Origin of the sequence: Sediminibacterium sp. (genome assembly GCF_019264485.1) — a bacterium.
Taxonomy (GTDB): Bacteria; Bacteroidota; Bacteroidia; order Chitinophagales; family Chitinophagaceae; genus Sediminibacterium.
Window position 1 is genome coordinate 115,343 of sequence record NZ_JAHVAA010000011.1, and the last position, 115,343, is coordinate 230,685.

96 protein-coding genes and 1 tRNA gene (2 of these 97 running past the window's edge) are annotated in these 115,343 nt (G+C 38.8%); 83 read left to right on the top strand and 14 right to left on the bottom strand.

Annotated features, from left to right (window positions below; genetic code table 11):
• Positions 1 to 107 carry the 5' portion of an enoyl-CoA hydratase-related protein gene (locus KXJ59_RS06725; protein ID WP_295202376.1) on the bottom strand. It extends 670 nt beyond the left edge of the window, so 107 of the gene's 777 nt are visible here — the first part of the coding sequence; the start codon lies at positions 105 to 107; its stop codon lies off the left edge, out of view.
• Between the two features lie 56 nt (positions 108 to 163).
• Between KXJ59_RS06725 and KXJ59_RS06730 the strand changes: the two genes are divergently transcribed.
• Entirely contained in the window at positions 164 to 766 is a 603-nt protein-coding gene (locus KXJ59_RS06730) for a trimeric intracellular cation channel family protein (RefSeq protein WP_295202377.1), read from the top strand.
• A 16-nt stretch (positions 767 to 782) separates the two neighbouring features.
• Here the strand turns inward: KXJ59_RS06730 and KXJ59_RS06735 are convergent, their stop codons facing one another.
• From KXJ59_RS06735 to gltX, 3 genes are all read right to left on the bottom strand, one after another.
• Positions 783 to 1,199 carry a cobalamin B12-binding domain-containing protein gene (locus KXJ59_RS06735; RefSeq protein ID WP_295202378.1) on the bottom strand — a complete coding sequence of 139 codons (417 nt, stop codon included), beginning with the start codon at positions 1,197 to 1,199 and terminating at the stop codon, positions 783 to 785.
• A gap of 30 nt (positions 1,200 to 1,229) precedes the next feature.
• Positions 1,230 to 2,771, bottom strand: a complete 1,542-nt coding sequence (locus KXJ59_RS06740) for a glycosyltransferase family 39 protein (RefSeq protein ID WP_295202379.1) — start codon at positions 2,769 to 2,771, stop codon at positions 1,230 to 1,232.
• A gap of 117 nt (positions 2,772 to 2,888) precedes the next feature.
• The gene (gene gltX / locus KXJ59_RS06745) at positions 2,889 to 4,421 is read right to left on the bottom strand and encodes a glutamate--tRNA ligase (RefSeq protein WP_295202380.1); all 1,533 of its coding nucleotides are present in this window, start codon (positions 4,419 to 4,421) and stop codon (positions 2,889 to 2,891) included.
• Between the two features lie 200 nt (positions 4,422 to 4,621).
• Between gltX and KXJ59_RS06750 the strand changes: the two genes are divergently transcribed.
• The 5 genes from KXJ59_RS06750 to KXJ59_RS06770 all read left to right on the top strand — a co-directional run bounded on the left by KXJ59_RS06750 (position 4,622) and on the right by KXJ59_RS06770 (position 8,345).
• Complete coding sequence (locus KXJ59_RS06750; protein WP_295202381.1) at positions 4,622 to 5,233, top strand: polysaccharide deacetylase family protein; 612 nt, start codon at positions 4,622 to 4,624, stop codon at positions 5,231 to 5,233.
• Between the two features lie 227 nt (positions 5,234 to 5,460).
• On the top strand, positions 5,461 to 6,228 hold the full coding sequence (locus KXJ59_RS06755; RefSeq protein WP_295202382.1) for a TatD family hydrolase: 768 nt from the start codon (positions 5,461 to 5,463) through the stop codon (positions 6,226 to 6,228).
• Between the two features lie 37 nt (positions 6,229 to 6,265).
• A tRNA-Ser gene (locus KXJ59_RS06760) sits at positions 6,266 to 6,352 on the top strand.
• Between the two features lie 218 nt (positions 6,353 to 6,570).
• Positions 6,571 to 7,812 (top strand): site-specific integrase, encoded by a 1,242-nt coding sequence (locus tag KXJ59_RS06765; RefSeq protein ID WP_295202384.1) that lies wholly within the window; start codon positions 6,571 to 6,573, stop codon positions 7,810 to 7,812.
• A 44-nt stretch (positions 7,813 to 7,856) separates the two neighbouring features.
• A complete protein-coding gene (locus tag KXJ59_RS06770) occupies positions 7,857 to 8,345 on the top strand; it encodes a hypothetical protein (RefSeq protein WP_295202386.1) in 489 nt (162 codons plus the stop codon).
• 5 nt (positions 8,346 to 8,350) lie between these two features.
• On the opposite strand, the gene KXJ59_RS06775 is transcribed toward KXJ59_RS06770, so the two are convergent.
• Positions 8,351 to 9,490, bottom strand: a complete 1,140-nt coding sequence (locus tag KXJ59_RS06775) for a PD-(D/E)XK nuclease family protein (RefSeq protein ID WP_295202387.1) — start codon at positions 9,488 to 9,490, stop codon at positions 8,351 to 8,353.
• A 261-nt stretch (positions 9,491 to 9,751) separates the two neighbouring features.
• Here KXJ59_RS06775 and KXJ59_RS06780 point away from each other — a divergent pair, with 261 nt between their 5' ends.
• From KXJ59_RS06780 to KXJ59_RS06805, 7 genes are all read left to right on the top strand, one after another.
• The gene (locus KXJ59_RS06780; protein ID WP_295202389.1) at positions 9,752 to 10,000 is read left to right on the top strand and encodes a helix-turn-helix domain-containing protein; all 249 of its coding nucleotides are present in this window, start codon (positions 9,752 to 9,754) and stop codon (positions 9,998 to 10,000) included.
• Complete coding sequence (locus tag KXJ59_RS06785) at positions 9,997 to 10,833, top strand: helix-turn-helix domain-containing protein (protein ID WP_295202391.1); 837 nt, start codon at positions 9,997 to 9,999, stop codon at positions 10,831 to 10,833. The genes KXJ59_RS06780 and KXJ59_RS06785 overlap by 4 nt, the downstream gene beginning before the upstream one ends.
• Before the next feature lie 642 nt (positions 10,834 to 11,475).
• Entirely contained in the window at positions 11,476 to 11,769 is a 294-nt protein-coding gene (locus tag KXJ59_RS06790; protein ID WP_295202393.1) for a nucleotidyltransferase family protein, read from the top strand.
• A 57-nt stretch (positions 11,770 to 11,826) separates the two neighbouring features.
• The gene (locus KXJ59_RS15990) at positions 11,827 to 12,114 is read left to right on the top strand and encodes a HepT-like ribonuclease domain-containing protein (RefSeq protein ID WP_363265931.1); all 288 of its coding nucleotides are present in this window, start codon (positions 11,827 to 11,829) and stop codon (positions 12,112 to 12,114) included.
• Positions 12,115 to 12,225: 111 nt separating this feature from the next.
• The gene (locus KXJ59_RS06795) at positions 12,226 to 15,024 is read left to right on the top strand and encodes a TonB-dependent receptor (RefSeq protein ID WP_295202395.1); all 2,799 of its coding nucleotides are present in this window, start codon (positions 12,226 to 12,228) and stop codon (positions 15,022 to 15,024) included.
• A gap of 157 nt (positions 15,025 to 15,181) precedes the next feature.
• A complete protein-coding gene (locus KXJ59_RS06800) occupies positions 15,182 to 16,540 on the top strand; it encodes a hypothetical protein (protein WP_295202397.1) in 1,359 nt (452 codons plus the stop codon).
• A gap of 71 nt (positions 16,541 to 16,611) precedes the next feature.
• Positions 16,612 to 17,073, top strand: a complete 462-nt coding sequence (locus KXJ59_RS06805; RefSeq protein WP_295202399.1) for a hypothetical protein — start codon at positions 16,612 to 16,614, stop codon at positions 17,071 to 17,073.
• A gap of 157 nt (positions 17,074 to 17,230) precedes the next feature.
• On the opposite strand, the gene KXJ59_RS06810 is transcribed toward KXJ59_RS06805, so the two are convergent.
• From KXJ59_RS06810 to KXJ59_RS06825, 4 genes are all read right to left on the bottom strand, one after another.
• A complete protein-coding gene (locus KXJ59_RS06810; protein ID WP_295202401.1) occupies positions 17,231 to 17,509 on the bottom strand; it encodes a GIY-YIG nuclease family protein in 279 nt (92 codons plus the stop codon).
• A gap of 594 nt (positions 17,510 to 18,103) precedes the next feature.
• Positions 18,104 to 18,565, bottom strand: coding sequence for a DUF983 domain-containing protein (locus KXJ59_RS06815; RefSeq protein ID WP_295202403.1), 462 nt, complete (start codon positions 18,563 to 18,565; stop codon positions 18,104 to 18,106).
• 223 nt (positions 18,566 to 18,788) lie between these two features.
• Positions 18,789 to 20,066, bottom strand: a complete 1,278-nt coding sequence (gene murF, locus KXJ59_RS06820) for a UDP-N-acetylmuramoyl-tripeptide--D-alanyl-D-alanine ligase (protein ID WP_295202405.1) — start codon at positions 20,064 to 20,066, stop codon at positions 18,789 to 18,791.
• Between the two features lie 296 nt (positions 20,067 to 20,362).
• Positions 20,363 to 21,928, bottom strand: coding sequence for an SUMF1/EgtB/PvdO family nonheme iron enzyme (locus tag KXJ59_RS06825; protein WP_295202406.1), 1,566 nt, complete (start codon positions 21,926 to 21,928; stop codon positions 20,363 to 20,365).
• A gap of 777 nt (positions 21,929 to 22,705) precedes the next feature.
• Here KXJ59_RS06825 and porU point away from each other — a divergent pair.
• Together porU and porV are read left to right on the top strand one after the other, a co-directional pair.
• Positions 22,706 to 26,086 carry a type IX secretion system sortase PorU gene (porU, locus tag KXJ59_RS06830; protein WP_295202407.1) on the top strand — a complete coding sequence of 1,127 codons (3,381 nt, stop codon included), beginning with the start codon at positions 22,706 to 22,708 and terminating at the stop codon, positions 26,084 to 26,086.
• 177 nt (positions 26,087 to 26,263) lie between these two features.
• Complete coding sequence (gene porV / locus KXJ59_RS06835) at positions 26,264 to 27,409, top strand: type IX secretion system outer membrane channel protein PorV (protein ID WP_295202408.1); 1,146 nt, start codon at positions 26,264 to 26,266, stop codon at positions 27,407 to 27,409.
• A gap of 103 nt (positions 27,410 to 27,512) precedes the next feature.
• On the opposite strand, the gene ispF is transcribed toward porV, so the two are convergent.
• A complete protein-coding gene (ispF, locus tag KXJ59_RS06840; protein ID WP_295202409.1) occupies positions 27,513 to 27,995 on the bottom strand; it encodes a 2-C-methyl-D-erythritol 2,4-cyclodiphosphate synthase in 483 nt (160 codons plus the stop codon).
• Positions 27,996 to 28,182: 187 nt separating this feature from the next.
• On the opposite strand from ispF, the gene KXJ59_RS06845 reads away from it, so the two are divergent.
• From KXJ59_RS06845 to KXJ59_RS07125, 57 genes are all read left to right on the top strand, one after another.
• Positions 28,183 to 29,436, top strand: a complete 1,254-nt coding sequence (locus KXJ59_RS06845; RefSeq protein WP_295202411.1) for a nucleotide sugar dehydrogenase — start codon at positions 28,183 to 28,185, stop codon at positions 29,434 to 29,436.
• 53 nt (positions 29,437 to 29,489) lie between these two features.
• Entirely contained in the window at positions 29,490 to 30,605 is a 1,116-nt protein-coding gene (gene gmd, locus KXJ59_RS06850) for a GDP-mannose 4,6-dehydratase (protein WP_295202413.1), read from the top strand.
• 145 nt (positions 30,606 to 30,750) lie between these two features.
• The gene (locus tag KXJ59_RS06855) at positions 30,751 to 31,704 is read left to right on the top strand and encodes a GDP-L-fucose synthase (RefSeq protein WP_295202414.1); all 954 of its coding nucleotides are present in this window, start codon (positions 30,751 to 30,753) and stop codon (positions 31,702 to 31,704) included.
• A gap of 372 nt (positions 31,705 to 32,076) precedes the next feature.
• Positions 32,077 to 34,539, top strand: a complete 2,463-nt coding sequence (locus KXJ59_RS06860; RefSeq protein ID WP_295202415.1) for an SLBB domain-containing protein — start codon at positions 32,077 to 32,079, stop codon at positions 34,537 to 34,539.
• Between the two features lie 61 nt (positions 34,540 to 34,600).
• On the top strand, positions 34,601 to 35,722 hold the full coding sequence (locus KXJ59_RS06865; protein ID WP_295202417.1) for a hypothetical protein: 1,122 nt from the start codon (positions 34,601 to 34,603) through the stop codon (positions 35,720 to 35,722).
• A 61-nt stretch (positions 35,723 to 35,783) separates the two neighbouring features.
• The gene (gene pseB, locus KXJ59_RS06870) at positions 35,784 to 36,782 is read left to right on the top strand and encodes a UDP-N-acetylglucosamine 4,6-dehydratase (inverting) (protein WP_295202418.1); all 999 of its coding nucleotides are present in this window, start codon (positions 35,784 to 35,786) and stop codon (positions 36,780 to 36,782) included.
• Between the two features lie 4 nt (positions 36,783 to 36,786).
• The gene (locus KXJ59_RS06875) at positions 36,787 to 37,701 is read left to right on the top strand and encodes an SDR family oxidoreductase (RefSeq protein ID WP_295202420.1); all 915 of its coding nucleotides are present in this window, start codon (positions 36,787 to 36,789) and stop codon (positions 37,699 to 37,701) included.
• On the top strand, positions 37,698 to 38,873 hold the full coding sequence (gene pseC, locus KXJ59_RS06880; protein ID WP_295202421.1) for a UDP-4-amino-4,6-dideoxy-N-acetyl-beta-L-altrosamine transaminase: 1,176 nt from the start codon (positions 37,698 to 37,700) through the stop codon (positions 38,871 to 38,873). The genes KXJ59_RS06875 and pseC overlap by 4 nt, the downstream gene beginning before the upstream one ends.
• Positions 38,874 to 38,917: 44 nt before the next feature.
• Complete coding sequence (locus KXJ59_RS06885) at positions 38,918 to 39,916, top strand: hypothetical protein (RefSeq protein ID WP_295202423.1); 999 nt, start codon at positions 38,918 to 38,920, stop codon at positions 39,914 to 39,916.
• Positions 39,917 to 40,110: 194 nt separating this feature from the next.
• Positions 40,111 to 42,123, top strand: a complete 2,013-nt coding sequence (locus KXJ59_RS06890; protein WP_295202425.1) for a hypothetical protein — start codon at positions 40,111 to 40,113, stop codon at positions 42,121 to 42,123.
• A 2-nt stretch (positions 42,124 to 42,125) separates the two neighbouring features.
• Positions 42,126 to 43,964: a carbamoyltransferase gene (locus tag KXJ59_RS06895; protein ID WP_295202426.1), complete on the top strand. Its 1,839-nt coding sequence runs from the start codon at positions 42,126 to 42,128 to the stop codon at positions 43,962 to 43,964.
• Between the two features lie 156 nt (positions 43,965 to 44,120).
• Positions 44,121 to 45,941 carry an N-acetylneuraminate synthase family protein gene (locus tag KXJ59_RS06900; RefSeq protein WP_295202428.1) on the top strand — a complete coding sequence of 607 codons (1,821 nt, stop codon included), beginning with the start codon at positions 44,121 to 44,123 and terminating at the stop codon, positions 45,939 to 45,941.
• 60 nt (positions 45,942 to 46,001) lie between these two features.
• Positions 46,002 to 46,982, top strand: a complete 981-nt coding sequence (locus KXJ59_RS06905) for a hypothetical protein (protein ID WP_295202429.1) — start codon at positions 46,002 to 46,004, stop codon at positions 46,980 to 46,982.
• 27 nt (positions 46,983 to 47,009) lie between these two features.
• Entirely contained in the window at positions 47,010 to 47,309 is a 300-nt protein-coding gene (locus KXJ59_RS06910) for a hypothetical protein (protein WP_295202431.1), read from the top strand.
• 9 nt (positions 47,310 to 47,318) lie between these two features.
• Positions 47,319 to 48,011 (top strand): SDR family oxidoreductase, encoded by a 693-nt coding sequence (locus KXJ59_RS06915; RefSeq protein WP_295202433.1) that lies wholly within the window; start codon positions 47,319 to 47,321, stop codon positions 48,009 to 48,011.
• A complete protein-coding gene (locus tag KXJ59_RS06920; RefSeq protein ID WP_295202436.1) occupies positions 48,011 to 48,649 on the top strand; it encodes an MBL fold metallo-hydrolase in 639 nt (212 codons plus the stop codon). Before KXJ59_RS06915 ends, KXJ59_RS06920 begins: the two co-directional genes overlap by 1 nt.
• Positions 48,646 to 49,650, top strand: coding sequence for a ketoacyl-ACP synthase III (locus KXJ59_RS06925; protein WP_295202439.1), 1,005 nt, complete (start codon positions 48,646 to 48,648; stop codon positions 49,648 to 49,650). The genes KXJ59_RS06920 and KXJ59_RS06925 overlap by 4 nt, the downstream gene beginning before the upstream one ends.
• Positions 49,651 to 49,655: 5 nt before the next feature.
• On the top strand, positions 49,656 to 51,005 hold the full coding sequence (locus KXJ59_RS06930; protein ID WP_295202442.1) for a fatty acid--CoA ligase family protein: 1,350 nt from the start codon (positions 49,656 to 49,658) through the stop codon (positions 51,003 to 51,005).
• Positions 51,002 to 51,562, top strand: a complete 561-nt coding sequence (gene pseH / locus KXJ59_RS06935) for a UDP-4-amino-4,6-dideoxy-N-acetyl-beta-L-altrosamine N-acetyltransferase (RefSeq protein ID WP_295202445.1) — start codon at positions 51,002 to 51,004, stop codon at positions 51,560 to 51,562. The genes KXJ59_RS06930 and pseH overlap by 4 nt, the downstream gene beginning before the upstream one ends.
• A 21-nt stretch (positions 51,563 to 51,583) precedes the next feature.
• Positions 51,584 to 52,633, top strand: coding sequence for a pseudaminic acid synthase (gene pseI, locus KXJ59_RS06940; RefSeq protein ID WP_295202448.1), 1,050 nt, complete (start codon positions 51,584 to 51,586; stop codon positions 52,631 to 52,633).
• A 58-nt stretch (positions 52,634 to 52,691) separates the two neighbouring features.
• Complete coding sequence (locus KXJ59_RS06945; protein ID WP_295202451.1) at positions 52,692 to 54,155, top strand: oligosaccharide flippase family protein; 1,464 nt, start codon at positions 52,692 to 52,694, stop codon at positions 54,153 to 54,155.
• 36 nt (positions 54,156 to 54,191) lie between these two features.
• Positions 54,192 to 55,865: a polysaccharide biosynthesis PFTS motif protein gene (locus KXJ59_RS06950; protein ID WP_295202453.1), complete on the top strand. Its 1,674-nt coding sequence runs from the start codon at positions 54,192 to 54,194 to the stop codon at positions 55,863 to 55,865.
• Between the two features lie 21 nt (positions 55,866 to 55,886).
• Positions 55,887 to 56,699 (top strand): FkbM family methyltransferase, encoded by an 813-nt coding sequence (locus KXJ59_RS06955; RefSeq protein WP_295202455.1) that lies wholly within the window; start codon positions 55,887 to 55,889, stop codon positions 56,697 to 56,699.
• 36 nt (positions 56,700 to 56,735) lie between these two features.
• The gene (locus KXJ59_RS06960) at positions 56,736 to 57,371 is read left to right on the top strand and encodes an acyltransferase (protein ID WP_295202457.1); all 636 of its coding nucleotides are present in this window, start codon (positions 56,736 to 56,738) and stop codon (positions 57,369 to 57,371) included.
• A 47-nt stretch (positions 57,372 to 57,418) separates the two neighbouring features.
• Positions 57,419 to 58,168 (top strand): aldolase/citrate lyase family protein, encoded by a 750-nt coding sequence (locus KXJ59_RS06965; RefSeq protein WP_295202459.1) that lies wholly within the window; start codon positions 57,419 to 57,421, stop codon positions 58,166 to 58,168.
• Position 58,169: 1 nt separating this feature from the next.
• Positions 58,170 to 58,949 (top strand): 3-deoxy-manno-octulosonate cytidylyltransferase, encoded by a 780-nt coding sequence (gene kdsB, locus KXJ59_RS06970; RefSeq protein ID WP_295202463.1) that lies wholly within the window; start codon positions 58,170 to 58,172, stop codon positions 58,947 to 58,949.
• Complete coding sequence (locus KXJ59_RS06975; RefSeq protein ID WP_295202465.1) at positions 58,946 to 59,875, top strand: phosphoglycerate dehydrogenase; 930 nt, start codon at positions 58,946 to 58,948, stop codon at positions 59,873 to 59,875. The genes kdsB and KXJ59_RS06975 overlap by 4 nt, the downstream gene beginning before the upstream one ends.
• Positions 59,876 to 59,884: 9 nt before the next feature.
• On the top strand, positions 59,885 to 60,925 hold the full coding sequence (locus KXJ59_RS06980; RefSeq protein WP_295202468.1) for a Gfo/Idh/MocA family oxidoreductase: 1,041 nt from the start codon (positions 59,885 to 59,887) through the stop codon (positions 60,923 to 60,925).
• Between the two features lie 10 nt (positions 60,926 to 60,935).
• Positions 60,936 to 61,574, top strand: coding sequence for an SIS domain-containing protein (locus KXJ59_RS06985; RefSeq protein ID WP_295202471.1), 639 nt, complete (start codon positions 60,936 to 60,938; stop codon positions 61,572 to 61,574).
• 16 nt (positions 61,575 to 61,590) lie between these two features.
• Positions 61,591 to 62,361, top strand: a complete 771-nt coding sequence (locus tag KXJ59_RS06990) for an inositol monophosphatase (protein ID WP_295202474.1) — start codon at positions 61,591 to 61,593, stop codon at positions 62,359 to 62,361.
• A gap of 3 nt (positions 62,362 to 62,364) precedes the next feature.
• Positions 62,365 to 62,997 (top strand): cyclase family protein, encoded by a 633-nt coding sequence (locus KXJ59_RS06995; protein ID WP_295202477.1) that lies wholly within the window; start codon positions 62,365 to 62,367, stop codon positions 62,995 to 62,997.
• Positions 62,998 to 63,298: 301 nt separating this feature from the next.
• Positions 63,299 to 64,546 carry a hypothetical protein gene (locus KXJ59_RS07000; RefSeq protein ID WP_295202478.1) on the top strand — a complete coding sequence of 416 codons (1,248 nt, stop codon included), beginning with the start codon at positions 63,299 to 63,301 and terminating at the stop codon, positions 64,544 to 64,546.
• A 5-nt stretch (positions 64,547 to 64,551) separates the two neighbouring features.
• The gene (locus tag KXJ59_RS07005) at positions 64,552 to 65,658 is read left to right on the top strand and encodes a hypothetical protein (protein ID WP_295202482.1); all 1,107 of its coding nucleotides are present in this window, start codon (positions 64,552 to 64,554) and stop codon (positions 65,656 to 65,658) included.
• Positions 65,639 to 66,652 (top strand): polysaccharide deacetylase family protein, encoded by a 1,014-nt coding sequence (locus KXJ59_RS07010; protein ID WP_295202485.1) that lies wholly within the window; start codon positions 65,639 to 65,641, stop codon positions 66,650 to 66,652. Before KXJ59_RS07005 ends, KXJ59_RS07010 begins: the two co-directional genes overlap by 20 nt.
• Positions 66,653 to 67,024: 372 nt before the next feature.
• Positions 67,025 to 67,888, top strand: coding sequence for a hypothetical protein (locus KXJ59_RS07015; protein WP_295202488.1), 864 nt, complete (start codon positions 67,025 to 67,027; stop codon positions 67,886 to 67,888).
• 39 nt (positions 67,889 to 67,927) lie between these two features.
• Positions 67,928 to 68,905 carry a glycosyltransferase family 2 protein gene (locus tag KXJ59_RS07020; protein ID WP_295202491.1) on the top strand — a complete coding sequence of 326 codons (978 nt, stop codon included), beginning with the start codon at positions 67,928 to 67,930 and terminating at the stop codon, positions 68,903 to 68,905.
• Positions 68,906 to 68,921: 16 nt separating this feature from the next.
• Positions 68,922 to 70,013: a glycosyltransferase family 4 protein gene (locus KXJ59_RS07025; RefSeq protein WP_295202494.1), complete on the top strand. Its 1,092-nt coding sequence runs from the start codon at positions 68,922 to 68,924 to the stop codon at positions 70,011 to 70,013.
• Positions 70,014 to 70,084: 71 nt separating this feature from the next.
• On the top strand, positions 70,085 to 71,551 hold the full coding sequence (locus KXJ59_RS07030; RefSeq protein WP_295202496.1) for a radical SAM protein: 1,467 nt from the start codon (positions 70,085 to 70,087) through the stop codon (positions 71,549 to 71,551).
• 122 nt (positions 71,552 to 71,673) lie between these two features.
• Positions 71,674 to 72,855, top strand: coding sequence for a glycosyltransferase family 2 protein (locus KXJ59_RS07035; protein WP_295202498.1), 1,182 nt, complete (start codon positions 71,674 to 71,676; stop codon positions 72,853 to 72,855).
• A gap of 33 nt (positions 72,856 to 72,888) precedes the next feature.
• On the top strand, positions 72,889 to 73,440 hold the full coding sequence (locus KXJ59_RS07040; protein WP_295202501.1) for a sugar transferase: 552 nt from the start codon (positions 72,889 to 72,891) through the stop codon (positions 73,438 to 73,440).
• Between the two features lie 16 nt (positions 73,441 to 73,456).
• The gene (locus KXJ59_RS07045) at positions 73,457 to 74,149 is read left to right on the top strand and encodes a WbqC family protein (protein WP_295202503.1); all 693 of its coding nucleotides are present in this window, start codon (positions 73,457 to 73,459) and stop codon (positions 74,147 to 74,149) included.
• A 56-nt stretch (positions 74,150 to 74,205) separates the two neighbouring features.
• The gene (locus KXJ59_RS07050; protein WP_295202505.1) at positions 74,206 to 75,141 is read left to right on the top strand and encodes a glycosyltransferase family 2 protein; all 936 of its coding nucleotides are present in this window, start codon (positions 74,206 to 74,208) and stop codon (positions 75,139 to 75,141) included.
• 444 nt (positions 75,142 to 75,585) lie between these two features.
• The gene (locus KXJ59_RS07055; protein ID WP_295202507.1) at positions 75,586 to 76,248 is read left to right on the top strand and encodes an acetyltransferase; all 663 of its coding nucleotides are present in this window, start codon (positions 75,586 to 75,588) and stop codon (positions 76,246 to 76,248) included.
• Between the two features lie 3 nt (positions 76,249 to 76,251).
• Entirely contained in the window at positions 76,252 to 77,157 is a 906-nt protein-coding gene (locus tag KXJ59_RS07060) for a hypothetical protein (protein WP_295202510.1), read from the top strand.
• Positions 77,158 to 77,193: 36 nt separating this feature from the next.
• On the top strand, positions 77,194 to 78,351 hold the full coding sequence (rffA, locus tag KXJ59_RS07065) for a dTDP-4-amino-4,6-dideoxygalactose transaminase (protein ID WP_295202512.1): 1,158 nt from the start codon (positions 77,194 to 77,196) through the stop codon (positions 78,349 to 78,351).
• Between the two features lie 145 nt (positions 78,352 to 78,496).
• Complete coding sequence (locus tag KXJ59_RS07070; RefSeq protein WP_295202514.1) at positions 78,497 to 79,168, top strand: class I SAM-dependent methyltransferase; 672 nt, start codon at positions 78,497 to 78,499, stop codon at positions 79,166 to 79,168.
• Positions 79,169 to 80,866, top strand: a complete 1,698-nt coding sequence (locus KXJ59_RS07075; RefSeq protein WP_295202517.1) for a DUF6044 family protein — start codon at positions 79,169 to 79,171, stop codon at positions 80,864 to 80,866. It abuts the gene before it with no gap.
• Between the two features lie 307 nt (positions 80,867 to 81,173).
• Positions 81,174 to 83,120 carry a nucleoside-diphosphate sugar epimerase/dehydratase gene (locus KXJ59_RS07080; protein WP_295202520.1) on the top strand — a complete coding sequence of 649 codons (1,947 nt, stop codon included), beginning with the start codon at positions 81,174 to 81,176 and terminating at the stop codon, positions 83,118 to 83,120.
• Between the two features lie 937 nt (positions 83,121 to 84,057).
• On the top strand, positions 84,058 to 85,371 hold the full coding sequence (locus KXJ59_RS07085; RefSeq protein ID WP_295202522.1) for a hypothetical protein: 1,314 nt from the start codon (positions 84,058 to 84,060) through the stop codon (positions 85,369 to 85,371).
• A 640-nt stretch (positions 85,372 to 86,011) separates the two neighbouring features.
• Complete coding sequence (locus KXJ59_RS07090) at positions 86,012 to 88,450, top strand: polysaccharide biosynthesis/export family protein (RefSeq protein ID WP_295202525.1); 2,439 nt, start codon at positions 86,012 to 86,014, stop codon at positions 88,448 to 88,450.
• A 159-nt stretch (positions 88,451 to 88,609) separates the two neighbouring features.
• Positions 88,610 to 89,677, top strand: a complete 1,068-nt coding sequence (locus tag KXJ59_RS07095) for a hypothetical protein (protein ID WP_295202526.1) — start codon at positions 88,610 to 88,612, stop codon at positions 89,675 to 89,677.
• Between the two features lie 88 nt (positions 89,678 to 89,765).
• Entirely contained in the window at positions 89,766 to 91,403 is a 1,638-nt protein-coding gene (locus KXJ59_RS07100) for a capsule assembly Wzi family protein (RefSeq protein ID WP_295202528.1), read from the top strand.
• Positions 91,397 to 93,028 carry a hypothetical protein gene (locus KXJ59_RS07105; protein WP_295202531.1) on the top strand — a complete coding sequence of 544 codons (1,632 nt, stop codon included), beginning with the start codon at positions 91,397 to 91,399 and terminating at the stop codon, positions 93,026 to 93,028. The genes KXJ59_RS07100 and KXJ59_RS07105 overlap by 7 nt, the downstream gene beginning before the upstream one ends.
• 224 nt (positions 93,029 to 93,252) lie before the next feature.
• A complete protein-coding gene (locus KXJ59_RS07110) occupies positions 93,253 to 94,107 on the top strand; it encodes a hypothetical protein (protein ID WP_295202533.1) in 855 nt (284 codons plus the stop codon).
• Positions 94,097 to 94,819 (top strand): glycosyltransferase family 25 protein, encoded by a 723-nt coding sequence (locus KXJ59_RS07115; protein ID WP_295202536.1) that lies wholly within the window; start codon positions 94,097 to 94,099, stop codon positions 94,817 to 94,819. The genes KXJ59_RS07110 and KXJ59_RS07115 overlap by 11 nt, the downstream gene beginning before the upstream one ends.
• A 678-nt stretch (positions 94,820 to 95,497) precedes the next feature.
• Positions 95,498 to 96,307, top strand: a complete 810-nt coding sequence (locus tag KXJ59_RS07120) for a class I SAM-dependent methyltransferase (RefSeq protein ID WP_295202538.1) — start codon at positions 95,498 to 95,500, stop codon at positions 96,305 to 96,307.
• A gap of 118 nt (positions 96,308 to 96,425) precedes the next feature.
• Positions 96,426 to 97,697 (top strand): oligosaccharide flippase family protein, encoded by a 1,272-nt coding sequence (locus tag KXJ59_RS07125; RefSeq protein ID WP_295202541.1) that lies wholly within the window; start codon positions 96,426 to 96,428, stop codon positions 97,695 to 97,697.
• Positions 97,698 to 97,795: 98 nt separating this feature from the next.
• Here the strand turns inward: KXJ59_RS07125 and KXJ59_RS07130 are convergent, their stop codons facing one another.
• Both KXJ59_RS07130 and glf read right to left on the bottom strand, forming a co-directional pair.
• Positions 97,796 to 98,488, bottom strand: a complete 693-nt coding sequence (locus KXJ59_RS07130) for a hypothetical protein (protein ID WP_295202544.1) — start codon at positions 98,486 to 98,488, stop codon at positions 97,796 to 97,798.
• Entirely contained in the window at positions 98,485 to 99,588 is a 1,104-nt protein-coding gene (glf, locus tag KXJ59_RS07135; RefSeq protein WP_295202546.1) for a UDP-galactopyranose mutase, read from the bottom strand. Before glf ends, KXJ59_RS07130 begins: the two co-directional genes overlap by 4 nt.
• Positions 99,589 to 99,807: 219 nt before the next feature.
• Between glf and KXJ59_RS07140 the strand changes: the two genes are divergently transcribed.
• From KXJ59_RS07140 to KXJ59_RS07160, 5 genes are all read left to right on the top strand, one after another.
• Complete coding sequence (locus tag KXJ59_RS07140) at positions 99,808 to 101,076, top strand: O-antigen ligase family protein (protein WP_295202550.1); 1,269 nt, start codon at positions 99,808 to 99,810, stop codon at positions 101,074 to 101,076.
• 60 nt (positions 101,077 to 101,136) lie between these two features.
• Positions 101,137 to 101,802: a class I SAM-dependent methyltransferase gene (locus KXJ59_RS07145; protein ID WP_295202553.1), complete on the top strand. Its 666-nt coding sequence runs from the start codon at positions 101,137 to 101,139 to the stop codon at positions 101,800 to 101,802.
• Between the two features lie 63 nt (positions 101,803 to 101,865).
• Positions 101,866 to 102,639: a WecB/TagA/CpsF family glycosyltransferase gene (locus tag KXJ59_RS07150; RefSeq protein ID WP_295202556.1), complete on the top strand. Its 774-nt coding sequence runs from the start codon at positions 101,866 to 101,868 to the stop codon at positions 102,637 to 102,639.
• On the top strand, positions 102,636 to 103,646 hold the full coding sequence (locus tag KXJ59_RS07155) for an NAD-dependent epimerase/dehydratase family protein (protein ID WP_295202559.1): 1,011 nt from the start codon (positions 102,636 to 102,638) through the stop codon (positions 103,644 to 103,646). The genes KXJ59_RS07150 and KXJ59_RS07155 overlap by 4 nt, the downstream gene beginning before the upstream one ends.
• 173 nt (positions 103,647 to 103,819) lie before the next feature.
• A complete protein-coding gene (locus tag KXJ59_RS07160; protein WP_295202561.1) occupies positions 103,820 to 105,322 on the top strand; it encodes a capsule assembly Wzi family protein in 1,503 nt (500 codons plus the stop codon).
• Between the two features lie 76 nt (positions 105,323 to 105,398).
• Here the strand turns inward: KXJ59_RS07160 and KXJ59_RS07165 are convergent, their stop codons facing one another.
• Positions 105,399 to 106,799 carry an undecaprenyl-phosphate glucose phosphotransferase gene (locus KXJ59_RS07165; RefSeq protein WP_295202563.1) on the bottom strand — a complete coding sequence of 467 codons (1,401 nt, stop codon included), beginning with the start codon at positions 106,797 to 106,799 and terminating at the stop codon, positions 105,399 to 105,401.
• A 219-nt stretch (positions 106,800 to 107,018) separates the two neighbouring features.
• On the opposite strand from KXJ59_RS07165, the gene dut reads away from it, so the two are divergent.
• The 6 genes from dut to KXJ59_RS07195 all read left to right on the top strand — a co-directional run bounded on the left by dut (position 107,019) and on the right by KXJ59_RS07195 (position 114,131).
• A complete protein-coding gene (gene dut, locus KXJ59_RS07170) occupies positions 107,019 to 107,468 on the top strand; it encodes a dUTP diphosphatase (RefSeq protein WP_295202565.1) in 450 nt (149 codons plus the stop codon).
• A gap of 246 nt (positions 107,469 to 107,714) precedes the next feature.
• Positions 107,715 to 108,644 carry a DUF4292 domain-containing protein gene (locus KXJ59_RS07175; protein WP_295202567.1) on the top strand — a complete coding sequence of 310 codons (930 nt, stop codon included), beginning with the start codon at positions 107,715 to 107,717 and terminating at the stop codon, positions 108,642 to 108,644.
• A gap of 61 nt (positions 108,645 to 108,705) precedes the next feature.
• The gene (locus tag KXJ59_RS07180; protein ID WP_295202570.1) at positions 108,706 to 110,049 is read left to right on the top strand and encodes a peptidoglycan DD-metalloendopeptidase family protein; all 1,344 of its coding nucleotides are present in this window, start codon (positions 108,706 to 108,708) and stop codon (positions 110,047 to 110,049) included.
• A 91-nt stretch (positions 110,050 to 110,140) separates the two neighbouring features.
• Positions 110,141 to 111,631, top strand: a complete 1,491-nt coding sequence (glpK, locus tag KXJ59_RS07185; protein ID WP_295202573.1) for a glycerol kinase GlpK — start codon at positions 110,141 to 110,143, stop codon at positions 111,629 to 111,631.
• A 142-nt stretch (positions 111,632 to 111,773) separates the two neighbouring features.
• Positions 111,774 to 113,285, top strand: a complete 1,512-nt coding sequence (locus KXJ59_RS07190; RefSeq protein ID WP_295202576.1) for a glycerol-3-phosphate dehydrogenase/oxidase — start codon at positions 111,774 to 111,776, stop codon at positions 113,283 to 113,285.
• Positions 113,286 to 113,423: 138 nt separating this feature from the next.
• Positions 113,424 to 114,131 carry an MIP/aquaporin family protein gene (locus tag KXJ59_RS07195; RefSeq protein WP_295202579.1) on the top strand — a complete coding sequence of 236 codons (708 nt, stop codon included), beginning with the start codon at positions 113,424 to 113,426 and terminating at the stop codon, positions 114,129 to 114,131.
• Between the two features lie 174 nt (positions 114,132 to 114,305).
• On the opposite strand, the gene KXJ59_RS07200 is transcribed toward KXJ59_RS07195, so the two are convergent.
• A protein-coding gene (locus KXJ59_RS07200) for an AI-2E family transporter (RefSeq protein ID WP_295202582.1) crosses the window boundary here: on the bottom strand, positions 114,306 to 115,343 show its 3' portion. It continues 36 nt past the right edge of the window; the window shows 1,038 of its 1,074 coding nt (coding positions 37–1,074); its start codon lies beyond the right edge, outside the window; it ends in the stop codon at positions 114,306 to 114,308.

Sequence of the window (115,343 nt, forward strand, 5' to 3'; positions counted from 1 at the left end):
TCCAGGTCAGACATTACCTGTTGGTTCAGGGCATTGAGTTTATCGGGACGGTTAATGGTAATAGTGAAAATACCATTCTCCAAATGGGTGACTAATGTTTGATACATGGCAATCTATTTCTGCAAAAATACGGGAGCTGCCGTGTTCTTTTGTATTTTGTAATATGAATCTGATTGAAGTTATACTTTACACAGGTATTTTCGTTTTTGCTGCAACCGGTGCACTTAAGGCAAGGGCGCATCAAATGGATATTTTTGGTGCTGCTGTGGTAGCTTTTGCAACAGCATACGGCGGCGGAACTATTCGTGATCTGCTGATTGGTGTTCGCCCGGTGAACTGGGTAAACGATTATTTAGCATTGGCACTTGTGGTGTCTGCCGTATTAATCATCTCTTTATTAAAAACCAATCCTGCACGTTTCAGAAGAACTTTATTCTTTACTGATGCTATTGGTTTGGGGATGTTTACCGCGGGAGGTATAGAGCGTAGTCTTTTGTTCGGAATCAATGAAGGTTATGCGGTTATCATGGGTGTAATGTCTGCTACTTTTGGTGGCCTGATTGCAGATATTATCTGCGGAGAGGTTCCCAACCTGCTGAAAAAAGGAGAACTGTATGCAACGGCCTGTGCAATTGGAGGTATTATCTATATCCTGTTAAAAAAAATCGGACTGGAGTATAATCTTGGTTTATTTATTTGTGTAGTCATCATTGTAGGAATACGTATTCTCTCGAAACGTAAGCGACTTCAGTTGCCTGAGATATGAGTTGATAATGACAGGGCTAAAAAGTTCTGTGGGTAGCTGTCCATTCAGCAATATAACCGGCTATTTCACTGGTAGCGGTACCGGGAGCAAACAGTTTTCCCACACCCATTTCATTCAATGTTTTCATATCGTCTTCCGGAATAATTCCTCCGCCCGTGAGTAATACGTCATTCATGCCTTTTTCTTTAAGCAATTGTACCACTTTGGGAAATACAGTCATGTGGGCACCACTTAATATGCTGATACCAATTGCGTCAACGTCTTCCTGTAAGGCTGCATTTACCACCATTTCAGGTGTCTGGCGAAGACCGGTATAAATTACTTCCATACCTGCATCACGTAATGCCGTTGCAATTACTTTAGCGCCGCGGTCATGACCATCCAAACCCACTTTAGCCACCAATACCCGAACAGGACGTTTTGAATTACTCATGCAATCGATTTAGGCTGTAAAAATAAGGAATCATTTTCGTTGAAAGCGCGCTTTCAATGCTGCCACGCCACGTTCCGTAATAGACCGCAAGGAGTCGTTTCCGTTTTCAAACAGTATAATTTTCATCCCGGTTTCGCGAAACAGCGGGTAATGAATGGAGTCTTTAATGGTTACTTTTTCAAATTGCTGAAAAACGATATCATCGGCATCCGGCATTCTTTTTCCAACCAGTATCAGGTGTTTGAAATCATATTTTTCGGGCATCCAGAAGAGAAAAGAAGCATTGTCGCTATATACTTCAGGCAAGCCCAGTTTTTTGGCATGGTAGTTTAAAGCACCAGCTGTGAAATAACCGCGACAGTATATCATTGTTTTTTGTTGCTGGCTATCGGGTAAACTTTTATATACAGCTGCCGTTTTTTCTGCAAGTTCACGCCAGCCAATCATGTCGGCAAAATCCTGTGGTAAGGGATGGTATTGTTGATCCTCCCATTTAAAACTTCCGGTTGTATTAATTTCTTTCTTTTTATACCAGTCGGCCAGTTCCTGTGGTTTCATTATGGGTAATAACAAAGGCATAATTAAAGAGCCGAATGCAACAGGTATCACTACAAAAACATAGCGAAGAAACTTTGCTTTTGTAGTGGTAATCTTCTCCAGGTAAAATGCACCAAAAGCAAAGAGAACAGGATAGGCTCCTGCGGCATAATAACTTTTGCCATTCATATAAGTAAGCAAAGCAATGACAAACAGGTAGGTAAACGCTACCGTGCGGTATGGCTTGCCTTCACTGGTAAATGCAGTGAAATACAAACCCGCCAGCCAGATAAAAACACATGGCAGAAACATCATCAACTGATCTTTGAGAAAATCAAGTGGATTATTAAACTGGAGTTGTTCCTCTTTCAATTCTTCCATATGCGCTATCAATGGAAAATTGTGATTGTATTGCCAAAGAATATTCGGCAACATAATGAGCAAAGCAACAGCAGCAGAGAGATAGAGATGTTTGTTCAGAAAAATCTTTCTGTCTTTTGTGAGCAATAAAGCTACCACGATGCTGGCAGTATAAAACGCTACAGAATATTTGCTTAACATACCCAGACCTACACTGATGCCAAACACATAGAGCCAACTATTTTTGGAAGTTTGTATATAACGGATGAGTGCATATACATTAAGTGTCCAGAAAAAAACATCCAGAAAATTCGGGTGGAAATAGTAAAACAACCGGATATAACCGGTAAATACAAATGGCAGAAAAGCAAGCAGAATAGCAAATGCACGCCCACCCAATGAAACGATAATCCTTCCCATCAATATAAATGTGCAGGAGCCGATCAATGCGGGCCAGAACTTCACCCAAAAAATGGAAGCGCCGAATGCATTGCTGATCCATGCCATGAACGACAACATAGGAGGTACTTCAAGAAATCCCCATGCAAGATGCCTGGCTTCGGCGAGATAGAGGTATTCATCGCGATGCAATTCATAAAAGGGGTGTACGAGAAAAAAAGGGAGAATAAAACGAATGAGGGCTAAAAGATAAATTAGTCTTAAAGGGGTATTCATGCAGGTTATTTGCAGAAAGATACAAATTCCTGTTAAAGCGAGAGGGTTGCCACTGAAGGCACAGAAATACACAGAATCATTCAGTGCCTTTCTGTGCCTTTAGCGGCAATAAATTATTTAAGAGGCCAGCAACGAAAGTGTATGCTTAATCCGCCCCACCGTATCTTCTTTTCCAATCAAAGCGGCAATATCAAAGACGCCGGGTCCGAATTTACCACCCACGAGCATAATACGGAAGGGTAACATCAATTCACCGGGTTTCAGCTGGTTGGCTGCTGCCAGCTCTTTAAATTCTTTTTCAAGGTCAGTGGCTTCCCATAATGTACTGAGTTCATAGGCGCGGATCAGTTCGGTAAAAAAGAGATTTTTCTTTTCATCCCATTTGGGTTTAATAGAATCTGTATCCACCTGAACAGGTGCTTCAAAAAAGAAAATACTTTGAGGTATGAAATCAGGCAATAAGGTACAACGCTCTTTTACAAGGTTGATTACTGTGTGTAATAATGTGGTATTGGTAACAGTAATATTTTTTTCGGTCAGTAAAGACTGAACAGCAGGTGCAAGTATTGAGGCCTCTGTCTTTTTGATCCACTCATGGTTATACCACCTGGCTTTTTCGTAATCAAATTTTGCCCCGCCTTTATGTACACGATCCATAGAGAATTTTTGGATCAGTTCATTCAATGTAAACAATTCCTGATCGGTACCATCGTTCCAGCCCAGCATAGCCAGCAGGTTTACAAATGCTTCAGGTAAAAAGCCTCTTTCTTTAAAGCCGATAGTAGTTTCATTGGTTTTCGGATCGGTCCAGTCCATGGCAAATACCGGGAATCCAAGTCTGTCACCATCACGTTTGCTGAGTTTGCCATTACCATCTGGTTTTAATATCAGTGGAAGGTGTGCCCATTGCGGCATGGCATTTTGCCAGCCCAGGTATTTCCATAATAATAAATGAACCGGTGCAGAGGGTAACCATTCTTCTCCGCGGAATGCGTGCGATATCTGCATCAGGTAATCATCTACTACCACTGCTAAATGATAGGTAGGCATTCCGTCGGCCTTCAATAATACTTTATCATCTACCTGTGAAGTGTGAAAAGATACTTCTCCACGAATCATATCAGTAAAACTTACTGTTTCATGCTCCGGCATTTTAATACGGATAACATAGGGTATACCTTCGCCGATGAGTTGCTTTACTTCATCATCACCCAGTGTGAGTGAATTCCGCATTTTTGTGCGGATATGCTGATTGTACTGAGGGGATGGATTTTCAGTGGTTTTAAAATCAACACGCATGGCTTCCAGATCGGCAGGGGTATCAAATGCATAATAGGCATACCCATCTTTCACAAGTTGCTCGGCATATTGCCTGTACATTGCTTTTCTTTCACTCTGTCTGTAAGGTGCAAAAGGTCCGCCATGTTTCGGACTTTCATCAGGTACCAATCCGCACCATTCCAGTGTCTGAAAAATATAGTCTTCTGCACCTGAAACAAAACGGGTCTGGTCAGTATCTTCAATCCTGAGAATAAAATCGCCGCCCTGCTGTTTGGCAAATAAATAATTGAATAAAACGGTTCTCACCCCACCTAAATGAAGTCCGCCGGTTGGAGAAGGGGCAAAACGTACACGTACTTTTCTGTTCATGCTGCAAAGATAGGGGCTGTAGACAGCAAGTACCAAGATAGAGGTATCAAGATAGAGGTATCAAGATACAGGTTCCAAGATAGGAGTACTGAGATACGGGGTTCAAGTGGCAAGCTTCAGGTTTCAGCTAAAGGGTGGAGGTAGTATTTGTCCGGCTCCAAACCTTGTAGCTTGCCACTTGAAGCTTGTATCTTCGTCATATGTATCTCACCAAAACACCCTGGTGGTTAAGGGCTTTGTATCCAACGCTGGTATGGCGTATGCCTGCACAGGGGAAAAAAATCTATCTCAGTTTCGATGATGGGCCGCATCCTGTTGCCACGCCTTTTGTGTTGGATACGTTGGCGGCATATAACGCCAAAGCAAGTTTTTTCTGTATCGGTAAAAATGTAGCAGCCGAACCTGCTATTTACCAGCGCATACTTGCCGAAGGACATGCAGTGGGTAATCATACCCATCAGCATTTAAATGGATGGAAAACTCCGGATGAAGATTACCTCGCAGATACAATGAAGGCAGCCGGCTATATTCAGACAGATTTATTCAGACCGCCTTATGGGAGGATCAAAAGATCGCAGGTAAAACAGTTGCAGGAAAAGGGGATGAAGATTATTATGTGGGATGTGCTGAGTGCTGATTTTGATATGAACCTTACACCTCAAGCCAGTTTATCTTATGTGTTGTATCATAGTGGGCCGGGGTCTATTGTTTTATTTCATGATAGTGAAAAAGCCTGGGACCGGATGTCGGTGGCATTACCGGCTGTTTTAAAACATTTTACCAGTGAAGGCTATGTTTTTGACCGGTTATAGTAAAAAAATAGCCAGAGTAGAAACTCTGGCTCTGCTTTTAATCCGTACCCTATGAAAACAATTTTCCCCGACTATGCGGGATGAATCTTTTGATCGCCTGTTGATCTTAATCCGGGTTCGTGGACTAATAACGAGCATTCATTTCGTTTTATTTTCCATCCATGAAAAAAAATGTAAATAAGCGGGTTTACTGATGCTGACTTAATATTTATCGGCAATTTTGCGCTATGATATTGATTGATACACACTGTCACCTCTATTCAACTGAATTTGGTACCGAAAACCAGGAAATTATTAATCGTGCCCGGGCGCTGGGCATCGAAAAGTTTTACCTGCCTGCTATTGACAGTGAAGTGATTGATGCCATGCTTTTTCTTGAAGCAGCCAATCCGGGTGTGTGTTTTGCCATGATGGGTTTGCATCCCTGCTCAGTGAATGAAAATGTGGAGAAGGAATTGGCGATTGTGCTGGAATGGTTGAATAAACGATCTTTTGTGGCAGTAGGGGAGATTGGGCTGGATTTTTACTGGGATAAAACTTTTGCCGCTCAGCAAAGAAATGCTTTTGCATTGCAGATGGAATGGGCCCTTGAGCGTCGAATGCCCATTGTAATTCATACCCGAAATGCCATGCAGGAAACCATTGATATGGTAAAACCTTATGCTGCGAAGGGGTTAAAAGGTATTTTTCATTGTTTCAGCGGGAGTTATGAGTCGGCAAAGCAGATTGTAGCAATGGATTTTTTGCTGGGCATAGGGGGTGTGTTAACGTATAAAAATGCGGGTCTGCCAGAAGCTTTGGATAAAATAGGCTTGGAGCATATGGTACTTGAAACCGACGCTCCATACCTGAGCCCGGTACCCTATCGGGGTAAGCGAAATGAAAGCAGTTATATGATAGAAGTGGCTAAAAAACTGGCTGAAGTAAAAAAGACCAGTATCGAAGAAATTGCAGCCATTACCACCGCAAATGCCCAAAAAATATTCGGAAACTGAGGGCCTAACCATTACTTTTGCAGTCCTTTAAAAATACAGAGAGGTGTCCGAGTGGTTGAAGGAGCACGCCTGGAAAGTGTGTATACGGGAAACCGTATCGAGGGTTCGAATCCCTTCCTCTCTGCAAAATATCTATCCGACGTTGTTCAAAACGTCCTCAAACCGTAATTCCTGCGGTTTTTTTTGTTTCAAATACTATCCAAAACCGTCCTTTTTATCCCAAAATTATCTGTCTAAATCGTTGTCTATCGATTATCAATCGTAGGGACTATGATTTACAAAAAAGTGCGCTTGGTTTTAAACATCTCAGCCCTTATCTTCTTTTACTCACAATTAGTAGCCATGAAAAAAAATGAATCCGCCAGTCGTAACACATTTAGTGTACTATTCTTTTTAAATAGGGTAAAACAAAATAATAATAAAGAACACCCTGTTTATTGCCGCCTAACAGTAAATGGAAAAATTCGTGAAATGTCCACCCAAATATGGATTGATGAAAAAATTTGGAACCCCAAAACACACAAAGTTCTTGGCAATAACGAAAGATCAAAAACATTTAATAATACTCTTGAAAGTATTAATAACAAACTACTCAATATCCGAAATGATCTGCAAAACAAGGGTAAATTAGTTACTGCTGAACTTGTTGTTAATCTATACAAGGGGAAAGGGGAAAAACAGAAAACACTTGTAGAAGTTCACGATTTCTATAATGAAAGTTATGTAAAACCATTAATTGACAAAAGTTACTCTGAGGGAACATACGAACGATATCTAACATCTCTATCGCATGTCAAAGACTTTTTAAAATATCAGGGTCTGCAATCTGATATGAGTTTATCAGAAATATCTTATTCATTTGCGACTACTTATGAATTATACTTAAAAACAGTTAGAAAGTGTGCAAACAATACAACAGTAAAATATGTTAAAAACCTGAAAACAATACTAAATTATGCGGTAGAAAGAGAATGGTTACAATACAATCCATTGTTGAGATATAAGGCGAAATTGGAACGTGTTGAAAGAGATTATCTTACCGAAGAAGAGATTCATTTAATTACTAGATTGAATATAGATATTTATCGAACCAATTGTGTAAGGGATGTTTTTCTTTTTTGTTGTTATACAGGATTATCTTATTCTGATGTTGCAAAATTGAAATCTGAAAATATCATTCGCCAAATTGATGGTCACCAGATAATAACTTTAAAAAGAACAAAAACAGGAGTAATTACAAAAGTGCCATTACTAGATCCCGCTATTGATATTCTATCAAAATATAAAAACAACGAAGAGTGTCTAGCTACCGGTAAATTACTACCTGTGAAAAGTAACCAGAAACATAATGCATATTTAAAAGAGATTGCCGACTTGTGTGGTATCAAAAAGGAGCTAACAACTCACATAGCTAGACATACATTTGCAACATTAATGTTAACCAAAGGAGTATCACTTGAAGCTGTATCTACTATGTTAGGCCACTCAAGTATAAAAACTACTCAGATATATGCTAAAATAATTACTGAAAAGTTGTCAAAAGAGATGAAAAAGGTCAATGCTGCTTTGTTAAAAGCAATCTGATATTGCTGAAATTTTAGTTTTTGATTTATAAAATGAGATTAATTATGGAGTCCAAATTAAACGATATAGAATATGGATTAAGAGGTAAAACTTTGTCTTACTCTGCACATATTGAAACCATGCTTTCTCAAATTATTATAATCGCCAATGGTGATAACGTTGCATGGGATGGACTTAACCTAAAAGATATAAAATTCAAAGACAAAGTAATAAAGGCAATTGAAGCAATTTCTATGATTGATGAAAGATTATATAATTCCAACAAGTTGATATTTGAGGAATTAAATCATTTTCAGTTTAGACACCGGATGGCTCATTGTCCGATAATTTGGGATTCTAAAGATCACTCTTATTTTACGATTTGGGAATTTCAAACTAAAGATAAAGATGCTGGTGCTCAACCAGTAATTTATACCTTAGATCAAGCAAATCAGGAAATACTAAGGCTCTCTGAACTTTGTGAAGTTCTTAAAAGTATTTTGGCAATCATACTTGATAATTTTCAAACGAAAACAGGATATTACATTATTTAAGATTTTTACTTAACAAGTAATTTCGGATATTTCTTTCTTACTGTGTACAATAAATCTAACTGCGATTGTAGAAATTTTTTCATAGCGGGCAAGCTATCATCGTCTGATGAAATAAAATCTGTTAGAAGTTTTGAAGATGAATAATAATAGTAAGTTCCGTCATCTTCAAAACTCCAATTTAATTCTTCTACGAGGGATTTATCTAATATTCTTGTTAATTCAGAATGCTGGGATTTTTTCATGGGGATTTCTAGTGAAATTCCAACACATGGTATTTTTAATTCTCCCCACCAAAAAAAACCTATTAATAAATAATAAGGAGAGTCATTATAATTCAGTTCTACAAAATTGATATAAATATTATTTGAAAGTCGTGTACTCCGACTTGAACTTTTTGAGTATCCCCCAAATTGTTTTTCAAACTCAGGTTTAAATTGTTCCAATAATTCATCCATCTTCGTCATAGTCTCCGCTATGGTTTGCATTGCTACCAAATCCTGGAGTGTAAAAGAGTTTAATTTTTCCATACCATGTTCTTTTAAAAAGTATTTAAGATGATTTGTTATTTGTAGATGCCTTTCATTAATAATTTCATATACGCTATACCAGCGGATCAAATGCAGATTGATTTTGTCATTATTCAGCTCTTTATGCTCATAATACTTTGTCAAGAAAACAATGTGCTTTTTCTTATCTTCTTTGTAACGGTTCAATATCTCAGCATAATCTAAAAGCTGATTTTCTCTTTCTGATGCTTCAACTTTACACTCAACCAAAATTGAAATATTTTGATAGTTGATTTCAACGTCAGGTCTTCCATAATCATCATATTCCAATTGTGTAGTAATGGATGGAATTTCTTTTTTGGGAATGTGCAGATTTAAACATGTAGTCATGAAATCTAGACGAAACATTTCGTCAGATTCAATACAGTAGGCAAATATTTCTGTAAGAAAATTCTCCAAAGGTGAATGATTTTCTCTCTGCCTATACGAAAACACTCTTGAAAAAATAGAATCTGTCAATTGTCGGGTTTTATCGGTGCTTCCTTTTCCGATATAAAAAAAATCTGCGTGGAAGCTACATCTACCTGTCTTCCACGCCCGACCAAGAGCGCATGCACAAAATAGAGAAGCCCCACGCATTGTGGAGGCATCCTCTTATTCTTGTGCTATAATTTACTTGGTCGGTTAGGAAGACAGAATAAGCGTCCGCAGAATTATATGTTTATGATTTAAGTTATTTCAATAGCCAATTTGATTTAATTGGTTTAAAAGTAAGATTTTTTTTCTCTCTGAATATCAATGCTTCTGTTAACGTTTGAAGTTCATATGTTTCACTTTGATTCAAATTGGGGTTGTTTTTAAACATTGAAACCCTTACGTTTTGGGGCAAAATTTACTATTATGAACATTACAGAAATTGCTACAAAAAGGGATATTGAAATCCTTCTCAAAGAAATTCGAGAGCTTAAAGTTTCATTTGAAACTTTGCCGGATGAAAAACAGTTTTTACGTACTGGAGAGGTAAAAAAATTACTTGGCATTTCAAACTCAACTATCCAACGTTTACGTATTAATGGGGTTATAACACCTTCCAAAATTGGTGGCACTTGGTACTACAAATTATCAGAAATCAAAAAACTAATCCCATGAAATCAAATATTTATGAAAAGAAAAGGGAGTATAATACCTTATTTTTCTTCCGTGAGATTTATGAAAATTCTGAATTAACAACTTGCGATATGTTTCTATTAATGTTTGTTGCAAGCTTAGATAAAAAAGATAAATGCTTTGCAAGTAATGCTTACTTAGCAAAAATGTTACACATGTCAACCGCTTCGGTTTCAAGAAGTATAAATAAGTTATGTCGAATGGGACTTATTATTGAGAATACAAATACAGGGCGATCAAATTTACGCAGGGTAAAGCCGACTCTTAAAGCGTATCAAACTGACTGCGCAGATAGTAAATCAGAAACGTCAATAGTAGAAACTACCTTAATCAATGATATTGATCAGGTTGGTACTAATGATATGCATATAAAAGAAGTTAAAAAGGAACTTAATAAAGTATCTATATTATCTGAGGAATATGAAATGGATTATTGTTCAAAAGTCTTTCTGTTTGAAATCCGTAATAAAGAGTCTATATATCTTGAGTGCAAAAAAATATTTGAAGCAAAATATCCTGTAGTATGGGATGTAAAAGAGATCGAAAGCTTGATTTTATTGTGTGAAACGATACGAAAGACGTATGAAAAACAAATTAATAAATGTGAAAATACTCGTGATAAGAAAGATCTTTATATTAAACTATTTGAATCGTTTCTTGAAAATATCCCTAACTGGATACATGATCTCCTGCCTTCAATATTTGTCAGATTTATAAAAAAAATCATTTCAAATACAAATTATAGAAAGCGAGTAGAAAGAATACTTAATAAGCATTTTAGGACTTCCTACATTAAGGAGGGTTCAGATTTTTAAATTAACAACCCAAGGCATTAAAATTATTAGATAATTAACTATTGTAAGTGTGCTTAACTTTTACTGCAAAGTAATTTTAAGAATTCGAGCCACAAAAGGTTAACAGAAGTATTTTTCAATTTTTTGTGTTTACTTAATTCTGCTCTCTTTTGTGCGATAGCTTTTCATTGAAAAAGGTAACCAGAGGTGTAGAAAATGTTTGTTTTCTGCACCTTTTACATTACTAGAACTTATTTCAAGTAAGTCATTTTTGCATTTAATACAAGAGTTCCTCGAATCGAGTCGCCTAAAACAAACTGTTTTCATGTTTTACATAACTACGATTACCACCCCCTGCTTTCATCTAAACTTTAAAATTTTGCCTTTCTTCAAATTTACCAATGACATATCCATGAATCCGCTGATCATGCCCTAAATCGTCTTAAAATGCCCAAAAACCATCTTTTTATCGTTACGATTACTCTGATACGATTTTGTATATTCATATCACGATTTCTTGTCTTATTCATTGTCCTAAAAAAACAAAAAAATCATAAATACTTGTAAATCAACTAATTATATACAAAATGTTCTCAAAATTCAAATCCCTTCCTCTCTGCAAAATTTATCCCGTTCAGCGGGATTTTGTATTTTTACCATTGCATGTACACTAAGGCCCAAATATTAAATATTCTTAAAACCCAAAAAGAAGAGTTGGAAAAACGCTATCCAATCTCAGAACTTGGTCTTTTTGGGTCTTATGCAAACGGCGATAATACAGAATATAGTGATATTGATATACTAGTTGATTTTAATAATCCGGTAGATGCCTATACATATATACGTCTTGCACATGAATTAGAAGATCGATTTATGGCTAAAATCGATTTGGTATCCCGTAAAGGCATAAAGCCTCATTATCTCCCTTATGTTGAAAAAAGCCTGATACATGTCTGAGCGTAGTACTCTGCTATTATTAGAAGACATATATGTTGCTATTCAGACCATATTTGAATTTACGAAGGATACAATTATGAAAAATTTGAATCTGATCTCAAAACGCGTCATGCTGTAGAAAGAAACTTTGAAATTATAGGAGAAGCTGTTTCTCGCATCCCTCAACATTTTAAGGACCGGAATCCTCAAATCGAGTGGCGTATCATTAAAGACTTTAGAAACTTTATCATTCATGATTATTTTGGAATCAATCACCAAATAATATGGAACACCATCGAATTTCGGCTACCTGAACTACTTCTGATGATTAAGGAGCTAAAAGCTGGAGAAGAGGGACTTCAATAGCCTTTTAACCCACCTTAATTTCTCCTTAACCCGCCCCAGGTAATATTCCCTTAACATTGGGGTAACATAGCGGTAACATTGCCGAAATACTTTTGCAGCAAAATAAACACTGTGAAATCTATTATTTCGACCCTGCTCGCTCTTTTCTCTTTTACTGCTGTATTCGCTCAAACCGGAACTTTAACCGGTAAAATAGCTTCTTCTTCTAATAATGAAGTGATTACCGGAGTTGCCATTTATAATGCAGCCAAGAAAATTTCACTTATTTCCGATGTGGAGGGCCGCTTCAGTATTCGCCTGGCGCCTGGTACCTATGAACTTACTTTCTCCATGACTGGTTTTAAAACAAAAACCATTAATGAGATCGTAATCGTTGCCGGTCAGACCAATGAACTGAATATCGTACTCACAGAACAGAAAAAAGAACTGGATGAAGTAGTGGTTACCGCTACTCCTGCCCGCAGAGAATCTGCATCTGCAGTATTAAGTCTGCAAAAGAATAATACCAGCGTATCTGATGGTATCTCTTCAGAATCCATCAAAAAATCTCCAGACCGTAACGTGGGTGAAGTATTGAAACGTGTTACAGGTACCAGTGTTCAGGATGATAAATATGTAATTGTAAGAGGATTAAATGACCGCTATAATGTGGCTACCATTAACGGCGCAGTAATGCCCAGCACCGAGCCCGACAGAAGAACCTTCTCTTTTGATATTGTGCCTTCTGATATGATTGATAATGTGTTGATCAATAAAACCGCTACGCCCGATATGCCCGGAGAATTCTCTGGTGGTATCGTTCAGGTTACTACAAAAGATATTCCTTTTAAGAATTCTTTCGGACTTGCGTTGTCAACTTCTTATAACAGCATTTCAACCGGAAAGGATTTTAATATTGGTCACAGAGGCGATATGGATTACCTCGGTTTTGATGACGGTTCCAGAAAATTCCCTTCTTCTTTTCCTTCAACCAACAGGTGGAGAACTTACGATATTGCGCAGAAAATTCAGGCTTCAAGGCTCATGTACAACACGTATGGTGATGACAGATCCACAGCCCTGCCATCATTGAATGGCCAGATTAATTTCGCCAGAAAATTCAGCAGTAAAAATGGTGGAACATTTGGTATGCTGGGCTCTTTAACTTACAGAAACTCCCAAACCATTCAGCTTACCGACAGGCAGCAATATGGTGATGCAACCAGTACCACCAACCTCTTATTTGATTATGCAGATACTTCTTATTCATTCAGTACCAGTGTGGGTGCTTTACTGAATATCGGATATAAAAAAGGGAAGAATAAAATTGTACTGAAGAACCTGTTTAACCGTGTGTTCGAAAACAGTAATACTATTCGCGAAGGATCGAACTTTAATGACCTGCAGTATATCAATAAAAACAGGATTGCCATTGCCATGGAAAAAACCATTTTCAGCTCTCAGTTAGAAGGAGAACATGCATTAGGTAAAACGAATGATAAACTGAAATGGAACCTGAACTTTGCTTTCACTAAAAAAGACCAGCCTGATTACCGTTCACAGCCTTATCAGAAAAATATCTCACAGGTGAACGACAAATCTATTCCTTATACCATTGCCTTAAGAAATACCTATCGTTTCTGGAGTGAGCTCGATGAGAATACCTTAGGTGGTAAACTTGACTACAGCAAGCAACTGAAATGGGGTAATACTACTTCTTCATTAAAAGCAGGTGTGTTGACGCAGTATAAGATCCGCGATTTTGGTGCCCGTGCTTTCCGTTATGAAGAAGCCAGCACTTCGAGCTTTAACTCGGCTTTATTGTCATTGCCTCCGGGTCAGGTATTTAACGATGGTAATATGTATGCCAATGGTTTTTACCTGAATGAAATTACCAACAATACCGACCGTTACGATGCTACTTCATTGCTTACAGGTTCTTACCTGATGCTGGATAATAAATTCAATGAAAAATGGAGACTGATCTGGGGTGTGCGCGCAGAAACATTTAACTATGAAGTAGAAACAGGTAACGTTTCCGGTACAAAAACCGTGATCAAAAAAGATTACCTCGATATCCTTCCTTCTGTTAACCTGATTTATAGCTTTAATACCAAATCAAATCTCCGTTTCTCTGCTTCAAGAACGGTATCAAGACCTGATTTCCGTGAAGTGGCCAATTTCTCTTATTTCGACTTTGTAAGAGCTGCCATCATTCGTGGTAACGGTGCGCTTGAGAGAAGCCAGAACACCAATATCGATCTGCGTTTCGAAACCTATCCACAGAGTGGTGAAATTATTTCTGCCTCTTTGTTCTTCAAACATTTCAGCAAGCCTATTGAGCAGCGTATGTCTGGTGAGTCATCTTTAGAATACCAGGTGATTACTTTCTTCAATCCTGAGAATGCCTATGCTTACGGTATTGAACTGGATCTTCGTAAGAAACTGTCATTCTTTGGTGATGGTAAATTCTGGAACAATACCACTTTCAGTGCCAATACATCGCTGATCAAATCTACCGTTGACCTGCCTGCTTCTACAAACCCTTATGATACTAAAAGACCTATGCAGGGTCAGTCGCCATATTTAGTGAACCTGAGCCTTACCTATGCGGATAATGAAGCCAACTGGAGCAGCACTGTATTGTTCAACAGAATTGGACAGCGTATTGAAACAGTGGGTGCATTTGGTATTCCCGATGTATATGAAAATGGAAGAAGTATTCTTGATTTCCAGTTAGCCAAGAAAGTGTTTAAAAAGAAAGGTGAAGTGAAAATTAATATGGCTAACCTGTTGAATACAAGACAGATTTTCTATAATAATGTGGAATCTAAAAAAGAGAACCGCGGATACAAGAGTCAGGACGACCGTATTCAGTGGAGCAACCTGTTTGGCGCCAGTTTCGGTGTAGGGTTCTCTTATACTTTTTAATACTGAACAATAGTTTTAGGTTGATAGATGTGGCCCTCCGAAACTTTCGGAGGGCTTTTTTTATTGCATTACCGTTGCGTGGTAACAATTAGTTAATCTTCCGGTAACATACCCATTACATTGTAGTGGTTGTTTTGCAGCATAAAAAATAACGAAAATGATACGTTCACTTTTAATTTCACGTCTTGCAATGGTAGCATTGGCTGCATTGACAATGACTGCTTGTAGTAAGAATGACGATGACGAGGAGATTATAGCTCCACCAGTAGATCCAAATGCTACTGTGTTGAAAGGTTCTTTAACTGAGAACAAAACACTCACTGCAGATAAGGTATGGACCCTAAAAGGGTATGTTTATGTACCTAACGGTATTACCCTAACTGTAGAGCCAGGAACAGTAATTAAAAGTGATAAAACAGAGAAAGGTGCACTTTGTGTTGAAAGAGGTGGTAAAATAGTAGCCAACGGTACTGCAGATAAACCAATCGTATTTACATCGGGTCAGGATGCAGGTGCAAGGGCTCCCGGCGACTGGGGGGGTATTGTTGTTTTAGGATTTGCTAAAACCAACCGTTCTTCTACTCCGGTAATTGAAGGTGGTTTGGATCGTCCATATGGCGGTACAAATGATGCAGATAATTCCGGTAGTATGAAATATGTACGTATTGAATATGCGGGTATTGCTGCTTTCCCCGGTTCTGAAATTAACGGTCTTACTTTAGGTGCCGTAGGTAGTGGTACAACACTGGAAAACATCCAGATTGTTTATGGTAATGATGATGCGTATGAATTCTTTGGTGGTACTGTAAATGCCAAATACCTGGTAGCTTACGGAACTGCGGATGATGATTTCGATTTCGACTTTGGTTATACTGGTAAAATTCAGTTTGCCGTGGCTTTACGCGACCCTGCATTCGTTGATAATGGCGATGCCGGTAATGGTATTGAAGCAGATAATGATGGCTCAGGAACAACAGCCGCTCCTTATACACGCCCGGTATTAAGTAATTTTACTTTTGTTGGACCCAATAATGCTACCGGAACGGCTGCCAACCATAACTATGGTAACAGATGGAGAAGAGCTGTTCGTTTTGTATTGCGTAACTCAATCATGATGGGATGGCAGAAAGGTGGTTTCTCTATTGAGTCTGATGGAACAGCAAATGACTACAGCGGTACAGGTGGTACTTCTGAATTTAAAAATAACCTGGTTCATGCTATTGCTGATCCATACAGGGTATCTGGTTTAACATCTGCCACTTTAACTGCTGCTGCAGTTAAAACCAAAGCAGAATCTGAAGGCTGTAAAACATATGCAACTGCTGCAGATATTAAATTAACTGCTCCATTTACACTCAATGCTCCTAATATGTTACCAGCTACCGGTTCAGATGCTTTAACAGGTTCAAGCTTTACTGGTCTGGATGCTTTCTTCACTTCTACAACTTATGTAGGTGCATTCGGTACTACCAACTGGCTGGCTACCTGGACAAGATTTCCTTCAAAAGGACAATAATCGCTTAGATTTATATTATAAAACCGCTTCAATACGAAGCGGTTTTTTTATTTCTTTGTAATAAAAATAATATGCGGTATTTAGTTTTAATAGGCTTACTGTTTTTTTTATTCTCCTGTGGTTCATCGGCTGATAAAAAATCAACGACTACCAGCGACACCCTCCTGTCAAATATTGATATGCACCGCTTACCAGAACTAAAAACAGTGGACAGTATCGATATGCATTTCTTTCCTGATATTAAGGACCAGAAAATATATACAAGACTTGGATTGAATGATTCCGCAGCGATTCAACTGTTTACGAGGGAAGAAATTAACCATGCTTTCATGGATAATGCAGCGTGCGAATATGATACCAAGTTTTTTTGTTTTTCCAGGGGAGAGATCGTCAAAACATTGTATGTGGCTGCTTTAAACGATAGCTGCCATTTTATTGGATTTATCAAGAGCGGAGGTATTGCTGTAAAAGCGCGCTTATCAGATTCAGCTGCTGCAATGATTAATGCATGGCGTAAGAAAGCTGTTCGATAACAGTAACCTAAAATCAATGAATAAAAAACGCCCGGTTTTTGATGCCGGGCGTTTTTATTGTAGTTATATACCTGTTCTGGTACATTTTTTTTGCTGCTGTTGATCGCCTGACACAGGTGTTCGGAAGAAAAATAATAATGTTCTATAAAAGGTCTTATTATAAAGTTTCCCACTTGGGATTTTTTGTATTTATAAGTGCATTTTTCTTACTTCGTTTCCACCCTTTAATTTCTTTTTCTCTTTTAATCGCCTCTTCAATACTGGTATAGAATTCATAGTAAATCAATTCATGAATATTATATTTAGCGGTATAGCTATTGTGATAAGTTTTCTGTTTATGCCGCCATATTCGTTGTGGCAGGTTTGATGTAACACCTACATATAACATCGTTTTAGAGGCATTGGTGAGAATGTAAACATAGCCAGGTTTGTACATGTAATAAGTTTATTACAAAATTACCTTCATTGACTACGAACAGGGCGTAGTTGGAAGCTGAGGCGTACCCTTCGTCGCAATTTCCGACTGAGAGTCGGAATGCTCCTCAGGGTGACGTATTATGGGAAGGGGAAGCAGCGGAGTTGATTGGCAAAGCCAATCAACTCCGCTGCTTTATTTCATTCGATCCCGTCATCCTGAGGAGCATTAATAACCGCAGGTTATTATTTGCGACGAAGGATATATAGTCTTATTTAGCTTGACTTTCTTCTGAACATTTGTTGATCGCATAGGCAACAAGTATCTTGGATCAATTTTTTTGGTTTTGTACTAAGAGTTATTAAACCTCTGTTTACTTTCTTTGTCTTGATATACACCATAGGCGGACAACCCGATTGCTCTCCCGACTATGTCAGGATTTGTTAGGCCAACGCGCAAAAACCCTTGCTTACTTTATATTATTGCTATGGGTGATAGGCATTTCTTTTCTGAGGCTGGAACTCAAACGGTCACAAGTAGCGATATGTAATTATATTACTTGATTGTCACTATTTAACGCTAATCAGGTGATGGTAGATAGAGATTGGGGGAGACTTACCAATTTTTCATCTGCTCAGGTACAATTCTTTCTGGTTTTTCTATTGGGTGCTCCTGCCAGTCGGGATCATATTTCACAAACCAGCTTAACCATAATGTGCGGGATAATCGCATGATCAGGGGCTGACAAATAAGTAATAAGGCGAAAGCAGTTCCCATCCAGTAAAAAATACGGTTATCATCGATGGAAAAAGTCATGCCGATCAGCACTTTCCAGGCAATAAATGTGGATACCAAAAAAGCGACAGACAATGCATAACTCACATACCCCGTACCATAATAAAAACCAACTTCAATTTCTGTAGGCTGACCACAAACAGGGCAGTGTTCATGCATATCTACATTGGTCTTGAATTTATAGGGCTCCTGACTCTTGAATATTCTTCCTTTCCTGCAGCGGGGGCAACGGTTATTAAACACACTCCACAGGTACCAACGCTTTTTATTGTTCTCCGGCATCTTTACATGATTTAATAATGCAAAGGTACGATTTAATGCTGGGGCAGGGGAGAGAGAAGGAAAACAAGGAACAAGAAGATCAAGAGACTAGGAAAACAAGAAACAAGAACAAATCAAGAGAATAGCAAGCCCCCCCGTGTAACTCTCCATAGGAGTCCTTTGGACTGTGTCTTACTCCGTTTCCTCTGTGGTTTAACCACAGAGGAAACGGAGTTTTAATCGTTTACGCAATAATCTTCTCCATCTGCATACTCCTTGATCCCTTGATCAATAAATGAGTAGTAGAAAATTTTTGTTGCTGATACCAGTTTGCAGCTTCGGTTGAATTTGAGAAATAGATGTAATTATGATTCACTTTACCGAAATCGCCACCAACCAATACTACTTTATGCCACGGATACTGGTTGATTAAATCAACCATCTGCTGGTGTTCATTTTTACTTTCTTCTCCCAACTCCATCATGCCACTCAGCATCAATACTTTATGTTGTGCAGTAAGTCTGGCAAAGTTTTCTATCGCGGCCCGCATACTCGTTGGATTGGCATTATACGCATCGAGTATAATATGATTACCCTCTTTCTCCACCATCTGCGATCTGCTGTTCGATGGTGCATATGATTCAATAGCTGTTTTTATCTTTTCATCTGGTACTTCAAATGCTTTACCAACAGCAATAGCACATAAAACATTGGGTAAATTATAGGCGCCTACCAGTTGTGTACTTACCTCCTGAAATGAGGTGCCTTTGGTCATGTGCACTTCGAGAAAGGGTTCACTGGCTGCAACTTCTCCGGTGATGTTGCCATTATGGGTGCCATAACCATATACTTTTTCTATACCCTTACTCATTGAATGCAGGTATTCGTAATCGTTAAACCGGAATATGGTTCCGTTATGTGCCCTTATATAATCATACAATTCGCCTTTACCTTTTCGCACACCTTCAATCCCCCCAAATCCTTCCAGGTGTGCTTTACCGCAATTGGTGATGATGCCATGTGTAGGGTCAGTATACACACAATATCCTTCAATTTCTTTCTGGTGATTAGCACCCATTTCAATAACAGCCATTTCAGCATCTGCAGGAATACTCAATAAGGTTAATGGTACACCAATATGATTATTGAGGTTACCCTGGGTGGTATATGTTTTAAAATGCGATGCTAATACAGTATACACAAGTTCTTTTGTAGTGGTCTTTCCGTTACTACCTGTAATGGCGATAAACGGAATCTTGAATTGCTGCCTGTGATAACCAGCTAATGCCTGTAATGTTTGTAGCACATCTTCCACAAGAATAAGTCTGTTATCATTCATGCCCACTGGTTCATCGATAACAGCATAAGCTGCACCTGCTTCGAGTGCTTTCACCGCAAACAGGTTCGCGTTGAAATTAGGTCCTTTCAATGCAAAGAAAATATCGCCTTCTTTTAGTTTCCTGGTATCGGTTTGAATAGAAGGATGCTGGAGATATAATTGATAAAGCGCTTCGATCGTCATAACTGCAAGATAAGGAGTGAATGGTGAATGAAGGAGAGAAGACCGAAAGTCCGGAGAAAATTTGAATACTTATAAGACCTCTGTGTAACGCTTTGCTTTACTCCGTTTCCTCTGTGGTTTAACCACGGAGTTTCACAGAGGAAGACACAGAGTTGCACGGAGGGTGTACTAAAGTCAAACTACCTGCTTGTAACTTGTAGCTTGAGGCTTGCAGCATCGTTGCGCTGTAAACAGCGCGCAACAAAAAAGCCACCTCCTTCCGAGAGATGGCTCTTTTTATATTTACCTTTTCCTTCTTATCGTTTATTTCTTCTGGGTGGGAAGAACTGACCCGTCTTCGCTTTATTTGAAATACCCTCTGCAGCACCATAATGACTCATGGCACAGCGGAAACCAAGTGTATTGGTACTCAGGTTCTCTTCCAGGAAGCGGCGGGCACCCGGACTTAACCAATAAGCCCTGTCGTTCCAGCTACCACCTTTAAATACCCTCGATTTATCGGAGATCAGGGTGGTTACACCATAACCATAGTTTACAAAGCTGGAAGAGTCGCCATCGAGGTAGTTGGTGGCATAAGAACGCTGGTAGTTTCTTCTGTTGCGTAAAGTTGAATCTTCTTCCAGTACGGTTTTAATACGTCCTTTATCATCACGCAGGTTACCCTGTCCGCCGGTCTGGTCTATTTTACGGAACTCATTACCACGGAAGAGATTGAAATCATCACCATCGAGTGAGTTCTGCGGACGGTATACATCGGCTACCCACTCATTTACGTTACCACTCATGTTATAGAGACCATATCCGTTGGGAATAAATGAACTTACTTCTGCAGGAATAGCAGCATTATCGTTCAGTCCGCCGGCCACACCCATATTATCACCCGCACCTCTTTTAAAGTTGGCTAAGAAAGCACCCTGGTAGGCACTTTTCTGGGTATAACGTACGTTATCGTAACCATTGTTTTTCCAGGAATAAATCTGTTTGTTGGCAATGAGTTCCTCACCACGCTTCGAACCTTTCGATTTGCGCTGTGGGTTCTCGGCAATATATCCATAAGCTGCATATTCCCATTCAGCTTCTGTTGGCAGGCGGTAATCGCCAAATAAAATACCATCTTCAAAAGTTACTTTGGTTCTCGGACGGCCATTGGCATCTTTCAATGGATTCTTATTCGATGTGGCTGTTCTGCCAGGAGTAGCCTGGTATTCATCCATCAAATAAGCTTTGGTATTGAAATTGTCTTGTCCCGAACCATTCAATTCTCTTTTAATCTGGTTTCTGGCGTCAAGATAACCTTTACCCATCAGGGTCAGTTCGTTTACACGGTCTGTTCTCCAGATACAGAAATCGGTGGCCTGTTTCCAGCTGATACCCACCACAGGGTAGTAGTTATAAGATGGGTGTCGGAAATAATATTCAACGTAAGGCTCATTATAAGCGAGCTCACTGCGCCATACAAGGGTATCGGGTTTGGCTTCTTCCACAATCGAATCCATACCGGCACCACCAAACACATTGGTTAACCAGTACAGGTATTCACGATAGTGAACATTGGCCACTTCCGTTTTATCGATGAAGAATGAGTTTACGGTAATACGACGTGGCACATTGTTCCAGTCGCCCATTACATCTTCCTGTGTTGCACCCATGGTGAATGTACCACCCTGAACAAATACAAGACCGGGAGCCGCTTTAATATCTTTTGGCTTTGCGACATTAAAATTACCCTGGTTCTTATCGTTGTAATTCCATCCGGTTACCGCAGATTTCTGTGGTTTCTTTTTGAAAATCTTACAGGACGACATAGCACCTGTCAACGTCAACAACAAGATCAGGTTCCGTGTTGTTTTCAATACTTGCATGAGATTCTCGTGTTTGTGGAGTATAGTTTTATCGCTATAGCCGTATTTAGTATATGCGAATATATAAGATTTCCATAAATACCCAATCGCTGCCCGCGATTCTATTGTTAGTAAAAGGCTAATTTTTAAGGAGTTAAAGACCGTAAAACGGGTGTTTTGTGTGATTTTGTAGGGGTGATTCGACAGAAAATAGAGGGAATACTTGACGTGAACGGTCAATGGTGAGTAGTCAATAGTGAGTAGTCAATAGTGAGTAGTGAGTTTCTGGGGGGGGAATAAGGTCCAAAGGTTCATAGAACTCCTTTGGAGACCCTTTTGGGCAACTTCGGAGTTAGGTATTGAGAATTCCTGCTTTAATGGTTGGTGAGGGTGACGGTGGAGATTGGATAGAACGCGGATTTTCATGATTATGCTGATCTGTCATGATAAATCAGCATAATCATGAAAATCTGTGTTCCATTTATACCGACTTGCTCCGCCGTTGTTGGTCGCCTGACCAGCAATGAGTTGTTTTAAGGGCTGATTTACCAGCGGGGGTAGCTTTCCGTTTACTTTTTTGTATAGACACCCTCCATAGGCGGACAAGTAAAGAAAATAGCACCCTTCGACGAGCTCAGGACTCAGGGTTGACGTTCATGCTTGCTCTCCCGACTTAGTTGTGATTTGTTAGGCCAGCGCACGGATATTGCGGTGAATAAATTAAACCTGTTTTGAATATCCAGCCCCGAAGTTCGATATTCGATATTGAATATTCATTATTCTACATTCATCATGTTCATGCGGAAGACGCTGGTACTATATTTTTTTCTCGGGTTTGCACTGGCGGGGCAGGCGCAGCGGCAATATGCGCCGACTTCGGTGCTGGCTTCGGGCAACTGGTATAAAATTGCCATTACAACTGAAGGCATTTATAAGGTTGACGGAGCTTTTCTTAGTTCGCTGGGTTTAGGATCCAATCTGCCTTCTGCTTCGATTAAGTTGTTTGGTAATGGAGGTGCTATGCTTGGAGAAAATGCCAATGCTCCCTACACAGATGACCTGATTGAAAATGCAATTGAAATATTTGATGGGGGAGATGGGGTGTTTAATGTAAACGACTATTTTCTCTTTTATGCACCAGGAACATCAAGATGGATAAAAGATAGTCTGCGACAAAGTTTTCGCTTCCAGAAAAACCTTTATAGTGATACCGCTTTTTATTTTATTACACTGGGTAACAATGGTAAACGAATAACTGAACAAATCAATTATACTAATGCACAAGTGGCCGTTACCACCTATGATGAACGACATGCGGTTGAAAATGATGTTACCAACCTTATTGCATCAGGTAAAGAATGGTATGGTGATGATTTTATAAGAGGACAAAACAGAACTTTCTTTTTAGACTGGTCCGGACTTGTGCTTACAGAACCGCTTAAAGTTCGGAGTTCTTTTGCATCACGAAATGTAAACGCAACAGCTAGTGTACAGATTTCGATCAATGGCATCAACGGACAAACACAGTCTTTTCCTTCCATTACCGGTACTTTTCTCGACCGATATGCAACCCACCAGGAACAGGAACAAACTATTGCATGGAATGGACAATCAAATCTGCGGATAAAAATCGATTATCAGTCTTCTGCTGAAAGTGCTATTGGTATGTTGAATAAACTGGAATTATTTGGAAGAAGCAGTTTTTTACCAAATACCCCGGCACCATTAAGTTTTCGCGACTGGCAATCCGTTGCTGTAAACCGTGTGGCTGCTTTTCAATTTCCTTATTCATTAACCGGCATGCGCATCTGGGAAATAACAGACCCCTCATCGGTTGTAATAATGCGGAATATTTCTTCCAGCGGTTTTGTTTTTTACAATGATGCCAGCAGGTTAAGAGAATATATTTCATTTATTCCAGCGCATATAAAAGTACCCGTTGCATTGGGGCGCTTTGATAACCAGAACCTGCATGGTTTAACGGTTCCGGAATACCTCATCATCACTCATCCATTATTCATGGATGCTGCGATGCAGTTAGCTAATTTTCACAGACAGCATTACAGACGAACAGTGCAGGTGGTTAACATAAAACAGGTTTACCATGAATTTGCCGGAGGAAATCCTGACCCTACGGCCATCCGCGATTTTATAAAAATGTTGTACGATAAAAAGAGTGGTTTAAAATATGTATTGCTCATGGGTAGTGGTTCTTATGATCCCAGAAACCGAATTCAAAACAATTATTCTTTTATTCCCACTTATCAAAGTGCCCAATCGCTCGATCCATTGTCAAGTTTTGTTTCCGACGATTTTTTTGCTATGCTCGATGATCAGGATGATATAAACCTTGGCAATGCATTACAAACCATCGATGTGGCCATCGGAAGAATACCGGCTCGCTCGGTGGCAGAAGCCAATAGAATGGTTGATAAAATCGTTTCCTATCACAATCCTTCCCGTTTTGGTGAATGGAGAAATAAACTGATTTTTCTTGCAGACGACAGAGACCTGAACCTGCACCTAAAAGATGCGGAAGCAGTAGCTGCCGCAACCGTAAATCCTGTTTTTCAGACACAGAAAATTTACCTCGATGCTTTTCCGCTTATTGGTGGCAGTGGTGGTAACAGGTACCCTGCTGTGAATGAAGCGGTGGTGAATGGAGTTAACAATGGTGCTTTAATATTTAACTATAGCGGTCATGGTAATCATGTGCGGCTGGCGGAAGAAGCAGTGTTAACGGTGGATGAAGTAAATCGTTTTCAGAATGCATCACGCCTGCCTTTGATTGTTACAGCCAGTTGCGATTTCTATCCTTTCGATGATCCTTCCAAAAATGCACTCGGCGCACAGGTATTAACAGGCGACAGCACCGGGGCCATCGCTTTATTAACTACCGGTCGTCTGGTATTTGCTTCCAGCAACCGCATCATCAATGAATATTTTATTGCTACGGCCCTGAAACCCGACCCGCAAACAGGTAAATACCTGAGTCTGGGTGAAGCGGTTCGGGTGGCTAAAAACTTATCTGTTACACAGGCAGGTGAAGTGTTGAATACCCGAAAATTTCTGTTATTGGGCGATCCTGCCATGCAGTTGGCTTTCCCGGAGAAAAAAATTAAAATAACCGGGATCGATGGGATGGCTGTTTCAGGGGCCGATACCCTGCGGGCTTCCATGAGTTATGAGTTGCAGGGCGATGTTCAGGATGAGGCCGGTAACCGGCTTACTGATTTTAAAGGAACGATGTCTGTAGTACTCTATGATAAAGCAAGAACGGTGCAGACTTTGGGCAATGACCCATCGAGTCAGGTAACGGGCTTTCAGCAGCAGTCGGCCATTTTATTTAAAGGGATATTTTCGGTAGATACGGGTCGTTTTCGTTTTCGCATCATCCTGCCTAAAGATGTTTCTTTTCAACCCGGAAGAGGACGATTGGTGTTGTATGCATTTAATAATACCACCGATGCCGCCGGGGCCGACACTGGCTTTATACTCCTGGGTAACAATAGCGTTCCGGCAGATAAAACGGGTCCGGCCATCCGTCTTTTTTTAAACGATACCTTATTCCGCAATGGGGGTATTACCCATGAATCACCGCTATTGATTGCTTATCTGTCAGACAGCTCCGGTATTAATACATCCGGCAATGGAATAGGTCACGATATCACACTCATCATCGACGACCTTGTAAGGGATATCAGGGTGTTGAACGACTGGTATTTGTCTGACCTGAATAGCTGGCGCTCGGGTAGTATCCGTTTCCGCTTACCCGTTCAGGGTCCCGGTATACACAGGTTGCTCTTGAAAGCCTGGGATGGCGCAAATAACTCCACCCAGGTTGGTTTGGATTATGTGGTGTACAGGCAGGACAGACTTTCCATCAGTAAAGTGATGAATTTCCCGAACCCTTTCCGCGACAGGACAAGGTTTTCATTTGAACATAACCAGCCCGATAAGGAACTCAGGGTGCAGGTATTGATTTATAGTTCGGATGGTAAACTGATAAAGCGGCTTTCCGGGCCTTACCAGACTTCAGGCACCAGAAATATTCAGGTTGAATGGGATGGAAGGGATGAATCGGGTAGGAAAATTCAAAAAGCTGTTTATATTTACCAAATAATCATTCAATCCGGCGATCAACGGTCTGTTCACGCCGGGCAACTTATTCTTCTTTAAATGTATCTGATGGTTTGATTTCTACGCTTTAGTTCATAGTTGATGGTCCATAGTCCATGGTTAGGCAATATTTATTGATTATGGACTATTGCCTATCGTTAAGAAAACACTTTCCTAACCATTGACTATGGACTATAAACCATGGACTTTTCTAAACCTTTTAAAATATATTGCTTCATGTTTCTAAGGCAAAAAAGAACCCTGACAGCCATCGCTGTTTTGTTATTATCGTATACCGGTTTTGCGCAAGACTCTATTAATATCGTTTCTACCGCAGTACCTTTTCTTCGTATTTCACCCGACGCCAGGGCCGGTGGTATGGGCGATGTAGCCATTGCTACTACTCCCGAAGCCAATGCGCCTTTCTGGAACCTCTCTAAAGTAATGTTTGCACCCAAACGTTCTGCCATTGCAGTAAACTATACACCCTGGTTAAAAGACCTTGGTCTCAACGATGTTTACCTCGCCAGTATGGCTGCCTATCATAAACTCGATGATGAACAGGCGGTTTCTTCCACCCTTCGTTTTTTTAGTCTGGGAAATATTCAGCTCACCGATTTCTCTGGTAATGTATTGAACTCAGTTCGTCCGAGTGAGTTTGCTTTCGATCTGGGTTATTCAAGAAAACTGAATGAAAAATTAAGTATCGGGGTGGCTTTACGATATATTAACTCGAGGTTAGTGGTAGGTGATGTAGGAACAGGGGTGGTATATAAAGCCGGTAATGCAGTAGCGGGTGATGTTTCACTCTACAATAACGGCCTGAATGAAGACGGGGAAGGATTGAGCTGGGGTGTGGTGCTATCGAACCTTGGCAGTAAAATTGGTTATACCAATGATGCCCGTAACAAAGATTATATACCTGCCAATCTCGGTATCGGTGTATCGTATACCAAAGTATTGGATGAAAACAACAAGATTAATTTTGCACTCGATATGAATAAACTGCTGGTACCTGCACCGCCGGTAGCCACCGGTAATTTCTCTACAGATAGTGCCAACCTCGTTAACTACAGAACAACAGGTGTGGTAAGTAGTTGGATGAAATCTTTTGGTGACGGAACCGGTTTTGGTAAATCACTACAGTTCTCCTTAGGCGCGGAATATGGATACAATAACCAGTTCTTTTTCCGCAGTGGTTATTTCTATGAAAACAAAAACAGGGGTAACCGCAAATACTTCAGCGTTGGTGCCGGCTTCCACCTCGATTTTATGGATATCAACTTCTCTTATTTAGTACCATCAGGAAGCGGTGTTACACGTAACCCTTTGTCGAATACGTTGAGACTTGGTGTGGTATTTAACCTTGAGCCTAAGGAGTAATTGAGTTGTTAAATGGAACGCAGATCATCATGATTTTTATGATCTATCATGATAAATCTTGAGGATCATGATAGATCAGTGTTCTATTTTAATAAACAACCGGTTAGTTATTTTTTTCTAAGAGACAAGCAGCGTGCGCCACTAACCCTTCCTTTCTTCCTACAAATCCCATTTTTTCAGTAGTAGTTGCTTTGATGGAAACATCTTTTATCGTGATACCCAGAATAGATGCGATTGTTTCCTGCATTTGAGGAACATAGGGTTTTATTTTGGGAGCTTCGAGACAGAGGGTGGAGTCTATATTGATGACTTTATAGCCTTCGGCTTCTATCAGTGCTTTTGTTTTTGCCAGCAGAATTTTACTGTCAATATCCTTGAACTCATTAGACGTATCGGGGAAGTGAACGCCGATATCGCCCAGCGCTGCTGCACCCAGAAGGGCATCGCAGATGGCATGGAGGAGTACGTCGGCATCGCTGTGTCCGAGTGCGCCTTTGTTGTGGGGTATTTTTATGCCACCAATAAAGAGATCGCGCCCTTCTACTAACTGGTGGTAATCTATGCCGTAACCGATGCGGATGTTCATGAGGTAAAGATAAGGGGATGACAGATGTTCGATGCCGGATTTCTGGCTTTTGCAATAGTATTCATCAAGTTTATTTACCAGACAAAATCAGATGGGTTACTAAAATACCTTTGATCTCAATGACAACAGGTCAAAGCCAATTTAAACCCCTCACAAGATTCTGTTTGATCAGTTATCTTTGGCGATTATGAATAAAGAGAAGGTGGGTATTATCGGATTGGGTTATGTAGGGCTACCACTGGCGGTGGCTTTTGCCAGACATTATCAGGTGACAGGCTTTGATATTGACTCACAAAGAGTAGAGGAATTAAAGCTGGGTTTTGACCGTACCCACGAATTGACAAAAGAAGCCATTAGCTCAGTTTCATCACTGTTGTTTACCGATCAGCAGGCTGACATCAGTAACTGTACTATTTATATCGTTACCGTTCCCACACCTTTAAACCCGGATAAAACACCGGACCTGCGTTTTTTAATCAATGCATCATCAATGATTGGCAGGGTATTGAAGAAAAATGATCTGGTTATCTATGAATCAACCGTGTATCCGGGTTGTACGGAGGAAGAATGTGTACCTGTTCTGGAAGAGTTTAGTTCTTTACAGTATAACCGGGATTTTTTTGTGGGTTATTCTCCGGAACGTATCAACCCGGGGGATCAGACAAGAAAGATTGAAGACATCAAAAAAATAGTATCTGGCTCTACCGCAGCAACTGCCATCAGGGTCCAGCAATTATATGATGCTGTTATTACTGCCGGCACCTATCTCGCCCCCTCCATTAAAGTAGCAGAAGCTGCCAAAGCCATTGAAAATGCGCAGCGTGATGTGAATATTTCTTTTATGAATGAACTGGCGTTAATGTTCGATAAAATGGGGATTGATACAGGTGATGTATTGGAAGCCGCTGCTACCAAATGGAATTTTCTTCCTTTCAGGCCCGGGCTGGTAGGGGGGCATTGTATTGGGGTTGATCCGCATTACTTAGTGCATAAAGCAAGGGCAGTGGGCTATGAGCCCAGGTTAATTGCGGCTGGCAGGGAAATTAATGATCAAATGGGGGTGTTTGTGGCGGAGAAAATGATTGCCGCTTTGGCTAAGAAAAAAAACGGTAACATAAAAGGCGCTAGAGTGTTGATTTTGGGGTTTAGTTTTAAGGAAAACTGTTCCGATACAAGAAATACAAAAGTGATCGATATTTATCAGACACTGAAAAAGGCAGGGGTGAATGTATTTGTTCAGGATCCATGGGTTGACCATTTGAATTATCTTGATGTTCAGTTTGTTGAAAAAACAAATGATCATCAGTGGGATGCTGTTTTATTAGCTATCAAACATGACATGTTCAAAAAAGCAGACTTTGAAGAATTAAAAAATAAAGGAGCTCTAATATTTGATACGCAGGGTATAATAGAAAAGAGATTTGTTGATTGGCGATTGTAGGAAACAGGGTATTTTTCAATAAAGCCGCTAAATTGCAGCATTAATTATTAGTCATGAAGAAGGCGCTGATAACAGGTATAACAGGACAGGATGGTGCATATCTGGCGGAATTCCTTTTAAAAAAGGGTTATGAAGTGCACGGTATTAAACGACGCAGTTCATTATTCAATACTGGCAGGATAGATCATTTTTATGAAGATCCTCATATCCCTAATAGGCATCTTTTTTTGCATTATGGTGATTTAACAGATGCTTCTAATCTGATACGTATCATTCAGGAAGTACAACCAGATGAAATTTATAATCTGGGCGCTATGAGCCATGTCAAAGTAAGTTTCGAAACACCTGAATACACAGGCAATGTGGATGGTCTGGGAACCCTCCGCATTCTTGAAGCTGTTCGATTATTAGGGCTTATTAACAAAACAAAAGTATACCAAGCTTCTACATCTGAATTGTATGGTCTGGTGCAGGAAGTACCACAAAAAGAAACGACCCCCTTTTACCCACGCTCACCCTATGGTGTAGCTAAGTTATATGGGTATTGGATTACAGTAAATTATCGCGAGGCTTATAATATGTACGCTTGTAATGGTATTCTGTTTAATCATGAATCCCCCACCCGAGGTGAAACCTTTGTAACCAGAAAGATTACCCGTGGGGTAGCTAAAATTGCATTAAACCTGCAAGACTGCCTCTATATCGGCAACCTTGATGCCCAGCGAGATTGGGGCCATGCCAAAGATTATGTAGAAGCCATGTGGCTCATGCTGCAGCAAGATAAACCCGAAGACTTCGTCATAGCTACTGGTGTTACCACTCGTATCCGTGACTTCATTAAAATGGCCTTCGCAGAAGCAGGGATCCAAATTGCCTTCGAAGGAACAGCCGAAAAAGAAGTCGGAGTAGTTGTATCAGTCATCTCACCTCAGGAAAGACCCGTAACCCAAGGTCAAATTGTAGTTCGTGTCGATTCCCAATACTATCGTCCAACAGAAGTTGACCTGTTAATAGGTGATGCTACAAAAGCCAGACAAAAACTAGGTTGGCAGCCCCAATACACATTAACAGAAATGGTAAAAGAAATGGTTGAAAATGATTTGCGTTTATTTGAGAAACAACAATTCTTGAAGAATAACGGATACGATATTCGGAATGAATTTGAATAAAAAGATACTCTGTTTTACTCCATATATTTACTATGTATAACTCTATGGTTTAAAAAAGGTTGAATAAATCAACCGAAGAGTTACACAGAGCTAGATATAGAGTTTTACAGAAGGAGCATTTTTGGATCAACTCAGAAGTTTATATATGAATAAAAATTCCAGAATATATGTAGCTGGTCATCGGGGAATGGCAGGTAGTGCCATTGTTCGAAAACTTGAATTGGAAGGTTATTCTAATCTCATTTTGCGCAATTCTGTGGAGTTGGATTTACGAAATCAGGTCGCTGTAAATGACTTTTTTGCGACTGAAAAACCAGAATACGTATTTCTTGCTGCTGCGAAAGTAGGAGGTATACAGGCGAATAATACATATAGGGCAGATTTTATATATGAAAACCTGATGATTGAAGCCAATGTTATTCATGCCTCATATAGGCATGAGGTGGAGAAATTATTGTTTTTGGGATCTTCCTGTATATATCCAAAGCTGGCGTTACAGCCTTTAAAGGAAAACTATTTGTTATCGGGCTACCTTGAACCAACTAATCAGCCATATGCAATTGCCAAGATTGCTGGTATTGAGTTGTGTGATGCTTACAGAAGGCAGTATGGCTGCAATTTTATTTCGGCAATGCCTACAAATTTGTATGGTCCCAATGATAACTATGATATAGAAAAATCGCATGTTCTGCCGGCTTTATTGAGAAAATTTATGACTGCAATAGAGCACAGAGCGGATGAAGTTGTTATTTGGGGTAGTGGCAAGCCTCTCCGCGATTTTTTGCATGTTGATGATATGGCTGCTGCATGTTTTTTTCTGATGCAACGAGTAAATATAATAGATATGCCTCCCCATGAACTTGCAATGTGGAATATTGGAACAGGTTTAGATATTAGCATTGCAGACCTGGCAACACTTATTGCTTATATCGTAGGCTTTAGGGGTAGCCTTCAATTCGATAATACTAAACCCGACGGTACCCCACGAAAGTTAATGGATGTATCGAAACTAAAAGAATTGGGGTGGCAAGCTTCTATCAATCTTGAGGTAGGAATTGCCGATGTTTTTAAAGAGTTAAAGCAAAATAAACCCTGGTAAGAGTAGAGGATTAGAAGTTGGCTTCATGTATCATTAAGGAGTCAATTCCTTCATTTTGTTTCTAACATCAAACTTTTGTCTCCCAACCATACTCGATTTTTTTTACCTAATAATTTTTCCCATACCTCCATCCCCTATATTTGCACACCTGAACCGAAATTTCTACCCCCCAATTTATCGGTTCTGTTACTTATTATGCTTTGATTGACTTAACATTGCATAGATTTTCGTGGTACGTTAAGAGATTTTTTTCCCTTGAAAAACGAATCAAATAGGGTACTCTATATAAGTATTTAATTTAAAGTATTTTGTCAAAACTGTGACTGAGATTGGCGAAGCCATGCATAAATCTTACTATTCTAATTTTTTCTTATGAAAATTAATCGATTATTACGCATTTTGATATGCTTCTTCCTTGTTATTTCAGCAGTGCAATTACAAGCACAGGATATTTTAAAGGGCAAAGATCTTAGTACACTTAAAGTAGATCAACTCACAGATGCAGATATTGCTAAATTAAAAGCACAACTAAGCAGCTCGAATGTTTCAATTGAACAGGCTGAACAAATGGCCTTAGCCAAGGGAATGAGCGCTGCTGAATTTGCAAAGTTAAAAGCAAGATTGGGTGGGCAAAGTGCAAATAATAGTTCAGTAACCGGAAAATTGAAATCGGGACAAAATAAAACCATCGAAAAACAAAATAACAGTTCGGATACGCTTGATACTGAAAAATACAACGAAAAGAAAGCCAGATCATTGATTAATCCTTTGATTTTCGGAGCTGAATTGTATACAACTATGTCACCGAGTTTTGAGCCTAATCTTAAATTAGCCACACCACTCAATTATATAATTGGCCCTGATGATGAGTTATTAGTAACGGTATATGGTATACAGGAATACACAGGTGAATTATTGGTGTCTGATGAAGGAAATATCAACATCCCCAATGTGGGTCAGATAAGAATAGCCGGATTAACAATTGAAGCAGCCACACAAAAATTAAAAACAGTAATGGGTAATTCGGTTTATCCTTTCCTGAAAAGTGGAGGTGCCAAATTATCCGTTACATTGAATAAAATCAGAAGCATTAAAGTTACCGTAATAGGGGCAAACAGACCGGCTAATTATACATTGTCATCATTAGCTACCGTCTTCAATGCATTGTATGTGGCAGGTGGTCCTAGTGAATTTGGCAGTTTCAGAGAAATTGAATTAGTGAGAAACAATAAGATTGAACGAAAGGTTGACCTCTATCGGATGCTATTAAAAGGAGACCAATCTGATAATGTGGGTCTTAAAGATAACGATATCATTCGGATACCTGCGTATAGGAAAAGAGTTGAATTGCAGGGTCAGGTAAAACGACCTGGTATTTTTGAAGTGTTACCTGGAGAAACTTTTCAGCAAATTCTGGAGTTTGCATCCGGGTTTACAGATACAGCATATACAGCCATTGTTAAAGCTTTCCAAAATAGTGACAGGGAAAGAAGAGTAAAAGACATTCTGGCAAAAGATTATGGTACATACCTGCCAGAATCAGGAGATGTATTTGTCGTTTCAAGGATATTAAATCGTTTTCAGAATAGGGTGAAAATAAATGGTGCTGTATCCAGACCGGATGTTTATGAATTGACTGACGGACTTACTGTAGGAGAATTGATACGAAAAGCCGATGGGTTGAAAGAAGATGCATATACTGGAAGAGCGCAAGTGATTAGGCTGCAAGAGGATTTGACTAAGTCAATATTGTCTTTCGATGTTCGTAAAGCTTTACAGGGGATCCAAGAACATAATTTATTACTGAAGCGGGAGGATGAAATTCTGATTAGTTCTATTTTGGATCTACGAGATTCTTTTAAAGTAACAATTCAGGGAGAGATTAGGTTCCCAGGTCAATATGACTATGTTGAAAATTTAACTCTTCGAGATATCATTTTGCAGGCAGGAGGATTTACAGATGCAGCTTATAGAAGTATTGAAATAGCAAGATTAATAAAACGAGATAGTATAGCAGCAACAGATAATAGGGCTAGTTCTATTATAAACGCGGAAATAGATGGTGATTTGAGTGTAAATGGATTCCCATCTGTTGTTATAATGCCTTATGATGTAATTACAGTTAGAAGGAAAGCGGGTTATGTGGTACCGGAATCGGTTATCGTAAGTGGTCAGGTACAATATCCGGGGCCCTATGCACTTAGTAACAGAAATGAGAGAGTAAGTGACCTCCTTAAAAGATCGGGTGGTTATACTCCAGATGCAAATCCGGCAGGTGCGTATATTAAACGCCGTTTTACGGATGAGGAAAAAAGAAAAAAAGATGCAGCAATTGCCATACAAAAAAGCATCAGCAATAGAGATACAGCTGCATTAAGAAACCTGGATGAACAAAAAAGGGCTGATTATATTCAGGTGCCACTCGATTTGAATGCTATTATGAATTCGCCCGGTTCCATTCAAGATCTGGTATTGAGAACAAATGACGAATTGGTCATCCCTAAGTTTGATGGGCAAGTTAAAATAAGCGGAGCTGTACTTTTAGAAGCTCAAATACCTTTCAAGGAAAAGATATCTCTTCGTGAATATATAAGTAGTGCCGGAGGATATAGCTCCGATGCTTGGAAGAAAAATACTTATATCGTATATGCTAATGGGAAAGCCGCCACATCTAAAAATTTCCTTTTTTTTAGATTTTATCCAAAGGTTTTACCAGGTAGTGAAATTGTGGTACCCAAAAAACCATTGAAGAAAGGATTGAATGCAGCTGAGATATTAGGCTTTACCACCGGACTAGCAAGTTTGGCTGCAATAGTAGTAACTGTAATTAAGTAAGTCATTGTGTTTTAGCATTACCAGGAAAATATCTTTTCGCAATTAGAATAATAAACAAAAAATGTCTAATACTGAAATTCGGAAAACAGAAGACGCAGATCTGACTTTAATGGATATTCTTAACTGGTTAAAAAAATGGTGGTTTTATTATATAACCAAATGGCTGATTATTGTAACATTAGGGTTAGTTGGTGGTTTAGCAGGGGTTCTTTATGCGATAAAACAGCAGCCTGAATATATAGCCAGATTAAGTTTTGCACTAGAAGAAGAAAAGAGCGGAGGTGGCCTTGGAGGAGCATTGGGATTAGCTAGTTCTCTTGGTTTTGATCTTGGAACTAATGCTGGTGGAGCATTCGCAGGAGCCAATTTAATAGAATTGATGAAAAGCCGGACGCTCGTCGAAAAAGCATTGCTCAACCCTATAACCGTTAATAATAAGGAAGAGTCATTGATTAGTTACTACATCAAGTTTAATAAACTCAATGCAGATTGGCATGAAAAACCTGAACTAAAAAGTATTGATTTTGCGCCGAATGCCGATCGGTCTAAGTTTAATTATTATCAGGATAGTATTCTTGGGGTGCTTTATTTAGAGTTGGCAGGTCCTGAAAAGCCGATTTATACTGTAGCACAAAAAGATAAAAAAGTAAGTATACTTACAATTGTTGTTAAGTCAACGAATGAACTGTTTGCAAAATCATTTACTGAAGCGATTGCTAAAGAAGTTTCTGCTTTTTACATCGAAACCAAAAGTAAAAAGGCTAAAAATAATGTGATGATACTTGAAAAACAAGTCGACAGCATTCGAAGTGAACTCAACTCAGCAATAACGGGTGTTGCAGTGGCCTCCGACAATACCTATAATCTGAATCCTGCTTTAAATATTAAACGAACACCTTCTACTAAACGTCAGGTTGATGTTCAGGCAAATACAGCAATACTCACCCAGTTGGTAGTGAATCTTGAAATGGCGAAAGTAACGTTGTTGAAGGAAACGCCTCTGATTCAAGTAATAGATAAGCCAATCTTGCCTCTGGAAAAGAAAAAACTTGGTAAAAAGAAAGCGCTAATCGTAGGCGGGCTGTTGGGAGGCTTTATTTCACTCTTCCTACTCATGCTCTGGAAAATATGGAAAGATTTTAAAAATAAAAAAAACGGATCTTCATATAGCTTGGCTGGTTGATACGTCATCAATTTTTCATAATTAATAAACACTTCTAAATAGCTTCTAAATTTTATTTTATATGCTAAAAAATGCATCGATTCTCATTACTGGCGGCACAGGTTCTTTCGGAAACACATTTGTTCCAATGACGCTAGAAAAATATAACCCACAACGGATAATTATTTATTCGCGTGACGAAATGAAACAGTGGGATATGTCGCAAAAATATGCGTCTGACCCGCGCGTAAAATTCGTGATTGGAGATGTTAGGGATAAAGACAGACTGGCTCGTGCCTTAGATGGAATCGATTTTGTTGTACATGCGGCTGCAACTAAAATTGTACCTACAGCCGAATACAATCCATTCGAATGTATCAAAACCAACATCAATGGTGCAATGAATCTCATTGATGCCTGTATCGACAGTAAGGTAAAACGTGTTGTGGCCTTGTCAACTGATAAAGCCAGTAATCCTATAAACTTATATGGTGCTACAAAATTGGCTTCTGATAAATTATTTGTAGCTGCAAACTCATATGCGGATACCCACCAGACAACATTTTCTGTGGTACGATATGGCAATGTAATGGGATCAAGGGGGTCTGTAATACCTTTCTTTTCATCTCTGATTGAGACAGGCGAATTACCCATTACTGATGAGCGAATGACAAGGTTTATGATAACATTGGAAGAAGGGGTGAAACTTGTGTGGAAAGCTTTTGATGATATGTATGGTGGCGAAATATATGTTAAAAAAATTCCTTCGATGACTATTGGCGATATTGCAAAAGCTGTTGCTCCCGACGCAAAACAACGCATCATTGGTATACGCCCAGGTGAAAAGATCCACGAACAGATGATTGGGTTTGAGGATGCTCCGCATACCTTTGAATATGATACCTATTACAAAATACTTCCAGCAATTCATTCATGGTCATCAGATCCATTACGCATCAATGGAGGTAAGAAAGTTAAAGATGATTTTATTTATACATCTGATAACAATACAGAATGGATGTCGGTGGAAGAACTGAGAGATTGGATTGCGCAGAATAAAACCAAAATAGGTCGGATCTAATCTAATGAAACCTAAGATTGTTTTAACCGGTGGTTCTGGCCTTCTAGCAGTGAATTGGGCTGTTACTGTGAGGGAGACGTATGACGTGATTTTACTGCTTCATGAACGTGAAGTTGCTATTGCAGGTGTAATTTCAGTAAAAGTAGATATTGGATCATATGAAGCATTAATCAATGTGCTTTCAAATTATCAGCCTGATGTGGTCATCCATACAGCTGGTCTTACCAGTGTGGAGGTTTGTGAATCGAATCCAACCCTTGCCAATCAGGTGAATGTGGAAATAAGTGCCAATATAGCCATCGTTACACATCAGTTAGGCATTAAAATGGTACACATTTCCACAGATCATCTGTTCGATGGAACCACTTCACTTTTAACAGAAGAAACGATTCCGTCTCCACTTAATATGTATGGTTATACAAAAGGCCTCGCTGAAAGGAAGGTATTAGAAAGATGCCCCCATGCATTGGTTGTACGAACAAATTTTTATGGATGGGGAACCAGTTACAGGAAATCTTTCAGTGACATGATTATTTTTTCACTTAGACAAAAAAAACAGATCACTCTTTACAGCGATGTATACTATTCACCAATCTATGTTAGTGTACTTATTTCAAGTATCCATGCACTCATTGATAAAGGAGCGGCAGGTATATTTAATGTAGTAAGCGACAGTAGAATATCGAAATACGAATTCGGTATGTTACTAGCCAATGAATTTAGTCTTGATACAACGTTTATAACAGAAGGAGCACTTGCACCCAGTAATAATGTCGTTAAAAGGCCACTCGATATGAGTCTTTCAAACATAAAAGCAACTGAATTCATAGGTCGGCAGATTGGGCTTGTGCAGGATCATATCCGATTGATGAAAACACAAGAATACGATTCCAGTACAATTGAAATACAACATTTATGATACCATATGGCAGGCAGGACATATCCAGTGAGGATATTCAGGCCGTTATTGACGTTCTTAAGTCTGACTATCTTACACAAGGACCCGCTATTCCAGCTTTTGAACAGGCAGTTGCATCATATTGTGGTGTGAAATTCGGAGTGGCTGTCAATAGTGCTACATCAGCCCTTCATATCGCCTGCATGGCTCTTGATTTGGGTAAAGGAGACATTCTATGGACCAGTCCCATCACTTTTGTTGCATCTGCTAACTGTGCTTTGTATTGTGGCGCTTCTGTAGATTTTGTTGATATAGATCCTAAGACCTACAATATGAGTGTTGAGGCACTTGAATTGAAATTACAACAGGCAGAAATAGATGGGAAGTTGCCCAAAATTTTGATACCAGTACATTTGGCAGGACAGTCTTGTGAAATGGAAAAAATTTACTTGTTATCAAAAAAATATGGTTTCAGGATTATAGAAGATGCTTCTCATGGAATTGGAGGAAAATATAAAGGGGCACCAATTGGTAACTGTAAGTATAGCGATATTACTGTTTTCAGTTTTCATCCTGTAAAAATTATAACGACTGGTGAAGGCGGTATGTGTATGACCAACGATCCGGAAATAGCGTTGCGTCTTACGCATTATCGGAGCCATGGGATTACCAGACAGCCCGCAGAGATGACTCATGTACCCGATGGCCCCTGGTATTACCAGCAGATTGACCTTGGGTTTAATTATAGGATTACTGATATTCATGCGGCACTTGGACTCAGTCAGTTAAAAAGGCTGGATGATTTTGTATCAAGAAGACATGAAATTGCAAAACGTTATGATAAATCTCTGGAAAGTGATACGTTGACTATTCATTACCAGCATCCTGATACTTATTCCGCTTATCATCTTTATATAATAAGGCACAAGAAAAAAGAAGGGGGAATTGGCAGATTGCAAATGTTTGAAAAACTTAGGGCAGCGGGCATACTGGTAAACCTTCATTACATACCAGTATATCATCATCCTTATTATGAGAATACGGGTAAATACAAGAGAAGTGATTTTCCCAATGCAGAAGCCTACTATTCTGAGGCAATAAGTATTCCCATGCATACGGTGCTTACAGAAGAAGAACAACAATTTGTAATTGAACAGATTGAAAAACCTATGGGGCATCAGAACTTGTTCTGAGCAACCGCAGGTAACTTATTTATATAATACAAAAAATCGTTGCCATGAGTACAAAGAAAAAAAAGGTATTGACCAATGGTGATACCACATTTTATCAGTTCGATGCTCAAATGGGTTTTTGGGGTGTTCCTAATACGGAAAAAGAGGTGAGTTTTCAACAGCGGCCTGAAGTACCGGTCCGGGTTAAACATAATTCCGACGGCAACAGAGACGAAGAGATCAGCTTGGGTGAAAATGAAAGGTCAATAGTTTGTTTTGGCGGCTCACATACATGGGGAGGAGCTGTAGATCAGGAAGCAAGGTATACCAACCGATTGTCGGAAATAATGAATAGAAAAGTGGTGAATATGGGCCACTGCAGCCTTGGACTCGATCAGGTATGTCTTTCTGTTTTGCAGAAATCAAGTAAGTATAAACCTGAAATTATTGTAATTGAACAGTATCCATGGGCTGTTCACAGGGTATTGAACAACTATGTGAATGGATATGTCCGGCCACACTTTGTAATTGATAGTAAAGGGAAACTTCAATTGCAAAAAGTTTCATCTTTAGCTAAGATTCCTTTCTTTAGAAATATCATTGGTAATTTTTTTGCTTTCAGAAAAGAATTTACTGAATTTAAAGCCGGCATCAATTTAAAGAATACCTCTGGTGGCACTTTCGTCGATCCCATATTTGTAAGTTGGAAAACCCGTCACTATGACTATATGTATGAAATCATTGATAAAATACTTGTAGTGATTAGGGATTATTGCTATCAGAACAAAATCAAACTATTATTCGGTCTTGGTGCTATACAACAACAGTTTGGACCTAAAAGTTACTCAGAATTAGTAGATTATGATCTGCCTAGAAAAAGACTGATTGAGTTACTTGAGAAGAACAAAATTAATTATGTTGATATGACCGAACCTATGTTGAAAGAACATACTCAGTCAGATCCTGTGATATATGAAGATGGCCATATTAATGCAAAAGGTCATGATCTATTCGCAAGGGTATTACACAAAGAATTCATCAAACTTAATTGGATTGCCGAATGAAAACGAAATTATTCTCCGAGCTGATGCGGTTTGCATTTTCAAAAAAAAAAAATAGTGAAAGAATAAAATATATTTGGTTGGGAGTCATCTACTTTTTTATTCTTTCTCAGAGTAATAACAAAGGGAAAAGTAATTCATCTGCATCTGAAAGTGCTTCAGGGGATGATATTTACCCACTTTTTTAAGAATCTAATATGATGAACGAGAACAAGCCGGGTTCAGTATTAATCCTTGGAGACTCTACCAGTATGAGTATTGGTTTAGAGAGGCAAACACATGTATTTATCAATGCCGGGAAAAATATATGGCCTTCAGAAACAACAATTGTAAACAGTTCACTTCCCGGAATGACAGCAGCTGACTCTGCAGCTTTTTACTTCAGGCATAAAAAAAATGAGCTACAGAATCTCAGGGCTGTACTTATTTATCTCGGTAACTGTGATACTACTTCCACTGAAGTTAGAAAGGGCAGGTATAGTAGATTTAACCAGATAAAGGATGAGCTTAGAGAATTTTTCAATAAGATGCCTGCAAAAACAAGTATCAAAAACAGGCTGCTTCACTTTGAGTGGAATAATACTTTTAATCCGAAAATTGAATCACCGGAATACCCTGAGGATTTCGAATTTAACCTTGACAGGATTATTCGTGATTGCCGATCAAGAAGTATTCCGGTAATAATAGTTCGCCCTAAGGCAAACCAGTTTTTCCCTTCAGGTATCGGAAAGGGAAATTTTTCATTTTACAGGTATCTAGGCATACAAGACAAAATAGCGAATCAGATAAGTATTCCTGATCCCCGGTTCAAAGAAGCATTAATGTGTCACGAATCCGGCAATTTTCATGAAGCGGCAGTGCTGTACAAAGAAATACTGATAAAGCCACACGCTGCAGCCATGAGTCAGGAATATTCGCTATTGGTTTCGAATAACTATGCAGTTGCAAAAGCTGAATCCTGGAATTATGAAGAGGCTGTTTATCTTTTACAATTGCTTCTAAAGGAAGCAGGGGTAAGAAAAGAAATTATACTTTTTAACCTTTCACAAATAAAGAAACTTCAGGGTAATCTGAAAGAAGCTGAACGATTAATGGAAGAGTCATTTGAAAGTGATACCTCTTTATATCGTGTTCGTTTCCCCTATATTCAGGCAGTAGACTCGTTGATTAAAAAATATCCTTTTGTGAAGTCAGTTGATATGTATGAGCTTATCGCTGATGAGTTTTACCTCGATCATTGTCACCCGCTACCGGAAGGGCAACGTATACTGGCAGATGCAATTGCGGAAAAATTTGCAGAAGTTGGTGTTTCTGGCAGTACGAAGGCAGGTATAAAAAATATATTGTATAACCCCGAGTTCGCAAATGGAAATAAATCTTTCTTTCATGATTATTTTAAAACATTTGCACCATTCTCCGAGGCTGAAATCAGTAGCCAGTTAAGTGCTTTCCGGAATGCTTATGACGCGTCAAATAATGATAGCGTTATCCCGGAAATAAATACGGCCACTCGCGAAATGAAAACAGCATTTGAATACTTTCTGCGCCATCCTGTTTTTACCTCTTTTGAAGATATTCTTCGGTTTCCACCAAAATATCCAAGTGATATTGGAAGGTTTCCGGAATATTTTATCATACGGCACTTAATTCCTTATGTAGCTTTATATGAATCAATGAAAGGTACTGATGCAGAAATCAACTTTGAACATAGTATATTACGATCATCGACAGATTTGCTATCAATTTTACCTGAAGAAACTCGTTCACTTGTAGATAAAGCCCCACCAGCAATAGATATTATATACGAAGAGAAAAGAATAGCTCTTATACTTGATAAAGTGAACAGATTACTGCTTAAGCATCTTTCACTTGGTAATCAGGTATACAACAGAACGAAATCAACAATTTTCTGGTATGTAAGAGAAACATTACGCTTTGGTTCACATTCGAGGTATTCAATGCGATATGACAGGATGCTGTTAGAATATTTGGCAGAAGGGTTGGTTGTATCAAAAATAATAAACTGTCATTTAAATAACAGATATACAGACGAAATTAATAAACTGGTAAATGCATTGAATCAGACAGTAAGTATTCATGATGATTATTGTTCCAGGTTTAAACTTTCAGAAAACAGCTCTACCCTTTTAGAAAATTATGATAAAGCATTAGAGGGTATCCATTATCAATTAATCAATAAAAAGAAGTAACGATGAATATACTTGGCATTTCTGCGTTTTATCATGATAGTGCTGCTTGTATTATTAAGGATGGTAAAGTGGTTGCTGCTGCCCAGGAAGAGCGATTTACAAGGATCAAGCATGATTTTCATTTTCCTCGACATTCTATCAAATTCTGTCTTCAGAAAGCGGGAATCGGTATCAATGATATTGATTATGTGAGTTTTTACGAAAAGCCTTCTCTGAAATTCGATCGGTTATTTAAAACCTATCTGATGAATGCACCCAGAGGCTTTGATTCTTTTATTACGGCTATGCCTTTATGGGTAAAGGAAAAGCTATGGATGGGTAAGGAGATAAGAAGTGAGCTGAAATATAAAGGACCAATTATTTATCCCGAACATCACCAATCGCATGCAGCAAGTGCTTTTTTCCCTTCACCATTTAAACAAGCTGCAGTTCTTACAATGGACGGAGTAGGTGAATGGGCTACATCGAGTTGGGGAGTTGGCAAGGGGAACGATCTTACGATAAAAAACGAAATACGGTTTCCACATTCTCTTGGACTACTCTATTCTGCTTTCACTTATTATACAGGGTTTAAGGTAAACTCCGGTGAATATAAACTGATGGGGCTGGCTCCTTATGGAGACCCGCTGTATGTCGATTTAATCTATAAACATCTAATAGATGTGAAAGAAGATGGATCATTTCATCTCGACATGAGTTATTTCAATTATTGCACCGGTTTTACAATGACCAGCGAGAAATTCCATAAGTTATTCGGACGTGAACCCAGAAAGCCTGAATCAACAATTACTAAGATGGATATGGATCTGGCTCGTTCAATACAGGTTGTAACAGAGGAAATTGTATTAAAAATTGGCAGGCATATTCATAAAGAAACCGGGGAAAAGAATCTTTGCCTTGCTGGAGGAGTTGCTTTGAACTGTGTTTCAAACGGCAGGTTATACAGAGAAGGGCCATTTGAAAGAATATGGATACAGCCAGCAGCTGGTGACGCAGGTGGAGCTTTAGGTGCTGCATTATATGCGTGGCATATGACACTTGGTAAGGAGCGTAATGTAGATGATGTATCTGATCTTCAGTTCGGATCATTACTTGGGACTTCATATAGTGAGTCTGATATCGAATCTTTCCTGAAACAAAAAGAAGTTAAATACCGCAAATATTCCAGAGATGAACTGTCAACAGAAGTAGCCAAATTAATTGCAGATAATAATGTAATTGGCTGGTTTAATGGCCCTATGGAATTTGGCCCAAGAGCTCTCGGATCCCGCAGTATTATCGGTGATTCCAGATCAACAAATATGCAGTCGGTAATGAACCTTAAAATTAAGTTTCGTGAAAGCTTCAGACCATTTGCGCCAGTTGTACTAGCGGGGAAAGTAAAAGAATGGTTCGATATGAAAGGCGTGGAACAACGTAGCGATTTTTCGTCACCATATATGCTCATTGTAGGTCATGTACATAAAGATAAATCAGGTGCCATTGTTTCTGATGAAAAGAGGGGTGAAGGATTTGAGCGTTTGAAATCGGTAAACTCGAGTATTCCGGCGGTTACGCATGTTGATAATTCAGCAAGGATACAAACTGTTCATAAAGAAATGAATCCCGATTTTCATCAGCTTTTGACTGCCTTTGAAAATCTTACCGGTTGCCCTGTGCTGATCAATACATCGTTTAACGTGAGAGGAGAACCTATAGTGGAAAGTCCAGAAGATGCATACCGTTGTTTTATGAGGACAGGTATGGATTATTTGGTGTTGGGCAATTTTGTTCTCGACAAAAAGGAACAGCCCGAATTGATCGAAACAACTGATTGGCAAAATGAATTTAAACTCGACTAATATGAGCTTTATACTAAAAATCCTTTTTACCATAGTCTTCTTTTTTATACTTACACCTGTCGGATTAATTCTCAGACTGTTTGGAGTTGATTACCTGGATGTGAAAAAGAAAGCAGGTCGCAATTCTTACTGGGTTAATAAATAAACAGGCATCTTATGTCAGAACAAGTATATACCCCGGAAGCTGGTAAAAATCTGCCTACCCTAATTTTTGAATGCGCCAATGCTCATGGCGGCAGTATTGATATTCTACGATCTACAATAGAAAGGTTTGATTCTATAGAGTATCCCTACAAGCATATAAAATTTCAGGCTTTTCATCCGGATACTATCGCGCTTCCCGATTTTAGTGGTTATCCTATTTACCAGGATTTGCTTTTGCAGCATGATCAATGGCAGGAGCTGATTGGTATAGCTTCTAAAAGTTTCAATGGTATATGGCTTGATATTTTTGACAAGTATGGTGTAGAAGTATGTGCTAATAATAGTGCCAATATTACCGGAATTAAACTTCAGGCATCGGTATTAGAGAACAGAGATATATTTGAAGGACTTAAACAGGGCAACCTGCTTAAGAATAAACTCCTGATGATTAATATTTCAGGTTATGATATCGCTGCGATAACAGAATTTATAGATATTTTTTTACAGTTGGAGATGGGGGAACTTATTCTTCAGATTGGCCATCAGGCTTATCCAACTCAATTGAAAGATACAGGCTTACAGAAAATAAAGATACTGAGAGAATATTTCCCGGACTACCGAATTTGTATTGCTGATCATGCACAAGCAGAAGATGATTTTTCATGTATTATCCCTTTGCTTGGAATAGCAGCGGGTGCCTCACTTGTAGAAAAACATATTTGTCTGGAACGCAAAAAATCAAAGTATGATTTTTATTCGGCCATTGAACCTTCTGAAATGGAATTATTGGTAAATCGTGTGAAATCCACATCAGATATATTGAACGGTCCATTTGTTTCAGAATCTGAAAGCGAATACCTCAAAAAAAGCATACAAGTACCCATCTCAGAGAAAGTTTTGCCTGAAGGCAGTTTGGTAGCGGGCAGCGATCTTATATTCCGGAGAACTTCTCAGGAAGGTCTGACATACGCAGCTATATCAGAACTGCAACAAAAAGGATACATTCTCAAAGAAAAAATAGAAGAAGCAAAAACTATTCAGGAAAGCCATTTTAAAATGGCAAGAATAGGTGTAATAGTAGCTTGTAGGATGAAGTCTAGCCGGCTCAAAGCAAAGGCATTTGAATCTATTGATGGGATATCTTCCATTGAAAGATGTCTGATGAATTGTCTAGATATGAAACAGGCTTCCGTAGTTGTACTTGCTACTTCCACTGTAGACGAAGATGCGATACTTGAAGAGAAGACACTGGGAGGAAAAGTTGAATTCTGGAAAGGAGACCCTGATGATGTTATCCAGAGATACCTCGGAGCGTGTGAAAAATATAATTTAGATATAGTTGTACGAGTTACCGGTGATTGCCCTGTAATATCAACAGATATTATGAGTCATTTACTTCAACATCATTTCAAAACAGGTGCAGACTATACCGCAGCTAAAAAATCAGCTGTGGGAACAGCCTGTGAAATATACAATGTAGAAGTCTTAAAACGTATACTGAAATATGTTGGGAAAGCACAATATTCTGAATATATGACATGGTATATGCAGAACAATCAGGAGATTTTCAAAGTTGAAATCATTGATCTTCCTGAAAACTTGGTACGTGATTATAGACTGACGCTTGACTATCCCGAAGATCTGGAACTATTCAATGAATTATTCAAGGAGTTACGCGTGCGATCACTTGCACCAACTATTGAAAATATTTTCAGTGTTTTGGATAACAATCCGGAGATAAGCAAACTGAATTCACATCTTACATTATTGTACAAAACTGATCAGGCACTGATAGATAAACTAAACCGAGAAACAAAAATAAGCATTGCATAATAAGCTCACTCTATGTATCGAATCATTTCTGTAATAGTTTTTTGATTTTTTTTACTGTTAATGTATAATATTTTTATCCTTACAGAAGGTGGCGGTAATACTGGCATGGGGCATATTTCAAGATGCTTGTCAGTTTATCAGGCATTTGAAAAAAGAGGATATCGCCCGCAACTGATCATTAACGGTACAACAGAAGTTTCTCGGGTTTTAAATGGTATACGTTACCATTTATTCGATTGGATTAATGAAGAGGAGAAAATGAAGGTGCTGATTAGAAATGCGGATGTTGTTCTTATAGATTCTTACAAATGCCCTCAGGTCTTATATCAGCAAATCGCCTACTTATGTAGGAAGGCTGTATTTATTGACGATAATATACGCTTAGAATACCCTTCCGGAATTGTAGTCAATGGAGTAATGGGTGCGGAGAAACTAAACTATCCGATTCGTACTGATATTGACTATCTTCTAGGGGCGCAATATGCTTTTCTCAGATCAGCATTCTGGGATATTCCGTCGCGGAATATTAACAGTGAAGTAAAGTCGGCAATGATCAGTTGTGGCGGAAATGATGTTGGACTTTCAAGCCGGATTACAAAAATAGTGAAGGAGCAGTTCCCTGCATTGAAAATATCAGTAGTTGTAAAAGACATTCTTCAAAGTGAGATTGATTATATTCAGGAGCATGCCAATGTATTTGCAGGTCTTGGAGCGGATGATATGAAAAAACTAATGAACGAATCAGACATCGCCATCACAGCAGCCGGACAGACTACTTATGAGTTATGTAGAATGGGAACTCCGTTTGTTGCATTGCTTACTGCCGATAATCAGGCATATAGTATTGCCAACTTCTTTAAAAATGGTCTTGTACAGGAAGCAATAAAACCCGATGACGAAAAGTTTGAAGAGTTGTTAATCAGCCAGGTAAAACATCTTATAGATCCTGATGTCCGTAAAAAAATAGCCCAAAAAATGCAAATATGTATTGATGGCTCTGGTTCAGTTAAGCTGGCAGATTACATATTACACCATATCTAATTATTCTAATCTTCAAAAAAAATAAATATGACAAAAGTTGAAATTGAACAGGCAGTTATCAATCTGTTTAAACAAGTAATTACCAACAGCGGTAAATCCTATGATGGAACTGTTGACAACAATACACCCATCATGGGAGCTGAAAGTCCGTTCGATTCTATCGACTTGGTTACATTTATCGTGGCACTTGAACAGATGATTGAAGATGACTGGTCATTTTCAGTAACACTAGCCGATGACAGGGCTATGAGCCAAACGATAAGTCCATTCAAAACAATCGGAACTATCAGTGACTATATTGAAGTATTGATCAAGGAACAGCAGTAAAATTCAGTTATGGTTATTGTAATTACCGGCACCAGAAAAGGTATTGGAAAGGAACTCGCTGAATATTTCTGCAATGCAGGGCATATTGTAATAGGCTGTAGCAGGGGAGAAAAAAGTATTGAAAATGTGAATTACGAGCACCACTCATTCGATATCACAGATGAAAAGTCTGTTAAACTTTTTTTCAGCCAGCTTAGGAAAAACCGTGGGGGACTTGATGTACTTATTAATAATGCTGCAGTTAATAATGCATTGGCGCCGGTTGCACTCGTTTCTTATAATGCCGCTGCCTCAACAATGAACACCAATTTTATGGGATCATTCCTGATGGCCAGAGAAGCAATTAAACTGATGATGAAGAACAGTTTTGGACGTGTCATCAACATGGGAAGTATGGCAGTTAAGTATGAAGAAAAGGGGGAAGCTATTTATACAGCTTCAAAAGCGGCAGTATTGGCTATGACAAAAATACTTGCGAAGGAAGTGTATCAGTATGGTATTACTTGTAATGCAGTATCGCCTTCTGCAATCAAAACAGATCTTATGGATAATATCGATCCTGATGCATTAAATGTTGTCCTCAAAAGGAATGCAATTCCGGAAATGGGAACAACAAAAGAATTAATTGATACTATTAACTGGTTGATCAGTCCTCAGGCGAATAAAATAACAGCACAGAATATTTATCTAGGCGGAGTGTAATGAATCAAATAACCATCCAACGTATCATAAACGGAAAATGGGCTGAAAATTGTTATATAATTTCAAGCCATAGTAAAGCACTGGTAATTGATCCTGGTGGAAATTTCGACGTGATGTGTACCTATCTGGAAAGTAATAGTCTTACTTTGTCTGCTATTATCAATACACATGGCCATTTCGATCATATTGTATCCGTTGCAGATCTGGTGAAGAAGTACCAATGTCCTTTTTATCTCCATTCAAGGGATGAAAGGTTGTTAAAGTCTGCAAATCTTTATATGAGTTTGTTCGAAGGAGAGGAGAAAATCGGGATACCTGTTGTTAATTTTTATTTTGATAAGATACCCTCTACACTCTTAATTGATGGCTTTGAAATAAATGTATTATTTACTCCAGGACATACGGAGGGGAGTGTATGTTTTTTAATCGGCAATCATCTTTTTACTGGAGATACACTTTTGAAAAATACAATCGGAAGGATTGATCTGCCAGGTGCAAACAAGGAAAAATTAGCCGGATCACTACTAATGCTTTCCAAATTGAACGGAGATTTTACTGTATATCCCGGTCACGGAGATGAAACTACTTTGGCTGCAGAACTTTCTTTTAACAAACGTTTTATTGAACTCATTGCATGAACGCTGTAATTAAACAAATCGAGTATTACTTACCGGAAAAGATTGTTTCTAATGATGATCTTCGGAATGAATTTCCGGCATGGGATGTTGATAAAATACAAACTAAATCGGGAGTTGCAAGCAGACATATTGCAGCTGCTGATGAAACAGCGCTTGATCTTTCCATAAAAGCATGCGAAAAATTATTTAGTACTTACGATAAAAATCAAATCGACGGGATAATTTATTGTACACAGAGCCCTGATTACATAATGCCCTCTAATTCTTTCCTGCTTCAGAAACATTTTTCGCTGAACGAGAATTTGTTTTGTTATGACTTTAATCATGCATGCACAGGATATATTTATGGATTGATGATGGCAAATTCGTATATCAAATCGGGTCTTGCAAAGAAAATACTACTAGTTACAGCAGATACGTACTCCAAATATATCAATCCGGCAGATAGATCTACAAGGGTGCTTTTTGGAGATGCTGCAGCTGTTTCAGTGATTGAAGCCACGGATAAGACTGAAGGAATCATTGATCTTCAAGTAGCTACTTTTGGGAATGGGTTTGATAAATTTATTATTCCGGCGGGAGGTGCACGTCTTCCACAATCACCTGAAACAGCTATAACACTTACCGATTTTCTAGGCAATGTAAGGACGAAGAATAATATAAAAATGGATGGGATGGCTGTATGGTCTTTTATTAATTCAAAAGTTCCAGACCAGATAAATAATTTGCTTGAAAGAAATCACCTTACGGTATCAGACATAGACCTGATCGTTTTTCATCAGGCAAGTTTAATGACCCTTGATTCACTCATTAAAATACTTAATCTCGATCAAGATAAGGTGTTCATCAATATACGTGAACTTGGTAACACCGTTTCTGCCTCTATTCCTATTGCACTCAAAGATGCAATTGATACAGAGAGAATCAAAAAAAATCAGCGACTACTACTTTCGGGGTTTGGAGTAGGATTAGCTTATGGAACAATACTAATTAATACATAAATATTATGGATAATCAGAATCCGATTGGTTTTTTAGAAAAGGTATTTATAGAAGAAGCTTCAAAGGAAGCAATTATCTGGAATGACCAAAAGTTTACTTATCAATGGTTAAATGAGCGTGTTCAGTTTTTTAAAGCATTACTCATTGAAAAAAACCTTCCAAAGACTTCAGTTGTAGTTCTCAAAGGAGATTTTACCCCGGAATCGATAGCACTTATGCTTGCATTGATTTCTCATAAGTGTATCATTGTTCCTTTGACAAAGTCAGTAAAAAATGAAGAGAAACTATTAACCATTGCTGGTGTTGAGTATGTCTTTACTATCGATGAAAATGACTCACATAGTTTAAAAACAATTGGAACCTGCGAAAAAAATGATTTGTACAGGGAAATTGAAAATAGAGATCATCCAGGTTTGGTATTGTTTTCTTCGGGAACATCTGGTGAACCCAAATGTGCAGTTCATGATTTCTCTAAATTATTGGCTAAGTTTCATGAAAAAAGAAAAGCACTTAGAACACTTAATTTCCTGATGTTTGATCACTGGGGCGGGCTGAATACCATGTTTCATATTTTGTCTAACGGCGGAGTTGTTATTTCAACTCATGTTCGTACACCCGAAAATATTTGCAGGCTGATTGAAAAGAACAAGATCGAACTTCTTCCGGCTTCGCCTACTTTTCTTAACCTCCTCCTTCTTAGTGAAATATATGCCAAATTTGATCTTAGCAGTTTAACAATGATATCCTATGGCACTGAGCCAATGCTTCCTTCCACACTGCAAAAACTGAAAAATCTATTTCCCAATGTTAGACTTTTACAAACATATGGTCTTATAGAATTGGGTGTCCTTAAGTCAAAGTCTAAAAGCGATGATTCGCTGTGGGTTAAACTCGGTGGGGATGGATACCAATTACGTGTAGTAGATGGGTTATTGGAAATCAAAGCCGAATCAGCCATGCTGGGCTACTTAAACGCTGACAGCCCCTTCACAGAAGATGGGTGGTTCAAAACCGGAGATTCAGTACTAGTTGAAGGGGAGTATTTTAAAATACTTGGACGAAAATCTGAGTTGATCAATGTAGGCGGTGAAAAAGTATACCCAACCGAGATAGAAAATGTTATCAATGAAATGGATAATGTGGCAGAAGTGATGGTTTATGGTGAAAGAAATCCAATTACCGGCAAAATTATTGTGGCCAAAGTGAGGTTGTCGGCAGAAGAAGATAAGAAGCAGTTTATTGCTCGGCTCAAAGAGCATTGTAAGGCACGTCTGGAAAGTTTTAAAGTTCCTGTAAAAGTATTGGTTGATAACGAAATACAGTATGGCGACAGGCTTAAAAAAACACGCGTATGATAACAGGTGTATCTGTTGATCTGAAAGAGATGGATGAAACTGATATTGAACAGGTTCGGCAATGGCGGAATTCCAGAGAGGTATCAGCACATATGCTTTCACAGCAAATCATATCGCAGGAACAGCAGGTTAAATGGTTTGAAACAGTAAGAAACAATGCTACGCAATGCTATTTTGTAATAATGGCAAAGAACGGAAATAAGCTTGGAGTGGTAAATTTCAGTAAGATAGAACATGTAACCGGAACTGCTGAGCCCGGTCTGTATATTGGAGAAGCCAGCGAACGGAACTCACTGTATGGCATGGAAGCTTACTATCTCTTACTCAAATACGGATTTGAAGAATTGAATCTTCAGAAGGTTTATGGTACAGCACTGGTATCAAATCCTACAGCTATGAAAATGAATAAATCTTTTGGATACGCAGTCGATGAAATTGTGAAAGATGGAATTATGGTAGACGGTGTACCCGGTGATTTAGTCAAATTGCATTTGCTGAGAAAAGATTTTTATGCAAGTCCAATGGTCAAATTTTTTCAACGCTCACAACATAAATGAGCCAGTGATACAATCTATATCATGAAAACTATTAAAATAGGTGATTTTCTGGTCAGTGAAACCGGCCCCGTTTTTATTATTGCTGAACTATCTGCGAATCATAATGGTAGCATCGAAAATGCAATTGATACCATACGTGCGGCCAGACGTGCCGGTGCCAATGCCATCAAGCTGCAAACATATACAGCAGATACTTTAACACTTGATGCAAAAACAGATGATTTCATGATCAAGCAGGGTACCATATGGGACGGGCAGTACCTTCACGATCTGTACCAGGAAGCCTACACACCTTGGGAATGGCATGCACAGCTCTTTAAAGTTGCAGCTGAAGAAGGGCTCATATGTTTTTCATCACCTTTCGATAAAACAGCAGTTGATTTCCTAGAACAACTGAATGTGCCAGCGTATAAAGTGGCATCTCTTGAGATCACCGACATACCTCTTATAGAATATATCGCTTCAAAAGGTAAACCAGTCATTATTTCTACGGGAATAGCAGATGAGAATGATATTAACCTTGCTATTGAAGCGTGTAAAAAACAAGGAAATGACCAAGTTGTTTTACTGAAATGTACAACAAGCTACCCTGCACCCATGGCAGAAGCCAATCTTATTATGGTAAAAGATATGAAAGATCGGTTTGGCTTAATCAGTGGGTTATCAGATCATACGTTGGGTATCACAGCACCAGTAGTAGCTACAGTATTCGGTGCCAGAGTAATCGAAAAACATTTTATTACAGATCGCTCTATCGGTGGGCCGGATGCATCTTTTTCTCTTAATGAAAAAGAATTCACTGATATGGTAAATGCTGTACGTGAAGCAGAAGTGGCAATCGGAGAAATAAACTACTCACTTACTGCTAAACAGGTTAAAGGTAGAGAATTCAGCCGGTCTCTTTATGTATCAGAAGATGCGCAGGAAGGCGACGTAATATCTGAAAAAAATATACGATCGGTTCGACCTGGTTTTGGCATGCATCCAAAGTTCTTTGCAGAAGTGATTGGCAGGAAGTTTTCAAAAAAAGTTAGCAAAGGGCAAAGGTTAACGGACGATCTTATTCAGTAATGCAGGTATGAGCTCAGATTACCTTTTAACCGAACCCATATTAGCTGGATACTGTTAGATGTCAGATAAGCAAAAGCAGTTAAGAAATGTATTCTGGTATTTACTGCCCGTTATAGTTGGAAATGCAATTCCAATTATAACATTACCTGTTTTTACCCGGTTGCTTTCTGTGGAAGATTATGGCATTTATGCACTTGCATTAGTGTATGCAATATTTGTAAACGGAATATCTAATTTTGGTCTTTCTGTCGGCTACGAACGAAACTTCTTTGAAAACAAAAATGATCAACAAAGGGCGGGATTGTTATACACCACATTAACGTTTGTAATCTCTGCGTACATTTTTTTTGCTGCACTAACTTTCATTTTCAGGACCCCGCTTTCAAAACTTATTATAGGTTCTCCGGAATATGGTCATATTCTTTTTATAGCATATGTTGCTACAGGTATGACTGCGTTAAAAACCTACTTTTTAACCTATTTCAAGAATACGGGAAATGCAAGATTATATGTCTGGTATACAATCGATGAAAATCTTACAACTGTATTGTTCTCATGGGTCATGATTAAGTACTTTGGATTGGGTGTAGCAGGGCTGTTGTGGGGGCAGCTACTGGCAAGTGCTATTGTATTTATGCTTTTGAGTATACGTTTTTTAAGAAAACTGCCTTTTAATCTCGATTTTATATCATTCAAAAATTCTCTCAGACTTAGTTTACCATTAACACCTAGGATTTTTTTTGGTGTGATTGGTAATCAGTTCGATAAATACATGATAGGATTATTAAATACAGTTGGTGGTGTAGGTGTATATAACCTTGGGCAAAAAATTGCAAATGTAACTTTTACATTTATGACAGCAATACAGAATGTTTTCACGCCTCAGGTATATAAAAAAATGTTTAATGAAGGAGAGTCAGGGAGAGAATCCATCGGACGTTACTTAACGCCTTTCCTCTACGTATCTGTGGCCGGTGGGCTGATACTGTCATTATTTGCAGAGGAACTTGTCGTTATTCTGACACCCGAATCTTACCATGGTGCAATAAGTATAGTTACTATCTTTTCTTTGTTATATATCACTTATTTTTTTGGCAAACAGCCACAGCTTATATATGCAAAAAAAACAGGCATTACTTCTTTGCTGACATTGCTTAGTATTGTGCTGAATATTCTCATCAATATTCCATTCATCTATGTATGGGGGGTAGAAGGTGCTGCATGGGGTTCTTTGGTAGCTGGTATTATTTCAGGTGGAATAGCTTTCAGGGTATCTCAAAAATACTACAGGATCGCCTGGGAATATCATAAACTGATTCTTATACTTGGTTCTTTTTTTGTTTTTGCACTGCTGTCATTATTCCTTATGCGGCAACAAGTTATGTATGAACTAAGGATATCGGCCAAAGTGATATTTGTAATTCTCTTTGTGCTCATAGGCTACAGGCTAAAAATTGTTTCAAGAGATAATATACTGTTGATAAAGCAACTTTTTACAAAAGCTAAAATAAACAGTATCTGACCTGCGGGTGTAAATGATAAAGCATATCCATAAGTGATGATCAGCTTACTGAATAAACTAACACAATTACCTTTTTTCCGGAAGAAAAAAAAGGCACTTATCAGGCAGTATATGCGTGGTTTTCAGGTGTTAAAAAAAAATGATGAACTGGATATTATTTCTGTTGTAAAAGAGGACATGAGCAGAACATCACTGGGGATTACAAAACAAAATACTGTTCCTCTCATTTTTGGATCAGCGGTGAATGATCCCGACTTGGTTATGCGTCAGTTTCTTATAGTTAAAATACTGACAGTAGAATTCAATAAAAGTGTCTTATTGGCGGTATTAAATCATAAGCGTGAGATCAGACACCCACTTCCCAAAGAGTGGAGGAATATTCTTGAGAAACATGGTTTTGTAGTAAATACATGGTACAATAAAATAAGATGGGCATTCTTTGTTTTAACATATATGGCATCTGGCTGGACTTCAGTATTGTTGTATCTATGGAAATCTGCCGGATACTTGTTTACAAAAGAACCATTGCATGAACCATACGCATATTTTCAAACAATTGCCGGAAATAATTTCCCGGTCAAACATACGGATAACAGACAAAGCCATGATATTATCAGTTGGTACAGTCAATGGAATGGTAAACCAGCTACTGTTAAAAATTTTGCCCACAGTGTTACTGACATCCCAAAAGACAGGATTACGGAAAATACTCTATTTATGCCTTTCCCATATCCTTACCTGCACTCAATAAGTCAGATTATGAGATATATGACTTGGGGGATTCTGGCTTCGCTATATTCACTTTTTGATGTTTTTCGTGGGAAAAGCTGGCATGCGTTGTTATTGCGTGAATCTTCAAAATCTAATATAGTCAGATTGCTTGGGCAGAAAACATTGGCAAAGGATTATCTACTGCATAATTCAAACCATATCTTTAGACCACTTTGGACTTATGAAGCTGAAAAAAAAGGGTCCCGGATTTTGTTTTATTTTTATTCAACAAATTGCGAAACATTTAAAACCAGTGCAGGATACCCTTTGCAGGAACATACGTGGCATGTAATGAGTTGGAGCAATTATCTTGTGTGGGATAAATATCAGGCTGATTTTATCAGAAGATGCGTAGGAGACCAAAGCAATAATATTCATATTGTTGGCCCTATATGGTTCAGCACATCAGTTAAAAAAATTCCTGCTATAGATTCCGGGAGAGCAATAGCTGTTTTCGATGTACAACCCATGCGCGACTCGTATTATTGTATATTAGGCCAATCCAATGGCTACAACACACCTCATATTGTGAACCAGTTGTTGAGTGATGTAACTGAGACACTTTTAAAACGGGATTTTACCATTTTGTTTAAACGCAAAAGAAACATTGGCAACCTGGTGCATAAAAAATATTTCAGGCTTGTTGAAAAATTAAATACCAATAAATCTTTTATCGCTGTAGACCCTGAGTTAGATGCCGTCAGACTTATTGAAACCTCTGCAGCTGTAATTTCTATGCCTTTTACTTCTACAGCTATTTTGGGTAAGGAATTAGGTAAACCATCTGTCTATTATGATCCATTCGGACAAATACAAAAGGATGATAGAGCAGCGCATGGTATCAAAGTAATAGTCGGAAAAAGAGAATTGAATCAATGGTTGGATGAAATTTTCCATGTTATAAAAGAAGATAATACAACCATGAGTAAAACAAGTTAATAACCCACCCGTAAAATAAATATGCAACACAAACAATCTGTATTTGTCAGAATCATTCGAAAGATAGCAGGACTATTAAATGTCAATGATTTTTTTCTGAACTTAATCCGGAATAGAAAAAAAAGAATTGTTTATAATCAGATAGAATACACATTTTCCACACCGAATAGCCTTTGTCTGATACGAGCAAATACTTTTGCAACTAAAGAACCGGAGACATTAAAATGGATTGATGGATTTGCACCCGGGTCTGTTTTATGGGATATTGGTGCAAACGTAGGCCTTTACTCAATTTATGCAGCAAAATCGAAAGAATGTGTGGTGTATTCTTTCGAACCATCTGTTTTTAATCTTGAGGTGCTTGCAAGAAATATCAGTCTCAACGACGTTGGGAAATATATCACTGTGATGCCATTTGCATTGAATGACAAAATGGGAAGAGGGGACCTTAGTATGAGCTCGGATAATTGGGGTGGGGCCCTTTCTACTTTTGACAAATCCTATGGTATGGATGGCAAAGAATTCAATGTGGTTTTTAAATACCCGATGTTCTCAATGGCTATGGATGATCTGGTTAACAAACTTGGTTTTACATATCCTGATTATATTAAATTAGACGTAGATGGTATCGAGCAATTGATACTTGCTGGTGGAACAAATGTGTTATCGAAAGTTAAAGGGGTACTCATTGAATTACCCGATCTTTGGCCAGAACAAACTAGAATTTGTGAAGACTTCTTGCAAAAAGCCGGGTTAAAAAAAGTGCTCAAGAACGTATGGCATCCTAAAGACAATCCATATGGTTCTGCAAACCAGATTTGGCAACGCATATAATCGTATAGCGACAGTTCTAATCTAACGAGTAGCGAAATGAATAAGCTTAAGATAATAGTAAAATTATTCAGGAAAGATGATTTTCGTTTCTTCTGTTATCAAAAATATTCCCTCTTACTGGGGAAAATATCAACTCATATCAGCCTTCTCTTTTATGGGAAAAGATTGAAAATTACCCGACCGTTCAATGTTTGGGGGAAAATACGTTTTGCAATACTCGGCGAGGGAAAGATTACTATCGGAAAATATTTGCATGCGGTATCAGCTCGTAAGCGTTCTGTTATAACACTTTTTACACCCTGCCACATTTCGTTGATCGGAGATGCAACGATAACTATCGGCAATAATGTAAGCCTTAATGGAACTACCATTACTTCTCGGGCATCTGTTTCGATAGGCGACAATACACAAATAGGCCCCAATACCATTATTATGGATTTTGACGGACATCCCGTATGGCCTCCAGAAGACCGATGGGAAAAAAAAGGACCTGCAGCACCCGTAGTGATTGAAAATGATGTATGGATCGGGATGAATTGTTTGATTCTGAAGGGCGTAAAAATTGGTCACGGTTCTGTTATAGCTGCGGGTAGTGTGGTTACAAAAAATGTAGAACCTGAATCCATTTATGGAGGTAACCCTGCAAAGAGAATTAAAAGTATTATCCCATAATTATAGATAATATGTCTAATTAAGTTGCTAATCAAATGAAATAATTTATGGATAATTCTCAAAAAATAGAGCGCCCTTATACATTAGGTTCATGGATAACAATTGGCCATCCATCGATAGCAGAAGTTATGGCAGATGCAGGATTTGATTGGTTATGTATCGATCTGGAACATTCTGTTACTGATTATGCAGAGGCGCAGCAATTAATCATGGCAATTCAAGGTCGCGGATTAAAAGCATTTGTGAGGGTAGGTGAAAATAATACACGGATTATCAAGAGAATACTGGATGCAGGTGCGGATGGTATAATTGTGCCTAGTGTTAATTCGGCAGAAGAGGCCAAAAAAGCTGTAATGGCGCTTAAATACCCGCCTATCGGTGCAAGGGGAGTAGGTCTGGCCCGTGCACAGGGGTATGGATTTGGATTTGAAAAATACAAGACAGAGATTGCGAATGAGATTAAACTGATCGTTCAGATCGAACACTATAAAGCTATTGAAGAGCTTGATTTAATTCTGCAGGTGGAAGGGGTTGATGGAACCTTTATCGGTCCTTATGATCTGTCTGGTTCAATGGGTAAACCAGGAAACTGGGACGATCCGGAAGTAATAGAAATATTAAACAGGTATGAAGTAATTGCCAAAAAGTATAATAAGCTAATAGGCTTTCATGTAGTACCGCCAGATTATTCATTAGTGATAGAAAAAGTGAAAAAAGGCTACAATTTTATTGCATTCAGCTTCGATGCTAATTTTATGGGTCAAATGATCCGTGATCAATTAAAACTAAGGAAATAGTATGAAAATTCTTGGAGTTGTTCCAGCTCGAATGGCCGCAAGCAGGTTTCCCGATAAACCTATGAAGCAGATACTCGGTATGCCTATGGTTGAGCATTGTTACCTGAGAAGTGCCATGTGCCCCTTACTTGATGAAATAGTTGTTGCTACCTGTGATTCGTCAATTTATAATTACATCACGGATAGTGGTGGGAAAGCTGTAATGACTTCAGACCAGCATGAAAGGGCTACCGAAAGAACAGCCGAGGCACTTCTGGTGCTGGAAAAAGCGAATCCCGATCATAAATATGATATCATAGTTATGATACAGGGTGATGAACCTCTGATTGATCCTGAAATGATCAGCCAGGTGGTAAAACCTCTTCTTGACGGCAAAAGACAGGTTTCTAATCTCATGGTGTCTTTAGCAACCAAGGAAGAAGTAACCAATCCTAATAACGTAAAAGTGGTTACTGATGTTAATGGCAATGCATTGTATATGTCAAGAGAACCAATTCCTTCAAAAGAAAAGTTCAAAGGACAGATTAATTATTTCCGTCAGCTAGGTCTTATTGCCTTTACTAGGGAAGCATTACTAAGATTCATCGCTTTACAGCCATCGGAACTTGAAAAAATAGAGTCTGTTGATATGAATCGTTTTCTTGAGAATGGCGTCTCTATTTGCATGGTTGAAACTAAGTTTGAGGTCGATGCAGTTGATACACCGGAAGATTTAGTTCGTGTGGAAGAAAAAATGAAAAAAGATACATTGTACAAGAAATATAAAGAATCGATTTCATGAAGGTAAAAGTTTCAAATGTGGCTTTCTCAAAGAATCTTTACCTGATTGATAAGTTGCAATCAGAGTTCCCGGATGCTGTTATAAATGATAAAGGGAAAAGGATGGGTAAAGACGAATTGATCAATTATTTTTCTGATGCTGAGGCTGCTATTGTGGGTTTGGAAACGATTGATGCCGATCTGCTCGATAAACTTCCGCAGCTTAAAATGATTGCCAAGTTCGGTGTTGGTCTTGATAATATTGACTTGGAAGCCTGCAGGCAAAGGAATGTAACAGTTGGTTGGACAGGAGGTGTTAACAGACGATCTGTGGCTGAAATGACTCTTGGTTTTATGCTTGCATTATCTCGTAATCTTTTTTCTACATCCATCCAGCTTAAGGAAGGAAACTGGAACAAAAATGGCGGATTTCAGCTAACCGGGAAAACAATTGGTATTGTGGGATTTGGCCATATAGCCAGAGAATTGGTATTACTTTTAAAGCCCTTTAATTGTAATATCATCGTGAATGATATCATTGATCTTTCGCCAGTTGCTTCAGCATATGGAGTATTGCCGGTTTCAAAAGAAGTGTTATACAGAGAAGCGGATATTATTACAGTACATACACCGCTTACAGTCGATACAAAAGATCTCTTTAATATGCGTGTCTTTGAAATGATGAAGTCTTCATCGTTTCTTATCAATACGGCAAGGGGGGGGATTGTTAATGAAGTTGATCTTAAGTCCGCCCTTCAACAAAAAAAGATAGCAGGAGCTGCATTGGATGTTTTTTATGAAGAGCCACCTGTAGATACTGAACTGTTACAGCTGCATAACCTGATTTGTACACCCCATACTGGAGGTAATTCATATGAGGCTGTGGTGGCAATGGGTATGTCGGCGTTAGAACATCTTGTCAATTATAAAATAACCAGAAGCAAATAATAATCTACAATGGATAAATTAAAAGTGGGTATTGCAGGATATGGAATAGTCGGGAAAAGACGACATCAGTTTATTGATTCTCATCCCTCATTGCAGGTAACTGCAATATGTGAACAGAATTTTACTGGTTCTTCAGTTGCACTGCCCGGTATATCCTGCTACAACAATTACAAGGAACTTCTTGAAAAAGAGCAATTAGATGTATTGTTTGTTTGCCTTACCAATAATATTGCAGCTGAGGTTACCATGGCTGCTTTAGAAAAACAACTGCATGTTTTCTGTGAAAAGCCGCCAGGAATGAATGTTGAAGAAATCAGAAATGTGATAGCAGTTGAAAAAAAATATCCGGACCTCAAATTAAAATACGGGTTTAATCACCGGTACCATGATTCGGTAAAAGAGACACTTCGGATAATTCAATCGGGAGAGTTAGGGGAAGTAATTAACTTGCGTGGGGTATATGGGAAAAGCCGTATCATACCATTCTCGGGAGGCTGGCGCTCAAAACGGGAGCTGGCAGGTGGTGGAATACTGCTGGATCAGGGAATACATATGGTGGATCTCATGCGCTTGTTTTGCGGGGAATTCGAACAGGTAAAAAGTTTTATATCCAATGATTTTTGGGGACACGATGTAGAAGATAATGCCTATGCTATCATGAAGGACCGGAAAGGACGAATAGCAATGCTTAATTCTTCTGCAACCCAATGGCAGCATAAGTTTAATCTGGAAATATCCCTTTCACAAGGCTACATAGAACTGCATGGTATATTATCAGGATCTAAAAGCTACGGAGAAGAAAAAATTGTTATTGGTCTTAGAGATGAAGAGTCGGATAACGGACAGATGGAGCAAAAAACCATCAAGTTTTTACAGGATAATTCATGGCGCGATGAAATCTTTGAATTTGCATCCGCTATCATAGAAAAAAAACCGATATTATCCGGGACTAGCTATGACGCACTTGAAACTATGAAGCTTGTTTTTAGTATATATTACAGCGATGAGGTATGGCGTAAACAATACAATATTAATAACCCAAATCAATAATTGAAATAGTATGAATAATCTGGACAGAATTTACCGCGAAAATCCTACTGAAATAGCTTCTTTCAGTAAAGGATACTGTGATTACCTGATAACCCTTTTACAAAAACTGGATCATAAGCAGTTAGCAGATTGTTTTCAGCAGATGGAGGAAGCAAGACAAAACGGCAACACAATTTTTGTAATAGGAAATGGAGGATCTGCATCAACTGCATCTCATATCGGGAATGATTTTGGACTCGCAGTGTTAAAGAAAACAAACAAAAGTGTTAATAAGTCTTACAGGGTACTTGCACTGACCGATAATATGTCGGTTATCTCTGCAATCGGTAACGACAGTACCTATAATAATATTTTTTTAGATCAATTAAAAGTTCATTATCGCACAGGGGATAAACTCATCGTTATTTCTGCTAGTGGGAATTCTCCCAACTTAGTGTCAGCTACAGAATGGGTTAAACAACAGGGTGGAATTGTAATTGGCTGGCTCGGCTTTGATGGCGGTAAACTAAAAGATATGGTAGACTTGCCGATCGTTATAACATCTCCCAAAGGCGAATATGCACCTGTGGAGGATATGCATCTGATTATTAACCATATCATTGTTACATGGATGCAGTTTCATGTTCTGAAAGAAGATAATCTCTTATAATTAAATTAACGTTCTTTTGTTATCAGAAACACATATTGAGATTGCTAAAAATGCCTTGGATAAAGCCAGAACAATAGCTCTTACATACTTTAATAACCCTGGTATATTAAAGAATGAGTTCAAGGATATAAAAACACTTGTTGATCTGAAAATGAATGAGTGTCTAATTGAGGAGCTTTCTCGCACAGGTTTCCCCATTCTTTCGGAAGAATCAGAATTGCAGAATGAAATATTTCCGGAATGTGGCTGGGTAATTGATCCATTGGATGGAACATTCAATTTTACCAGAAAATTTCCCTGTGTAGGTATATCAATAGCATTCATGGAAAACCGAATTCCATCTTATGGCTTTGTTAAAGATATTTTCAACGATATCACTTACAGCTGTGAACCCAATAGGAAAGCAAATAAAAATGGATACGAGATGAACGTATCGGATGAATCGAAACTGGGTAATGCAATACTTGCAACCGGGTTTCCTTCTGGTAGCAATTACGAAACCAATGAATTATTGACTTTCATTTCAAACGTACAGGAGTTTAAAAAAATCAGGGCTATCGGTTGTGCAAGTCTTATGTTGTGTCTGGTAGCAGAAGGTATATTTGATGTGTATTATGAAAAAGGAATATACATTTGGGATGTTGCTGCCGGTCTTGCTTTAGTGCAGGCTGCAGGCGGTAAGTATTTGCTTAAAGAAATGAGTGATCCCTTTAAATACGAAGTTGTGGCTTCCAATCCCTTAATTTTTCGTACAGCCTGTCAAAAATTAACAGGTAACCTCTCCTAATTTATGCAACCAGTTTTCTTGTCTTATTTTTATGAAGAATCAACACCTGTTTATGGTGGTAAAACAGACACCATATCTTTCATTCCGAACAGTTCAATAAGTAAAGGGGATACCGCAAATAGTGTTACAATCAATCTTCCTAATCATTCGGGAACACACCTGGATTTTCCCAGACACTTCAGCGATGATGGGAAAACCTGCTCAGATTACCCTCCGGCTTTCTGGATATTTGAAAAAGTAGGTTTTCTCGCATGTAATATTGAAGAAGTTCCAACAAAAATAGCGGAACTTCAGACCGATATCGAATTGCTTATTTTAAAAACAGGATTTGGAAGCAAAAGAAATGAAGAAGTTTATTGGTCTTCCCAACCGGTAATTCCTGCTTCATTCGGGCCACTTCTCAGAGCTGCATTCCCTCAATTACGCGTTTTTGGTTTTGATCTTATTTCATTAACAAGTAAACTCGACAGGGCAGAAGGGAAAAAAGCACATTTGACTTTTCTTATTGAAAATGATATACTGGTTCTGGAAGACATGAACCTGCAGGATTTAACCATATCTCCATCTAAAGTAATCATCTGCCCTATATTGATAAAGGATGCGGATGGGACACCATGCACCGTTATTGCATTTTGAATCGGTGTATCCACATTTGACTATGATGACAGAAAATCAGTTTCTGGATCTTTGTGCCACCTGCAAAGCAATATTGCAGTCGGGCGATTCTTCTATTCAGCGTGTTGCCATTCCATGGATGCATCCCATTAGGGAGCATCCTATCGCATTGGAAAGATATGCTGACCTTTTCAGTAAACCAAGATGGACGGCAGTTGTAAAAAAGCGTATTAAATCCCGGATTCTTCATACATGTATATGGTTAAGACAGATATACAGGGCTGTATCACGCGGAAAAAATTATTGGCAGAATAACGATGTATTGCCGAATGAGGTTGATTGTTTGTTTATTTCACATGTTGTAAATCCATCCCACTTAAGTAATACAGATGATTTTTACTTTGCCACGATTCCTGCTGAGTTAGTGAGAAGAAACTATAAGGTTTTGGTCGGATACATCAACAATCTGGGCCCTTTTGAGAAGAATATTAAAAGCAAAACGGTAAAGTCATTATTTTCTAAATTGTATTTTACCGATTCGTTATCTCTGAGTAAAGAGTTGGGTATTCGGAAATCGTTACGTCGAGAGTCAAGCATATTGAAACGTAATGCCCGCAATGCAGAAAAAATACTTTTCAAACAGGTTTATGAAACAGCTTCTCATGAAATATTATCAGGAGAAGCTCAGGCATCGTTAAGAATTTTTGAACAGGTAAAAGAAGTTATTAAAAAAGTAAACCCGAGGACGATAGTAATACCGTACGAAGGCCATGCTTATGAGAGAATTTGCTTTGCAGCAGCGAGATCTCAAAAACCGGAAATAATCTGTATTTCCTATCAGCATACTGGTATATTCAGATTGTCAAATGCTATAAGACAAAAACTTGCAGACCAATATAATCCCAATATTATTCTGGCACCGGGAAGTGAAACAAAAGATGAACTCAGAAAACTGCCAGAATTTGAGCAAATTCGAATAGAAGTGCTGGGATCCATTCGGGGAGTAATTGAAACTGATACAACATCTATATCAGCAGTAGGGAAACAACCCGCATGTCTTGTGATGCCTGAAGGTATAATACCTGAATGTGTGCTGTTGTTTAAATTTTCAATTCAGTGCGCCTACATAAGACCGGATATTAATTTTATCTGGCGACTTCATCCGAGTGTTTCCTTTGATCAAATAATGTCGCAGGAAACAATATTTAAAAATCTCCCTGCTAATATTATTTTTTCCTCCAATACACTTGAAACCGATATTGAAAACTGCAGATGGGTGCTTTACAGAGGTACGACGGCTATCCTGAAAGCAATATCCGGAGGACTGCGTCCTTTTTATTTACAAAACCCTGGTGAGTTAACGATCGACCCGCTTTATAAACTCGATAAATGGAGAATCAATGTTTCGGAACCTGAAGAACTCATTCGCTGGATGTTACATGATATCAATTCCGAATTCATGGATTTTTCAGCTAATCTCCCGATTGCCATGGCAGCATGTAAGGAAAGGTTCTCAAGTCTTGATATTGATGTGCTCGTTAATATACTTAATGAACGAATAAGTAACTGATCTGAATGCCTGTAATACGCGAAGCTGTGTTTGAAGATTGCTGGCAGGTAGCAGACCTGCAACGCAAATTTGGTTTAGAACCAGATACGCCTGAAGATTGGGAAAGGTTGTGGGTTAATAATCCTGCTAAACATGCCAATGTTCCCATTGGGTGGATTTTGGAAGAAAAAAAACAAGTTGTAGGTTTTCTGGGTAATGTATCACGCAGCTACGACCTCGCTGGGAAAGAAATAAAAGCAGTAGCTGCAAGAGGATGGGTGGTAGAACCCGACTTTAGGAATATGACAGTTTTGTTACTCTCAAAATATCTTAATCAGAAAAATGTAGATATACTGCTTAATTCAAGTAGTAACGATAAGGCTTATCATGTTTTTGTGAAAATGGGATCAAGAACAGTTCCGCTCAATGTTTATGAAAAACTGCTTTTCTGGGTTACAAATGGACAAAACTTCATTACCTCGGTTGCAGCTTACCTGCGGATGCCGCCAGTTTTGAGCCGGGGAGCTGGATTAATCGGAGCCTTTTTTTCTGCGTTACCGGTATGGGGTATAGATTATTACATGAATCGTAAAATCACAATACTGTCAAACAGATATGTGATGAGGGTTATTGAACCAGATATGATAGGTAATGAATTCGATCGGTTATGGGAAATCAAAAGGTCTGAACATACAAGGTTTTTAGCAGATCGTTCTTCTTCAAAATTAAAGTGGCATTTTTCAAAAGAGGCATTTGACACACGTATAATATGTTGTTATGAACAAGGGGAACTGAAGGGCTATCTTGCTATAGCAAAAATGCGAAACGGTAAAACAGATTTTATACGACATGTAATTATTGACCTGATAGCACTGAATGATTCCCAGTTGGTAGTAGAATATTTAATAGCTTCAGCTTATAAGTTTTCCCGGTCAGAGAAAGCAGTAGCTATGGAAATATTAGGGTTTAACGATGAGATAAGAAAAGTTGTCAAAGGAATGAAAGCTATGGGGCGAAAAAGTTTCCCTACACCATTTACATTTAAATTGGTCAACAAAGATCTATCACAAGATCAGTTTGAAAAAAAAGATATCTGGTATCCATCGCTTTTCGATGGAGATAGTAGTCTTTGATGATAAGTTATTGTATTATAGAAAAAAAAGTACTTTGCTTTTACGGGATATTATAAAAGTGCCGTTGGGTAAATTATTTTCCAATCTGCCTTCAGCAAGGAAAATAATCAAGAATGGCATTACTGTGTTTGTATATCATGAAGTGACAGATACCCCTAGTCAGTTTTCTTTGGATTACGGGCTAGCTGTTTCTACTGGCACATTTCGTAAACAAATTAACTGGATAAAGAAAAACTTTACAATTGTTCATCCTGAACAACTGAATAGTAATGCTGAATTACCTCATTCTGCAGCCCTCATTACGTTTGATGATGGTATGCTGAGTAGCTTCGAAAATGGTCTTGCAATTCTGGAGGAAATGAATGTGCCGTCATTATTCTTTCTTAATATGGGCTCTGTAATTGAAAGAAAACCTTTAATTTCTGCAATAGCGTGTTTTATGGGGCAACAATCTCCTGCGTTTAAGGGGTATTGCAGCTCAAATCAAATTGAACCTCCGTACCATCTTACATTAAGGCCTGACGTTGCCAGAGTTTTTTTTGCTGAAAATTCTGAAATGAATGATGAAGCCATTTTGGCGTATCAAGGAAAATTTGCAGAGATAGACTTGGTTATGAAATGGAGTACTTCAAAAAATGTAATTTATGGAAATCATTTATATGAGCACTGGAATGCCGAGGCACTGAGTGATCAGGAATTTATGGACCAATACATTCAAAATGAACACTTACTTTCCAATTTAAATAATTCAGTGAAATACTTCGCTTTCCCTAATGGACAGCCTGGTACTTGTTTTACAGAACGTCATATTATGTTGCTGAAACGTTTGGGAGCAGAGCGTATTTTTTCTTCCTCAGGGAATATCAATGTCAATAGTGAAAATTTTTTACTAGACCGGATCAGTTTTGGTAATTATGACAGAACCAGTGGTGCGATGTGGTTTAAAGTTGGTCTTACGTATCTAAAAAAAAGTTTGCATAAATTATTTTCTTAAGTAATGCAGAAGTTTAGCGAAAAAGCACATTTTGTGTTGTTATTGCCCTCTCTTATCATTACAATGGTATTGGTAAATCAGTCTGACAAACTATTCATACTGATTGGCCAGTTAACAGGGTGGGTAAGTTATATTTTTGCTGGGTTAGTTGTATTTAACTCATTTCAGAATAAACTATGGATCTATTTATTATTTCTCCTCATTATTATTACTAAAGCACTTGCGATTCTATCTGGCTCATCTACAATTGAAACCCTGTACATTGTTTGTCAGAATACACTTTTCTGCATGGCAGGAACAATAATTGCTTTCCTGAAACCCAATCTTGTGTATAAGCAAATAATGGTATTCTGTATTCTGAATGTGGTCTTTATGATTCTTCAGGTTACGGGATTGGGAGGGCAGCTGGCAATGATTTTTACAACACATGGAGAAGCAGGGCAAACCCCTGTTTTAACTTTTTTTAAGGAGGAGGCTGACTTGAATTATCTTCTGATACAAGGTCGTCCTGCGGGTCTTACTCAGGCAAATATTATTCTTTCACTAATCATTATTTTCGCTATTGCAATTCATTTCTCACGTCAATACAACGTTTTCAAATGGGGAACACCACTCCTTAGTTTGTTGATTATATTGTCGATGGCTAAAATGGCATATTTCGGATTTATTGTTTCTGGCTTGATCATCTTGATCTGGGGTAGGCGTTATCAAAAGATACGAATACTGAGAGCCGCATTTTTCATTATGGTATTTTTATTTACATATACTTTACTGTTTCCGGGCTTAGCTTCTGTTAACCTTTCTAAGGAAACAATTGATGCCAGTATTTTCTTGCGTGCCAATGATATTATGTTTGCATTAAATCCGGAATACCTTATTGGTGAAAACAGACCATTTTTTGAAGGAACAAGTTTTTTTTATGATGGTGAAGAAGGTGAATACATATCTGGTATTGCAAGTGTTCTGGCAAAAGTATATGATCATCTCACGTTGTTTGTAACAGGATTAACTTTGATGGTTTTTTTATATGTATATGGGCTTAGAAAATTGAAGACCAAATTTAAAAGTATACGACTTAAAGTCATAACGGTATTGGTTATTATATGCATATTTCCTGTCACGCACCCTATCTGGCCTTTCCAGATTTATTGGTTTATGCTTGGTTATGGATTATTGCCATTTTATTTTTATATCCATCCCCGTTTTATTGAGAAACAGGTATACCAAACTACATGATTTTATCTTAAACTTACCTCATCGTTACATAATATATAAATGACTGGAAATATAAATTATACAGCATCAGATCTGGCTTTCCTCGTACCTACCAAGGACAGACCTGAAAAAATTAAAAACCTCTTAAACAGTCTTGTAATACAAAGCACTAAATGCAACAGGATCATTATAATAGATGGTGGAGAGAGTATCGAAAATGTGGTAATGAGTTATAAGGACCGATTGCCTGTAGAGTATTATGAATGCAAGCCACCCGGACAGATCAGGCAGAGAAACATGGGGATTGCCTTACTGGATAACAGAACCCGACTGGTAGGCTCTTTAGACGATGATATCGTTCTCATGCCGGATGCAGTAGAGAAAATGATAGAATACTGGAATACACTACCTCAGGAAACAGCAGCTGTTTCTTTCAATATTATTAACTGTAAACCCGAAAAGCATACCTGGTTAAAAGGGCTAATGGGCCTTACAGGGCCTCAGCCAGGTAAGGTACTGAGATCTGGTATTAATACACCCATATTGTCGATAAATGAAAACATCTCTTCGCAATGGGTTTGTGGAGGAGCTACAATATGGCGGCAGGAAATACTGAAAACGTACACTAACTCACCACAAGATGCAATGTGGGCCAGCTCAGAAGATTTAAACTTTAGCTACCCCATAGGGAAGCTTTATCCGCTTTTCGTATGTGCAGATGCAAAGGTTAATCACGAACATGTATACGATCTGAGGATAAAACGAAAACACCGTTACTACGGACGTACAGAAACCCTTTGGCGTTTCTTTTTTGTTGAATCTAATCAAGAACTTTCACGTACTGTTTTTCTATGGTCACAGGCAACCACCATTGTTGCAAGATTTATTAAAGGAATTATTTCTTTTCAACCAAGACATTTTGAGTTCGGGCTAGGACAGATTGAGGGAGTGATATCCGGATTGAAGGCAATTGTAAAAAAACAAGACCTGAAAGAATTGCTCAACGAAACAAAAGCAACTGCAAAATCCATCAAATAGGAATTCGGGAGTATCGATGAAAAGGAAGAATATTTTACTTGCAATTGGTTGTTCAAAAATCGGGGGTGCACAAAAAGTTTTTGCTACAATTGCGAAGCAGTTGGTAAATGAAGGCCATACTGTAACAGTTGTATTGCCTGAAGGACCACTTGCCATAATACTTCGTAAAGAAGATATTATAACCGTACCGGTAAAATACAAATCCCTGCAGGGAATAAGAACTATAGCTAAATTGCTGAAGAGGAAAGAGATTGATATCGTAAATACACACCTTACCAATTGCAGTTTTCTAATCGCTGTTATCAATATCTTTTATCGAAAAAAAATATGTTGTGCATTGCATAATGCGATTATTCATGAAGGGCTGGGAAAAGTACAAAAGCTTATTTATCCTTTTTTATATTTTCTCATATATAAACTCAGCAACGGCATAATTGTTAATTCTGAAAAGAATAAACAGCATTTTATAGAAACAGCTCGTATCGATCCTGATCATATCAGGGTTATATACAATGGCATCAACGCAAGTGAATATGCTGATGCTGGCAATGTGTTAAAGCAACCCGGTCAAAAATTTCAAATTGGATATATCGGCCGGTTGTCAGTTGAGAAAGGTGTGATTTATCTTATTGAAGCGTTGACACAACTGCATGAAATTGATTTCGAATGCAAAATAATAGGCGAAGGCCCGCTCCGTTCGGAATTGGAAAATGAAGTTTTGTCAAAACAGCTGGGTGACAGGGTGAAATTCCTTGGTTTTCAAGAAAATGTTGTCCCTTTTTTTTACCAGATGGATGTATTTGTACTGCCTTCGCTAAACGAAGTTTTACCCATTACCATCATAGAAGCTTTTGCGCTTAAAGTGGTTACCGTGGCTGCAGCGGTAGGAGGTGTGCCGGATTTAATTACTAATGAACAAACAGGTATGCTTTTCCCAGCTAAAGACACAAAAAAACTAGCAGAAAACATTAAATGGATCTACAATAATGCAAGCGAGAGACAGCGGATGATTGAAAATGCATATGCCAAATTTATCCATACTTTTACAAGCGATGCAATGCTCAGACAAATAACTGATTATTACGATTTTATCATTTATAAATCATAGGATAATCTTTTTTAGTATTTAGAATAGCATTATATTTGCACTTCATATAATAAATTCCTTATATTATGTTCATGGATGCCTTATTTATTAACGGGCCATTTTTGGATGGTTTTTCACGAGAATCACGAAGTCCGGCTGTTACAAAAAGCGGGACCTTGTATTATCCAGCCTGGTTGGCGTATGCCTGTGGTTATGCTGAAAAAAAGGGATTTAACTGCAAACTGGTTGACTCGATAGCAGATAAAATTTCATTTAATGATAGTGTAGCTCTGGCAAAAAATGCAAATCCACGTATAGTTGTTATTGGAACCAGTACACCAAGTATTGATGCAGATCTGGAGTTTGCAAAAGCAGTAAAAGAAAGTCTGCCTTCATCACTCGTCGTTTTGGTAGGAACACATGCAAGTTCTATGGCCGATCAGATTGTGCTTGATAATGACTTCATAGATTTGATCGCAAGAAGAGAATATGATCTTACCATTGTTGAATTACTTGAATGTTTAAAGGAAGGTAAGGACTGGACAGGCATATTAGGGATCACCTATAAGCATAATCAAAGTGTATATTTTAATCCAGATCGTCCGTATATTGAAGATCTCGATATTATCCCATTCGGTGCGGAGATATATGCCAAACATCTTACTATTGAGAATTATTTTTATGCGCACGTTCGATTCCCGATGATCTCAATTTTCACAAGCCGGGGATGTAATGCTAAGTGTTCTTATTGCCTGTATCCTCAAACAATGTTTGGAAAGTTCAGGGCCAGATCTCCCAAAAATATTGCAGATGAATTTTTGTGGATAACGCAAAATCTTCCTGCTGTGAAAGAAGTCCTTATTGATGATGATACATTTACAATGGATAAGGAGCATGCAAGAGAGGTAGCAAGGGAGTTGATAAAAAACAACAATAAATTGCTGTGGACATGTGAGGCGAGAGCTAATCTGGATTATGAGACCCTGGTGTTGATGCGTAAAGCTGGTTGCCGATTAATTGTAACAGGGTTTGAATCTGTGTCTCAGGAAGTTTTGAACAATGTAAAGAAGGGTATCAAGCAGTCGAATGTAGATGATTATGTAGATTCAGCCAATAGAGCTGGTATCAAGATACATGCATGTTTCATGGCTGGAAATCCCGGTGATACAATGGAAACACTGAATGCAACGCTTGAGTGGGCCCTTACAAAGAAAAATTTCGATACTGCACAGTTCTTCCCATTACAGGTTTACCCAGGTACAGCTGCCTACAAATGGGCAGAAGAGACAGGTTACCTCAAAAAACAAGGATTCCGTGACTGGATTACACCATCAGGCATGCATAATATGACGATCCTTAATAACGATAAGGGATTAACTTTCCAGCAATGTCTTGATTTTTGTGACTACGCGAGGAAGAAGTTTTATCTAAGACCTAGTTTTATTTACAAGAAAGTTATTCAGGGAATTAAAGAGCCGCAGGAATTTAAAAAGAATATAAAAGGATTTTTCAAAATATATAAATACCTTTTCAAGAAAGTATCAAAAGAAGTTAGTTAGTATTTGTATATATGAAATATCGGCTTAGTAAGATAAAAGAAGAAAGGAATAACAAGTTGTTATTCTTTCTTCTTTTAATGAGGTTCTGTCATTAATCACTTTACCAGTAAGTTTTATTTAAGATGCAGTTGTTTTTCTGGTTACTAGTATTTTTTGTTGTTTACGCATACTTCGGATATCCGTTAGTATTAGTCCTTTTAAATAAGTTGCTGCCTTATATCAGAAAAAATCAAACAATTTCTGAAATTGCGATAAGTGAATGGCCTACAGTTGATCTTTTAATTGCGGCGTATAATGAAGGGAAAATAATTGAAGCAAAAATACTAAATGCCATTTCCTTAGATTATCCCATCGATAAATATAATATCTATATAGCCTCCGACGGATCTACTGATCAAACTAACGACATAGTAAAAAAACTGGCTAAACAATATCATAATGTTCATTTACTCGAATTTCCACGAACAGGTAAATCTGGGATATTAAATGCTGCTATAAAATCTTTGAAGGGAGATATCGTTGTTTTTTCTGATGCTAATACTGAGTATGCAAATGATTCAATAAAAAAATTGGTATCAAACTTTGCCAGAACTTGTGTTGGATGTGTATGCGGACGCTTGATTTATAGAAATCCAGGTCAGGTAGTAAGTGGAGTTGGGGAAAGTTTCTATTGGCGTTATGAGACAACTCTAAAAAAACTGGAAAGTAATATTGGATATATAGCCGGAGCAAATGGTGCTATCTATGCCATACGTAGAAAGTTATTTACACCATTTCCTAAGAATACGATTAATGACGACTTTACCTTATCCATGAAAATTGTTGCAAATGGTCATAGAAGTATATATGATGATACTGCAATTGGATATGAAGATGTAGCTCCGTCAATGGAGTCAGAATTCAAGCGTCATGTAAGAGATGGTGCCGGACACTATATAGCGATTATTCACTTATTGAAATTGTTGAACCCTTTATTGGGTATTCGATCTTTTATATATTGCTCACACAGAATTATACGATGGGCAATCCCTTTTTTACTGATTATTCTTGTATATATAAACTATCAACTGATTGAAAGCCCTCTGTATGAGTTTATTTTTTATTCTCAATTGGCTTTCTATTCAATTGCTTTATTAGGCTGGGGGTTATCATTATTTATGAAACTACCGTTTATAGTTTATATCCCCTTTTATTTTTGTAACCTTAATCTGGCGTTGTTAGTTGGCTTTTTTAAAGCTGTTTCAGGTACACAGAAGGCTAAATGGGAAAGTACAGAAAGAGCTACAATTGTTCAAACCTCGTGATGCGTTCAACAATCGCAATTATTATTTTATTGTATGTACAGTAGAATTATAGCCGTTTTATTGTTTATACTCACATCGCCAGTTTTTGTGATAGTTAGTATATGGATTTATTTAGAAGACGGGGGACCTGTTTTTTTTAAACAGAAAAGAATAGGAAAGGGGTATACTTTTTTCCAGATTTATAAATTCAGGTCTATGAAAAAAGAAACACCTAACGTTGCTACTCACTTACTAACCAACCCTGAATTTTTTTTACTTAAAAGCGGAACATTTCTTCGGAAATTAAGTTTAGACGAACTGCCAAACTTAATTAATATAATTAAAGGGGAAATGGTATTTGTTGGCCCAAGACCTGCACTGTATAATCAGACTGATTTAATGGAATTAAGGAAAAAAGCCGGAATAGAAAACCTTAAGCCGGGTATTACAGGCTGGGCACAAATAAACGGCAGAGATGAGATATCTCTGGAGGAAAAAGTTAATCTAGAGAAATATTATCTTACAAACAAGTCTCTCTTTTTCGATAGCAAGATTATTTTTCTCACTTTGTTTGCTGTTTTTTTACGCAAAGGTGTAAAGCACTAAGCATCGGCTTTATTTTATGAAAAAAGTCTGTATTACACAATCGAATTATATACCCTGGAAAGGATATTTTAAAAATATAGCTGATGTTGATGTTTTTGTTGTTTACGATGATGCACAATATACCCGTAGAGACTGGCGTAATCGTAACCTGATAAAATCACCTGATGGTTTAAAATGGCTAACAATACCAGTAGAGGTAAAGGGTAAATTTCATCAAAAAATTAGTGAAACACAAATAAGTAATACAAACTGGCCGCTTGATCATCTAAAAACGCTGAAGCATTTCTATTCTAAGGCTTTACATTATAAAGAAGTAAAGAGTTTAATAGAGGAGTGGTATCTGAGTGTACCTGCCACTAATTTAAGTGAAGTTAATTGTCATTTTATCAAGCGAATCTGCAGCTACTACAACATAAATACTGAAATAGTATCATCAAATACATTAACTTTTGAAGGAGATAAAACTACGAAGCTGGTTAATATATGTACGCAGCTTAATGCGACAGATTATTTTACCGGACCCGCAGCTAAATCGTATCTTGATGAAGTTCAGTTTTCAACTAATGGTATTAATGTTCACTATTTTAATTACGAAGGATATCAAACATATAATCAGTTATACCCACCATTCATGCATGAAGTTACTATTCTTGATATGATGTTTAATATTGGAGATGGTGGTCGTGATTTTTTTGTTGCAGGAACTTAGTTGAATATTTTATAGTTCTCAAATTGATCTTATAAAAATTTACAGCATAGTATATAATGTGTGATATATCTATTATAAGTCCTGTTTACATGGCTGACGCAATAGTTGACGAACTCGTTAGTCGTATTTCTGATTCTGTTCAAAGAATATCGGAAAAATATGAAATTGTATTAGTCGAGGATGGGAGTAGTGACCAAAGTTGGAAGAAGATAAAAAGTAATTGTTATAAAGATTCTCGTATTAAAGGGGTCAGACTTAGTAGAAATTTTGGACAGCATTGTGCAATAACCGCTGGCCTTAAAATCGCTACCGGTAACTGTGTAGTCGTGCTTGATTGTGATTTGCAGGATGATCCTATATATATTGCAGATCTGGTAAAAAGACATAAAGAAGGATTTGATGTGGTTTATACCAGGCGAAAGAAAAGACGATTTGGGTTGATTAAAAATCTGTTTACTCGTTTGTTCTACAAAATTTATAATTACCTGGTCAGCGATGTTTTTGCTAAAGGAACAGATCTGGTTGGAGGATATTCGCTTATATCCAGAAAAGTTGTTAATGCTTATTTGGAAGTTGGGGATTATCGCCGTCAGTATTTGATGATTATTAAATGGCTGGGGTTCCGTCACAGTTTTATTGAAATTGAACATGCAGAAAGACATAGCGGAAGAAGTTCCTATAGTGTAAAGAAACTGATACAACATGGAATTGATGGGATTACTTCTCATTCAGTTAAGTTGCTTAATTTGATGACATATTTTGGATTCCTGCTCTCATCCTTATCCTTTATAGCAGGTATTACTCTCATTATAAGCTATTTGTATACACCGTTTCAAGCAGGGTGGACAAGTATATTTGTACTGATTCTATTTATTGGCGGTATTATTATTTCATGCGTAGGCGTTTGTGGCATATACATAGGACGAATATTCGAACAAGCCAAAGGACGGCCAATGTATTTAATAGATGAAACAATCAACGTTGAGCACTGATTATAGCAGCGGAAAAAGTAAGTAGTCCCTTCACCGGAAAAGCAGACTGTGTTCCTGGATTTATATAGTCTAAATACGTAAGATAGTAGGCAATTTAGTTCAGCTAAAAACCCCTTTCATTAATTTCATTTTTCCTTAAGTCAGGAAGCCAACGTTTTGAGGTTTAATGGAAATCGCTGTTATAAATTTTTTAGTTATTGAACTGACTAAAATGGATAGTCTGTAGTTCACCCAAAACGGATTTTCATCGGCCCTTCCAAAAGCGAGTAATAGAATGTTTAACTTTATAGAAAATGAGTAGTAAGAGAATGATTGTTCAGGTACAACATACCCGGAATCTTTGATAGTCTGAAAGCTTCAGTACTGAAATACTAAGCAAAACTACTTGATCCATGATTGTATTTCTTTCTAATGCTAACTAAAACAATTTAAGAGCGAAAAGTCATGAAAAAGAGAATTATTATCATAGGTCTTTCAAACAATGCGAAGCTAGCAGCCTATTATTTTCAAAATGATAGTATATATGAACCAGTTGCTTTCGTGGTAGATCCGGAGTATAAAACAATGGAGTCGTTCTTTAATCTTCCTGTATACACATTTTCGTCTATCATAACTGATTTTCCTCCTAATGAATTTTCCGCATTTGTTGCAGTTGGTTACAGTAAAATGAACCAGACTCGCGCTTTGCTATACAATAGAACAAAAGAAATGGGCTATCAATTAGTCAACTATATCAGCTCAAAAGCTACTATTCTGACCACTGAAACTATGGGCGATAATAATATGATATTAGAGGATAATACAATCCAGCCATTTGTGAGTATTGGTTCAAATAATGTTTTTTGGTCCGGTAACCATATTGGTCATGATGTAAAGATCGGAGATCATAATTTTATAAGTTCACATGTTGTTGTTTCGGGGTTTACTGAAATAGGTAATTATTGTTTTTTGGGAGTTAACTCAACTTTGCGGGATAGTATCATTATTTCAGATAAGACACTTATAGCAGCCGGAGCAGTCGTTCTTCAAAATACGGATCCGGAAGATGTGTGTTTGTCAGCTAAAGGAACTGTAATGCCTAAAATGAGTTCGAAAATTAAAATTTGACCAATGAAATGGAAAAAGGTTGGCCGAATTTTTGAAAACTCTGGTGTGCATCCGAAACTACAGACGCATGCTGCTAATCCTTTGGCTTTACCCCTTACGGAAAATGTTTACAGGATATTTTATTCAGGCCGGGATGCTGATAATCGTTCTTCCGTGTCATATTTTGATTATGATTTTGAACGGATGATTCTAGTAAAGGATCACGTAATACCAGTAGTTGTTCATGGTGGTGAGGATAGTTTTTATTCTCATGGCATCAGTCTTGGGAATTCCTTTGAAGTGAACGGTAAGAAGTATATCAATTTTATGGGATGGCATATACCCCCGAATGAACACTGGATGGGTAAAATAGGCCGTTTAGCAGTTGATGATACATTAAATACTTTAACCGTAGATCCGGATCAGCCATTTATAGATATTGATCCGGCAGATCCCATAAGTTTATCATATCCATGGATTCATTATAACCATGAAGTATACCAGATGTGGTATGGCTCAACCGTTTATTGGAATAGTGAAACAGAAGAAATGCTTCATGTCATCAAATATGCTGAGTCGCGAGATACAATTACCTGGAAGAAAATGGAGAAGTCAGTACCTCATATTATCGGACATTCTCAGGCTTTTTCCAGACCTTCCGTAATTCAGCATGAAGACGGTTATGATATGTGGTTTTCCTATCGGGGTAAACTAAACAGTAAGTACAGAATAGGCTATGCTACAAGTCCAGATGGGATTGAATGGAAATGTGAGTATGATAAAGTAGGAATTGATGTTTCAGCGAATGGTTGGGATAACGATATGATTTGTTATCCTTTTGTTTTTTTCAGGAATAAATCTTTATATATGCTTTATAACGGAAACGGATATGGTAAGTCTGGGATTGGCCTTGCTATACTAGATAAGTAATTTATTTTCCCAAAATTAGTACGATAACCTTTTTTAATGGATAATCAGCATATCGCCTTTAATAAAGTATACTTAACAGGTAATGAGTATAAATATATTCAGCAAGCTATTTCCAATGCAAAAATTTCAGGGGGTGGTTTTTATACAAAGAAATGTCAGACTTTATTAGAACAGAAATACGGTTTTTATAAATGTCTTCTTACCAATTCATGTACAGCGGCTCTTGAAATGGCTGCAATATTGATTGGAGTTAAGCCGGGCGATGAAATAATAATGCCCTCATTTACTTTTGTTTCAACTGCAAATGCCTTTTTGCTGAGGGGAGCAAAAATTGTTTTTGTTGATTCTCAACCAGGTCATCCAAATATGGATGCGTCATTGATAACATCATTGATAACTGAAAAAACTAAAGCAATTGTAGTTGTACATTATGCGGGTGTGGCATGTGATATGGAAAAAATCATGTCTATAGCAGTAGCAAACAACTTATTCGTTGTTGAAGACGCTGCACAGGCGATTGACAGTTTTTATCATTTTTCAGATGGAACACGGAAGCCACTTGGTGGTATTGGTCATTTAGGTGCATTTTCTTTTCACGAAACAAAAAATATAAGTTGTGGGGAAGGGGGTGCTCTAATTATTAACGACCCTTCATTTGCCGAGCGATCTGAAATTATATGGGAAAAAGGAACAAACCGCTGTTCTTTTTTCCGGGGGGAAATTGATAAATACAGATGGGTTGATATTGGCAGTTCTTTCCTTCCATCAGAAATAACTGCAGCTTTTCTCTTTGCTCAGTTAGAAATGATAGATGTAATTCAGCAAAAAAGGAAAGATATCTGGACTTTATACAATTCTTTATTCACTGAGAAAAAATTGAATAGTATATTCAAGATTTCTGAAATTCCCGGATATTCAGATAATAATGCGCATATTTTTTATCTTGATTGTATTACAAACGATAAACGAAAGAACCTTATTGAATATTTAGCTAAAAATAACATTAATGCGATATTTCATTATTTGAGTTTACATAAAAGTCCGTTCTTTCTTGAAAAACATGATGGCAGAGAATTGCCGCAAAGTGATTATTATTCTGACACCCTTCTTCGATTACCCCTTTATTTGGAATTGACAAAAGCAGATATAGAACGAGTAGTACAAACAATTAGCGACTTTTCAAAGAATGAATGATTATACAATTATTGAAGGATTTAAATGTTATAATCCAGAAGTGGCTTTTAGTAACAATGGATTCTCCCCAGAGGCATTTGATATCTTGCATAGTACTGAGCAAACAAATTTCTGGTTCCGGGGGAGAAATAGAATAATCTTATACATGATCAGAAAATTTTCTGGATTCTCTCGCAAACAAAGATTTCTGGAAATTGGATGTGGTAACGGTATAGTATTAAACAGTTTGAGGAAGAGTACAAACTATGAATTACTTGGATCAGATATTTATATACAAGGGTTAAAAAATGCAAAAATTAGACTAAAAGGTGTCGAACTCATTCAAGCAGACGCCAGTAAGTTTATTGATGCTAACAATTACGATGCAATCGGAGTATTTGATGTATTAGAGCATATTGAAGAAGATAAAAAAGTTTTACATAATCTCTTTCAGTCATTACGACCGGGAGGTTATTTATATATCACAGTGCCTCAATATATGTACCTGTGGTCTCAATTTGATGATATTGCCTTTCATAAAAGACGGTATGAAATGATGGAGTTACTTGAAAAAGTAAAAGAAGCAGGTTTTAAGGTTGAGTATTTAGGCAGTTTTATTTTTTTCTTATTTCCCATTATGCTTGTCTCTCGGAGTTTGACGAAATTCAAAAAATCAAAGGAAATTAAGGGTACTGAAGAATTTATATCAGGGAAAATGATAAATGGAATTTTACAGTTCTTTATTTATTTGGATGAAGTTTTAATCCGGATGGGTCTTAGATTGCCGTTCGGAGGGAGTTTAATTTGTGTAGCAAAAAAAGAGGAGAACATTATATAAATGCTGACAAATAAAAAAGATGTTCCTAAGCTGTTTCTGACTGAGAAAAGCCTGATATGGCTTAGTCTACTTTTAGTCACTCTATTTTGCCTGCCATATCTGAGTCTCGGAGAAAATGCGTCAGTTACGATCAATGATAATCTAGATTCAATTTTTGTTTGGTACAAGATAATCCTTGATACCAAAACAGTTTTTGCAGCTAATAATGTTAGCATTCCACCTTTTATGAGTGGAATTACCCGGGTATCATTTCCCAGTGAATTTAATTTTACTTATCTGTGGTTTTGGATTTTTGGTCCGGTAAACGCATACATATTCGAAAGATTTTTACTCAGCTATATAGCTTTTTTCGGCATGTTATTGTTACTTAAAAAGTATATAATTCCTGGAGAAAGATATCTGCTCGTTCAATATGGAGTGGCTGTTTCTTTTGCTTTATTGCCACATTGGCCATTTGGAGGATTATGTGTACCGGGACTTCCAATATTACTTTTTGCTTTTCTTAATTTGCTTAACGGCGAAAAGAGATTTAGTAATTGGTTCATAATTGCCTGTTATCCATTTTATTCTTCCTTAATAACATCTGGATTTTTTTTTATAGGCCTGCTTTTAATTATACTAATCGATTATTTTGTCAAAAAAAGAAGAATCCCAGTAACTTTTTGTTTAGGAATTTTAGTACTTATAAGCTTATATATCATATCACACTACAGGCTGTTTTGGGCATTCTTAATTGATGGAAACTATATTTCACATAGAACAGAATTTGTACGTGAAAAAATTACATTGTATAAATCGATAGCAAATTTTGTATACGGACTGTATTATTCCAATCAAATCGTTTTAACATCGATCATTATTTCCTGTTTTGTAATGTGGAAATACAAAGAGATGTCAAGAATGTTTAAAAATGTACTTCTCTTTATTATTATTACTCTTCTTGTAAGTTCATTGTTGGATTCTGTTTTTCTTACTACTGTTACTAATTTTTTATTTCAAAAACTGCCTGTTAACTTAGAACGTATTGCCTGGATATATCCATTATTATGGATGATATTATTTGCAATAAGCCTTGCTTATCTTACTAGAAAGTACAAATTTGGAATACATTTCGCTTTAACAGCTGTATTTCTTCAGTTGATCTTTAATATTTCACGACATGAACTTGTTGTTACCTCTTTAAGTATTAAATCGGGGTATTTGAAAATTGAACGGGATCCATCATTTAAAACTTTTTTTGCTACTAAGCAGTTTTCTGAAATCTCCGAATTTATAGGTGACCATAAGGAGTCGTATCGAGTTCTTAGTTTGGGAATACATCCTAGTATTTCACAGTATAATGGATTCTATACCATCGATGGATATGCATCTCTTTACGAACTTAAGTACAAAGAAATATTCAGACGCATCATCAAGAATGAAATTTCTAAGAATGCTTCTGTAAATAGTTATTTTGAGAATTGGGGTTCAAGAGCATACTTATATACAGCAAGCGATATTGGGTATATGAACCTTAAAAATAATTCAATTGAATTACCTCATTTGGATTTCGATATTAAGATGATTAAACAATTAAATGGAAAGTACATATTATCTGCAGTAAGACTCAATGAAGCGCTGAACCCCGATTTTCTTTTTTTGAAGAAATTTTCAGATGCAGACTCTGCATGGGATATCTATTTGTATAAAATTCAATAGGTATGCAATCAATAGTGAATTATACTGATAAATTCATAGTAACTACGAATAGAGCCATATATCGCTTATAAAATAAAAAACGACGGCCTGGTGATGCAGTAGAAACGGGTTTGAAATGATATTTTTGCAGGAGGCAGATCAGGAGCTCATCAATAGCTGTTGATTTAGACAGTAAAGTGGATACTTGTAAAGGCAGGAAAATCCAACATATTATATTTAATAAAATGGAATATAGGTATTTGATTGTAAAAGTAATATCTTTAAGATGATAGCCTGTAAACTATAAAGTTGTATATAGATTTGTTATATGTTTAATAAAATAAATATAGTTCCTCGCTGGATTATTTTTTTGATTGATTCTGCCATATGTGCGTTCACAATGGTATTTGCACATCTTGTAAGGTATAATTTATCGGTGGAAGCCATGGACTGGCAAATTCTGAGTGGAAATGTTTTGATTTTGGTGCTCATTAATTCAATTGTCTTTATCAATTTTCGAACGTACGCAGGCATCATTCGTTATACTGGTATACAAGACGCATTGCGCATATGCTATGCTATCCTGATGACTACATCGGTTTTGTTCTTTATAGGCCTTGTATCTACGAATACTGGTGGTGGGGCATTAAATTTTCCAACAGTAACCCTGATCATTTATAGTCTTTTTAGTTTTCTCTTTCTTATTTCTTACCGGGTTATTGTAAAATATGTATTCGCTTATCTCCGTAACTATAAAATGGATCGTAAAACGGTAATCATTTATGGCGCCGGAGAAGCAGGTTTTGCCACCAAAAGGGTATTGGAGCATGATGCTACTTCGAATGTGAGTGTGGTGGCTTTTGTAGATGATGACATGCGAAAAGTAGGTAAAGTGGTAGACGGCGTAAAAATTCATCATACGCTGGATTTGCAGACTTTAACAATGGGCCAAAAGATTGATGAAATTATCCTGGCAGCTTTTACGATTGCCCCTGCTAAAAAGAACGAACTCGTAGATTTTTGTCTGGATCATGATATTAAGGTATTGAATGTACCACCGCTTGATAAATGGATAAATGGTGAGTTCTCTGCCCGCCAACTGCAAACCATTAAGATTGAAAACCTGCTGGAGCGTGAGCCGATCAGGATTAACAATGAAGAAATTGCCAACCAGGTAAAAGGTAAACGTGTATTGGTAACTGGAGCTGCGGGTTCTATTGGTAGTGAAATTGTTCGTCAGTTATTGCGTTTTCAGCCTCATACCATTATTCTTTGCGACCAGGCAGAAACACCTTTGCACCAATTGGAGCTGGAACTACAGGAAATTAATACCCAAACAGCCTGCATACCCTATTTAGGTGATGTAACCAATGAAGACAGAATGGGAGAGATGTTCGCCATGTACGAACCCCATTATGTATATCATGCGGCTGCCTATAAACATGTACCGATGATGGAACTTTGTCCATCAGAAGCTATTCTCACCAATGTAATGGGTACCAAGATCATTTCTGATTTATCTGTTAAGTACCATGTAGAGCGATTTGTAATGGTTTCTACCGATAAAGCAGTGAACCCGACCAATGTAATGGGGGCTTCCAAAAGATTAGCTGAATGTTATGTACAATCGCTTTGTCATTCTTCTGCCACCCATTCCAACGATAAAGATAAATTCACCAAATTTATCACCACCCGTTTTGGCAATGTACTGGGATCGAACGGATCGGTTATAATACGTTTTAAGGAACAAATTGAAAAAGGTGGTCCGGTTACGGTTACCCACCCCAATATCACCCGTTTTTTTATGACCATACCCGAAGCCTGTCAACTCGTACTCGAAGCAGGCAGCATGGGCAGCGGTGGTGAAATATTCGTTTTCGACATGGGTAAACCCGTTCCCATCGTTGACCTCGCCAAAAAAATGATACGTCTGTACGGCTATGTACCAGGTATCGACATCGACATCAAATACACCGGCTTACGTCAGGGTGAAAAACTCTATGAAGAACTCCTCATGGACTCTGAAAACACTCTCCCTACCTATCACGAAAAAATACTGATCGCCAAAGTTAGAACCAACGCCATCGATGCCATTCAGCATGAATTTGCTGAACTCATACGCCTCGCCAAACAAAGGGTTAATACCATGGATATGGTAGCTAAAATGAAACAACTCGTCCCCGAATTTGTGAGTAATAACTCTGTATTTGCAGAACTGGATAAAAAGAATGAAGAGAGCAAGGATGCGAATGTGGTGACGATGAAAGTGGGATAGGAGGAAAGTCCGGGGTCGGAAAGACCGAAAGATTGGATGTGTTGGCCTTGCCAACACGTTTTTTTGATCATCTCCCGCGCGTCATCCTGAGGGAGTGTCTCGATCGCAGATCGAGTTCACGACAAAGGATCTTTTTGATGTAAGATGTCGGATCTCAGATGTCGGATTTGAATGGGTAGTGGAAGGCATATGTTCTTTATTTTTTTGCTTACCTCTGTGCAACTCCGTGGGTTTTAAAAGTGATTTTTATGTGAGGTTTACTACTATAACATAACTCTCCCTTTACTTTTTGTCTTGACACAAAAAAGTAACAAAAAAAGTCAAGGCTGTCGAAAAAAAGCTGAAATTTGCTTCATTGCGCTACAATGGATGAAGTCTAAAGCCGGACTTTTGCTCATTGATTTAACGAAGCTGTGCTTCAGCTTTAGTTAAAGCCAAACATCATCCATTGCTTTACGCTTCATTACGTAAATTTCTTAACGCTTTTTTTCTAAGGCCGGAAGGTGATGGAGGGCAAGACAAAGGATCTTTTTGATGTAGGATGTCGGATCTCAGATGTCGGATTTGAATGGGTAGTGGAAGGCATATGTCCTTTATTTTTTTGCTTACCTCTGTGCAACTCTCCGTAGGAGTCTCCAAAGGAGTTCTATGAACCTTTGGACCGTGCCTCACTCTGTGTAACTCAGTGGTTAAAAATAATGATTACACAGGAGTGCTACTACTAATAAATAACGCTATTTACTTTATGCCCTCTAAAGGCGGACAAGCCCCTTCTTCGCAACCGCTCTCCGGACGTAGTCGGGATTTGTCCGGCTAGCACTCGAGGCTTGATTCTAATCAAGTTTTAATCAACAGGGCTGCGAAGCGTTTATCTTTCGGATTCCCGGTCTTTCCGACTTTCCCTTAACTTCGCAATCTTTTTAACTACTACACACACATGTCTACAAAAATAAGGGTTGCCATTGCTGGTATTGGGTCTTGTGCTTCTGCACTGGTGCAGGGAGTTGAGTTTTATTTGAGGAATCCGGAGAATATGATTGGATTGATGTACCCGGAGATAGGAGGGTATAAAACGGAAGATATTGAGTTTGTACTCGGATTTGATATTGATACTCGTAAAGTAGATACTTTTTTACAGGAAGCACTCTATGTACTGCCAAACTGTAATATGCGGGTGATTGACCCAGCTTCTAAGTTTCAGTGTATTGAAACCAATGCCAGAACTTTTCGTGGTCCTACACTGGATGGTATTGCGCCACATATGCTTAGATACCATGGAGACATCACTTTCCAGGAAGATACCAAGGCTCATATAATCAGTGCTGAGGAGTATAAAGAATTGTTGAAAAAGCATAAGGTTGACATCCTTCTTAACTATATGCCCGTGGGGGCAGAAGAAGCTTCTAAATGGTATATCACCCATGCTATTGATGCGGGGGTACATGTGATTAACTGTATGCCCACATTTATCTCAACAGAAGATGCCACGGCACTGGAACTGATGGCTATTAAAAATAAAGTAACCATTGTTGGTAGTGATATGCGTTCCAGCTACGGCGCCAGCCGTCTCTCTGAAGTATTACAGGGTAGTATGATGGATGCCGGTCTGGTAGTTACACAGCATATCCAGATGAATATGGCTGCCGGTACTACCCAGGGGCAGGAACATATCATCAATGGCCGCTCAGCCAATACCGATTTCCTTAATATGGCCGAAAAAGCCAGGCTGCATAGTAAACATGTATCGAAAGAGAATGTACTAAGTGGTCAATCTATTGTGCGGGGTAAAGGATTGGAAGGGATGACCATGTTTGCAGGTCCGTCATTGACGGTAGTGCAGCGTCCGGGTGGGGACTATATGGGTACCGACAATAAAGTATGTAATATAGACCTCGTAGCTTATGGTTTTGCCGGCGCCAGGTACGAACTCACGGCCCGTTTATCGGTGCAGGATAGTCCGAACAGCGGCGGTATAGTAGTGGATGCCATCCGTTTCTGCCGGGTAGCCCGGGAAATGGATATCGTTGGTTACCTGCGTGGACCTTCTGCCTGGTCGCAGAAGACACCTCCGGTACAGATGACAACGGCCGATGCTAAATTTGAATGTGATGCCATGGCGAGAAGAGTGTATACTCCGATTACGGAGAAACAAAAGATCAGTAATCTTTTTTCTGTGAGTAATGAATTACTTATAGAAAAAGTAAAGGAACTTCCTTTTACTTTTCAAAAAGGGAAAACGGAGTATGAATAGATGGAAGATGTCTGATCTCAGATGTCGGATTTGAAATGTGTTGGCTTTGCCAACACGGTTTTTGATCCTCCCAGCATGTCATCCTGTCCAAAGGACTCCTATGGAGAGGAGTGTCTCGATCTTAGATCGAGTTCACGACGAAGGATCTTTTTGATAATGCTACTCAGTGATTATAAAGAGAAGCTTTTCTTGAATGGGGTTACTAGTAGTTACTAGCCCTCCGTTTACTTTTTTGTCTTGACACAAAAAAGTAACAAAAAAAGTCAAGGCTTCAGAAAAAAAGCTAAAATTTTCTACGTTACGCTACAATGGATGTCCAAAGGACTCTTCGAGAAGTCTAAAGCCAAACTTTTTGTTAATGACTGAACGAAACTGTGCTTTAGTATTTGAGTAAGGCCAAGCATCATCCATTGCTTAACGCTTCACTACGTAAATTTCTTAACGCTTTTTTCTAAGGCCGGGGCAAAGGGAGGGAATAATGTCCGAAGATTCATAGAACTCCTTTGGAGACCCCTATGGGGAATATCTAATGTCCAACTTCGATATTGGATATTGGACATTCTGCTGTTCTTCTGTTTTCCTCCCCCCTTGTTTTGGGCATTAAATTTAGATTTCTGATATTTGATACTTAAGGATTTGTATGAAAATGATTTTAAGAGGATTGATTGCAGTGGTTTTTGTTTGCTTTCAGGTGATAACTGTCTGCGGACAGGGTCTGCCGGTTAATATAGAGAGCCTTTCTGATGAGCAATTGATTCAACTGGCTACGAAGTATAACCTGATGGGCTTGAGTGAAGCGGAACTCGAAGCCAAAGCCAAAGAAGCCGGACTGGGGAGCGACCAGATTCTATTGCTGAAGAAAAGAATTGCCCTGCTTGACCCCTCGGTTACAGGCGGACAAATTGCCTATAGTAACAAAACAGATAGTTATGTACTCAGGAATAAGGTACTAACCAAGGGCCCTTCTATTCGTTCAAAAGACTCCAGCGGGGTCTTGTCGGTTTTTGGGGCCGAAATTTTTGATAATGTTGACCTGAGTTTTGAGCCCAACCTATCTATCGCCACCCCTTCACAATATATTATTGGTGTGAATGATCAGTTAGTAATTGATGTGTATGGGGTTTCGGATGTAACTAAAAAATTGAAAGTAACCACAGAAGGCGATATAAGATTTCCGAACCTGGGCCCGATAAAAGTAGCAGGTAAATCGGTGGATGATGCACGGCTGTTGATTAAAAAAGCACTGACCAAAATTTATCCCGGTATAGCTACGGGGGCCGTGGCTGTTCAGGTATCGGTAGGTCAGATTCGCAGCATTCAGGTTACATTATTGGGTGAAGTGCGTAGACCGGGTACTTATACTATTTCTGCATTAGCCACGCTGATGAATGCTTTGTACGCATCTGGTGGTCCGAATGATATAGGTTCGTTCAGAAAAATAGAATTATTGCGGGGTGGTAAAGTAGTGACCGAATTTGATCTCTATGATTTTCTATTGAAAGGCGATCTGAGTAAGAATAGGTTATTGCAGGATGATGATGTAATTCGTGTAGGAACTTATACTACCCGTGTGGCGCTCAAAGGTGCTTTGAAAAAACCAGCCATATTCGATCTGAAAGCGGGCGAATCGGCTGCTGACCTGATTGAGTATGCAGGTGGTTTTGCAGATGTGGCTTTTAAAGAAAGGGTGCGTGTGGCCAGATTAGGTATTACCCAACGGGAAATTTTTACAGTACCTGCTGCTGAACTTAAGCAGTTCAAACTGTTTTCGGGTGATACAATTACCGTTGATTCATTACCCTCTTTATACGCCAATCGTGTTTGGATTACCGGAGCCATTAATCATACCGGTGCGTATGGTCTTCAGCAAGCCAGAGATTTGAATGAACTGATAAAACTGGCCCGTTTAAGAGAAGATGCCTACCTGGAAAGGGGGATACTTCGCAGACTGAAATCGGATCTTACGCCTTCTCTGGTTCCTTTTAGTGTTACTGATGTGGTACAGGGTAAATTTAACCTTGCACTTCAAAGAGAAGACTCGGTTCATATTTTCAGGGCCACCGATCTGCGGGAAAAATATACGGTTGATATAAATGGGGAGGTGAATAAGCCAGGTACTTATGCCTATTTTGAACATATGCGGGTACAGGATCTGGTATTATTGTCAAATGGATACAGGGAAGGTGCCGCCAAACAGAAAATAGAAATATCGCGACGTTTATCTGCCAGCGGAACGGAGAGCGATACGGTATCGTATGCAGTAATAAAAGAAATCAGCTTAGATAAAACAGAAGACCTACAATTTGAATTAAAACCATTTGATATAATAGCTGTTCGCCGACTGCCCGTATACAAGGAACAGATTACGGTGAGTATTGAGGGCGAAGTGTTTTATCCGGGTACCTATACCCTTTCTTCGAAAAATGAAAGATTGTCGGATATCATAACCCGTTCAGGCGGATTGAAATCTTCTGCTTTTGCAGAAGGTGCCGTGTTGATCAGGAATACCTATGTGGGTGTAACATCTTCTGATGCTGCCTTGCTGGGTAGTAAGGCCCGGTTGATTAATCAACAGAGTGGTAAGAATATTACACCGATTGAAGGTGGCGACAGTACCCTGTTAAAAACCCTGTCGGCACAGCAAAAGCCCATGAGTATACGTTTATCGGATGCGCTGAACAATAAAGGCGGGGCTGATGATGTATTTCTGGAAGAAGGTGATGTGATTAAAATCCCTAAATCTATCCAGACCATCCAGACTTTTGGAATGGTGAATTTACCCAAGCAGATTGTATACCGAGAAGGGATTACACTGAAAGAAGCGGTGAGAGAGTCGGGTGGTTTTGCCGTGAATGCCTCGCGCAAACACGCATATGTTGTGTATGCGAATGGTGAGATAAAAACAACAAGGAATTTCCTCTTCTTCCGATCATACCCGGGTTTGAAAACAGGAGCAGAACTGTATATACCATCAAAATCAGACCGGAAAAAATTATCAACCGGTGAAGCAGTGGGATTGATTTCGGGGTTGACTTCTTTGCTGGGGTTGGCGATTGTGTTGGTGAATACAAGCAAGTAGTAGAAGCACAGAGGAATAAGAAATAAGGAATAAGAAACAGGGGACAGGAAACAAGAAACAAGATTCAGGGATTGGGGGAATATTATATTTAAGTAAGGTATACTTACAACTACTCACCACTCACTATTGACTATTCACCATTGACCATTCACCACTACCATGGAAACAATAAAAGCTTCAGATATTTTAGATGCATTGGGGAGAATGATTCATTTCCTGAAACAGCATTTCTTTAAAGGAATTTCAATCATTGTGCTCTGTGCTTTACTGGGTGGGGGCTATGCCCTTTTACAAAAACCAGGGTATACCGGTGAAGTGAAATTTATACTGGACGAAAAAAGCAGCGGGATGAGTAGCGGCCTTGCAGGACTGGCTTCTCAGTTTGGGTTTGATATTGCCGGACTGGGTGGAAACTCTGGTATGCTGGCAGGTGATAATATTCTTGATATTCTTACTTCACAATCCATAGTAGAAACGGTTCTATTATCAAAAGTTGACAGTACCAAAGGGCCGGCATCTCCTACATTGGCCGACAGGTATCTTGATTTCTCCGGATTAAAAGTAAAATGGAAAAATAAAGAAACTGCCCTAGCGGGTATTTCTTTCGCAGCATTGGTGCCAGGGAAATCACATAGTATAGTACAGGACAGTGTTTTGTTTGTTTTGTATGAAAAATTAATTAAGAAACATGTTCAGGCTGATCGACTGAACAAAAAAGGATCTATTATTAAAGTAGTAACCTTATCGCCAGATCAGGTTTTCTCAAAATTATTTTCTGAACGTCTGGTTGACGAAACCCGTAAACTCTATATTAATGTAAAAACAAGTGTGTCTTCTGCGAATGTGGCACGCTTGGAGGCTAAAGCGGATTCGCTTCAGCGGGTGATTAATATAAAATCTTACCAGTCGGCCTCACTGCAGGTATTGGATGCGAATACTGCATTTAAAACAAATACCGTTCCGGCAGAAGTATCGCAGCGCGACAGGATGGTGGCTTATGCCATTTATACCGAAGTGGTAAAAAACCTGGAAGCCAGCAGAATGGCGGTTGCCAACCAGACTCCGGTAATGCAGGTGCTGGATGTTTCAAAATATCCATTAAAAGATAACAGAAAGTCTATGTTGACTTTGCTGCTGATTGGAGCTGCTGCAGGTATATTTATATTTGCAGTATTTGTTTTTATTTTCTATCCGAGACAAGGGTTAGTCTCGCCTGAGGCGAGATAGCTGTTAGCTATTAGGTATTAGCTGAGTGAGGAATATGTAATGGTGAATTTCTTCCTGCTTCTTCCTAATAGCTATAAATAAATAAGTAATGACTATAAAGAAATGGTTAGTAGTGCTGGCTGGACTGATATGCGCTATCTCTGTGGGAGCGCAGACGGTGCCTGTGGGAATGGTAGGGTTTGATGACCAGTTGAAAATTTTACAGTTACAGGGTAAATTAGGGGTTGAACATTCTTTGATGGCCCGTCCTTTTTTTACCAATCGATCATTGGATACGGATAGTATTTTCAGACTGATTGATTCCAATAATATTTATCAGCCCTTCCGCAGGACTTTGGTGAACGGGAAGGGAAAATTTGAATTACTTCCTTTTCATTTCTACAGCAAATTCAACAGCGACAGACCCTATTCCTGGAACCAGGCAGGCTTTTTACAAGCCAGGGGATTACAGACATTGTTGTCTGTGGGTGCCTATGCCTCCTATGGATGGTTTGATGTACAGCTGAAACCCGAATTGGTATATGCCGTTAATCCAGCTTTTCCTTATAACGGTTCTTATGGTGCACCGACCAGAGGTGCATACAAAAAAATGTTTTTTGGGCAGTCTTCTATAAGGGTTAGTAAAGCAGGACTTTCGTTTGGCTTGTCGACCGAGAATATGTGGTGGGGGCCGGGGTTGCATAATTCATTATTGATGAGTAATAATGCACCCGGTTTTGCGCACCTGACATTGAATACGACTAAACCCATTAAAACACCTATAGGTAATTTTGAATTTCAATTGATTGGTGGCAAACTGGTAGAAGATACTTCGGTATTGCTGGAAAATAAGAATCTGACAAGTCCCTATTATGATCCGGTTACGGAGGGAGGGAATTCAAATAATTACGATCCTAAAAAATCATGGCGTTATTTGAGTGCAGTTACGCTTACTTATAATCCTAAATGGGTGAAAGGATTATTCCTTTCTATAAACAGGGTGGGGTATACTTATAATTTTAACCTTGATAGCAGTTATGCTGGGTTTAACTTCTTTAAGAAATATATGCCAGTATTATTTGGTGTACTCAGACAGAGTTATCCATATGGAACACCCACCGGAAGAAAAGGGATTTCTTATAAACAAATGGCCTCTTTTTCTGCAAGGATGGTATTTCCTGAATCTCACACAGAGGTTTACACCGAATATGGGTATGGAGATAATTTTCTAAACTTACGAGACTGGAATACAGATGCGCCACATGCAACTGCTTACGTACTTGGCATTAGAAAACTGAAAAAATTAAACAAAGGAGCCTGGCTTGATATTTCTGCAGAAATGACGAGGATGTCGGAGTCGGTGAATTATTTATTAAGAACAGCGGGTGACTGGTATGGGTATGAAGGTGGTTATACCAACCAGAGCAGACATATTGGTGCCGGTGTTGGCCGGGGAAATAATGTTTATACTGCCAGGCTGCAGTGGCTGAAAGGTTTTTCCAGATTAGGTGTGGTGATTCAGGGAATACATCATGGACCTACCGCAATTGTTGGAGGGTTCTCTAATTTTGGTATGCGCGATATAAAATGGAATGATTTTGCAATCGGCTTCACAGGCCAGCACCGTTTTAAAAAGATGATACTGAGTGCTGAGTTACAATCGGTAAATACCAAAAACTATGCATGGGAAAAAGGCAATAACCGGTTTAATTTTTATGGATTTTTAACGGCTACTTATTTATGGTAAAATATATACGGATTTGTGCTTTGCTGATATTGAGTATGGTATTTATACCGATAATCTATGCACAACAGGGGCTTTTGCAGCAAACACAGCTGAATGATTATTATCGCAGGCTGCAATTGGCAGGAGATACCAGTATAAAAAGTTCATTTACGTTACAGCCATATCAACCCCGGTTTACAGAAGCATTGTTTCAGCAGAAAAAAGACAGCTTTCGGCTGCAATCAGTTATTGGGTTTACCCTTCAGCACAATTCAGCCCTGCCTTATGGGTATAATGATGAAAGTCTTTTTCCTGCCATTGGTTTTCAACAGCGTTTTACGGCGGGTGTAAACTTTGAAACAAAAGATTTTCAGCTTAAGCTTCAACCCGAATGGGTGAATGCTTCCAATACAGATGGTAAGGACCTGATTCCTCCGCCTGATAATACACTGAATAATTATTGGGGTAAATATTTTGCCATGCTGGCCAACCGCATCGATATGCCTTCTCAGTTTGGTAATCAGCAACTGAGTAAAGTGTTTGCGGGTCAGTCGGCCATACGCTACAAATTTGGTGGTTTTGCTGCGGGTGTATCTACAGAAAATATATGGTGGGGGCCGGCACGTTACAATGCACTGATCATGGGTAATAATGCCCCGGGTTTTTTGCATGCCAACCTTACTACTACCAGACCTGTTGCTACCCCCATTGGTGTATTTGAGGCTCAGGTAATTTTTGGTAAATTAAATGCTTCGGGTATTACTCCCCCTGAATTTGATCGTATTTCTCAATTGGGCTGTCCGCAATGTTACGAACCTGCCCCGGATACAAAGACCAGGAATATAACAGGCTATGTTTTTTCTTACAGTCCAAAAGGGATGGAGAACTTTACTGTAGGTATGGCATATGCGTCTTACAAGTATGCGGATACCGGTTTGAAAGCTTCTACGCTGGGTTCTTTATTTTTCCGGTATGTGATGCCCAAAGATCATGCAGAAATTTATGCGGAATATGGCCGGTCAGACAAAATGATGAGTCCTTTTGCGATGTTTAAAGATTCTGTGCCCTATGGTTATACCATTGGTTTCAGAAAAATGGTACCCACACGCAAGCGCGGAGATTTTATCAGTATCTCAGCCGAATTATCACATCTTGGTTTATCAAAAGCCAAATTGATTTTTGACCCGAACAATGTATTTGGAGGACCTAATCCGAACTCCTATAGCTGGTACACCAGTTCGAGTATTCGTCATGGTTATACCAATTTTGGCCAGGTAATGGGGGCTTCTATTGGTCCGGGCAGTAATAGCCAGACATTGAATATTGCATGGGTATCGGGAGAGAAACAGATAGGTATGCAGTTGCAAAGAGTAATGCGTAACACCGATTTTTATTATTACTACTATTTTAATGGTACCATTGGGCTGGGTAATACAGCTGCTTTCTGGGCCGATATCTCTGCTTCTTTGTATGGTCAGTGGAAGTTTAAACAATTACAGGTAGCTGGTTCAATTGACTACCTCAGTTCCATCAATTATAAATGGCTGAAACTGGATGGCGATTTTGGAAGTCCATCGTCTTTATCAGATAAAAGAAATTTTCAGATTAGGGTTTCTCTGTTGTATAGTATTGATTGGATGAAGTAAAAGGGAATGAATATCAAATATCCAATATCGTCCAAAGGACCCCTTCGGGGAATGTCCAACTTCAAAATTCCCGAAAGGATCTTTTTGATGTAGGATGTCTGATCTCAGTCCGAAGGCTCATAGAACTCCTCTGGAGACCCCCTCGGGGAATATCGAATAATCAACTTCGATATTAATTATTCATTATTCGACATTCTACCGTTCTTCCCCTCTTGCTACTTTTTATGGAAAATCCGATTACAGTTCTTTTGCTCAGGGCCTATGGAGACTTTATTATTGCGGTTCACCTGGCCTCGAAGAATACCCTTAGCGCTGCTATTACACTGGTAGCTTCTAAGCATTTAGAACCCTTATACCTTGCCATTTCTCCCTCTCTTCCCCCCAATGTTAGCATCAGATTTTTCGATTTTGGCATCCGCCATAATTTAATGGGTTGTTTTACCGATCGCTATCTTTTCCATCCACAGTCCTTCCGGGAAATATATCGTTTGCGAAATTTTATTCGTCATCATCCGGTTGCCGAACCTTATTATTTGGAACAGCAGAAAAGAAGTCTGCTTCTTGGCTTGATCACTGGTCATTCATTCAGGCATATTATTTCTGCTCAGCATGTATACCGTGGATATGCAGATTTTTTTTCGGCATCACTGGATGCCCTTGAAAATATTTCACTTGACCTGAATCAACAGGGATTGAAAGTACTGGTTTTACCTGATGCCCGTCAGGCGAAGAGAAAGATCAGTGATGATATTATTGATAAAGTAAAAACTGCTTTTCAAAAAAATGAATCCATTATCAACGTCGCCCTATTTGGAAAGACAGGTAATAAGCTAAATGGTGATACCATCGTTTACAAGGATTTTTCTGCATTGATACAACTGATCAGGGAATCGGACCTGGTAATAGGCGGAGACAGTATGCCGATACATATTGCACAGTTAATGGGGAAGCCTCATTATATCTTATACCCTGCTTATGTAAAAGACCAGTTTTTTACACCATTTAGCCTGAAGCACAAATCTTATTTTACATTTGAAGCCATAAGAGCAAGAAAATCTTTTTTTCCAGATGAAGCATGATATACCGGGCTATATTATAGGATCGATACATGAAGCTGACAGAGTGGAAAATATTAATACACTCAAAAGACAAATGCCTTCTTTGCAATACGAGGAAGCGGTATATCCAGATTATGTGAAAGTTCCTTTTCTGAATCAGCTCAGACAACTATCGCTTCGTCGAACAGGACATCAGTTAAGCAATGGAGAACTTGGATGTTTATTAAGCCATAGAAAAGTATGGAGGAAAATTATAGCATCCGATCGTCCTGCAGAGAGTATGTTTTTAGTATTGGAATCAGACAGCAGTTTTACAGCAATAGAGGTACTCAAAGATCAGTTTAATCTGATGGGGCAAGCGTTTGATCTTTTCTTTTGGGGCGCCTGGGAGGGACATATGAAACTATTCAGAAGCACACACAAAAGACTTGCAACCCGTTTTATATTTGGTACCCCTTATATTAAAACCGTGTATTGTACTTATGGATATTCACTAAATAAAAAAGCAGCAGCCTATTTATTGCAAAAAACAAAAAAAGCAGCCTATCCTGTAGATCAGTTTAAACAGTTCGTAGATGAAAATGAATTAAAAATAGGAGGGGTGAATCCGGAACTGGTGACTACTGTGGGAAGGAAAAAAAGTTATATCCAGACAAACAGGAATAGTGTAAAAGAGTTTTTTGTTTGGTTGGTATTGGATATAAGGAATAGCATTGTATGCTATTTTAAATAGGATGGCTGCTGGTGAAGCTTTTCGAAATAAGATTTATTAGTAGTTGCTAACCCTCTGTTTACTTTTTTGTCTTGACACCCTCCAGAGGCGGACTATCAAAAAAGTAACCTGCCTGACGGCAGACAGGCAAAAAAAGTCTCCAAAGGAGTCCTTCGGACAAGGCTTCAGAAAAAAAGCTAAAATTCATTGCATTGCGCTACAATGTATGTCCAAAGGACTCCTCTGGAGAAGTCTAAAGCCAAGCTTTTTTTCATTAATTATGCGAAGCTGTGCTTCAGCATGAAGATAGAACCGGGCATCATACATTGCTTAACGCTCCATTCCATGAATTTCTTAACGCTTTTTTTCTGAGGCCGGGGAAGAGAGCGAATAATATCCGAAAGACCCCTTCCAGGGAATATCGTCCAAAGGATACCTTCGGGAAATGTCCAATATCTAATATCCAACTTCCCCAAAGGGGTCCTTCGGATATTATTCTTCTGTTCTTCGGTTTCTCCCCTTTCTCTTCGGGGAAAGTTAATTTTGCGGGCTTAGTTATTTCGATTTAATCTTGTGTTCATGATGGGTTGTTCAATATGTAGGTCTACAGATCAGACGCTGTTGTTTGAGAAAACATTAGAATGTACTGAATGGCATTTAAACGGGGTGCCGTATAATTATAGGCGTTGTAATAAATGTTTGTTTATTCAGTCGGACCCTATTCCTGGTGAAAATGAGCTTGCAGATTACTACCAGGAGCAATATGCTTATGACTGGTTTCAAAAGAATATCTTCTATAAAAAATTACAGGCAAAACACCGGGCGTTCAAAATAAGAAAGTATTTAAAGGGCCGTACAAGGGTACTCGATTTTGGTTGCGGACATGGTTATTTTGTGCAGGAGCTGGCTCAAAAACATTTTCATAGTTTCGGTTTTGATATTGGGTCTGATAAAATTAAACAGCATAATAACGGTAAGATCACCAACAGACCTCAGCTCTCTGAATATGATGAGAGGGGCTTTGATATAATCACCTTATGGCATGTGCTGGAACATATGAGAGACCAGAGTGCGATACTGGATGACCTGAAACAACGATTAAATCCGGGCGGTAAACTCATAATCGCGGTGCCTAATACAAATAGTCTGGCATTTAAACTGGTGGGTCAGAAATGGGGCTGGTTGCAACAGCCCTATGTACATATTAACCACTATAACAGCAATAATCTGCGTTTATTATTGGAGCAGCATGGGTTTACCATAAGTGCCATTACAACTACCGATACCTGGGATCAAAATATATACGATCTGCTGATCAGTTACCTGTTTTATAAAAATAAATCCAGAAATACCGTTAGGCAGTTTGGCAATGGGGCAGGTGGAGGTATTTTTTTCCGGATGAATCAACTAATAAGGCTTTTATTTACGCCTCTTTCTTATTTTGTTTCTTTTATGAGAAGAAGTAAGATGGAGGGGAATGAATTAATGATTGTAGCGGAGGAGCGGTAAGATATTCCCCGAAGGATCCCCTTCGGGAAATATCCAATATCGTCCAAAGGACCCTTCGGGAATATCCAATTTCGAAGTTGGATATTCGATATTTTCTCTGCTCAGTTTAAATATGCGTATGAAATTTTTCAGGGTACAGGTGTCGAGGCAGTATTGGGCTAATCTAATCACTACATTTCTTTCACAGGCCTGTAGTGCCGCAATGATTATTGTGCTTACCCCTGTATTGCAGGAAAATTTCAGTGTGGAAGAATTCAGTAATTATGGTGTATTACTCAATATTATTCTCTTTACTTCGGCCTTTGATTTTGGACTGAATTTAGGGTTGATGCGCCGGTTGATACATGAACGTACCAAAGCATCGGTTTTAATAAGCACTTCTTTCTTTTTTTTTCTCCTATTATTTCTTATTGCCTTTCCCGTATTCCTCTATCTCTATTATAAAAATATGCTGCACATCAGCAGTGGTTTTTTCCTGAATGCTTTGCTTACTTCTTTGCTGGTATTACAAACAATTATAGCTGCATTGTTTGATGTGATATTACAATCTGCCAATAAAATATTTATAGGAAAACTGATAAGAATTGGTAAAACAGTTGTTGAGTTTGTTGTATTGTTCTTTTGCAGTGAAAAAGGATCTGCCACTCTTTTGTTAGTAGCCAGTGGTATGGTGAATGTATTTTTTATCGGAACGCTGGTCTTTTTCTCAAAAAAAGAGGCAGTATATTCCATTTCAATAAAGCGGTTTAGCTGGGTTGCTTTAATTGAACATGCCAGGTATAGTTTCTGGTATTTTTTGAATTCGATAAGCGTAGTATTTGTTTTTAATTCGCAAATTATTATGCTAAATGCGGTGACCACAAAAGCAGAGGTAGCCAGTTATATCCTTGTTTCCCGTTTTTTGGATGTGGTAAGATTGGGTGCCACAAATTTTACCCAGGTTCTTTTTCCTTCACTGGCTTCATTGGAAGCAAAAGGGGAGTGGGCGCATCTGCGGGTTAATTATTTTGCCATTTTAAAAAGAGTGGTTGTGTTTTCTATATTGATACTCCTTGTATTACTGACCATTGGTAAATATGTTTTTGTATGGTGGAGCGGACAGGCGGGTGAGGATATACTGAACCTGTACTATATAGCTTCTGTGTTTACCATTTTAATTATCATTGATAATGTTTCTGCTGTTTTTCTACACGCATTCCGCCTGAATAAAGTACAAACCCTTTTGTCGATAGGTCAGGGTTTGATTGCATTGCTGATTGGTTATTTCCTCCTGCAACAATACGGTCTGGCTGCTATGGCCATTGGATCTGTAATTGCACTTGTTGCCACAAACTTCATCTATAACCCGGTGTTTTTGATATCGCAGTTCAGGAAGAGGACGGAGCGGTAGAATAATGAATATCGAATAATGTCCGAAGGACCCCTTTGGGGAAGTTGGATATTCGAAATTCGATATTCCCCGAGGGGGTCCTTCGGACGAAATTCTTCCTACTCTCCTCCCGGAATGGTTTTGTAGACCATGAATTCTTTCTGCATTCCCTTTTTATATTGTTTAAAAATTTCCTGCATCTCTTTTTTAGGATGTTTGGGGAAACGGGAATAGTCGGCACCGATGGGTTTGGTGTGGCGCATGATGATATTGTCTATGATAGCGATGCTGTTTTTTGGATAACCCAGCAGATAGGGCCAGAGATAGTCATACCCCCAGCCGGAATAGTTGAGGCGGAAGCTGTCTTTTAATTGTAGCAGTGTGTTGATATGCATCAATGGGGCGAGTACTTCAACGAAATTGGTATAGCGTAAAAAGGAGCCGGGTTTGGGTTGTGTAAGTGGATGTGATATATAACCCGTCATAGCCGGCTGGCATAATTGTAGTTGATAGTCTGCCGCGAGCTGAAAAAGTCTGTTGATTTCGGATGTGGGTATCGACACATCATTATCCGGTAACCATACATATGTATACTCCTGAATAAGGGTCGGGTTCTTCTCTATCCAGTCGAAGAGCAGGTGGTATTTCATTCCACTCGCCTGGTAAAAATAGCGGGCTTCAAGGGTATATTTTTCTGCTACTTCTTTCTTATTTCCATAATAGATGAGGCAGAGATCGAATGCTGCTGTTCCTTCCATCCATTCTCCATGCAGGGAATCATCTCCCACCGCGCTTATAATCAGGTTCTTCATAGTTGGTGATTACGCATAAACTGTAAGGCTGATTCAATTACCTGGTGCATATCGTAGTATTTATATTCTGCCAGTCTCCCCCCAAAAAACACTTTTTCTTCTTTTTCTGCCAGTGATTTATACTTTGTATATATCTCATTGTTAGCCGCATCATTTACCGGGTAGAATGGTTCGCTGACAGAGGCTTTATAAGCTACGGGATATTCGTAACTGATCCAGGTATGTGGCGATTCCTTATAGTCGAAATGTTTGTGTTCAATGATCCTGGTATAGGGTACTTCCGCATCCGTAAAATTCATCATGGCAACGCCCTGGTAGTTGGAAACATGTTCTTTCAGCTCATGTTTAAAATTTTGTGTTTTATATTCCAGCTCTCCATATTTATAGCCATAAAACCTGTCGATCGGACCAGTATAAATGACGCGGTCATAGGCGGGTAGGGGGGCATTGAAAAAATCTGTATTCAGTCTTACTTCAATTCCTTCCAGCAGTTTTGTAAATAACTGTGTATATCCACCAATAGGTATACCCTGGTATTTATCGTTGAAATAGTTGTTGTCGTAAGTAAACCTTACGGGTAGTCTTTTGATGATGCTGGCGGGTAATAAAGCTGGTTCTTTTCCCCATTGTTTTTGGGTATAGCCTTTAATGAGTGTATGGTATACATCTGTACCCACCAGTTTAATGGCCTGTTCTTCCAGGTTTTGGGGTTCATGTGTAATGGATGATGACTGTGCAGCTATGATAGCCCTGGCTTCTTCCGGTAATCTAATATTCCATAGTTTGGAGAAGGTCCACATATTAAAGGGGAGTGAGAAAATATCGCCTTTATAATTGGCTACGGGTCTTAAAGTGAAATTATTGAATGATACGAGTTCATTGATCCATTTCCATACAAACTCATTGGATGTATGAAAGATATGTGGCCCATACATATGGAGGTGTATGCCATTTCTTTCTTCGGTGTAACAATTGCCACCTATATGCCCCCTTGAATCAATGACACAAACCCGCTTGCCTCTTTTTTTTAGCTCATTAGCACAAATGCTGCCAAAAAAACCAGCGCCCACAATCAGGTAATCAAAGGAAGTACGGGTCATGTTTTTTATTGTGTTGGAGAAAAATACGTACCGATCTGCGTTTGCGAGCAAATATAGTTTTTAAGCGGTTTAAAGGGAATAATTTGTTGGCTTTTAGCTGTTAGCCATTAGCTATTAGGAGTAAGGTGACCAAGCCTTCAGCTCCTCTATCTTCCTCCTAATAGCTAACAGCCAACCCCAACAACTCCTTATCTTTACGAACTGTAAGTAAAAGAAATAATGGCCGTAGTAAAACGTTTGTATTTTAGTTTTTTTGTACTGGTATATATGCTCTATGCCCTGTTTAACAAGGGAATTGCATATAGCTATTTGAGTGAAGCGATCATTGTGTCAGGTTTGTTATTGGTATTGTGGAACCTGCGTTCTTATGAATTTGCCTGGGACAGGCGAATGGCTTTATTGTTTTTTTTTATGTTTATGTCTATCCTCTATATCGGGAGAGGTGTCATGGAAGGATATGGGATAACCGATGTAGTTCGTGATTCGGTGATCTTTAACTATATAGCTTTTGCATTTATTGTTTATTTCTTAAAAGATGAATTACCTTTTCTAAAACAACAGCTATTTACCATTTATAAATGGTATCCCGTTTGTATGTGCTGTTTTTTCCTACTCTCTTCTTATTCACCTTTTCTTCGGGAGTTGACCATTTTCGGGGGTCAACGGATTTTTTTATACAAATTTGGCGACATGGGAGTACACTTGTTTATTGCCACTATTTTCTTGTTGAATGGTAATATTGTGCTGAGTAGACGTTATCTGGTACTGCAATGGGTTATAATTGCTTACCTGTTTCTGGTGGTATCATCTTATAGCCGGTCTGGCATGATTTCATTTATTATTCCGATGGGTGTATTTTTTATACTCACTAAGAACATGGTGATCAAGCGTCAGATGATTAAGTTGTTGAAATTCGCACCCTTTATTGTAATTCTGGCATTGCCCCTGTTTTTGTCTACCAACCTGGAAGAAAATTTCCAGGGCAGGAGTCTTAGTATAGAACAGCTTAAAAACAATGCTGTTAGTATTTTTTCTTCCGAAGATGATGGTACTACCTTAAGTGATAATAAGGTATGGCGCTTGGTATGGTGGGGCAGAATTGTAGAGTACACTTTTTTAGGCGAGTATTTCTTTCATGGCAGGGGGTTGGGCATGAGTCTCGCCGCTACTGATGATATTGATTATGACCCCACTGAAGGTAACCTTCGTTCACCCCATAGTTTTCATATGACAGTACTCGCCCGTTTTGGAGTGCCTGTTTTTTTATTGTGGTTGTATTGGATGTATTTACATATCAGTAAAATCAGGAGAAAAGAACTAAGTGCATTTATGCTGATACTATTATCTGTCAGTTTGTCTTTCCTCATTAATGCATCTTTCGATGTTTTTCTCGAGGGGCCTATGGGAGCGATGCCTTTTTGGATATTTGTAGGACTTGCCTATGCAGAAGAAGCATTTAATTCATCTGCAAATATCAACACTGCCTGATAACAATAACAACTTTCTGTGCCGGGCGGATCAATAAAAATTTTAGAAAAAGAGTAACTAATGGAGATAGAAAAATTATTAAAAGACAATCCGAGTTTTCATGTTTGGGGCGACGGCCGGCCTGCTAATTTCGGCGTGTCTGATAAGGTGGTAAAATATATTATAAGCAAGTTGAAACCGGGTTTTGCAACACTTGAAACCGGTTCAGGTAAATCAACTTTTGCTTTTTTAATGGCAGGTTGTAAGCATATTTCCATTGCTCCCGATGCTGGCGAAGGAGAAAGAATACGACAATATTGTTTAGCGAATAATTTAAATGCTGATTTCAGTTTTATTGCTGAAAGTTCTGCCGAAGTATTACCGGCATTAATGAAAACTATACCTGCGCTTGACGTTGTATTTATTGACGGGGCACATCGGTATCCTTATGCTGAAATAGACTATCATTTTACGGAACAAAAGCTAAGAGTGGGCGGATATATGATAGTGGACGATGTTCATCTTCCATCTGTGAGAAACCTGTTTGTTTTTTTAAAAAGGGAAAAAAACTGGAAACTCGAAGCGGTAATAGGGAAAACAGCCTTCTTCATAAAAACAGGAGAAGAAGTATTAATCAATGACTGGCAGAATCAGGGTATTAATAGTTTTTTCCTTGTGTATTCAGATTTTAAAGCAAGCGTAATAAAACTAATAAAGACTGTTTTATTCATGAAAAACAGGGACTGATATTTATTTGGTATTTTTTTAAAGGTCAGATACTGTTACTTTTATTGCTGAAAGACCAGCTATATGATTCCTGTTCTGAATGTACCTTTTTATGATAAGGATATAACAACAGCCGTAGAAGATGTTTTGCAAGGGATGGTATCGGGTGCTTCAACAGGTAAAAACCTCTGTATTAGTGCCACTGGTGCGCATGGATTGATTGAGGCGAGAAAAGACCCGGATTTCAAAAATGTATTGCAAAATTTTTATATAAATCTGCCAGATGGTATGCCCGTTGTATGGATCGGCAGGTTAAAAGGCGCTAAATTAATACGCAGGTGTTATGGCCCTGATTTTTTTGAGTCTCTGTTGAAAGCGAGTGCTGATAAAGCCATAAATCATTTTTTTTGTGGCGGAAAAGACGGGGTTGCAGCAGCTTTAAGCGAAGCAGTAAAATCAAAATTCTCGAATGCGCGGATAACCGGCTTTTATTCTCCGCCATTCAGGGATATGACAGATCCGGAAATGAATGAGCTGGGGCAACGAATTACGGAATCTGCTGCTCATATTGTGTGGATAGGTATTAGTACGCCCAGACAGGAAAAATTCGCACGAAATTTGGCAAAATTTATCCAAGCCGATTATATCATTACCGTAGGAGCAGCTTTTGATTTTCATACGGGCAGGGTAAAACAGGCACCAAAATGGATGCAAAACATGGGTCTGGAGTGGTTTTTCAGGCTTTTAATGGAGCCAAAGCGGCTCTATAAACGTTATTTTGAGATAGTTCCCAAGTTTATCTGGCTGAATATCAAAGAATTTTTAGATTTTTACATCTTTAAAAAGAGACATATATGAGCAGGAAGAAAGTGTTGGTATGTGGGGCAGGCGGATTTATAGGGGGGCATTTGGTAAACAGACTTAAGGCGGAAGGAACCTGGGTTCGTGGGGTAGATATTAAGGAGCATGAATTCAGCACACCGGCGGCTGATGAATTTATACTGGGTGATCTTACCGAACAGGAGGTGGTAAGAAGCATTTTGGATATGCGTTTTGATGAAATTTACCAGCTGGCTGCCGATATGGGTGGTGCCGGGTATATTTTTACCGGAGAGAATGATGCCAATGTAATGCACAATTCTGCCAGTATTAACCTGAACATATTACAACAGGCTTTAAAGAGCGGGTCTAAAAAAATATTTTATTCTTCTTCTGCCTGTATTTATCCTTCTTACAACCAGACCGATCCTGATAATCCGAAATGTTCTGAAGATTCGGCTTACCCTGCTGACCCCGACAGTGATTATGGTTGGGAGAAATTATTTAGTGAACGTCTCTATCTTGCTTTTGGCCGTAACCATGGCATGAATGTAAAGATTGCCAGGTTTCATAATATTTTCGGCCCGGAAGGCACCTGGACAGGCGGAAAAGAAAAAGCACCGGCTGCCATTTGCAGAAAAGTAGCCGAAACGCCTGATGGTGGTAGTATAGAAGTTTGGGGTGATGGCAAACAAACAAGATCATTTCTTTATATTGATGAATGTCTGGAAGGTGTATCGAGATTGATGGAGTCTGACTTGAGTGGGCCCTTTAATATTGGATCGGAAGAAATGGTAACATTGAATCAGCTTGCTGAAATGGTTATTGGTATTTCAAAAAAGAATGTTTCAATCAATAATGTGCTGGTACCTCACACCGGTGTAAGAGGGCGAAATTCTGATAATAACCTTATACAGGAAAAGTTGGGTTGGAGCCCATCTACTCCATTGGTCAAAGGTCTTGAAGATACCTATCAATGGATTGCAACTCAGGTAAAAACTGCCTACACCAAAAAATATGAAAAAGTAGTAGTTGGTGTGGAGTAAATGTTATCAGCAAGACAATAAATAATAGTAACGCAGGGTAATGCCTGCGTTTTGTTTTGGGGAATAAAAATGAGTGTCTTTTATATTTAACATCTATATATCGGTATCAAATGATTTTTATTAGAAAGTATATATCAATGGTGGTCATATTTGTATTTTTTCAACAAATACTTATGGCCCAACCCGTTTATGAAAGGCATACTTATGAAGTGTACAATTATCTATACAGGCTCGCCCAAAAAGGAATAGTGGAGTTTAACGATAATGTGAGGCCTCTCAGCAAAACCTATATTCATTCAGTATTGGATTCGGCAGCAATTCGGATAGCTGAATTAAGTGAAACAGAGAAAAAAGAACTGGCGTTTTATCTGAGGGAGTTTAAAGAAGGAGAACGTAAACGCATCTTATCTGCCAAAGGAGAAGGGTTTACCCTTTATTCAGACCCGATCCTCACTTCTTCCTATACAGGTGGAAAAGGAACGGATGTGAAATCAACAAGCCTGGGGATTAATTTCTGGGGAAGGATAGGTAAGAACCTGGGTTACCAGTTTTCATTTCATGATATTAATGAAAAAGGAAAGGGACTGGATACGGCTAAAAAGTCTTTGTTTGCCGGTAATACAACAGGAATCGTTAATCAAACCCCCTTTGCTACCAGCAGTGCAAGTTTCACTGAGTTAAGGGCCAATCTTCGCTATGAATTTAAAAATGGTGCGGTAAGTGTAGGACAGGATTATTTATTGTGGGGATATGGTGAAGCAGGACGTTTGGTATTATCTGATAAAGCACCCGTTTATCCGTATATCCGGCTCGATTACCAGCCTTTGCCCTGGCTCAAGTTTAACTATACCCATGCATGGCTTCGTTCGAATATGGTCGACTCATCTCGTTCCTATCCTATTCCAACCGGTAATGGATACAGAACAGTTGAAATTTCAAAATACATGGCTTCACACAGTATTGATATCAACCTTACCAAAAAACTTGTTTTATCATTGGGCGAATCGATTATCTACAACGACCGCCTGAATATCGGATACCTGATTCCCATCATGTTTTTTAAGGCAATTGACAACAATTCGAACTCTACTTTTCTGGAGAGGGGGTCGAATGGCCAGTTCTTTTTTCAGTTAAGTTCAAGGAATCAACTAAAAAACACACACCTCTACGGTACTCTTTTTATAGATGAAGTAAGACTTACAGGATTGTTTAATAAAACAAAACAACGTAACCAGCTCGGTTATACAGTAGGAGGTTCTCTGACAGATGTTGCCGGAATCAATTACCTCACCCTTGGAGCTGAATACACACGTGTTCGTCCGTTTGTGTACAGGAATATATTGTCTGCACAGAACTATGTTCACCAGGGTTATCTGATGGGTGACTGGATTGGCAGTAATGCCGACAGACTGATTGTTTATACCCGTTATACACCTGTTCAACGTTTGAAACTTTATGCACGCTATACGCATCTTCGTAAAGGTGGCCCGGGTACATTGGATCAGCAATACCTTCAACAACCCCAGCCATCATTCCTCTTCGATTTTCAACAACGATCGGATGAATTTTTATTCAATGCATCTTACGAATATATTCACCGCCTTTACCTGAATATGCAATTGCGCAGGTTTGACCAGCAGAACATAATTAATTTGGGATTGACGTATGGGCTGTAGAGAAACAGAGGAACAGAGAAATGTCGAATGTTCAACTTCGAAATTGGATATTCCTCTGTTTCTCTGTTCTTCTGTTTCAATACGCGTTTTCGTCTCCTTTGATCATATTTACAATGGTCTGGAAAATAATCTGGCAGTCGAGCCAGAAGTTCCAGTTTTCAATATACCAGAGATCGTAGTTGACGCGTTTGTGCATGTCGTCGGGGTGGATGGTTTCGCCGCGGCTGCCGTTTACCTGTGCCCATCCGGTAATACCGGGTTTTACAAGGTGGCGCAGCATATAGTTGGGAATAATATCTTTTGACTCCAGTGATAATGGTATGGGATGGGGTCTTGGTCCTACGATCGACATACTGCCCAGTAATACATTGATGAATTGAGGGAGCTCATCCAAGCTGGTTTTTCGTAAAAAACGGCCAACACTTGTTACACGTTTATCATTTCGTTTTGCCTGTTCAAAACCATTTCCTTCTTCTTCCACTGCCCTCATATACATAGTTCTGAATTTATAACAGATAATCTTCCTGTTATTGAGTCCCCATCTTTCCTGTTTGAATAAGATAGGTCCGCGTGAATTTAGTTTAATGGCAATGGCAATAATGGGTGCGAGCCAGCTGTATATGAGCAACAGGAAAATAATTGAAAATAAGAGGTCGAATACTCTTTTAAAGAATTTATTTTCTGCTTCGTCCAGCGGAAAATAACGTAAGCCAACAACCGGGAAACCTGCATAGTTGGTTACTTTAAAAGAAGGAAGACCGTGTCGGCCGAAATCCTGTATAAGATTTACTCTTTTTGTATTTTTCTCACATATATCAATTACATAATCAATCTTCTCAATTTCGTCGTTGGGTAGTGCAAGAAAAACTTCATCGATATTATTATTTTTGAGTAAGTCTGGGAGTTGTTGAAGACGGCCCAGGTATTTACCATTAAAAGAGTGGTGTTCAGTATCGTCGATTACACCAACAAGATTGTATTTAAGGTTATTGTTTAAGATACCTGTTCTGTAAAAATTAGCCGCCAATGCACCGGCGCCCACAATCAATATATTTTTTTCGTACTTGTATTGTTTTCGGATAAAGGCAACCGTTACCCGGAAAAAATATTTCTGAAATGGTACGGTGGCAAAAATTAATATGTGGTAATAAAATACAAGGGAACGATACACCTGAAAGTCTTCATAAAAAAGAAAGAGCAAAAAGATAAGCAGCAGCAGGTGGGTGGCCAGGTGACGGAGAAAAACAGTCATCTCCTGTGAAAAAGAAAAGATGGTGATTTCGCCATAGAGTAAGAAAATGCGTGCCGAGATATACCATATCAACAAACTGCTGCCAAATATTACAACCAGGGGCGGCCAGAGGATATGCAAAAACTTTCCTGTGTCGATAAAAGAAGCCACTGCAAAACAAATCAGCAGCAGGATTAAATCCAGGGTAATTCTGACTAAATAATTAATTTGGTTTCCTTTGAACATCTCCAGGATGGATTTAGGTGCAATATATAGCCTTATTATTATATTTAGTTGTCGGCTATTGGCTGTTAGCCATTAGCCGTTAGGTGTTAGCTATTAGGGGTTAGGAAGAAAAAGAAATAATTCCCCCTAACAGCTAATAGCTAACGGCTAACACCTAACGGCTAATAGCTAATCCCTCCCCCATACGCCCTTTTGCCACAGTTTTACTAATTTCGCATCATGTCTGAAATGTCGATAAGGGTACGTATTGTAAATGCATCACAAAATCCCTTACCTGTATATGCAACTGTCGGTTCATCAGGAGTTGATATCAGGGCTCATCTCGAACAAGCTATTACCATTAAGCCTTCTGAGCGCATGTTAGTACCAACAGGTATTTTTTTGGAAATACCTCTTGGCTATGAAATCCAGATTCGCCCCCGCAGCGGCCTGGCCATTAAACAGGGTATTACCTGTTTAAATACACCGGGAACCATTGATGCAGATTACAGGGGAGAAGTAAAAGTGATACTGATTAACCTTTCTTCCGAAGAACAAACCATTCAGCCCGGTGACAGGATAGCCCAAATGGTATTACAAAAAGTTGAAAGGATTGAATGGGAGGCAACAGATACTTTGGATGAAACAGAAAGAGGAACGGGAGGGTTTGGAAGCACGGGGAGGATTTGATGATGTTAGATGTCAGATGTTAGATGTCTGATGTCGGATGTCTGATGTCGGATGTCTGATTTGATGTGGGATTTTGGAATGGAGGGATTAAGGGGGAGGATTTGATGATGTCGGATGTCTGATTTGATATTGGGTTTCGAATGGAACTGGAACTACTTGTTGACTTGAAGAATTTGGCTGTTAACAATTTTGTTGATTTATGAATGCTGTGTTTTTATGATTGTAAAACAAAATCAAGGGAGAAGAATGAATGATAATATATCAATTGTGATTAAAAAACTTGCAGCTTGTAGCTTGCAGCTTGCAGCTAAGAACTCACAGCTCACAGCCCACAGCTCATGGCTCAAATCCTGCAGCTTGTGGCTTGCAGCTTGCAGCTTCTTTCTCTTCTCCTGTAAAACGGTGAAGAAAGTAGAGCAGATTCAGGAAGCTATTACCAAAAAAGATACGGCCCAGGTAGTGGTGATTAAAGAAACACCGGTAGTTGATTCTGCAGCCATCGTAGCAGATATCATGAGTAAAGTGGCAAAAAATAAAATCGACTTCAACACTTTTAATGCCAAAATCAAAGTTGATTATGAGGGGGCAGAAAAGAATGATAATTATACTGTATACCTCAGCATGAGAAAAGACAGCGTAATCATTATCCGGGTGAAAGGCTCATTTCTGGGTATTTCTGCAGAGGGGCTTCAACTGAAGATTAATAAAGACAGTTTGATACTGGTTCGGAAAGTGGGTGAGAAATATGTAATGAACCGCTCCATCAGTTATTTACAGGAAGTGACAGAAATACCTTTCGATTTTGCCACCCTGCAGGATATGCTGATAGGGAACCCTGTTTTTATGAGTAATAACCTTGTTTCTTATAAAAACAGCAACTCGCAATTATTGGTGGTTATGGTGGGAGAATTATTCAAACACCTGATTAACCTCGATAAATCGGATAACAGGGTCTTGTATAGTAAACTCGATGATGTAGATGTGCAACGCAACAGAACCTGTGATATTACTTTCAGCAATTACCAGCCTTTGGGTACCTATCTCTTTGCAACCAACCGGAAAATTTCGATGGCAGAGAAGTCTAAACTCGATATTTCGCTTGATTTCAAGGAATTTACGTTAAATGATCCGTTAAAATACAATTTCGATCCACCGAAAAACTACAAGCGTAAGTAATTTACCACTAATTTATTCGTTATATAGCTTGTTCATCTGACTCTGGTCCAAAATTGTAATCATGTTTAAATCTCTTTTTTGTTTTCTTGTTTCCTGTATTCTGGTAATGGGTGGCTATGCCCAGCAAACCCGTGAAGAGTTGCAGAAACAGGAGCAGGAATTAAAAAAAGAACTGGCCGAACTGAACCAGTTGCTTTCCCAGACCCAGAAAAACAAAAAGCTTTCATTAAGCCAGCTGGCCATCATCAAGCGAAAAGTGGCCATGCGCGAACAATTGGTGAACTCCATCAACCGCCAGATCAGGGATCTTGATAATACCATCTTCCTGAATGAAAGAGATATCTATCGTCTCAGAAGAGAATTGGATACGCTGCGGGTGAAATATGCAAAAAGCATTGTGTTCGCCTACAAAAACCGAAGCAGCTACGAATACCTCAATTTTATATTCTCCTCGAAAAGTTTTAATGATGCAATCAAGCGGATTACCTACCTGAAAAGTTATCGTCAGAACAGGGAAACGCAGGCAGAAGCCATTATTCAGTCTGAAGAATTACTGAAAACCAAAATTGAAGTACTGAGCAGTAATAAAAAAGAACGTATTACCACACTGGAAAAACAAAGTGAACAGTTAAAGGTATTACAGGATGATAAAAAAGTACAGGATCAGGTGGTGGCACAGTTAAAGGGGAAAGAAAAAGAATTATCTACACAGATACAAAACAAAGAGAGACAGCGTCAGAAAATGCAGCAGGCGGTAATGGCTATTATCAGAAGAGAAGCTGATGAAGCAGCCAAACGTGCCAAACAAAAAGTTGCTGATGATGCCAAAAGAGCGGCAGCCAATAATACCAAACCAGCTGATGCTCCTGCAAAAACAAATACAAACACGGGTACCACAAAAAATACAAGCATCAACGAGCCGTTGGAAGCAAGACCGGTTACCGACAGACCTTATACACCTTTTGAATCGACACCGGAAGGACGTGAAACATCGATTCAGTTTGAACAAAATAAAGGACGATTGCCCTGGCCTGTTGATAAAGGAAATGTATATGTACCTTTTGGACTTTCAACTGTTCCGGGCACAAAACTTACACAGAAAAGTGATGGCATACAGATTGCTTTACCCGAGGGCTCCTCTGTAAAAAGTGTGGCCGATGGAGAAGTGGTATATGCGAGTGAGATCAATGGCGATCTGGTAGTGTTTGTTCGACATGGTAAATACTTCACTTCTTATAACCAGTTATCTGCTATCTCCGTATCTGTTGGTCAGCAGGTGAAAGCCGGCTCAGTACTCGGCCGCTCCGGTAAAAGTATTGATGGTGAAGGCGCCATCATCTTCATGATCAATAATGAAAAAGGAACGTTGATGAATCCTGAGCATTGGTTGAAACCGAGGCGGTAATAAACAGAAGAACAGAGAAACAGAGGAATACTCAATTTCGAAATTGGATATTCCTCTGTTTCTCTGTTGTTCTGTTTTCCTATCTTAGGGTATGCAACAATACATCCTCTCCTTCGATCAGGGTACCACCAGTAGCCGGGCTATTGTATTCGACCGGGCAGGTGCCATATGTGCCATTGCACAGAAAGAATTCAAACAGATTTTTCCGCAGCCGGGTTGGGTAGAACATGATGCCAATGAAATATGGAGTACCCAGTTGGGTGTGGCAGCGGAAGCTATTACCAAGGCCGGACTTACCGTACAGCATATTGCAGCTATTGGTATTACCAATCAGCGCGAAACAACGGTAGTATGGGATAAGGTTACGGGTCAGCCTCTTTATCATGCCATAGTGTGGCAGGACAGAAGAACGGCTTCGTTTTGTGATAAGCTGAAAGCGGCTGGCAAAGCATCTGTGATTCAGGAGAAAACAGGGCTGATTATTGATGCCTATTTTTCTGCAACAAAAATCAGTTGGATACTTGATCATGTATCAGGAGCAAGAGAAAGAGCTGAAAAAGGGGAACTTTGTTTTGGTACCATCGACACCTGGCTGGTATGGAAACTCACAAACGGAAAAGTGCATGTAACAGATGTTTCGAATGCATCGCGCACCATGTTGTTTAATATCCATTCACTTTCCTGGGATAATGATCTGCTTGAACTTTTTAATATTCCCAAAGCCATACTTCCTGAAGTAAAAAGCAGTAGTGAAGTATATGGTTATACCCAGCATATTCTTACCGCACATAATATTCCCATTGCAGGTATGGCCGGTGATCAGCAGGCTGCATTATTTGGTCAGTTGTGTACGCAGCCCGGTATGGTGAAGAATACTTATGGTACCGGTTGTTTTATGCTGATGAATACAGGAGAAAAAGCTGTTCCTTCTTCCAACCACCTGCTTACTACCATTGCCTGGAAAATAAAAGGTGTTACGCATTATGCATTGGAAGGCAGCGTATTTATTGCAGGTGCCGTTGTTCAATGGTTAAGAGATGGCTTGGGTATTATTCGCCAGTCGGCCGAGGTTGAAACATTGGCGGCATCTGTAAAAGACAGTGAAGGAGTATATATGGTACCCGCTTTTGCGGGTTTGGGTGCTCCTTACTGGAACCAGCATGCTCGTGGTACCATTACAGGCATTACCCGTGGCACTACTGCTGCACATCTGGCGAGGGCCTCATTAGACAGTATTGCTTATCAGACCATGGATGTATTAAAAGCAATGGAAGCCGACTCAGGTATTGCCATCAAAGAATTAAGGGTGGATGGGGGAGCCACTGCTAACAATTTATTAATGCAGTTTCAGAGTGATTTATTGAATACAAAAGTAGTTCGTCCTACTATTGTTGAAACAACTGCTCTTGGTGCTGCATACCTGGCCGGACTGGCAGTAGGTTATTGGACAAGTATTGAAGATATTCAACAACAATGGCAGATAGACCGCGCATTTTCTCCGGCGATGCCCGATGAAGAAAGAAGCCGTCTGGCCGCAGGATGGAAAAAAGCTGTAGGTGCAGCGGAATATGGAACGGAATAGTAGGCGGTAAGAACAAAATAAAAGAGTGCAAGGCACAGGAGACAAGACACAAATACAAGGAGCAAGACACAAGGCACAAGACACAAGTTTTTTTAAAATCCGACATCTGACATCCGACATCTGACATTTCCAATCTTGCTTTATGAACCGAGCCACACAACTGCAACAATTAAAAGAAGATACCCTCTGGGATATGGTGGTGATTGGTGGCGGGGCTACCGGCTTAGGTATTGCAGTGGATGCAGCTTCGCGGGGCTATAAGATTTTATTGGTGGAACAGGCTGATTTTGGAAAGGGTACTTCCAGCCGATCAACCAAACTGGTACATGGAGGAGTTCGTTACCTGGAACATGGTAATATTAAACTGGTGAAAGAAGCATTGCGTGAAAGAGGCTGGTTATTAAAAAATGCACCACACCTTACTTCTGTACAGCCTTTTGTAATACCTGTAAGAAGGTTCTGGCAAAAATGGTATTATGGCCTCGGGTTAAGGTTCTACGATCTTTTATCGGGCAAGCTTTCACTTGGACAAACAAAATTATTATCAGCAAAAGAAACTGTTGAATTGTTACCTGCGCTTGATGCAAAAAAAGTGAAAGGGGGCATATTGTATTATGATGGTCAGTTCGATGACAGTCGCTTGTGCATCGACCTGGCTTCCACGGCTGTTTTGCATGGTGCCACACTGGTTAATTATTGCAGGGTGATCGCACTGGTAAAAGAAAAAAAGAAGATTGTAGCAGTAAAACTAAAACTGACTGATAGTGATGAGGAACTGGAGATCAGTACAAAATCGGTAATCAATGCAACGGGTGTTTTTACAGATAGTATTGTTCAAATGGATGATCCTGGCAGCGAACAAATGGTTGACCCATCGCAGGGTATTCATCTCGTAGTTGATAAAATACATTTTCCGGGTACACATGCATTAATGATTCCGAAAACAGATGATAAACGGGTTTTATTTGCTGTGCCCTGGTATAATAAAGTGGTGATAGGAACAACCGATACCCCCGTTGATGAGGTAACGGAAGAGCCATTGGTACTGGAGGAAGAAGTAGATTATATCCTGGAACATATCAACCGATATATTTCACCTGCTATTGAGCGATCATCCATTTTATCTGTCTTTGCCGGGCTGCGTCCCCTGGTTCGTTCAAAAGAAGGAACCAGTACGGCACTTTTATCGCGCGATCATACGATTGTAGTATCTGCCAGTGGTCTTGTAACCATTACAGGTGGTAAATGGACCACTTACCGTAAAATGGCAGAGGATGCGATTGATAATGCTGTTTTTATTTCAAAACAGGATAAGCGTTTATGCGTCACTAGAAATTTACCGATAGGGGATCCGATAGCTACAATACAGAAAAAAGAAAACCTGATAAAGGAAAGACCCGAACTTGATCAGTTATTACATCCAGATTTTAATTATAAATGGGTGGATGTAGTATATGCAGTGCAGCATGAAATGGCCATCACTGTTGAAGATGTGCTGGCGAGAAGAACAAGGATACTTTTTTTGGATGCAAAAGCCGCTATGGATTGTATGGATATTGTCATTAACTTGATGCGTGAAACTTTAGGTGAATCGGAAGCGTGGGCCAGTGATCAACAAAGAATATTTCTTGATTTGGCAGAAGGATATCGGTAGGAGGATGTTAGATGTCTGATGTCGGATGTCTGATGTCGGATGTCTGATGTGGGATTTGATATGAGGGCTTATAAAAATTTATCTCTTGCAGCTTGTTGCTTGAAACTTTCTAATAGTAAACGAATTGAAACTTACTGTATGACAACATTCTTAGCTGAACTACTCGGTACTGCTTTAATGATTATGATTGGAAATGGTGTGGTGGCCAATGTGGTTCTGCCCAAGACAAAAGGCAATGGCGGTGGATTACTTGCTATTTGTTTTGGCTGGGGGTTGGCTGTATTTGTAGCCGTTTATGTAACTGCTTCTGTGAGCGGTGCACATTTGAATTCTGCAGTTACAATAGCACTAGCAGCCGCCGGAAAATTTTCTTGGCAGGAGGTACCCCTGTATTTAACTGCCCAGTTATTGGGTGCCATGCTGGGTGCTTTTTTTGTATGGGCCACTTATCGTCAGCATTTTGATGCTGCAGAAGACGCCGGAGCAAAACTGGCTTCGTTTTCTACATCAGCTTCTATCAGTAATCCGGTTCAGAACCTGTTATCTGAAATCATTGCAACCACTGTTTTTATACTGGCTATCCTGTTTATTACCAAAGCCGATCATAGTCTTGGTTCACTCGATGCTTTACCCGTAGCATTACTGGTAATAGGTGTGGGGCTGGGGTTGGGCGGACCTACCGGCTGGGCTATCAATCCTGCCCGCGATCTGGGCCCACGTATCATGCATGCTATTCTTCCCATCAAAAATAAAGGAGGCAGTAACTGGCGCTACAGCTGGATACCGGTACTCGGGCCAATCATCGGAGCATTGATTGCAGTAGTGATTTTTAAGTTGCTTGCTTAAAAGAAAATTATAAGCCACAAGCACGATAAGATATAAAGGGGAGGTTAAGAGCTGTGAGCTGTGAACTTCGAGCTACTAGCTACTAGCTATTAGCTTTTTTACAATTAATCAACTTAAAAATAAATCCTACATCTGACATCTGACATCTGACATCCTACATCTTACATCCTCTTTCTATTTATTTCTCATGAATGGTAAATTCAGGTAACTGTTTTGGGTTTTGCGTTTGCGTTGTGTGGCCGGGCGCTGGTATTCATTATAATAAATGCGGAGCAGAATAATAAAGTAGGAGATAAGCAGGGGACCAAAAATTAGTCCGGTAATACCAAAATAATGCAGCCCCATGATAACACCTAATACGGTGATGATGGGATGTACATCGGCCATTTTTTTTGCCAGCAGAAAACGAACCACATTATCCATACTGCTGAGTAATACCGCCCCCCAGAGCAGCATAAAAATACCCTGCCAGTTTTGTCCGGTTACAAGCATATACGCACCTACCGGAATCCAAACCAGTCCTGTACCCACAATTGGGATAACAGAGGCGAAGCCGGCAACGACAGCCCAGAAGCCGGGATTGCTCATGCCAGTGATTAATAAGGCGATATAGGCAAATAAACCCTGTATAACGGCGATGAGGGGTAATCCTACGGCATTACTGAAAGTTTGAGCCCTTAGTTCACGGCCAAATAATGCAATCTGACTTCTTTTAAAAGGGAGAAAAAGAAACAGGGCCGCTTCCATACGGTTGGCATTCATGATCATAAAGTATAGGAAGAAATACATCATGATTATGGAGCTGAATAAATTGGCTCCCTGTGTTAATGCGGTAGAAACAAAATTGGTGACATATGTCTGCAATTTGATCATATTCTCATCCGAGAATAAACTGAACTGAAGTTCTTTTTGAAGAAAATGATCCAGTTGAGAAAGGGGCTCAGACACTGTGGAGAAATCTTTGGCAACAAGGGCTATCTCCTGGTACATCATGGTACCCAATACGGATACTGGAAGTAAAATGATAAAAAATGAACTCAGGATCACCAGTATGGCTGCCCATGACCTCCGCCAGTTTTTTCGCTTCACCAGCCAGTCGACAGGTTTCTTACTCAATACATAAAACATAATGGCTGCCAGGAATGCAGTGAAAAAAGCCATCAGACTATAAATCAGGAATAACCCGATAATGAGGATAAAAGCAAGAAAAAT

What these genes read in the sequence shown, in the direction of transcription:
- KXJ59_RS06730 (WP_295202377.1), top strand. Translation starts at nt 164, where the DNA reads ATGAATCTGATTGAAGTTATACTTTACACAGGTATTTTCGTTTTTGCT.
- KXJ59_RS06735 (WP_295202378.1), bottom strand. Translation starts at nt 1,199, where the DNA reads ATGAGTAATTCAAAACGTCCTGTTCGGGTATTGGTGGCTAAAGTGGGT.
- KXJ59_RS06740 (WP_295202379.1), bottom strand. Translation starts at nt 2,771, where the DNA reads ATGAATACCCCTTTAAGACTAATTTATCTTTTAGCCCTCATTCGTTTT.
- gltX (WP_295202380.1), bottom strand. Translation starts at nt 4,421, where the DNA reads ATGAACAGAAAAGTACGTGTACGTTTTGCCCCTTCTCCAACCGGCGGA.
- KXJ59_RS06750 (WP_295202381.1), top strand. Translation starts at nt 4,622, where the DNA reads ATGTATCTCACCAAAACACCCTGGTGGTTAAGGGCTTTGTATCCAACG.
- KXJ59_RS06755 (WP_295202382.1), top strand. Translation starts at nt 5,461, where the DNA reads ATGATATTGATTGATACACACTGTCACCTCTATTCAACTGAATTTGGT.
- KXJ59_RS06765 (WP_295202384.1), top strand. Translation starts at nt 6,571, where the DNA reads ATGAAAAAAAATGAATCCGCCAGTCGTAACACATTTAGTGTACTATTC.
- KXJ59_RS06770 (WP_295202386.1), top strand. Translation starts at nt 7,857, where the DNA reads ATGGAGTCCAAATTAAACGATATAGAATATGGATTAAGAGGTAAAACT.
- KXJ59_RS06775 (WP_295202387.1), bottom strand. Translation starts at nt 9,490, where the DNA reads ATGCGTGGGGCTTCTCTATTTTGTGCATGCGCTCTTGGTCGGGCGTGG.
- KXJ59_RS06780 (WP_295202389.1), top strand. Translation starts at nt 9,752, where the DNA reads ATGAACATTACAGAAATTGCTACAAAAAGGGATATTGAAATCCTTCTC.
- KXJ59_RS06785 (WP_295202391.1), top strand. Translation starts at nt 9,997, where the DNA reads ATGAAATCAAATATTTATGAAAAGAAAAGGGAGTATAATACCTTATTT.
- KXJ59_RS06790 (WP_295202393.1), top strand. Translation starts at nt 11,476, where the DNA reads ATGTACACTAAGGCCCAAATATTAAATATTCTTAAAACCCAAAAAGAA.
- KXJ59_RS06800 (WP_295202397.1), top strand. Translation starts at nt 15,182, where the DNA reads ATGATACGTTCACTTTTAATTTCACGTCTTGCAATGGTAGCATTGGCT.
- KXJ59_RS06805 (WP_295202399.1), top strand. Translation starts at nt 16,612, where the DNA reads ATGCGGTATTTAGTTTTAATAGGCTTACTGTTTTTTTTATTCTCCTGT.
- KXJ59_RS06810 (WP_295202401.1), bottom strand. Translation starts at nt 17,509, where the DNA reads ATGTACAAACCTGGCTATGTTTACATTCTCACCAATGCCTCTAAAACG.
- KXJ59_RS06815 (WP_295202403.1), bottom strand. Translation starts at nt 18,565, where the DNA reads ATGCCGGAGAACAATAAAAAGCGTTGGTACCTGTGGAGTGTGTTTAAT.
- murF (WP_295202405.1), bottom strand. Translation starts at nt 20,066, where the DNA reads ATGACGATCGAAGCGCTTTATCAATTATATCTCCAGCATCCTTCTATT.
- KXJ59_RS06825 (WP_295202406.1), bottom strand. Translation starts at nt 21,928, where the DNA reads ATGCAAGTATTGAAAACAACACGGAACCTGATCTTGTTGTTGACGTTG.
- porU (WP_295202407.1), top strand. Translation starts at nt 22,706, where the DNA reads ATGCGGAAGACGCTGGTACTATATTTTTTTCTCGGGTTTGCACTGGCG.
- porV (WP_295202408.1), top strand. Translation starts at nt 26,264, where the DNA reads ATGTTTCTAAGGCAAAAAAGAACCCTGACAGCCATCGCTGTTTTGTTA.
- ispF (WP_295202409.1), bottom strand. Translation starts at nt 27,995, where the DNA reads ATGAACATCCGCATCGGTTACGGCATAGATTACCACCAGTTAGTAGAA.
- KXJ59_RS06845 (WP_295202411.1), top strand. Translation starts at nt 28,183, where the DNA reads ATGAATAAAGAGAAGGTGGGTATTATCGGATTGGGTTATGTAGGGCTA.
- gmd (WP_295202413.1), top strand. Translation starts at nt 29,490, where the DNA reads ATGAAGAAGGCGCTGATAACAGGTATAACAGGACAGGATGGTGCATAT.
- KXJ59_RS06855 (WP_295202414.1), top strand. Translation starts at nt 30,751, where the DNA reads ATGAATAAAAATTCCAGAATATATGTAGCTGGTCATCGGGGAATGGCA.
- KXJ59_RS06860 (WP_295202415.1), top strand. Translation starts at nt 32,077, where the DNA reads ATGAAAATTAATCGATTATTACGCATTTTGATATGCTTCTTCCTTGTT.
- KXJ59_RS06865 (WP_295202417.1), top strand. Translation starts at nt 34,601, where the DNA reads ATGTCTAATACTGAAATTCGGAAAACAGAAGACGCAGATCTGACTTTA.
- pseB (WP_295202418.1), top strand. Translation starts at nt 35,784, where the DNA reads ATGCTAAAAAATGCATCGATTCTCATTACTGGCGGCACAGGTTCTTTC.
- KXJ59_RS06875 (WP_295202420.1), top strand. Translation starts at nt 36,787, where the DNA reads ATGAAACCTAAGATTGTTTTAACCGGTGGTTCTGGCCTTCTAGCAGTG.
- pseC (WP_295202421.1), top strand. Translation starts at nt 37,698, where the DNA reads ATGATACCATATGGCAGGCAGGACATATCCAGTGAGGATATTCAGGCC.
- KXJ59_RS06885 (WP_295202423.1), top strand. Translation starts at nt 38,918, where the DNA reads ATGAGTACAAAGAAAAAAAAGGTATTGACCAATGGTGATACCACATTT.
- KXJ59_RS06890 (WP_295202425.1), top strand. Translation starts at nt 40,111, where the DNA reads ATGATGAACGAGAACAAGCCGGGTTCAGTATTAATCCTTGGAGACTCT.
- KXJ59_RS06895 (WP_295202426.1), top strand. Translation starts at nt 42,126, where the DNA reads ATGAATATACTTGGCATTTCTGCGTTTTATCATGATAGTGCTGCTTGT.
- KXJ59_RS06900 (WP_295202428.1), top strand. Translation starts at nt 44,121, where the DNA reads ATGTCAGAACAAGTATATACCCCGGAAGCTGGTAAAAATCTGCCTACC.
- KXJ59_RS06905 (WP_295202429.1), top strand. Translation starts at nt 46,002, where the DNA reads ATGTATAATATTTTTATCCTTACAGAAGGTGGCGGTAATACTGGCATG.
- KXJ59_RS06910 (WP_295202431.1), top strand. Translation starts at nt 47,010, where the DNA reads ATGACAAAAGTTGAAATTGAACAGGCAGTTATCAATCTGTTTAAACAA.
- KXJ59_RS06915 (WP_295202433.1), top strand. Translation starts at nt 47,319, where the DNA reads ATGGTTATTGTAATTACCGGCACCAGAAAAGGTATTGGAAAGGAACTC.
- KXJ59_RS06920 (WP_295202436.1), top strand. Translation starts at nt 48,011, where the DNA reads ATGAATCAAATAACCATCCAACGTATCATAAACGGAAAATGGGCTGAA.
- KXJ59_RS06925 (WP_295202439.1), top strand. Translation starts at nt 48,646, where the DNA reads ATGAACGCTGTAATTAAACAAATCGAGTATTACTTACCGGAAAAGATT.
- KXJ59_RS06930 (WP_295202442.1), top strand. Translation starts at nt 49,656, where the DNA reads ATGGATAATCAGAATCCGATTGGTTTTTTAGAAAAGGTATTTATAGAA.
- pseH (WP_295202445.1), top strand. Translation starts at nt 51,002, where the DNA reads ATGATAACAGGTGTATCTGTTGATCTGAAAGAGATGGATGAAACTGAT.
- pseI (WP_295202448.1), top strand. Translation starts at nt 51,584, where the DNA reads ATGAAAACTATTAAAATAGGTGATTTTCTGGTCAGTGAAACCGGCCCC.
- KXJ59_RS06945 (WP_295202451.1), top strand. Translation starts at nt 52,692, where the DNA reads ATGTCAGATAAGCAAAAGCAGTTAAGAAATGTATTCTGGTATTTACTG.
- KXJ59_RS06950 (WP_295202453.1), top strand. Translation starts at nt 54,192, where the DNA reads ATGATCAGCTTACTGAATAAACTAACACAATTACCTTTTTTCCGGAAG.
- KXJ59_RS06955 (WP_295202455.1), top strand. Translation starts at nt 55,887, where the DNA reads ATGCAACACAAACAATCTGTATTTGTCAGAATCATTCGAAAGATAGCA.
- KXJ59_RS06960 (WP_295202457.1), top strand. Translation starts at nt 56,736, where the DNA reads ATGAATAAGCTTAAGATAATAGTAAAATTATTCAGGAAAGATGATTTT.
- KXJ59_RS06965 (WP_295202459.1), top strand. Translation starts at nt 57,419, where the DNA reads ATGGATAATTCTCAAAAAATAGAGCGCCCTTATACATTAGGTTCATGG.
- kdsB (WP_295202463.1), top strand. Translation starts at nt 58,170, where the DNA reads ATGAAAATTCTTGGAGTTGTTCCAGCTCGAATGGCCGCAAGCAGGTTT.
- KXJ59_RS06975 (WP_295202465.1), top strand. Translation starts at nt 58,946, where the DNA reads ATGAAGGTAAAAGTTTCAAATGTGGCTTTCTCAAAGAATCTTTACCTG.
- KXJ59_RS06980 (WP_295202468.1), top strand. Translation starts at nt 59,885, where the DNA reads ATGGATAAATTAAAAGTGGGTATTGCAGGATATGGAATAGTCGGGAAA.
- KXJ59_RS06985 (WP_295202471.1), top strand. Translation starts at nt 60,936, where the DNA reads ATGAATAATCTGGACAGAATTTACCGCGAAAATCCTACTGAAATAGCT.
- KXJ59_RS06995 (WP_295202477.1), top strand. Translation starts at nt 62,365, where the DNA reads ATGCAACCAGTTTTCTTGTCTTATTTTTATGAAGAATCAACACCTGTT.
- KXJ59_RS07005 (WP_295202482.1), top strand. Translation starts at nt 64,552, where the DNA reads ATGCCTGTAATACGCGAAGCTGTGTTTGAAGATTGCTGGCAGGTAGCA.
- KXJ59_RS07010 (WP_295202485.1), top strand. Translation starts at nt 65,639, where the DNA reads ATGGAGATAGTAGTCTTTGATGATAAGTTATTGTATTATAGAAAAAAA.
- KXJ59_RS07015 (WP_295202488.1), top strand. Translation starts at nt 67,025, where the DNA reads ATGATTCTTCAGGTTACGGGATTGGGAGGGCAGCTGGCAATGATTTTT.
- KXJ59_RS07020 (WP_295202491.1), top strand. Translation starts at nt 67,928, where the DNA reads ATGACTGGAAATATAAATTATACAGCATCAGATCTGGCTTTCCTCGTA.
- KXJ59_RS07025 (WP_295202494.1), top strand. Translation starts at nt 68,922, where the DNA reads ATGAAAAGGAAGAATATTTTACTTGCAATTGGTTGTTCAAAAATCGGG.
- KXJ59_RS07030 (WP_295202496.1), top strand. Translation starts at nt 70,085, where the DNA reads ATGGATGCCTTATTTATTAACGGGCCATTTTTGGATGGTTTTTCACGA.
- KXJ59_RS07035 (WP_295202498.1), top strand. Translation starts at nt 71,674, where the DNA reads ATGCAGTTGTTTTTCTGGTTACTAGTATTTTTTGTTGTTTACGCATAC.
- KXJ59_RS07040 (WP_295202501.1), top strand. Translation starts at nt 72,889, where the DNA reads ATGTACAGTAGAATTATAGCCGTTTTATTGTTTATACTCACATCGCCA.
- KXJ59_RS07045 (WP_295202503.1), top strand. Translation starts at nt 73,457, where the DNA reads ATGAAAAAAGTCTGTATTACACAATCGAATTATATACCCTGGAAAGGA.
- KXJ59_RS07050 (WP_295202505.1), top strand. Translation starts at nt 74,206, where the DNA reads ATGTGTGATATATCTATTATAAGTCCTGTTTACATGGCTGACGCAATA.
- KXJ59_RS07055 (WP_295202507.1), top strand. Translation starts at nt 75,586, where the DNA reads ATGAAAAAGAGAATTATTATCATAGGTCTTTCAAACAATGCGAAGCTA.
- KXJ59_RS07060 (WP_295202510.1), top strand. Translation starts at nt 76,252, where the DNA reads ATGAAATGGAAAAAGGTTGGCCGAATTTTTGAAAACTCTGGTGTGCAT.
- rffA (WP_295202512.1), top strand. Translation starts at nt 77,194, where the DNA reads ATGGATAATCAGCATATCGCCTTTAATAAAGTATACTTAACAGGTAAT.
- KXJ59_RS07070 (WP_295202514.1), top strand. Translation starts at nt 78,497, where the DNA reads ATGATCAGAAAATTTTCTGGATTCTCTCGCAAACAAAGATTTCTGGAA.
- KXJ59_RS07075 (WP_295202517.1), top strand. Translation starts at nt 79,169, where the DNA reads ATGCTGACAAATAAAAAAGATGTTCCTAAGCTGTTTCTGACTGAGAAA.
- KXJ59_RS07080 (WP_295202520.1), top strand. Translation starts at nt 81,174, where the DNA reads ATGTTTAATAAAATAAATATAGTTCCTCGCTGGATTATTTTTTTGATT.
- KXJ59_RS07085 (WP_295202522.1), top strand. Translation starts at nt 84,058, where the DNA reads ATGTCTACAAAAATAAGGGTTGCCATTGCTGGTATTGGGTCTTGTGCT.
- KXJ59_RS07090 (WP_295202525.1), top strand. Translation starts at nt 86,012, where the DNA reads ATGAAAATGATTTTAAGAGGATTGATTGCAGTGGTTTTTGTTTGCTTT.
- KXJ59_RS07095 (WP_295202526.1), top strand. Translation starts at nt 88,610, where the DNA reads ATGGAAACAATAAAAGCTTCAGATATTTTAGATGCATTGGGGAGAATG.
- KXJ59_RS07100 (WP_295202528.1), top strand. Translation starts at nt 89,766, where the DNA reads ATGACTATAAAGAAATGGTTAGTAGTGCTGGCTGGACTGATATGCGCT.
- KXJ59_RS07105 (WP_295202531.1), top strand. Translation starts at nt 91,397, where the DNA reads ATGGTAAAATATATACGGATTTGTGCTTTGCTGATATTGAGTATGGTA.
- KXJ59_RS07110 (WP_295202533.1), top strand. Translation starts at nt 93,253, where the DNA reads ATGGAAAATCCGATTACAGTTCTTTTGCTCAGGGCCTATGGAGACTTT.
- KXJ59_RS07115 (WP_295202536.1), top strand. Translation starts at nt 94,097, where the DNA reads ATGAAGCATGATATACCGGGCTATATTATAGGATCGATACATGAAGCT.
- KXJ59_RS07125 (WP_295202541.1), top strand. Translation starts at nt 96,426, where the DNA reads ATGAAATTTTTCAGGGTACAGGTGTCGAGGCAGTATTGGGCTAATCTA.
- KXJ59_RS07130 (WP_295202544.1), bottom strand. Translation starts at nt 98,488, where the DNA reads ATGAAGAACCTGATTATAAGCGCGGTGGGAGATGATTCCCTGCATGGA.
- glf (WP_295202546.1), bottom strand. Translation starts at nt 99,588, where the DNA reads ATGACCCGTACTTCCTTTGATTACCTGATTGTGGGCGCTGGTTTTTTT.
- KXJ59_RS07140 (WP_295202550.1), top strand. Translation starts at nt 99,808, where the DNA reads ATGGCCGTAGTAAAACGTTTGTATTTTAGTTTTTTTGTACTGGTATAT.
- KXJ59_RS07145 (WP_295202553.1), top strand. Translation starts at nt 101,137, where the DNA reads ATGGAGATAGAAAAATTATTAAAAGACAATCCGAGTTTTCATGTTTGG.
- KXJ59_RS07150 (WP_295202556.1), top strand. Translation starts at nt 101,866, where the DNA reads ATGATTCCTGTTCTGAATGTACCTTTTTATGATAAGGATATAACAACA.
- KXJ59_RS07155 (WP_295202559.1), top strand. Translation starts at nt 102,636, where the DNA reads ATGAGCAGGAAGAAAGTGTTGGTATGTGGGGCAGGCGGATTTATAGGG.
- KXJ59_RS07160 (WP_295202561.1), top strand. Translation starts at nt 103,820, where the DNA reads ATGGCCCAACCCGTTTATGAAAGGCATACTTATGAAGTGTACAATTAT.
- KXJ59_RS07165 (WP_295202563.1), bottom strand. Translation starts at nt 106,799, where the DNA reads ATGTTCAAAGGAAACCAAATTAATTATTTAGTCAGAATTACCCTGGAT.
- dut (WP_295202565.1), top strand. Translation starts at nt 107,019, where the DNA reads ATGTCTGAAATGTCGATAAGGGTACGTATTGTAAATGCATCACAAAAT.
- KXJ59_RS07175 (WP_295202567.1), top strand. Translation starts at nt 107,715, where the DNA reads ATGAATGATAATATATCAATTGTGATTAAAAAACTTGCAGCTTGTAGC.
- KXJ59_RS07180 (WP_295202570.1), top strand. Translation starts at nt 108,706, where the DNA reads ATGTTTAAATCTCTTTTTTGTTTTCTTGTTTCCTGTATTCTGGTAATG.
- glpK (WP_295202573.1), top strand. Translation starts at nt 110,141, where the DNA reads ATGCAACAATACATCCTCTCCTTCGATCAGGGTACCACCAGTAGCCGG.
- KXJ59_RS07190 (WP_295202576.1), top strand. Translation starts at nt 111,774, where the DNA reads ATGAACCGAGCCACACAACTGCAACAATTAAAAGAAGATACCCTCTGG.
- KXJ59_RS07195 (WP_295202579.1), top strand. Translation starts at nt 113,424, where the DNA reads ATGACAACATTCTTAGCTGAACTACTCGGTACTGCTTTAATGATTATG.